This window comes from Stenotrophomonas sp. YJH_SMC_110 (assembly GCF_059369255.1).
The window spans coordinates 110,604-222,358 of sequence record NZ_JCAFSM010000007.1 but is presented as its reverse complement, the minus strand read 5'-3'; the positions used below and the strand labels follow the sequence as shown (position 1 = coordinate 222,358).

At 67.2% G+C, this 111,755-nt stretch carries 106 protein-coding genes (2 of these 106 cut by a window edge); 59 read left to right on the top strand and 47 right to left on the bottom strand.

The genetic code is table 11. The features are described from left to right. The 5 genes in view from AC5P6H_RS14685 to AC5P6H_RS14665 are tightly spaced (at most 45 nt apart) and all read left to right on the top strand, a layout consistent with a single transcriptional unit that may run on beyond the window. On the top strand, positions 1-48 hold the final stretch of the coding sequence (locus AC5P6H_RS14685) for an SPFH domain-containing protein (protein WP_495202806.1). 834 nt of this gene lie to the left of the window's left edge; 48 of the gene's 882 nt are visible here — the last part of the coding sequence; the start codon falls outside the window, past its left edge; the stop codon is at positions 46-48. Between the two features lie 45 nt (positions 49-93). Then, positions 94-273, top strand: coding sequence for a type II toxin-antitoxin system antitoxin (locus AC5P6H_RS14680; protein WP_014646360.1), 180 nt, complete (start codon positions 94-96; stop codon positions 271-273). Continuing rightward, complete coding sequence (locus tag AC5P6H_RS14675) at positions 270-449, top strand: DUF4177 domain-containing protein (RefSeq protein WP_111205856.1); 180 nt, start codon at positions 270-272, stop codon at positions 447-449. The genes AC5P6H_RS14680 and AC5P6H_RS14675 overlap by 4 nt, the downstream gene beginning before the upstream one ends. A 3-nt stretch (positions 450-452) precedes the next feature. Then, a complete protein-coding gene (locus AC5P6H_RS14670) occupies positions 453-1,046 on the top strand; it encodes a PH domain-containing protein (protein ID WP_014646358.1) in 594 nt (197 codons plus the stop codon). Positions 1,047-1,055: 9 nt separating this feature from the next. Next, entirely contained in the window at positions 1,056-1,865 is an 810-nt protein-coding gene (locus AC5P6H_RS14665) for a M15 family metallopeptidase (RefSeq protein WP_142234414.1), read from the top strand. A gap of 154 nt (positions 1,866-2,019) precedes the next feature. Here the strand turns inward: AC5P6H_RS14665 and AC5P6H_RS14660 are convergent, their stop codons facing one another. The 4 genes from AC5P6H_RS14660 to AC5P6H_RS14645 form a co-directional block, all read right to left on the bottom strand. After that, the gene (locus AC5P6H_RS14660; protein WP_014646356.1) at positions 2,020-2,391 is read right to left on the bottom strand and encodes a DUF423 domain-containing protein; all 372 of its coding nucleotides are present in this window, start codon (positions 2,389-2,391) and stop codon (positions 2,020-2,022) included. Between the two features lie 104 nt (positions 2,392-2,495). Then, on the bottom strand, positions 2,496-3,569 hold the full coding sequence (locus tag AC5P6H_RS14655; protein ID WP_014646355.1) for a polyketide cyclase: 1,074 nt from the start codon (positions 3,567-3,569) through the stop codon (positions 2,496-2,498). Between the two features lie 234 nt (positions 3,570-3,803). After that, complete coding sequence (locus AC5P6H_RS14650) at positions 3,804-4,445, bottom strand: response regulator (RefSeq protein WP_006424175.1); 642 nt, start codon at positions 4,443-4,445, stop codon at positions 3,804-3,806. Continuing rightward, positions 4,445-5,641 carry a sensor histidine kinase gene (locus AC5P6H_RS14645; RefSeq protein WP_032961359.1) on the bottom strand — a complete coding sequence of 399 codons (1,197 nt, stop codon included), beginning with the start codon at positions 5,639-5,641 and terminating at the stop codon, positions 4,445-4,447. Before AC5P6H_RS14645 ends, AC5P6H_RS14650 begins: the two co-directional genes overlap by 1 nt. Before the next feature lie 150 nt (positions 5,642-5,791). Between AC5P6H_RS14645 and AC5P6H_RS14640 the strand changes: the two genes are divergently transcribed. Genes AC5P6H_RS14640 through AC5P6H_RS14620 form a run of 5 tightly spaced genes read left to right on the top strand, consistent with a single transcriptional unit; the run spans position 5,792 to position 8,815 of the window. Continuing rightward, on the top strand, positions 5,792-6,388 hold the full coding sequence (locus tag AC5P6H_RS14640; RefSeq protein ID WP_014036357.1) for a GNAT family N-acetyltransferase: 597 nt from the start codon (positions 5,792-5,794) through the stop codon (positions 6,386-6,388). Next, positions 6,334-7,179, top strand: a complete 846-nt coding sequence (gene minC, locus AC5P6H_RS14635; protein WP_046429497.1) for a septum site-determining protein MinC — start codon at positions 6,334-6,336, stop codon at positions 7,177-7,179. Before AC5P6H_RS14640 ends, minC begins: the two co-directional genes overlap by 55 nt. 37 nt (positions 7,180-7,216) lie before the next feature. Beyond that, positions 7,217-8,026 carry a septum site-determining protein MinD gene (minD, locus tag AC5P6H_RS14630; protein ID WP_005415682.1) on the top strand — a complete coding sequence of 270 codons (810 nt, stop codon included), beginning with the start codon at positions 7,217-7,219 and terminating at the stop codon, positions 8,024-8,026. A 2-nt stretch (positions 8,027-8,028) separates the two neighbouring features. Then, a complete protein-coding gene (minE, locus tag AC5P6H_RS14625; protein WP_005408532.1) occupies positions 8,029-8,289 on the top strand; it encodes a cell division topological specificity factor MinE in 261 nt (86 codons plus the stop codon). 46 nt (positions 8,290-8,335) lie between these two features. Further along, positions 8,336-8,815: a hypothetical protein gene (locus tag AC5P6H_RS14620; RefSeq protein WP_014646351.1), complete on the top strand. Its 480-nt coding sequence runs from the start codon at positions 8,336-8,338 to the stop codon at positions 8,813-8,815. A 209-nt stretch (positions 8,816-9,024) separates the two neighbouring features. On the opposite strand, the gene AC5P6H_RS14615 is transcribed toward AC5P6H_RS14620, so the two are convergent. The 3 genes from AC5P6H_RS14615 to AC5P6H_RS14605 form a co-directional block, all read right to left on the bottom strand. Beyond that, positions 9,025-10,269, bottom strand: a complete 1,245-nt coding sequence (locus AC5P6H_RS14615; protein WP_046429580.1) for a DUF819 family protein — start codon at positions 10,267-10,269, stop codon at positions 9,025-9,027. Positions 10,270-10,409: 140 nt separating this feature from the next. Beyond that, the gene (locus AC5P6H_RS14610; protein WP_014646349.1) at positions 10,410-12,488 is read right to left on the bottom strand and encodes an alpha/beta hydrolase family protein; all 2,079 of its coding nucleotides are present in this window, start codon (positions 12,486-12,488) and stop codon (positions 10,410-10,412) included. A gap of 241 nt (positions 12,489-12,729) precedes the next feature. Further along, positions 12,730-14,694, bottom strand: a complete 1,965-nt coding sequence (locus AC5P6H_RS14605) for an OPT family oligopeptide transporter (RefSeq protein ID WP_262224964.1) — start codon at positions 14,692-14,694, stop codon at positions 12,730-12,732. Between the two features lie 200 nt (positions 14,695-14,894). Here AC5P6H_RS14605 and AC5P6H_RS14600 point away from each other — a divergent pair, with 200 nt between their 5' ends. Both AC5P6H_RS14600 and AC5P6H_RS14595 read left to right on the top strand, forming a co-directional pair. Continuing rightward, positions 14,895-16,043 carry an acetyltransferase domain-containing protein gene (locus AC5P6H_RS14600; RefSeq protein WP_495202805.1) on the top strand — a complete coding sequence of 383 codons (1,149 nt, stop codon included), beginning with the start codon at positions 14,895-14,897 and terminating at the stop codon, positions 16,041-16,043. A 109-nt stretch (positions 16,044-16,152) separates the two neighbouring features. Then, a complete protein-coding gene (locus AC5P6H_RS14595; RefSeq protein ID WP_049441185.1) occupies positions 16,153-17,907 on the top strand; it encodes a peptide MFS transporter in 1,755 nt (584 codons plus the stop codon). Positions 17,908-17,961: 54 nt separating this feature from the next. Here the strand turns inward: AC5P6H_RS14595 and AC5P6H_RS14590 are convergent, their stop codons facing one another. Together AC5P6H_RS14590 and AC5P6H_RS14585 are read right to left on the bottom strand one after the other, a co-directional pair. Continuing rightward, positions 17,962-19,950, bottom strand: a complete 1,989-nt coding sequence (locus tag AC5P6H_RS14590; RefSeq protein WP_111205853.1) for an alpha/beta hydrolase family protein — start codon at positions 19,948-19,950, stop codon at positions 17,962-17,964. Positions 19,951-20,113: 163 nt separating this feature from the next. Then, positions 20,114-20,749 carry a LysE/ArgO family amino acid transporter gene (locus AC5P6H_RS14585; RefSeq protein ID WP_005415673.1) on the bottom strand — a complete coding sequence of 212 codons (636 nt, stop codon included), beginning with the start codon at positions 20,747-20,749 and terminating at the stop codon, positions 20,114-20,116. 137 nt (positions 20,750-20,886) lie between these two features. On the opposite strand from AC5P6H_RS14585, the gene AC5P6H_RS14580 reads away from it, so the two are divergent. The 13 genes from AC5P6H_RS14580 (at position 20,887) to AC5P6H_RS14520 (ending at position 35,241) form a co-directional block, all read left to right on the top strand. Continuing rightward, complete coding sequence (locus AC5P6H_RS14580) at positions 20,887-21,792, top strand: LysR family transcriptional regulator ArgP (RefSeq protein ID WP_049441179.1); 906 nt, start codon at positions 20,887-20,889, stop codon at positions 21,790-21,792. A 185-nt stretch (positions 21,793-21,977) separates the two neighbouring features. After that, on the top strand, positions 21,978-22,424 hold the full coding sequence (locus AC5P6H_RS14575; RefSeq protein WP_134808610.1) for a GNAT family N-acetyltransferase: 447 nt from the start codon (positions 21,978-21,980) through the stop codon (positions 22,422-22,424). 191 nt (positions 22,425-22,615) lie between these two features. Next, positions 22,616-24,304 (top strand): malate dehydrogenase (quinone), encoded by a 1,689-nt coding sequence (gene mqo, locus AC5P6H_RS14570; protein WP_046429482.1) that lies wholly within the window; start codon positions 22,616-22,618, stop codon positions 24,302-24,304. A 326-nt stretch (positions 24,305-24,630) separates the two neighbouring features. Further along, a complete protein-coding gene (locus tag AC5P6H_RS14565) occupies positions 24,631-26,823 on the top strand; it encodes a TonB-dependent siderophore receptor (protein ID WP_075076127.1) in 2,193 nt (730 codons plus the stop codon). 181 nt (positions 26,824-27,004) lie between these two features. After that, positions 27,005-28,648, top strand: a complete 1,644-nt coding sequence (mdcA, locus tag AC5P6H_RS14560; protein WP_495202804.1) for a malonate decarboxylase subunit alpha — start codon at positions 27,005-27,007, stop codon at positions 28,646-28,648. Positions 28,649-28,658: 10 nt separating this feature from the next. After that, complete coding sequence (mdcC, locus tag AC5P6H_RS14555) at positions 28,659-28,979, top strand: malonate decarboxylase acyl carrier protein (protein ID WP_134808613.1); 321 nt, start codon at positions 28,659-28,661, stop codon at positions 28,977-28,979. Beyond that, the gene (locus AC5P6H_RS14550) at positions 28,976-29,884 is read left to right on the top strand and encodes a biotin-independent malonate decarboxylase subunit beta (protein ID WP_014646338.1); all 909 of its coding nucleotides are present in this window, start codon (positions 28,976-28,978) and stop codon (positions 29,882-29,884) included. The genes mdcC and AC5P6H_RS14550 overlap by 4 nt, the downstream gene beginning before the upstream one ends. A 2-nt stretch (positions 29,885-29,886) precedes the next feature. Continuing rightward, positions 29,887-30,591 carry a biotin-independent malonate decarboxylase subunit gamma gene (mdcE, locus tag AC5P6H_RS14545; RefSeq protein ID WP_111205862.1) on the top strand — a complete coding sequence of 235 codons (705 nt, stop codon included), beginning with the start codon at positions 29,887-29,889 and terminating at the stop codon, positions 30,589-30,591. Continuing rightward, positions 30,584-31,225, top strand: a complete 642-nt coding sequence (gene mdcG, locus AC5P6H_RS14540; RefSeq protein ID WP_111205850.1) for a malonate decarboxylase holo-[acyl-carrier-protein] synthase — start codon at positions 30,584-30,586, stop codon at positions 31,223-31,225. The genes mdcE and mdcG overlap by 8 nt, the downstream gene beginning before the upstream one ends. A 35-nt stretch (positions 31,226-31,260) precedes the next feature. Next, entirely contained in the window at positions 31,261-32,076 is an 816-nt protein-coding gene (gene mdcB / locus AC5P6H_RS14535) for a triphosphoribosyl-dephospho-CoA synthase MdcB (protein ID WP_111205849.1), read from the top strand. Beyond that, a complete protein-coding gene (gene mdcH / locus AC5P6H_RS14530; protein WP_014646334.1) occupies positions 32,073-32,993 on the top strand; it encodes a malonate decarboxylase subunit epsilon in 921 nt (306 codons plus the stop codon). The genes mdcB and mdcH overlap by 4 nt, the downstream gene beginning before the upstream one ends. Before the next feature lie 104 nt (positions 32,994-33,097). Continuing rightward, complete coding sequence (locus AC5P6H_RS14525) at positions 33,098-34,465, top strand: SLC13 family permease (protein WP_495202803.1); 1,368 nt, start codon at positions 33,098-33,100, stop codon at positions 34,463-34,465. A gap of 56 nt (positions 34,466-34,521) precedes the next feature. Next, complete coding sequence (locus AC5P6H_RS14520) at positions 34,522-35,241, top strand: GntR family transcriptional regulator (protein ID WP_049441166.1); 720 nt, start codon at positions 34,522-34,524, stop codon at positions 35,239-35,241. A gap of 294 nt (positions 35,242-35,535) precedes the next feature. Here AC5P6H_RS14520 and AC5P6H_RS14515 read toward each other — a convergent pair whose 3' ends face one another. Further along, the gene (locus AC5P6H_RS14515; RefSeq protein WP_049441165.1) at positions 35,536-35,859 is read right to left on the bottom strand and encodes a hypothetical protein; all 324 of its coding nucleotides are present in this window, start codon (positions 35,857-35,859) and stop codon (positions 35,536-35,538) included. Positions 35,860-36,012: 153 nt separating this feature from the next. On the opposite strand from AC5P6H_RS14515, the gene AC5P6H_RS14510 reads away from it, so the two are divergent. Then, the gene (locus AC5P6H_RS14510) at positions 36,013-36,960 is read left to right on the top strand and encodes a nucleoside hydrolase (RefSeq protein WP_495202802.1); all 948 of its coding nucleotides are present in this window, start codon (positions 36,013-36,015) and stop codon (positions 36,958-36,960) included. 4 nt (positions 36,961-36,964) lie between these two features. Here AC5P6H_RS14510 and AC5P6H_RS14505 read toward each other — a convergent pair whose 3' ends face one another. The 6 genes from AC5P6H_RS14505 to AC5P6H_RS14480 all read right to left on the bottom strand — a co-directional run bounded on the left by AC5P6H_RS14505 (position 36,965) and on the right by AC5P6H_RS14480 (position 42,890). Beyond that, positions 36,965-38,224, bottom strand: a complete 1,260-nt coding sequence (locus tag AC5P6H_RS14505; RefSeq protein ID WP_075076132.1) for an MFS transporter — start codon at positions 38,222-38,224, stop codon at positions 36,965-36,967. A gap of 78 nt (positions 38,225-38,302) precedes the next feature. After that, on the bottom strand, positions 38,303-39,316 hold the full coding sequence (locus AC5P6H_RS14500) for a hypothetical protein (RefSeq protein ID WP_241887225.1): 1,014 nt from the start codon (positions 39,314-39,316) through the stop codon (positions 38,303-38,305). Between the two features lie 125 nt (positions 39,317-39,441). After that, positions 39,442-40,755, bottom strand: a complete 1,314-nt coding sequence (locus AC5P6H_RS14495) for a sensor histidine kinase (RefSeq protein ID WP_197621325.1) — start codon at positions 40,753-40,755, stop codon at positions 39,442-39,444. Beyond that, positions 40,752-41,492: a response regulator gene (locus AC5P6H_RS14490; protein ID WP_032960784.1), complete on the bottom strand. Its 741-nt coding sequence runs from the start codon at positions 41,490-41,492 to the stop codon at positions 40,752-40,754. Before AC5P6H_RS14490 ends, AC5P6H_RS14495 begins: the two co-directional genes overlap by 4 nt. Before the next feature lie 57 nt (positions 41,493-41,549). Further along, positions 41,550-42,095, bottom strand: a complete 546-nt coding sequence (locus tag AC5P6H_RS14485) for a redoxin family protein (RefSeq protein ID WP_049441155.1) — start codon at positions 42,093-42,095, stop codon at positions 41,550-41,552. A 3-nt stretch (positions 42,096-42,098) separates the two neighbouring features. Further along, a complete protein-coding gene (locus AC5P6H_RS14480) occupies positions 42,099-42,890 on the bottom strand; it encodes an alpha/beta hydrolase (RefSeq protein WP_495202801.1) in 792 nt (263 codons plus the stop codon). Positions 42,891-43,231: 341 nt separating this feature from the next. On the opposite strand from AC5P6H_RS14480, the gene AC5P6H_RS14475 reads away from it, so the two are divergent. The 5 genes from AC5P6H_RS14475 to AC5P6H_RS14455 all read left to right on the top strand — a co-directional run bounded on the left by AC5P6H_RS14475 (position 43,232) and on the right by AC5P6H_RS14455 (position 46,796). Continuing rightward, complete coding sequence (locus AC5P6H_RS14475; RefSeq protein ID WP_495202800.1) at positions 43,232-43,876, top strand: HvfX family Cu-binding RiPP maturation protein; 645 nt, start codon at positions 43,232-43,234, stop codon at positions 43,874-43,876. A 95-nt stretch (positions 43,877-43,971) separates the two neighbouring features. Further along, positions 43,972-44,448, top strand: a complete 477-nt coding sequence (locus tag AC5P6H_RS14470) for an HvfA family oxazolone/thioamide-modified RiPP metallophore (RefSeq protein WP_495202799.1) — start codon at positions 43,972-43,974, stop codon at positions 44,446-44,448. 54 nt (positions 44,449-44,502) lie between these two features. Next, a complete protein-coding gene (locus tag AC5P6H_RS14465) occupies positions 44,503-45,348 on the top strand; it encodes an HvfB family MNIO-type RiPP peptide maturase (protein ID WP_046429440.1) in 846 nt (281 codons plus the stop codon). Continuing rightward, complete coding sequence (locus AC5P6H_RS14460) at positions 45,341-46,075, top strand: HvfC family RiPP maturation protein (RefSeq protein WP_495202798.1); 735 nt, start codon at positions 45,341-45,343, stop codon at positions 46,073-46,075. The genes AC5P6H_RS14465 and AC5P6H_RS14460 overlap by 8 nt, the downstream gene beginning before the upstream one ends. 82 nt (positions 46,076-46,157) lie before the next feature. After that, positions 46,158-46,796, top strand: a complete 639-nt coding sequence (locus tag AC5P6H_RS14455; RefSeq protein ID WP_014646319.1) for a ferric reductase-like transmembrane domain-containing protein — start codon at positions 46,158-46,160, stop codon at positions 46,794-46,796. Positions 46,797-46,851: 55 nt separating this feature from the next. Here AC5P6H_RS14455 and AC5P6H_RS14450 read toward each other — a convergent pair whose 3' ends face one another. From AC5P6H_RS14450 to AC5P6H_RS14430, 5 genes are all read right to left on the bottom strand, one after another. Further along, positions 46,852-47,988: a metallophosphoesterase gene (locus AC5P6H_RS14450; RefSeq protein WP_495202797.1), complete on the bottom strand. Its 1,137-nt coding sequence runs from the start codon at positions 47,986-47,988 to the stop codon at positions 46,852-46,854. Between the two features lie 120 nt (positions 47,989-48,108). Then, positions 48,109-49,650, bottom strand: a complete 1,542-nt coding sequence (locus tag AC5P6H_RS14445) for a TerC family protein (RefSeq protein ID WP_445978367.1) — start codon at positions 49,648-49,650, stop codon at positions 48,109-48,111. Positions 49,651-49,693: 43 nt separating this feature from the next. After that, positions 49,694-49,918, bottom strand: coding sequence for a helix-turn-helix domain-containing protein (locus AC5P6H_RS14440; protein WP_012479411.1), 225 nt, complete (start codon positions 49,916-49,918; stop codon positions 49,694-49,696). Further along, entirely contained in the window at positions 49,918-50,385 is a 468-nt protein-coding gene (locus tag AC5P6H_RS14435; RefSeq protein ID WP_041864087.1) for a DUF2975 domain-containing protein, read from the bottom strand. Before AC5P6H_RS14435 ends, AC5P6H_RS14440 begins: the two co-directional genes overlap by 1 nt. 209 nt (positions 50,386-50,594) lie before the next feature. Further along, positions 50,595-51,176, bottom strand: a complete 582-nt coding sequence (locus AC5P6H_RS14430) for an NMCC_0638 family (lipo)protein (protein ID WP_032960801.1) — start codon at positions 51,174-51,176, stop codon at positions 50,595-50,597. A gap of 129 nt (positions 51,177-51,305) precedes the next feature. Here AC5P6H_RS14430 and AC5P6H_RS14425 point away from each other — a divergent pair, with 129 nt between their 5' ends. Then, the gene (locus tag AC5P6H_RS14425; protein ID WP_004147836.1) at positions 51,306-51,617 is read left to right on the top strand and encodes a metalloregulator ArsR/SmtB family transcription factor; all 312 of its coding nucleotides are present in this window, start codon (positions 51,306-51,308) and stop codon (positions 51,615-51,617) included. A gap of 24 nt (positions 51,618-51,641) precedes the next feature. Beyond that, on the top strand, positions 51,642-53,036 hold the full coding sequence (locus AC5P6H_RS14420; protein ID WP_134808602.1) for a DUF2867 domain-containing protein: 1,395 nt from the start codon (positions 51,642-51,644) through the stop codon (positions 53,034-53,036). Between the two features lie 38 nt (positions 53,037-53,074). Here AC5P6H_RS14420 and AC5P6H_RS14415 read toward each other — a convergent pair whose 3' ends face one another. Continuing rightward, on the bottom strand, positions 53,075-53,506 hold the full coding sequence (locus AC5P6H_RS14415; RefSeq protein WP_495202817.1) for a pyridoxamine 5'-phosphate oxidase family protein: 432 nt from the start codon (positions 53,504-53,506) through the stop codon (positions 53,075-53,077). Between the two features lie 285 nt (positions 53,507-53,791). On the opposite strand from AC5P6H_RS14415, the gene AC5P6H_RS14410 reads away from it, so the two are divergent. Together AC5P6H_RS14410 and AC5P6H_RS14405 are read left to right on the top strand one after the other, a co-directional pair. Continuing rightward, positions 53,792-54,229, top strand: coding sequence for a hypothetical protein (locus AC5P6H_RS14410; protein WP_046429425.1), 438 nt, complete (start codon positions 53,792-53,794; stop codon positions 54,227-54,229). Positions 54,230-54,265: 36 nt separating this feature from the next. Then, on the top strand, positions 54,266-54,772 hold the full coding sequence (locus AC5P6H_RS14405) for a PaaI family thioesterase (RefSeq protein WP_046429424.1): 507 nt from the start codon (positions 54,266-54,268) through the stop codon (positions 54,770-54,772). Between the two features lie 9 nt (positions 54,773-54,781). Here the strand turns inward: AC5P6H_RS14405 and AC5P6H_RS14400 are convergent, their stop codons facing one another. From AC5P6H_RS14400 to AC5P6H_RS14385, 4 genes are all read right to left on the bottom strand, one after another. After that, entirely contained in the window at positions 54,782-56,524 is a 1,743-nt protein-coding gene (locus AC5P6H_RS14400) for a diguanylate cyclase (RefSeq protein WP_197606130.1), read from the bottom strand. Positions 56,525-56,688: 164 nt separating this feature from the next. Further along, complete coding sequence (locus AC5P6H_RS14395) at positions 56,689-57,714, bottom strand: AI-2E family transporter (protein WP_032961540.1); 1,026 nt, start codon at positions 57,712-57,714, stop codon at positions 56,689-56,691. 106 nt (positions 57,715-57,820) lie between these two features. After that, positions 57,821-58,873: a sensor domain-containing diguanylate cyclase gene (locus AC5P6H_RS14390; RefSeq protein WP_445392226.1), complete on the bottom strand. Its 1,053-nt coding sequence runs from the start codon at positions 58,871-58,873 to the stop codon at positions 57,821-57,823. Between the two features lie 144 nt (positions 58,874-59,017). Then, on the bottom strand, positions 59,018-60,025 hold the full coding sequence (locus AC5P6H_RS14385; protein WP_046429416.1) for a LacI family DNA-binding transcriptional regulator: 1,008 nt from the start codon (positions 60,023-60,025) through the stop codon (positions 59,018-59,020). 95 nt (positions 60,026-60,120) lie between these two features. Between AC5P6H_RS14385 and AC5P6H_RS14380 the strand changes: the two genes are divergently transcribed. The 5 genes from AC5P6H_RS14380 to AC5P6H_RS14360 are packed head-to-tail and all read left to right on the top strand — an operon-like array spanning position 60,121 to position 64,753. Further along, positions 60,121-61,173, top strand: coding sequence for a sugar phosphate isomerase/epimerase family protein (locus AC5P6H_RS14380; RefSeq protein WP_142234398.1), 1,053 nt, complete (start codon positions 60,121-60,123; stop codon positions 61,171-61,173). A 27-nt stretch (positions 61,174-61,200) separates the two neighbouring features. Next, complete coding sequence (locus AC5P6H_RS14375; protein WP_014646305.1) at positions 61,201-62,418, top strand: nucleoside permease; 1,218 nt, start codon at positions 61,201-61,203, stop codon at positions 62,416-62,418. Between the two features lie 12 nt (positions 62,419-62,430). After that, on the top strand, positions 62,431-63,555 hold the full coding sequence (locus AC5P6H_RS14370) for a Gfo/Idh/MocA family protein (protein WP_126411819.1): 1,125 nt from the start codon (positions 62,431-62,433) through the stop codon (positions 63,553-63,555). Positions 63,556-63,574: 19 nt separating this feature from the next. Further along, positions 63,575-64,438 (top strand): sugar phosphate isomerase/epimerase family protein, encoded by an 864-nt coding sequence (locus tag AC5P6H_RS14365; protein WP_495202796.1) that lies wholly within the window; start codon positions 63,575-63,577, stop codon positions 64,436-64,438. Positions 64,439-64,456: 18 nt separating this feature from the next. Then, the gene (locus AC5P6H_RS14360) at positions 64,457-64,753 is read left to right on the top strand and encodes a c-type cytochrome (protein ID WP_032961525.1); all 297 of its coding nucleotides are present in this window, start codon (positions 64,457-64,459) and stop codon (positions 64,751-64,753) included. A gap of 30 nt (positions 64,754-64,783) precedes the next feature. Here the strand turns inward: AC5P6H_RS14360 and AC5P6H_RS14355 are convergent, their stop codons facing one another. From AC5P6H_RS14355 to AC5P6H_RS14330, 6 genes are all read right to left on the bottom strand, one after another. Continuing rightward, on the bottom strand, positions 64,784-65,542 hold the full coding sequence (locus AC5P6H_RS14355) for a 3-keto-disaccharide hydrolase (RefSeq protein WP_046429464.1): 759 nt from the start codon (positions 65,540-65,542) through the stop codon (positions 64,784-64,786). Then, positions 65,542-66,117: a gluconate 2-dehydrogenase subunit 3 family protein gene (locus tag AC5P6H_RS14350; RefSeq protein WP_014646300.1), complete on the bottom strand. Its 576-nt coding sequence runs from the start codon at positions 66,115-66,117 to the stop codon at positions 65,542-65,544. The genes AC5P6H_RS14355 and AC5P6H_RS14350 overlap by 1 nt, the downstream gene beginning before the upstream one ends. Then, positions 66,117-67,802 carry a GMC oxidoreductase gene (locus AC5P6H_RS14345; protein WP_046429409.1) on the bottom strand — a complete coding sequence of 562 codons (1,686 nt, stop codon included), beginning with the start codon at positions 67,800-67,802 and terminating at the stop codon, positions 66,117-66,119. Before AC5P6H_RS14345 ends, AC5P6H_RS14350 begins: the two co-directional genes overlap by 1 nt. 26 nt (positions 67,803-67,828) lie before the next feature. Beyond that, positions 67,829-68,725, bottom strand: coding sequence for a hydroxypyruvate isomerase family protein (locus AC5P6H_RS14340; protein WP_049404955.1), 897 nt, complete (start codon positions 68,723-68,725; stop codon positions 67,829-67,831). Between the two features lie 210 nt (positions 68,726-68,935). Then, positions 68,936-69,718 (bottom strand): SDR family oxidoreductase, encoded by a 783-nt coding sequence (locus tag AC5P6H_RS14335; protein ID WP_075076561.1) that lies wholly within the window; start codon positions 69,716-69,718, stop codon positions 68,936-68,938. After that, positions 69,715-70,041: a nuclear transport factor 2 family protein gene (locus tag AC5P6H_RS14330; RefSeq protein ID WP_495202795.1), complete on the bottom strand. Its 327-nt coding sequence runs from the start codon at positions 70,039-70,041 to the stop codon at positions 69,715-69,717. The genes AC5P6H_RS14335 and AC5P6H_RS14330 overlap by 4 nt, the downstream gene beginning before the upstream one ends. A gap of 98 nt (positions 70,042-70,139) precedes the next feature. Here AC5P6H_RS14330 and AC5P6H_RS14325 point away from each other — a divergent pair, with 98 nt between their 5' ends. Further along, entirely contained in the window at positions 70,140-71,051 is a 912-nt protein-coding gene (locus AC5P6H_RS14325; RefSeq protein ID WP_049404958.1) for a LysR family transcriptional regulator, read from the top strand. A 121-nt stretch (positions 71,052-71,172) separates the two neighbouring features. Here AC5P6H_RS14325 and AC5P6H_RS14320 read toward each other — a convergent pair whose 3' ends face one another. Beyond that, on the bottom strand, positions 71,173-71,745 hold the full coding sequence (locus tag AC5P6H_RS14320) for a single-stranded DNA-binding protein (RefSeq protein ID WP_043034165.1): 573 nt from the start codon (positions 71,743-71,745) through the stop codon (positions 71,173-71,175). A gap of 291 nt (positions 71,746-72,036) precedes the next feature. Here AC5P6H_RS14320 and AC5P6H_RS14315 point away from each other — a divergent pair, with 291 nt between their 5' ends. From AC5P6H_RS14315 to AC5P6H_RS14305, 3 genes are all read left to right on the top strand, one after another. Further along, positions 72,037-73,068, top strand: a complete 1,032-nt coding sequence (locus AC5P6H_RS14315; protein WP_495202794.1) for a LacI family DNA-binding transcriptional regulator — start codon at positions 72,037-72,039, stop codon at positions 73,066-73,068. A 130-nt stretch (positions 73,069-73,198) separates the two neighbouring features. Continuing rightward, entirely contained in the window at positions 73,199-74,101 is a 903-nt protein-coding gene (locus tag AC5P6H_RS14310) for an ABC transporter ATP-binding protein (protein WP_046429400.1), read from the top strand. Between the two features lie 12 nt (positions 74,102-74,113). After that, positions 74,114-77,698: an ABC transporter permease/M1 family aminopeptidase gene (locus tag AC5P6H_RS14305; protein WP_495202793.1), complete on the top strand. Its 3,585-nt coding sequence runs from the start codon at positions 74,114-74,116 to the stop codon at positions 77,696-77,698. 115 nt (positions 77,699-77,813) lie between these two features. Here the strand turns inward: AC5P6H_RS14305 and AC5P6H_RS14300 are convergent, their stop codons facing one another. The 5 genes from AC5P6H_RS14300 to AC5P6H_RS14280 all read right to left on the bottom strand — a co-directional run bounded on the left by AC5P6H_RS14300 (position 77,814) and on the right by AC5P6H_RS14280 (position 84,174). Then, positions 77,814-78,131 carry a hypothetical protein gene (locus AC5P6H_RS14300; protein WP_111205859.1) on the bottom strand — a complete coding sequence of 106 codons (318 nt, stop codon included), beginning with the start codon at positions 78,129-78,131 and terminating at the stop codon, positions 77,814-77,816. A gap of 142 nt (positions 78,132-78,273) precedes the next feature. Further along, a complete protein-coding gene (locus AC5P6H_RS14295) occupies positions 78,274-78,660 on the bottom strand; it encodes an SseB family protein (RefSeq protein WP_021203054.1) in 387 nt (128 codons plus the stop codon). A 122-nt stretch (positions 78,661-78,782) separates the two neighbouring features. Beyond that, positions 78,783-80,498, bottom strand: coding sequence for an alpha-amylase family glycosyl hydrolase (locus tag AC5P6H_RS14290; protein ID WP_169411635.1), 1,716 nt, complete (start codon positions 80,496-80,498; stop codon positions 78,783-78,785). After that, positions 80,498-81,985 (bottom strand): MFS transporter, encoded by a 1,488-nt coding sequence (locus AC5P6H_RS14285; RefSeq protein WP_111205831.1) that lies wholly within the window; start codon positions 81,983-81,985, stop codon positions 80,498-80,500. Before AC5P6H_RS14285 ends, AC5P6H_RS14290 begins: the two co-directional genes overlap by 1 nt. Continuing rightward, a complete protein-coding gene (locus AC5P6H_RS14280; protein ID WP_495202792.1) occupies positions 81,982-84,174 on the bottom strand; it encodes a glucosidase family protein in 2,193 nt (730 codons plus the stop codon). Before AC5P6H_RS14280 ends, AC5P6H_RS14285 begins: the two co-directional genes overlap by 4 nt. Positions 84,175-84,411: 237 nt before the next feature. Between AC5P6H_RS14280 and AC5P6H_RS14275 the strand changes: the two genes are divergently transcribed. Together AC5P6H_RS14275 and AC5P6H_RS14270 are read left to right on the top strand one after the other, a co-directional pair. Beyond that, positions 84,412-86,466 carry a glycoside hydrolase family 97 protein gene (locus tag AC5P6H_RS14275; RefSeq protein WP_495202791.1) on the top strand — a complete coding sequence of 685 codons (2,055 nt, stop codon included), beginning with the start codon at positions 84,412-84,414 and terminating at the stop codon, positions 86,464-86,466. Between the two features lie 275 nt (positions 86,467-86,741). Continuing rightward, positions 86,742-89,510: a TonB-dependent receptor gene (locus AC5P6H_RS14270; RefSeq protein ID WP_495202790.1), complete on the top strand. Its 2,769-nt coding sequence runs from the start codon at positions 86,742-86,744 to the stop codon at positions 89,508-89,510. A 211-nt stretch (positions 89,511-89,721) separates the two neighbouring features. Here the strand turns inward: AC5P6H_RS14270 and AC5P6H_RS14265 are convergent, their stop codons facing one another. Continuing rightward, positions 89,722-91,335, bottom strand: a complete 1,614-nt coding sequence (locus AC5P6H_RS14265) for an alpha-glucosidase family protein (RefSeq protein ID WP_032957799.1) — start codon at positions 91,333-91,335, stop codon at positions 89,722-89,724. 214 nt (positions 91,336-91,549) lie between these two features. On the opposite strand from AC5P6H_RS14265, the gene AC5P6H_RS14260 reads away from it, so the two are divergent. Further along, positions 91,550-92,548: a polyprenyl synthetase family protein gene (locus AC5P6H_RS14260; RefSeq protein ID WP_495202789.1), complete on the top strand. Its 999-nt coding sequence runs from the start codon at positions 91,550-91,552 to the stop codon at positions 92,546-92,548. Positions 92,549-92,721: 173 nt separating this feature from the next. Here the strand turns inward: AC5P6H_RS14260 and AC5P6H_RS14255 are convergent, their stop codons facing one another. Beyond that, entirely contained in the window at positions 92,722-93,513 is a 792-nt protein-coding gene (locus AC5P6H_RS14255; RefSeq protein WP_495202788.1) for a dienelactone hydrolase family protein, read from the bottom strand. A gap of 133 nt (positions 93,514-93,646) precedes the next feature. On the opposite strand from AC5P6H_RS14255, the gene AC5P6H_RS14250 reads away from it, so the two are divergent. Further along, positions 93,647-94,240 carry an SMI1/KNR4 family protein gene (locus tag AC5P6H_RS14250; RefSeq protein ID WP_180835685.1) on the top strand — a complete coding sequence of 198 codons (594 nt, stop codon included), beginning with the start codon at positions 93,647-93,649 and terminating at the stop codon, positions 94,238-94,240. A gap of 77 nt (positions 94,241-94,317) precedes the next feature. Here AC5P6H_RS14250 and murD read toward each other — a convergent pair whose 3' ends face one another. The 3 genes from murD to AC5P6H_RS14235 form a co-directional block, all read right to left on the bottom strand. Continuing rightward, positions 94,318-95,727, bottom strand: a complete 1,410-nt coding sequence (murD, locus tag AC5P6H_RS14245) for a UDP-N-acetylmuramoyl-L-alanine--D-glutamate ligase (RefSeq protein WP_495202787.1) — start codon at positions 95,725-95,727, stop codon at positions 94,318-94,320. Then, the gene (murL, locus tag AC5P6H_RS14240) at positions 95,708-97,060 is read right to left on the bottom strand and encodes a UDP-N-acetyl-alpha-D-muramoyl-L-alanyl-L-glutamate epimerase (RefSeq protein ID WP_014646280.1); all 1,353 of its coding nucleotides are present in this window, start codon (positions 97,058-97,060) and stop codon (positions 95,708-95,710) included. The genes murD and murL overlap by 20 nt, the downstream gene beginning before the upstream one ends. 76 nt (positions 97,061-97,136) lie before the next feature. Beyond that, the gene (locus AC5P6H_RS14235; RefSeq protein ID WP_495202786.1) at positions 97,137-99,731 is read right to left on the bottom strand and encodes a bifunctional aspartate kinase/diaminopimelate decarboxylase; all 2,595 of its coding nucleotides are present in this window, start codon (positions 99,729-99,731) and stop codon (positions 97,137-97,139) included. Positions 99,732-99,806: 75 nt separating this feature from the next. On the opposite strand from AC5P6H_RS14235, the gene AC5P6H_RS14230 reads away from it, so the two are divergent. Both AC5P6H_RS14230 and AC5P6H_RS14225 read left to right on the top strand, forming a co-directional pair. Further along, complete coding sequence (locus AC5P6H_RS14230; RefSeq protein WP_032957809.1) at positions 99,807-100,679, top strand: PhzF family phenazine biosynthesis protein; 873 nt, start codon at positions 99,807-99,809, stop codon at positions 100,677-100,679. A 130-nt stretch (positions 100,680-100,809) separates the two neighbouring features. Further along, a complete protein-coding gene (locus AC5P6H_RS14225) occupies positions 100,810-101,688 on the top strand; it encodes a PhzF family phenazine biosynthesis protein (RefSeq protein WP_053496181.1) in 879 nt (292 codons plus the stop codon). 166 nt (positions 101,689-101,854) lie between these two features. Here AC5P6H_RS14225 and AC5P6H_RS14220 read toward each other — a convergent pair whose 3' ends face one another. Continuing rightward, entirely contained in the window at positions 101,855-102,286 is a 432-nt protein-coding gene (locus AC5P6H_RS14220) for an OsmC family protein (RefSeq protein WP_014646276.1), read from the bottom strand. A 371-nt stretch (positions 102,287-102,657) separates the two neighbouring features. Here AC5P6H_RS14220 and AC5P6H_RS14215 point away from each other — a divergent pair, with 371 nt between their 5' ends. The 4 genes from AC5P6H_RS14215 (at position 102,658) to AC5P6H_RS14200 (ending at position 104,883) form a co-directional block, all read left to right on the top strand. Next, entirely contained in the window at positions 102,658-103,056 is a 399-nt protein-coding gene (locus tag AC5P6H_RS14215; RefSeq protein WP_010483539.1) for an HU family DNA-binding protein, read from the top strand. Positions 103,057-103,311: 255 nt separating this feature from the next. Next, the gene (locus tag AC5P6H_RS14210; RefSeq protein ID WP_014646275.1) at positions 103,312-103,620 is read left to right on the top strand and encodes a DUF3861 family protein; all 309 of its coding nucleotides are present in this window, start codon (positions 103,312-103,314) and stop codon (positions 103,618-103,620) included. 56 nt (positions 103,621-103,676) lie between these two features. Further along, positions 103,677-104,204 carry a hypothetical protein gene (locus tag AC5P6H_RS14205; RefSeq protein ID WP_495202785.1) on the top strand — a complete coding sequence of 176 codons (528 nt, stop codon included), beginning with the start codon at positions 103,677-103,679 and terminating at the stop codon, positions 104,202-104,204. Between the two features lie 82 nt (positions 104,205-104,286). Further along, positions 104,287-104,883 (top strand): YceB family lipoprotein, encoded by a 597-nt coding sequence (locus AC5P6H_RS14200; protein ID WP_014646273.1) that lies wholly within the window; start codon positions 104,287-104,289, stop codon positions 104,881-104,883. 72 nt (positions 104,884-104,955) lie between these two features. Here AC5P6H_RS14200 and AC5P6H_RS14195 read toward each other — a convergent pair whose 3' ends face one another. Beyond that, positions 104,956-105,498: a type 1 glutamine amidotransferase domain-containing protein gene (locus tag AC5P6H_RS14195; protein WP_032957815.1), complete on the bottom strand. Its 543-nt coding sequence runs from the start codon at positions 105,496-105,498 to the stop codon at positions 104,956-104,958. A 162-nt stretch (positions 105,499-105,660) separates the two neighbouring features. Further along, a complete protein-coding gene (locus AC5P6H_RS14190) occupies positions 105,661-106,128 on the bottom strand; it encodes an SET domain-containing protein (protein ID WP_012479369.1) in 468 nt (155 codons plus the stop codon). A 209-nt stretch (positions 106,129-106,337) separates the two neighbouring features. Here AC5P6H_RS14190 and AC5P6H_RS14185 point away from each other — a divergent pair, with 209 nt between their 5' ends. The 5 genes from AC5P6H_RS14185 (at position 106,338) to AC5P6H_RS14165 (ending at position 111,639) form a co-directional block, all read left to right on the top strand. Continuing rightward, a complete protein-coding gene (locus tag AC5P6H_RS14185; protein ID WP_005408436.1) occupies positions 106,338-106,793 on the top strand; it encodes an SUF system Fe-S cluster assembly regulator in 456 nt (151 codons plus the stop codon). Positions 106,794-106,809: 16 nt separating this feature from the next. Beyond that, positions 106,810-108,285 carry a Fe-S cluster assembly protein SufB gene (gene sufB, locus AC5P6H_RS14180; protein ID WP_014646271.1) on the top strand — a complete coding sequence of 492 codons (1,476 nt, stop codon included), beginning with the start codon at positions 106,810-106,812 and terminating at the stop codon, positions 108,283-108,285. A 74-nt stretch (positions 108,286-108,359) separates the two neighbouring features. Then, a complete protein-coding gene (gene sufC / locus AC5P6H_RS14175; protein WP_032957818.1) occupies positions 108,360-109,124 on the top strand; it encodes a Fe-S cluster assembly ATPase SufC in 765 nt (254 codons plus the stop codon). After that, positions 109,124-110,386, top strand: a complete 1,263-nt coding sequence (sufD, locus tag AC5P6H_RS14170; RefSeq protein WP_495202784.1) for a Fe-S cluster assembly protein SufD — start codon at positions 109,124-109,126, stop codon at positions 110,384-110,386. The genes sufC and sufD overlap by 1 nt, the downstream gene beginning before the upstream one ends. Beyond that, entirely contained in the window at positions 110,383-111,639 is a 1,257-nt protein-coding gene (locus AC5P6H_RS14165; RefSeq protein WP_046429365.1) for a cysteine desulfurase, read from the top strand. Before sufD ends, AC5P6H_RS14165 begins: the two co-directional genes overlap by 4 nt. Before the next feature lie 15 nt (positions 111,640-111,654). Here the strand turns inward: AC5P6H_RS14165 and AC5P6H_RS14160 are convergent, their stop codons facing one another. Beyond that, positions 111,655-111,755 carry the final stretch of a transposase gene (locus tag AC5P6H_RS14160; RefSeq protein WP_495202783.1) on the bottom strand. It continues 550 nt past the right edge of the window, so only the last 101 of its 651 coding nucleotides appear in the window; the start codon falls outside the window, past its right edge; its stop codon occupies positions 111,655-111,657.

Sequence of the window (111,755 nt, the reverse complement as noted above, 5' to 3'; positions counted from 1 at the left end):
TCGGACCGCGGTACCCAGCCGATCGTCAACGCCGGTTCGCTGTACTGAACCACCCTCGCAACGGGGTGCCCCACCACCCCGCCAGGAGCTTGCATGAGTGAGAAGAAAGCCTACCCGCTGCGCATCAATGCCGACGTCCTGGCCGCCGCGCAACGCTGGGCTGACGACGAGCTGCGCAGCCTCAACGCACAGATCGAATACGTGCTGCGCGACGCCCTGCGCAAGGCAGGACGCCTGCCGAAACCCACGCCATCTTCGGGGGACAAGGAATGAGCAAGCGCTGGAACTACCAGACGATCGAGGTCAAGACGTCCATGATGGGCCAGCTCAAGGCCGAGGACATCCAGAGCGAACTGAGCCGTCAGGGCCAACTGGGCTGGGAGCTGGTCAACATCATCATCCCCGCACCGATGCGCCCGGCGATGCTGGTATTCAAGAAGGAGGCCTGAGCCATGGGTGCCAGCGATCCAAAGCAGTACGAGGTGGCCGAGAGTTCGCCGTTGCGCGTGCTGTGGATCGTGCTGCCCCTGCTCGCCGCCTTCGTGGCCTGCCTGTATGCGCAGCTGTACAAGGCACCGGCCACGGCGCCCTGGATCGAAGTGACGCTGTCGCCGCCCTGGTTCCGGATGGGCGGCAGTGCCGCCTGGAGCCTGCTGGTGATCGCCGCGCTCGGCATCGGGTTGGGCGCGGCGTTCTTCCGCCGCCGGGTGGAACTGGCCGACGACGTGCTGGACGTGCGCTCGACGATGTACCGCCGCCGCGTTCCGGTGGCACAGCTGCGGCTGGACCAGGCCGAGGTGGTCGACCTGCAGCGTGACCGCCGCTATGGCATTCGTTTCAAGACCAATGGCTATGCGATGCCGGGCTTCTATTCCGGCCACTTCCGCCTGCAGGGCGGCGGCAAGGGGTTCGCGCTGGTCACCGACCGCACGCGCGTTCTCGCCCTGCCGGTCAGCGATGGCAGCACGCTGCTGCTCAGCCTGGAGCGGCCGCAGGTGCTGCTGGACGCACTGCGCAAGGTGGCCGCACCGGCGCCTCGGCGGTAAGCTGCGGCGATGCAACGACGCGCCCCCCTGCTGATCAATACCGAGGCCATCGAGCTGTGGCCCGCCCACCTGCTGCGCGCACGAAGCAACCTGGATGCCCGCCTGCTGTCGCAGGCACAGTGGGTGCTGCGGCGCAAGCGCGATGGCCGCTACCTGGCGGCGGTAACGACGCATGGCGTGCATTCGCTGGTGCCACGCCTGCTGCGCGAGGCCGGGGCCGAGGACGCACTGGCGCTGCTCGATGCAGCGGCGGCACGTCCGTTCGGCGCTGCGCTGCAGGAACAGTGGCTGCCGCTGGCCGGGCTGCAGCAACGCCTGCAGCAACTGGGCCTGGATGCACAGCGCTATGCCGACGACAGCGGCCTGCCACTGGAGCCCGAACCGTGCCTGCTGCACTTCGCCGGCCGTGACCGCTTCGGCCGCCCGCTGTGGCTGCGCCGTGGCGCCGCGCAGGGATGGCGGCGGATGCGCCTGCAGGCGGCACGGGAGGGCATCGCGCTCGACGCAATTTCCGGCTTCCGCAGCCATGCCTACCAGCTGGGCATCTTCGAGCGGAAGCTGGCACGTGGGTTGAGCGTGACGGAGATCCTGAAGGTCAATGCAGCGCCGGGGTTCAGCGAACACCACAGCGGCCATGCGCTGGACATCGGCACACCGGGCGATGCCCCGGCCGAGGAATCATTTGAAGCCACCGACGCGTTCGCCTGGCTGCAGGTGCATGCCGGCGGGCATGGCTTCCATCTGAGCTACCCACGCGACAACCCGCACGGCATCGTCTACGAACCCTGGCACTGGTGCTGGAGGCCTGCCAACGGCTGAGCCCCTCGTGGCGCCCGCACGCGGAATGGAACGAGAGAGCGAAGACAAAAGCGGGCCGCTTCGCTCGAAGCCGAGCATGGCTCGGCTCTACAGCAGCTGCCGCGCAACGCCCCCATGTCGTGCCGAGCCATGCTCGGCTGTACCCGGATTGCCGTCACCGCCTCAACGCATTGATCGCCAGCACCACCCAGCCGGCCATCATGCTGGTGCCACCGATCGGCGCCATCCGCGTCGGCCACTGCCACAGCGCCCCGCCCACCAGGCTGCCTGAAAACAACAGCACACCCAGCAGCAGCACGTACAGCGCCAGGTGTGCGATCGCCCCGTGCGCGCGTGGCCCCAGTGCCACCAGTACCGCACCATGCGCGAACGCGTACAGCGCCGCCATGTTCAGGTGCTGCTGCGCCAGCGGATCGGCCACGCCATGCGAGGCGTAGGCGGACAGGCCGATCGAGGCAGCGGCCAGCAGCGCCCCCAGGCAGGCGAGCAGGGACGGCTTACGTGCACGACGTTCGAGATTGAACATGGGGGCTCCTTGCGCAGCGCCCCTTGCCGGGCGCCGGATCAAAAAAAACGCGCCGCAATGAGCGGCGCGTTTTCGTGTCCAACACTACATGGGTCAGCCGAGGCTTACTTGACGGCCCAGTAGATGTCGTAGGTCGCTTCCGGGGTGAACGACTTGTCGATGCCGTCCTTCCAGGTTTCGTACGGGCGGTCGATGACTTCGTTGCCCGAAGTCACGGCCCAGGCACGCAGGCCGTTGCGGGCCACGTCCAGACCCGCCATGTGGCCGGTGTAGGCCGCATGCGCCGAACGGTGCGGAGCAACGTGCACGTACTTGACCGGAGCGCCGCCGTCGATCTTGACGGTCAGCTCGTCGGCAGCAGCACCTTCAGCACCCTTCTTCTTCACCGGCTGGGCGATGTCGAAGGCGTACTTCTCCTGGCCGAAGTCGGTGGTGATGATGCGGAACGGGCCGGCGGCTTCAAGGCCATTGGCCTCCATCACGCGCTTGATCCACTCCTGGTTGTCCTTGATGGACTTGGTGATGGTGTCCTGACCGCGGTCCACGTTGCCGGCGTTGACCACCAGCAGGTTCTCGGCCGGCACTTCAACGATGGCCAGGTCGGTCAGCGGGGCTTCCGGCGTGCGGTAGTCCACGTTCGGCACGGTTGCGAGCATGTTGGCGATGCGCGACAGGCCCAGCTTGATGTCGTCGCCGATCTGGCGGCTGACATACAGGCCGGCGTAACGGCCGAACAGGTCGAAGCCGTACTTCACCGAGTAGTCCTGGGTGATCTTGACGTTGCGACCGCCCTTGCCGGTCGGCTCCAGGTTGAAGGTGGTGACCTTGTCGTGACCCTTGGTGGCGTCTTCGATGGCGATCACAACACGCTTGTTCTCTTCGGCTTCGGTGATCTTCCAGGAACCGGTGCCCAGGTCCTTGGAGGTGAAGTCGAGGGTGGCACCGGTACCGGAGGCCGGGCCGGACAGCTTCAGTTCAACGGCGGGATCGCGCAGTACCAGCGGGTTCCAGTCCTTGAAGCGGCGCAGGCTGCTGACCGTGTCGTACACGATCGTCATCTTGCGGTTGGTCTCGATGCTTTCGGTGATGTGACGCTCGCCCGGCAGACATACGCCAATGATGACGAACAGGCCAGCCACGATCCCCAAGGCGATCAGGAACTCGATAATACGGGTCATTCAGAGAGTCTCCGGGGCCGATCCCACGGCCGGGTTGATTGAAGCGAAGCGCCAATCCTAGCAGGCTTCGCGGGCATTGTTTATCGGGATTGGCGCACCGGTTTCCCTGCCGGCTGCGTATTTGTATGGACAAAGAATTCGAAGGGTAACGCATACCGCTACCCGGCAAGTAGGGGGCAACCTTGGCAGGAACCCGCAACTACGACCCAAGTCTTTGTACTTGAACGATTTTCTTCAGACCAGCTGGAGTTCGAACGCCTTCAGTACGGCACGCGTACGGTCGCGCACGCCCAGCTTGGACAGGATGTTGGACACGTGGTTCTTGATGGTGCCTTCGGCCACGCCCAGCGAATTGGCGATCTCCTTGTTGGAGAAGCCGCTGGCCATCAGCCGCAGGATCTCGGTCTCGCGGTCGGTCAGCGGGTCCGGGCGGTCCAGGCTGACGAACTCGTTGCGCATGTGCTCCAGGCCGGACAGCAGGCGCTGGGTCACCGCCGGCTGCACCAGCGAACCGCCGTCGGCCACGGTACGGATGGCACCGACCAGCTGCGCCAGGGTGACATCCTTGAGCAGGTAGCCCTTGGCACCGGCCTTGAGCCCGGCCAGCACCAGCTGGTCATCGTCGAACGTGGTGAGGATGATGGTCGGCGGCAGCTGTTCCTGCCGCGACAGCACCTGCAGTGCCTCCAGACCGGACATCACCGGCATGCGCATGTCCATCAGCACCACGTCGGGGCGCACCTGCGGTATCAGCTCGACCGCCTGCCGGCCGTCGCCGGCCTCGGCCACCACCTCGATGCCGTCGTCGAGCGCCAACAGGGAGCGGATTCCCTGCCGCACCAGGGTTTGGTCGTCGACCAGGCAGACGCGAATCATCAACGCACTCCTTCAGGAACCTTGGTAAGGGCCGCCACCAGCACCGTTGCCGGCACCGTCGCCCGCAGCCGGAAGCCTTCTCCGGGACGGGTTTCGATCTGCAGCTGGCCACCACATTGTTGCAGGCGCTCGCGCATGCCGCGCAAGCCATTGCCTACATTGACCATATCCGCGCCGACGCCGTCGTCGCGGGCCTCCACCACCACCCGGTCGGGGGCTTCACGGTACACCTTGATCCACAGGTGGCGGGCGCCGGCGTGGCGCACCGCGTTGGTAATGATCTCCTGGGTACAGCGCAGCAGCACGTGGGCCCGCTGCGGGTCTTCCACGTTCAACGGATCCTCGATCTCCAGCTGGATATCCAGCGAGGGCACGTTCTCGGTCAGCGGGCGCAGCGCCGCGGCCAGATCGATCGCGCCGGTCTCGCGCAGCTGGCTGACCACCTCGCGCACATTGCCCAGCAGCAGCTTGGCCAGCGCGTGCGAGCGCTTCACGTGGTCCAGCGCCTGGCCCTCGGCCAGGTGGCCGGCGACCTCCAGGTTCAGGGTCAGCGCAGTCAGCTGGTGGCCCAGCAGGTCGTGCAGCTCGCGCGAAATGCGGGTGCGCTCGTTGACCCGCGCGCTCTCGGCCAGCAGGGCGCGGGTGGCACGCAGCTCCGAATTGAGCCGGCGCTGCTCGTCGCGGGCCTCGGTCTGCTGCCGTGCAACCAGGCTGGTCACGAAGATGAACATGGAGAAGCCGCCGTACAGCAGCGACTGCATCACCGCTTCGAACAGCGGGAAGCGCAGCAGCAGGTAATAGACCGGCGCCACCGCCAGCTGGCTGACCAGCAGCCACAGCACCCCCAGCCGTACCGACAGCATCCACGGAATGACCCCGGCGGCCACCATCATCAGGATGCTGCCCAGGCCCGAACCGCTGAGGAAACTGACCCCCAGCGCCGAGACCGTCAGCAACAGCAGCAGGCCGCGGTCCAGCCAGCTGGTGTGGCTGTCGCTGCGCAGGATGCGGGTCAACCAGTAGTAGGCCGTGCCGAAGGACAGGTAGGCGACGAACAACAGGATCGCCCAGCCGCCCATGTCACCGCGGCTGTGCAGGTTCTCGAACTGCGAGTACGCCAGGGGCAGGCCGACCATGACCCAGGTGAACAGGCCGGCCAGGCGGAGGACGCGGGTATGGCTGAGGACTCCCAACATGCCAGCACTCTACGGGCCGCGCCTGCGCACCGCACCCCACGGAAGTCATGCCTGCCCGGTCGCCTGTTCATGCCGCAGCCCACCCCGGGCATGCAATAATCGTGCGCAGGGTCCCTTGATGGACCAACCGCGTTACCCCACGGAGTCACAATGTCGATTGTCATCCGCGACGTGCGCGAGCACGAGCTCGATTCCGTCCTGGCTTTGAACAACAACGCTGGCCTGGCCATCCTTCCCCTGGATGCGGCCCGCCTGCGCCTGTTCTATGAAACCGCTGAGTATTTCCGCGTCGCCGAGCGCGACGGCAACCTGGCCGGCTTCCTGATCGGCTTCGGCAGCGACAGCCAGCACGACAGCAGCAATTTCGCCTGGTTCAAGCAGCAGCTGGACACCCCGTTCTTCTATATCGACCGCATCGTGGTCGCCAGCCGCCGTCGTGGCGGTGGCGTCGGGCGCGCGTTCTACGCCGACGCGCAGAGCTTCGCCGAGCTGCGCTACCCGCAGATGACCTGCGAAGTCTTCCTCGACCATGGCGCCGATGCCGCCCTGCTCTTCCACGGCAGCTTCGGCTTCCGCGAGCTGGGCCAGAACACCATGCCGCAGGTCGATGTGCGCGCCAGCATGCTGGCCAAGGAACTGTGCAGCTACCCGTGGGTCCAGGAGACCTACGGCGACAAGCTGCCGGATGTGGCATGGACACGCGCCCGGCAGCTGCCGGCGCAGGCACAGCGGCCGACGGGGACCTGAGCGTGGCGGTGAATTTCGATTACGAACAGGCCGGTGAACTGAAGATCGGCCAGGTGGGCATCGCCAACCTGCGCATCCGTACCCTTGATGTCGAACGCCTCGTGCAGGAAATGCGCGAGCGCGTGACCCGCGCACCGAAGCTGTTCGGCCGCGCCGCGGTGATCCTCGACTTCGGCGGCCTGAGCCAGGTGCCGGACGTGGCCACCGCGCAGGCGCTGGTCGACGGCCTGCGCAGCGCCGGGGTGCTGCCGGTGGCGCTGGCCTACGGCACCAGCGCGGTCGACCTGCTCTCCCAGCAGCTCGGCCTGCCGCTGCTGGCCAAGTTCCGCGCGCAGTACGAGCGTGCCGAGGGCGAACCGGCCCCGCCGCCGCCCGCACCGGAACCGCGCCGGGCAGCCCGTGCCGAACCGAAGCCAGCTCCGGCGACGCCGGTGGCCAAGGTGGCCGACGCCGCTGCACCGCAGCCGGGCCGCATGCAGCTGGGCAACGTGCGTTCGGGCCAGCAGCTGTACGCGGAAAACTGCGACCTGACCGTGATGGCCACTGTCGGCGCCGGCGCCGAGGTCATCGCCGATGGCAGCATCCATATCTACGGCACCCTGCGCGGCCGCGCGCTGGCCGGGGCCCAGGGCAACACCGCGGCACGCATCTTCTGCCGTGATTTCCATGCGGAACTGGTGGCCATTGCCGGCCACTACAAGGTACTGGACGATGTTCCGGACAACCTGCGCGGCAAGGCCGTCCAGGTGTGGCTGGAACAGGACCAGATCAAGATCGCTGCGCTGGACTGACGCAGCACCAAACTCATGCAGAACCAGGAGAAGTCCTTTGGCTGAAATCATCGTAGTCACCTCCGGCAAGGGCGGCGTCGGCAAGACCACTTCCAGCGCGAGCCTGGCCTGCGGCCTGGCGCGGCGCGGCAAGAAGGTGGCGGTGATCGACTTCGACGTCGGCCTGCGCAACCTCGACCTGATCATGGGCTGCGAACGCCGCGTGGTGTACGACTTCGTCAACGTCGTGCACGGCGAAGCCACCCTCAAGCAGGCCCTGATCAAGGACAAGCGCTTCGACAACCTGTACGTGCTGGCGGCCTCGCAGACCCGCGACAAGGACGCACTGACCCAGGAAGGCGTGGGCAAGGTCCTGAAGGACCTGGCCGCCGACGGCTTCGACTACATCATCTGCGACTCCCCGGCCGGCATCGAGAAGGGCGCCTTCCTGGCGATGTACTTCGCCGACCGCGCGGTGGTGGTGGTGAACCCGGAAGTGTCGTCGGTGCGCGACTCCGACCGCATCATCGGCCTGCTCGATTCGAAGACCCACAAGGCCGAATCCGGCCAGGACGTGCCGGCCTTCCTGCTGCTGACCCGCTACACCCCGCTGCGCGTGGAAAGCGGCGAGATGCTGAGCATCGCCGACGTCGAGGAAGTCCTCGGCCTGAAGGCGATCGGCGTGATTCCGGAATCGGGCGACGTGCTCAACGCCTCCAACAAGGGCGAGCCGGTCATCCTGGATGTCGAATCCGCTGCCGGCCAGGCCTATGAAGACGCCGTCGCGCGCATCCTCGGCGAAGAACGCCCGATGCGCTTCACCAACGTCGAGAAGAAGGGCTTCTTCAGCAAGCTGTTCGGAGGGTAAGCATGGGCCTGTTTGATTTCCTCAAAGCGAAGAAGACCACCGCCGAAACCGCCAAGAACCGCCTGCAGATCATCATCGCGCAGGAACGCAGCCACCGTGGTGGCCCGGACTACCTGCCGCTGCTGCAGCGCGAGCTGCTGGAAGTGATCAAGAAGTACGTGAACATCGACGTCGATGCGGTGAAGGTCGACCTGGTGAAGGATGGCCAGCACGATGTGCTGGACATCTCCGTGGCGCTGCCGGAAGGCCCGGACAAACCCTGATCCCCTGCCCCGCCCGTGCCTGCATGGGCGGGGCTGCCTGACCCGCATGACCGATACGACAACCGCCGTGGACATCACCTGCGTGGGCGACATCGCCTTCGCCGATGCGCAGTGCCTGCTCGCCGCGCATGGCCTGCGGCTGCACCACGTGGCCGCCGGCGAGCCGATTCCCGGCAGCTACTGGGGCGAGCCCGAGGCGGGCATCATCGCCAGCAACGTCTACGTGCGCGATGACACGCCCGTGCACTCGATGCTGCATGAGGCCTGCCACCTGATCGTACTGCCGCCGGAGCGGCGGGCGCAGGTGCATACCGATGCCACCGACTCGGTGGCCGAGGAAGACGCGACCTGCTACCTGCAGATCGTGCTGGCCGGGCAGCTGCCCGGCGTCGGCAGCCAGCGGCTGATGGCCGACATGGATGCCTGGGGGTATACGTATCGGCTGGGATCTACGAAAGCGTGGTTCGAGCAGGACGCCGAAGACGCGAAGGCATGGTTGATCGAACGCGGGTTGCCAGTGGCGTAAGGCGCGGGCGCGGTTGGCCACGGGCGCGTGGCGACGCGCCGGACCTTGCGGCGCCCCTCTTTCCACTCGGCGCGGTTCGAGCAGGACGCCGAAGACGCGAAGGCATGGTTGATCGAACGCGGGTTGCCGGTGGCGTGATTCACCGGGAACCGGGGTCAGATCCCTTTTGCGTCGCAAAAGGGATCTGACCCCATCACCCCGTCGCCGTATCAGCCCTGCCCGGCCAGTGCGCGCAGGGTGATGCCGACGATGTAGGCCAGGTAGGTGCCGGTGGCATAGCCCATCGTGCCCAGCAGCACGCCCACCGGCGCCAGGGCCGGATGGAACGCGGCCGCCACCACCGGCGCCGAGGCCGGGCCACCGATGTTCGACTGCGAACCGACGGCGAAATAGAAGAACGGCACCTTCAGCAGCTTGCCCAGGCACCACAGCAGCACGATGTGCACGGCAATCCAGATCAGGCCAAGCAGGAACAGCCACGGGCGATCCAGCAGCGCCAGCAGATCCATCTGCATGCCGATGCAGGCGATCAGGAAGTACAGCAGCAACGAACCCAGCCGCGATGCACCCGCCCCTTCCAGGTTGCGTGCGCGGGTGAAACTCAGGCTCAGGCCCAGCGTGGTCGACAGCACCACCACCCACACGAACGGCGCGTCCAGGCTGAACTGCGACGCCCAGCTGACGTTGGCCTTGAACCAGGCCGCCAGCGGCGCACCGATCGCATGCGACAGGCCGACGCCGCCGAAGGCCACCGCCACGATCAGCATCAGGTCGGTCAGGCTGGGAATGCGTTCGTGCTCGGCCTGGAAGCGCGCGATGCGCTCCTTCAGTTCATCGATGGCCGAGGTATCAGCGCCACTGCGTGCATCGATCTTCGCTGCACGTCCTGCCAGGAAGATCAGCGCGGCCATCCACACGTAACCGACGCCGACATCGACCACCGCGAACTGGCCAAAGGTGGTCGCGTTGACGTCGAACACTTCGCGCATCGCCAGCATGTTGGCACCACCACCGATCCAGCTGCCGGCCAGTGCCGCCATGCCGGCCCAGGTATCGCCGGCCACGGTGTCGGGATGGATCGCGCGCATCACCAGGAACGCCACCACCGCACCGAGCATGATGCTGGCCGAGGCGCCCAGGTACATCAGTACCAGCTTCGGGCCGAGCCGCAGGATGCCCTTGATATCCACTGCCAGGGTCAGCAGGATCAGCGCCGCCGGCAACAGGATGTCGCGCGCGATCGGGTTGTAGAGCTTGGTGTTCTGGCCGTCGATCAGGCCGACGGTGTTGTAGATGCCGGGAATCAGGTAGCACAGCAGCAGCGCTGGCACGAAAGTATAGAAGCGCTTCCACAGCCCCTGCTCGCGCGAGGCGGTCCAGAACACGGCGCCAAGAGTGGCGGCGATCAAACCGAAGACGACGATGTCGTTCTGGATCAGGGCAGTCGAAGGCATGCAGGCGCTCTGGTAGAGCCGGCCGCTGGCCGGCTGCTGTTGGCGGCAGATCAGGAAGGTGTGCCGACCAACGGTCGGCACCCACCGGTAAAGCAGATGGTGAAACAGAAGCGCCGCCCCGGAGGGCGGCGCCGCAACCATCAGTTGCCGATGTGCTGCTTCAGCCAGGCATTGACGGTGTCATGCCACAGGATGCTGTTGTTCGGCTTCAGCACCCAGTGGTTTTCATCCGGGAAGTACAGGAACTTCGATTCGATGCCCTGGCGCTGGGCAGCGGTGAACGCGGCCAGGCCCTGCTCGACCGGAATGCGGAAGTCCTGCTGGCCGTGGATGACCAGGATCGGCTTCTTCCAGTCCGCCACGTGGTTGACCGGGTTGAACTTCTCGTAGTTCGCCGCCTTCTGGTACGGCGTACCGCCCTGCTCCCACTCGGTGAACCACAGTTCTTCGGTGGCGTAGCCCATCATGCGCTGGTCGAACACGCCGTCATGGTTGACCAGGCACTTGAACGGGCCGTTCCAGTTGCCGGCAATCCAGTTGACCATGAAGCCGCCGTAGCTGGCGCCCAGCGCACAGGCCTTGTCACCATTGAGGAAGGAATACTTCTTCAGCGCCGCATCCCAGCCCTTCTGCAGGTCTTCCAGCGGGCGGTCGCCCCAGTGCTGGCTGATCGCATCGGTGAACGCCTGGCCGTAGCCGGTGGAGCCGTGGAAGTCGATCATCACCACCGCATAGCCCTGGCCCGCGTAGGTCTGCGGATTCCAGCGGTAGCTCCAGCCATTGCCGAAGCTGCCCTGCGGGCCGCCGTGGATCAGGAACGCGACCGGGTACGACTTGCCTTCCTGGTAGTTGTGCGGCTTGACCACGTAGCCATGCACGGTGTCGTTGTTCCAGCCCTTGAACTCGAACTGCTCGTAGTCGCCGAAGCTGACATCCTTGAGCACCTCACCAGCGGCCGGGGTCAGCGCGCGCAGCTCGCCGATGGCTTCGCCCGCGGCCGGCAGCAAGCCAACCAGCACCTGGTCGTTGCTCTTCAGGCTGTTGCGGGTGATCGCCACGCTGTTGCCGGCCACATCGACCGAGGTCACGCTGCCGTCGCCGATCAGCTTGGTGGCCTTGCCGCTGGCCACGTCGATCTGGAACAGCGGGTGTTCGCCGAGGTCATCGGCCGTGGTGTAGATGCTGGCGCCGTCGGCGGACAGGGTGATGCCGCCAGCCGAACGATCCCACTGCGGGGCGATCTCTCGGGTCTTGCCACTGGCCAGGTCCATCGCCATCAGGCCGAAGCGGTCAGCCTCGAAGCCCGGGCGCTTCATCGCGCGGTAGAACAGGGTTTTGCCGTCGGCACTGAACACCGGGCCGGCATCCCAGGCCGGGTTGGAGGCGGTCAGGTTGACCGGCGCCTGCTTGCCCGCCGCGTCGAAGCGGTACAGGTCGAAGTTGGTCGACCACGGCTCCTGCTTGCCGGCCACGCGGATGCTGGCGACCACGCTGGCGCCATCCGGCGACCACGCGAAATCATCATTGCCGCCGAACGGCTTGGACGGGGCATCACCGTCGATGGTGGCGCTCAGCGCGGAAGCGCCCTTGACCGGACCGGCCTTGGCTGCCGGCAGCGGCGCGACGAACAGGGTGTTGCGGCGGCCGTCGTTCCAGGTATCCCAGTGGCGCACGAACAGCGAATCGAAGACCTTTCCACTGGCCTTGGCGCCGGCGACGTCCTTGAGCTTCTTCTCGGTGCAGGTCAGGTCCGAGGCACAGGCCTGGAACACGCCGGCGCTGAACAGCACGCGGTCGTCCTGCGGCGACACGTGGTAGCTGTCCACGTCGACCGGGAAGTCGGTCAGCTGGCGCGGGGCGCCGCCGCTGACCGGCTGCGCGTACAACTGCTGGCTGCCGTTCCTGGCGCTGAGGAAATACACGGTCTGGCCATCGGCCGACAGCGAAGCGGAATTGACGTTCCAGCCGGCCGGGGTGATCTGCTTCGGCGGCGCTGCGTCGCGGGTACGCAGGTTGCGCGCGTACAGCGCGGTGGAGGCCTTCAGGTTGGCATCCACGCTGCGCTTGGCGAACACCACGGTGCCGCCGTCAGCGGTCAGTACCGGTGCGGAGACGCGGTCCATGGCCACCATGTCGCGGACTTCCAGGCCACGGGCAGCGGCGACGCTGGGCAGGGCGGCCAGCAGGCTCAGTGGCAGCAGGGCATGACGCAGTTTCATCGGGGTCTCCGCAGGACGGCAAAAAACCGATGGTAGGCCCGTGCGGCCGGGGCTGCCAAGGCCATCGGTCATGGCTGCCGGTGGGGCGCGGCCCCGCCGCCAGAAAAAGCAAACCGCGCCGTGGCGCGGTTTGTGGGGACACCGGGGTCGGATCCGATTCCGACGGAATCGGCTCTGACCCCAGACGCTGTCAACCCGGGGGCAGAGCCCTTCCCTGCGGGAAGGGATCCGACCCCAACCCTTACGCCACGGCGCGCTTGCCGGTGCGGTAGATCAGCCAGCCGACCAGGAACAGCACGGCCAGGCCGATCCACTGTGCGCCCGGCAGGTGGAACGGCACGGCCAGCACGTCGGCGCGACTGCTCACCACGATCGGAATCGCGATGGCGATGCCCATCAGTGCCTCACCGGTGATCAGGCCGGCGGCGAACAGCACGCCCGGCTTGTGCACGCGGTCGCGACCTTCTTCGTCATCGGCACGCACCTTGTGGAAGCGCTCGACGAGGTAGGCGATCAGGCCGCCGAGGAAGATCGGCACCATCAGTTCCAGCGGCAGGTAGATGCCGATGGCGGCGGCCAGCACCGGCACGCGGAAGCGGGCGTTGCGCGACTTCAGCCAGCTGTCGAACGCGATGATGGCGGCACCGACCACGGCACCGATGCCGATGAAGGTCCACGGCAGTTCACCACCGAACAGGCCCTTGGCCACCGAGGCCATCAGGTTGGCCTGCGGCGCGGCCAGCGCGTTCGGGTGCAGCTCCGACTTCACGCCGATGCCGTAGGCGGTGGCCAGCAGGTTCAGCACCGGGGCCATGATCAGCGCGCACGAGAACGCACCGATGCCCAGCATCAGCTGCTGCTTCCACGGGGTGGCACCGACGATGTAACCGGCCTTGAGGTCCTGCAGGTTGTCACCGCCGACCGCTGCAGCACAGCACACCACCGCGCCGATCATGATCGCGGCCACCGCGCCCAGCGGCGCGCCGAAGGCGCCGACCGGCTGCAGGCCATCCTTGCCCAGCAGCACCACCAGCACGGCCGAAGCGAACAGGATGGTGGAGATGGTGATGCCCGAAACCGGGTTGTTGGACGAGCCGATCAGGCCAGCCAGGTAGGCCGAGACCGAAACGAACAGGAAGCCGGCGACGATCATGATGAGGGTCATCGGGATGGACACGTGCCACTGGCCGACGATGGCCTGGTACAGGGCCAGCAGCGGCAGCACGAACACCACCAGGGCGACCAGCATCCACTTCATCGGCAGGTCGCGCTCGGTGTGCGCCAGCACCGGGCCACCGCTCTTGCGGGCGGCGGCAAAGCCGCTCTTGACACCGTTGAGCAGCGACTTGCGCAGCGAGATCAGGGTCCAGATGCCACCGATCAGCATCGCACCGACGCCCAGGTAGCGCATCTTCGCGCCCCAGATGGCGAACGCTGCCTCGGTGGACGAGGCAGCGGCAACCGACGCGGCCAGTGCCGGATCGGTGTTCATGAAGAACGCCTGGTAGATCGGAATGGCGATGTGCCAGGTCAGGATCGAGCCGGACACCACCACGATGCCGACGTTGAGGCCGACGATGTAGCCCACGCCCAGCAGTGCCGGCGACAGGTTGGTGCCGATGAAGGCGGTGACCTTGGAACTGCCGACGTAGGCCGAGGTGGCCCAGGCATCGGGAATCAGGCGCATGCCGCTTTCCGCGGCCAGCTTGACGAAGGCACCAATCACCGCCGACAGGCCGAGGATCTTCAGGCCCGGGCCCGGATTTTCACCGGCCTTGAGCACTTCGGCCGCAGCCTTGCCTTCCGGGAACGGCAGCGGGTCTTCGACAATCATCGAACGGCGCAGCGGCACCGAGAACAGCACGCCCAACAGGCCACCGAGGCCGGCGATGCCCAGCACCCACCAGTACTTGAAGTCCGGCCAGTAGCCCATGATCACCAGCGCCGGGATGGTGAAGATCACACCGGCGGCGATCGATGAACCGGCCGAGGCGCCGGTCTGCACGATGTTGTTCTCGAGGATGGAGCCACCGCCCAGCAGGCGCAGCACGCCCATGGAAATCACCGCGGCGGGAATGGCGGTGGCGATGGTCAGGCCTGCGAACAGACCGAGGTAGGCGTTTGCGGCCGACAGCACCACCGCCAGCACGATGGCCAGGGCCACTGCGCGGAAGGTGAGCTGCTTGGGCGCAGCGTCGTGGTTCATGGAAGCCCCTGCTGGCAAAAAATCCCTGCCACGCTAGCGTTCAGGGCAGATCAAGTCCAGCATGCCAAAGGATGGGGGCGTGTGCTGCGGCGCAATGGGCCGGTACGTGGACCAGCAATCGATCGACCCGGCAAAGTCCGGCTGGGCACGCCGCAAATGATATGTTATATCTTAATGATACCTTGTTGTTACTGCATCGCATGCCCCCTTCCCCCTCCCCCCGCCTGGCCTCCATCGACCAGCTGCGCGGCACCGTGATGCTGTTGATGCTGCTGGACCACGTGCGCGAGACCTTCTTCCTGCAGCACCAGGTGAGCGACCCGATGGACGCAGCGACGGTCTCCCCTGCGCTGTTCGCCTGCCGTCTGTTGGCCCACCTGTGCGCCCCCGTGTTCGTGCTGCTGACCGGGCTGTCGGCCTGGCTGTACGGCCAGCGCCAGGCGGATCCGCGCGGGGCCACAGCTGCGTTCCTGCTCAAGCGCGGGCTGTTCCTGGTGGTGCTGGAACTGACCCTGGTGAATTTCGCCTGGACCTTCCAGCTGCCGCCGGAAACGCTGTACCTGCAGGTGATCTGGGCCATCGGGCTGAGCATGATCGCGCTGGCCGGGCTGCTTTGGCTGCCGCGCCCGGCCCTGCTGGTGCTGGCAATCGCGGTGGTGGCCGGGCACAACCTGTTCGACGGCTTACGGGTGCAAGGCAATGGCCTGCTGGCGCTATTGTGGAAAGTGCTGCACCAGCGCGACTGGATCGAGGCCGGCGCGCTGCGCCTGCGCACCTCCTACCCGGTACTGCCGTGGATCGGGGTGATTGCGCTGGGTTATCTGATGGGGCCCTGGTTCGGCCGCGCGCGCGCGCCGGAGCAGCGCCAGCGCTGGCTGCTGTGGGCAGGCGTCGGCGCGCTGGCCCTGTTCGCGCTGCTGCGGTTCGCCAACCAGTATGGGGATGCTCCCTGGTCGTACCAGACCACTACGCTGCGCACGTGGTTGAGCATCTTCAACGTCACCAAGTACCCGCCGTCATTGCAGTTCCTGTTGCTGACCCTGGGCGTGGGGCTGTTGCTGCTGCGGCTGTACGAATGGCCGCCGCTGGCGCGGGCACTGCAGCCGCTGGCCGATATCGGCGCTGCGCCGATGTTCTTCTACCTGCTGCACCTGTACGTACTGAAGGGGCTGTACCTGGCCGCGTTGGCGGCCTGGGGGCCGACCCATGGCGAGCTATATGCCCTGGATTCGGTCAGCGGCCTGCTGCTGGTGGCCTGTGCGCTGGCGGTGGTGCTGTACCCGCCGACGCGGGCCTTCGCGCGGTTCAAAGCGCGAAGGCGCGATCTGCCTTGGTTGCGATACCTGTGAGCGGTGGCCGCCGGGGGAGCGCCATCCCTGCATGGCGTGGATCCACCGGCGGCTGCCTGCCCAGGCCCAGAGGCCTATAATCGCGCCCTTTCCGCTGTCCCCGCCGTCGATGACCGTTGCCGCCTCTGCTTCCGACGACTTCCTGGGCCACCCCAAGGGCGTCTACGTCTGCTTCTTCACTGAAATGTGGGAGCGCTTCTCCTTCTACGGCATGAAGGCGCTGTTGCTGCTGTACCTGACCAAATACCACCTGTTCGGCGACAAGGCCGGCCTGGACCTGCTCGGTGCCTACGGTGGCCTGGTGTACTGCATCCCGGTGTTCGGCGGCATGCTGGCCGACCGCTGGCTGGGCATGCGCCGGGCAGTGCTGTTCGGCGGCATCCTGCTGGTACTCGGCCACCTCGGCATGGCCTTCGAGGGCCACGCCGCGTACCGGGTGAACGGCGAAGTGGTGCGCGACACCTCGGCGCTGGCGGTGACCTACCTGTCGCTGGCGCTGATCATCATGGGCGTCGGCTTCCTGAAGCCGAACATCTCCACCATTGTCGGCAAGCTGTACGCCAAGGACGACCCGCGTCGCGACTCGGGCTTTTCGCTGTTCTACGCCGGCATCAACCTCGGCGCGCTGTTCTCGTCCCTGGTGTGTGGCTTCCTCGGTGAGGCCTACGGCTGGAAGTACGGTTTCGGTGCGGCCGGCATCGGCATGCTGGCCGGCCTGGCGATGTTCCTGTGGGGGCAGAAGTACCTGCAGGGCCATGCCGAACCGCCGCAACCGGCGGCGCTGAAGCAGAAGGTGCTGGGCCTGCCACGCGAATGGCTCATCTATCTGTGCGCGGTGCTCGGCGTGCTGCCGGTGGCATGGCTGATGTGGGCCGCCGGCAACGGCGCGTTCGCGCTGGGCGGTGAAATCAGCCTGGCGCTGATGCTGATGCTGGTGGTGCTGGGCGGCGTGCTGGTCTGGTTCGCCTGGTTCACCGGCACGAAATGCACGCCGGTGCAGCGCCAGCAGATGATCGCGCTGATGGTGCTGATCTTCATGGCGCTGGTGTTCTTCACGATGTACGAGCAGTCCTACGGCTCGTGGGTGACCTTCACCGACCGCCTGCTGACCAAGGACATCGTGCCCTCGCTGGTGATCACCGGCGGCACGCCGCTGCCGTGGTCGATCCTCTCGCTGCTGCTGGCACCGCTCGGCTTCGTGGTCAGCGCGCGCCTGTCGGAACGGCGCCCGGGCTCGGCCGCGCCGCGCACGTTCTTCGCCGCCATCGTCGTACTGATGCTGGTGCTGCTGGTGCGCGACTGCCTGGTGATTCCGCAGACCGCCGGCTCGCTGACCTACCTCGGCGGCCTGTTCCTGGTGCTGCTCGCTCCGGCCTTCGCCGCGCTGTGGACGTGGATGGACCGCCGCGGCTGGGAACCGGGCAAGCCGGTGAAGTCGGCCTGGGGCCTGGTGATCGGCGCGCTGTCGTTCGTGCCGCTGGCGCTGGCCGCACAGCAGGTGGGCGCCACCGGCGAGATGGCCAGCGTGTGGTGGCTGGTGCTGGCCTACTTCCTGCTGGCCAGCGGCGAGATGTGCCTCTCGCCGGTCGGCCTGTCGGCGGTGACCCAGCTGGCCGTGCCGCGGGTGATGAGCCTGATGATGGGCACTTGGTTCCTGGCCACCGCATTCTCGGAAACGCTGGCCGCGCTGTTCGGCAAGCTGGCCGCGATCGAGGTGCCGGAAGGCGAATCGCTGGACATGGTGGCTGCCGCCGGTGCCTACGCGCACCTGTTCTGGCTGCTGATGTGGATCGGCCTGGGTTGCGCGTTGGTGGCCTTCATCGCCGCGCCGCTGCTGAAGAAGATGATGCACGGGGTGAAGTAAGTCCCGCGTGCCGAAGACCAGGGCGGCGGAAAATTCATCCGCCGCCCTGTCAGCTCAGGGCGCCTTGTCCTTGCCGGCCACGGGCGCGGTCGTCGCGGTCTTGCCCCCCAGGCTGCGCGCCAGGAACGCCAGCAGCTTGTCGTAGTACTCGCTGCGATGCGCCTCGGTGTAGAAGCCGTGGCCTTCGGTCTTGTAGTACAGGCTTTCCACCGGTGTGCCGGTGCGCTTGAGCGCCGCTTCCATGCGCTCGGTATGCTGGATCGGCGCACGCTTGTCTTCGCCACCGGCGGCGAGGAACACCGGTACCTTGATCCGTTCGGCCAGGTTCACCGGCGACACCGCGCCCAGCTTGGCCGGATCACCCAGCCATTCGCGCAGGTAGGTCACGCCTGAGCCGCGGTCCTGGATATCGCCACGGGTGTACATCATCGGCAGGTCGTAGACCCCCACATAGCCGGCCGCGCACTGATACAGCCCGGGTTCGCGGGCCGCCCCCATCATCGCCGAGTAGGCCCCGTAGCTGGCGCCATAGATGCAGATGCGACGAGCATCGGCGATGCCTTCGCTGATTGCCCAGCGGGTGGCATCGGTGACATCGTCCTGCATCGCCGCGCCCCACTGCTGCGCACCGGCCTGGGTGTGGGCCCGGCCGTAATTGCCCGACCCACGGAAGTTGACCTGCAGCACGGCATACCCGGCGGCGGCCAGCATCTGGGTTTCGCGGTCGTACTGGCCGGAATCGAAGATGTCGAACGGACCGCCATGCGGCATCACCACCATCGGCAGGTTGCGGCCGTTGCTGCCGGCCGGCAGGGTCAGGAAGCCATGCAACGGCAGCCCGTCCCGCGCCTTCAGTGCAATCGGCTTCACGCTGGCACTGCGGTCCACGTCAATCCAGTCGCTGCGGCTGATCAGGTGGTCAGCCTTGCGCGCCACCGTGTCGTAGACGTAGAAATCGCCCGGGTTCGAGCCCGACCAGGTTTCCACCAGCACGACACGGCCATCGCGGGTGCTGGAGGTGATGTAGACCGGCCCTCCGAAGGCGGCTTCCAGGCTGCGGTACAGGCGCGCCTCCGGCGACTTCTCGTCGAAGAACCGGGTACGCGGCGTATCGCCCAGATAGAGCGCGCCCACCGGCACGTGGGTGCCGGGCCGATGGATGATGCGATACGGATTGACCACCTCGTCGCGCAGCAGCGTGGCACGCTCGCCGGTCTGCGGGTTCCAGCTGACGATCGCGTCCGGGCCCTGGGTCTGCTCGACGTTGAGGTAGGCCAGGCTGTCATCGGCCGAGAAGCCGAGGGCGGTTTCGATGCGCTTGCTGACGGCCTCGTCGTTGATCAGCTTCCAGCTGTCGCCACTGCGTTCGCGGAAGTACAGCTTGTTGATGTTGTCGCTGCCCGAGCCATGCACGAAGCGCACTTCGCCGGCGCCGTCGGTGGTGAACTCGCCGCGCCGTACCGGCGAGGACGCCACCCGCGAGCGACGACCCGTAGTCACATCCATGCGATCTACGCGGGTGTACGGATCCTCGGCCAGCGGCCATACGGTCACCAGCACGTTGCGCTCGTCGCCCGGCAGGTCGTCGGCCAGGAAGGCGGCCACTGCTTCGACCTTCTTCGGCTGGATGCGGGTCCCCGGGCCCTTGCTTTCGACGCGATAGCCGACCAGCAGCTCGCCACGGTTGCCGTTGGCGTCGATGGCATAGAGTTCGCCGGTGGGATTGGGTTGGTCGAGCGAGCCCCACTTCTGGGCCAGGCCGATCAACAGGCGCTCGTTGCTGACCCAATCGAATTCCTGCGCGTGGTTGCGGCTGGGCGGCCAGAAACTGCCGACCACCTCCTTGTCCTTCAGGCGCAGGATCGCGATCGCGGTGCTGTCCTCCCTCGGCACCGTTGCCGCTACGTACTCGCCCCCCGGCGAGATCTTGATGTCGGTGAAGGTCTCCCGCCGCAGGTACTGCGTCAGATCCACCGCCCCCGCGCTGCCTGCGGCAACGCCCCCGATGACGGCCAGTGCGGCCGCCAGAATCGTCCTGTGCATCCTTCCCCTGCTCCTGTGGACACCTTGTCCTGGTCTCCGATTCTAGGCAGGGCAATGGGTTTCCCGCCAGAGCCGGAAAAGACGACGGCACCGTTGCCGGTGCCGTCGTTGCCACTACCTTGGAGAGAGAGTCAGGACGTGGGTTCGGGGGGCGTGCGCCGGGTCAGTGGACCCCGCGCACCGCCAACATGAGGGCCAGGATGCTGAGGATCACGGCGATGGTGCCGTCGAGCACGCGCCAGGTGCTGGGCTTGGTGAACAGCGGCGCCAGCAGGCGTGCGCCAAGGCCCTGCGCGGTCAGCCACAGGCAGCTGGCCGTGACCACGCCCGCAGCGAAGGCCATGCGGGCATTGCCGAAGTTCTCGGCGATGGAGCCGATCACCATCATGTCCAGCCAGAAGTGCGGGTTGATCAGCGAGAAGCCGACCGCGGCCATCAGCACCGCGCGACGGCTGCCGTCGTCGCTGTCGGCCTCGCCCATGCCACCGCCGCCGGCGATCGCACGGCGTGCCGACTTCATCGCATACCAGGCCAGGAACGCGACACCGGTCCACAGCACGGCGGTGGTCAGCCACGGCAGCGCTGAAGTGAGCGTCCGCAGGCCGGCCACGCTGGCAAAGATGAAGATGGCATCGATGGCCGCGCAGGTGGCGACAACCGGCACGATGTGCTTGCGCAGGATGCCCTGGCGCAGAATGAAGGCGCTCTGGGCCCCGACCACGGCGAACAGGCCGATGCCGGTGGCTGCACCAGAGAACCAGGCACCGAGGCCGGTGCTGGCGGAGATGACCGAGAACATGGGATTCACTGCCTTGTATTGCTTGGGGGACGGTGCCTCGCGAAGGCGGACAGCACCGGAACGGGCGCCATTGTCGCGCCGCAACATGGAAAAGACGAGCTAAACTTCCTAAACCAACATTAGCGGAGCTTAATTCGATGCGCATCGATCACGCCCAGCTGCGCGCCCTGGCCGCGGTGATCCGCGAAGGCAGCTTCGACCGCGCCGCGCAATCGCTGAATGTCACGCCCTCGGCCATCTCGCAGCGGGTCAAGGCACTGGAGGACCGGATCGGCCGCCTGCTGGTCAAGCGTGGCACCCCGGCCACCGCCACTGCCGAGGGCCAGTTGCTGGTGCAGCTGGCCGAGCAGACCGCCCTGCTGGAACACGATGCGCTGCACCGCATGGGCCTGGCCGACGAGGACCTGCCCCAGGCCAGCATCCCGGTGGCAGTGAACCACGACAGCCTGGAAACCTGGTTTCCGCAGGCCGCGGCGCAGTTCGCGCAGGGCACCGGGACCACCCTGGACCTGCGCGTGGAGGACCAGGACCACACCGTCGAACTGCTGCGACAGGGCACGGTGCTGGGTGCGGTGACCACGCTGGACGAGCCGGTGCAGGGCTGCCAGATCCACGCGCTGGGCAGCATCCGCTATGCAGCGACCTGTACTCCTGAATTCCGCGAACGCCACTTCGCCAAGGGAGTGACCGCGCAGGCACTGGCGCAGGCACCGGTACTGGTGTTCAACCGCAAGGACGACATGCAGTCGCGCTTCGCCCGGCGCATGGCCGGCGATGACCTGCCCAGCACCGCACCGACCTGGTGGATTCCGTCCACGCGCGCCTTCGTGCAGGCCAACCTGGGCGGCATGGGCTGGACGATGAACCCATTGCCGCTGGTCAAGCGGCACCTGGATGCCGGCCGCCTGGTCTACGTACGCCAGCGCGCGTGGGAAGACGTGCCGCTGTACTGGCAGCACTGGAAGGGCGACGTGCAGACCATGGCCCTGCTGACCCGCGCCGTGCTGGATGCATCCTCGGCATTGATCCGGCGCAAGCGCTGACGCACAGCGCAAAAAGGGGACGGAGGGAATTAAGTCGCTTAAGGCCAATACGACATTCAAGGCAAATACGACTTAATCCCCTCCGTCCCCTTTTTCGGGGCTCCATCGGATCTCCATCAAGCCTACACACCGGGTCCATGCGCGATGCGGATACTGGCGGGCCGACCATTACAAGGATGTCCGGCATGCCCGTGTACCTGCGCGACGCCCGCCCCGAGGATGCCGCTGCCTGCATCGACCTGCGTGGGCGCACCCGCGAGAACGCCTTCAGCGCCGAGCAGCTGGCCCAGCTGGGCATCACTGTGGACAGCTGGGCCGCCGGCATCGCCCAGGGCGATTCGATCGGCCGCGTCGCCTGGGAGGGCGAGCGCATGGCCGGCTACTGCTTCGCCGACCGCGACAGCGGCGAGGTGCTGGTGCTGGCCCTGCTGCCGGACTACGAGGGCCGCGGCATCGGCCGCCAGCTGCTGCAGGAAGTGGTCAGCCTGACCCGCGATGCCGGCCACCGGCGGCTGTTCCTGACCTGCTCGGCCGACCCGCGTTCGCGCTCGCACGGCTTCTACCGCCGGCTGGGCTGGCGCCCGACCGGCGGGGTCGATGAGGCTGGCGACGAGATCCTTGAGCTGGTCTGATCCCACCGTCGCCGGGCATCGCCTGCCGCCCATGTGGCAGCACCGCGAAACATCGGATGCTGCGTTGCATCAAAAAAGGACCGGATCCGGTTAGAATCACCGGTGGATGATGCAAGGCGTTGTTTCTTCACGCCCTTTCCCTGCCCCACGCGCATCCTGACCCCTTCCCCTCCGCCAACGATCCCGCCCCCATGAAGAAATTTGGCAAGGCTCTTCTCGCCCTGCTCGTGCTGCTGTTGCTGGCCGCCGCGCTGTTCCTGTACTGGCCGCTGACCCAGCGCTCGGTGCCTGCCGCCAGCAACGACAAGCCCGTCGATGTTGTGCTGGTCGGCGCCGGCATCATGAGCATCACCCTGGCCACCTACCTGCAGGAGCTGCAGCCGGACTGGAACATCCAGGTCTACGAACGCCTCGACGGCGTCGCCGGTGAAAGCTCCGATGGCTGGAACAACGCCGGCACCGGCCACTCGGCGTTCGCCGAACTGAACTACACCCCGGAACTGCCCGACGGCAGCATCGAGACCAAGCGCGCGGTCGGCATCGCCGAATCGTTCGAGGTCTCGCGCCAGTTCTGGTCGCACCAGGTGAAGGAGGGCCGGCTGAGCCAGCCCAGCGACTTCATCAACCCGACCCCGCACATGAGCTTCGTCTGGGGCGATGACAACATCGCCTACCTGCACAAGCGCCAGCAGGCCCTGGTCAAGAATCCGCTGTTCTACGGCATGCAGTACTCCGAGGATCCGGCCCAGATCAAGCAGTGGGCCCCGCTGCTGATGGAAGGCCGTGACCCGAAGCAGAAGGTTGCCGCAACCTGGATGCCGCTGGGCACCGACGTCAACTTCGGCGTGATCACCCGCCAGCTGACCGCCGGCCTGCAGCGCAGCCCGAACTTCAGCCTGCACCTGAACCATGAAGTGAGCGCGCTGCGGCAGAACGCCGACAAGAGCTGGAACGTGACGGTGAAGGACCTCAAGGCCGGCACCGAATCCACCACCCACGCCCGCTTCGTGTTCATCGGTGCCGGTGGCGCCGCACTGAAGCTGCTGCAGATGTCGGGCATTCCGGAATCGAAGGACTACGCCGGCTTCCCGGTCGGCGGCCAGTTCCTCGCCTTCCAGGGCCAGGACGTGACCTCGCGCCATGGGGTGAAGGCCTACGGCATGGCCGAAACCGGTTCGCCGCCGATGTCGGTGCCGCACCTGGATGCACGCAAGCTGGACGGCAAGCCGGTGGTCCTGTTCGGGCCGTTCGCGCTGTACAGCACCAAGTTCCTCAAGCACGGCTCGTGGTGGGACCTGTATTCCTCGGTCACCCACAACAACGTTGGCCCGATGCTGGAAGTGGGCAAGGACAACCTGGACCTGGTGCAGTACCTGATGGGACAGGCGCGCCTGAACGATGCCGACCGCCAGGCCGAACTGGTCAAGTACTTCCCCAATGCCAAGCCGGGTGACTGGAAGCTGGTCACCGCCGGCCAGCGCGTGCAGATCATCAAGCGCGATCCGCTGAAGGGCCCGGTGCTGCAGTTCGGTACCGAGATCGTGACCGACAAGGACCACACCCTCGCCGCCCTGCTCGGCGCGTCGCCGGGCGCGTCGACCTCGCCGCCGATCATGCTTGACCTGATGGCCAAGGCCTTCCCGGAGCAGATGAAGGCCGGCTGGGAAACCCGCCTGCGCGAGATCGTGCCGTCGTACGGGCGCAAGCTCAACGACAGCGCCGCGCTGGTCAACGAGATCCGCACGCTGACCAGCCAGACCCTGCAGCTGCCCTACCTGGAGGTGCCGGTGGACGCGAACGCGGCATCGCCCGCTCCGGCGGCGGTTCCGGCGCCGGCCAAGGAAAAGCGCAACGCCAACGAGGAACTGCAGGCGCTGTAAGCCCGCAGGTTCCCTTCGATGCAGACGGACGGCCACCTTCGGGTGGCCGTTTGCGTTTGTGCAGGCTACCGCCTGTAGAGCCGAGCCCATGCTCGGCTCCGGCAAAAAGCAGCCGAGCATGGCTCGGCTCTACAGAAAGCGATGCCCCGTGCCGGGAACCCTGCGCACAATGACGCGAATTGTAATGTTGTTAAGAATTATTTACATTTGCGTCCTGCGCAGTGACCGCGCCTCGCCCCAGACGGACCTGACCGTGCCCGAAGCCGCCGCCCCGGGTGCTGGACGACTGTTGCCGCCCCTCCCCGCCTCCACGCTTCGAGCCCACCATGTGCCTGACCTTCGATAACCGCCTGCCCCGCCGCGCGCTGCTGCCGGCTGCCCTGCTTTCGTCTTTGACCCTGCTGGCCGCGCCCAGCGCGTTCGCCGCCACTGATGGCGCTGCCGACGCCAAGACCCTGGACCGGGTGAGCGTGCGTGCCGAACAGTCGGCGCCGCCGGCCAGTACCACGCGCCTGCCGATCACCCTGCAGGAAACCCCGCAGTCGGCCACCGCGATCAGCCTGCAGCGCCTGCAGGACGAATCGCTGTTCAGCATCAACGATGTGATGCGCAACGTGACCGGCGTCAGCGTGTCCTTCTATGACACGCAACGCCCGCTGTACTACGCGCGCGGCTTCGCCATCACCGACTTCCAGGTCGACGGCATTCCCACCTACAGCGGCTCGACCAACCAGGAGTACGACACCGCTTTCTACGACCGCATCGAAGTGATCCGCGGTGCCAACGGCCTGCTCAGCGGCGCCGGCGTGCCGTCGGCCACGGTCAACCTGCTGCGCAAGCGCCCCGGCAAGGAATTCGACGCGTCGTTCGCGGTCAGCGCCGGTAGCTGGGACTACCGCCGCATGGAAGCCGACGTAACCGCGCCGCTGACCGCCGACGGCCGCTTCCGCAGCCGCGTGGTCGCCGCCTACACCGATCGTGGCCTGTATTACGACCGCTACAAGGAAAACAAGATGGCCGGCATGGCGGTGCTGGAAGGCGATGTCACCGACAGCACCACGGTTACCGTCGGCTACCAGACCCAGGACAACAACCCGACCGGTTCGACCTGGGGCACCGTGGCGTTCTTCGACAACCAGGGCAACTTCGCCCATCTGGCGCGCTCGACCAACCTGTCGCCGAAGTGGAGCTACTGGAAGCGCGAAAGCAATACCGCCTTCGCCAACCTGGAACAGCGTTTCGGCGACCACTGGCTGCTGAAGATCAACACCGCCTACACCCGCGGCAACGTGCAGAACGTGCGCCTGTACGGCACCGGCAACCCGGACCCGGTGACCGGCGCGGGCATCTACCTGCGCGCGGCCGCCGGTGATTCGAAGGACACCCGCCGCAATGTCGATGCCTACCTGACCGGCAGCTTCCCGCTGTTCGGCCGCGACCACGACCTCACCGTCGGCGCGCAGTGGTCGGACCTGGAAGGCACCACCAATACCGTGGCGCTGAACTTCCCGGGCGACTGGGCGACCTGCGGGCGTGAGCGCTGCTACTACATCCCCAACGTGTTCAACTGGAACGGCGACATCTCCGAAGTGACCTACACCCGCACCGGCGCACGCCGCGTGGCCAAGACCACGCAGAGCGGCGTCTACCTGGCCACCCGCCTGCGCCTGGCCGAGCCGCTGTCGCTGATTGCCGGTGCGCGCCTGAGCCGCTGGGAAACGCTCAGCCGCTCGTACAACGCTGCCGGCGCCTATACCGGCACCAGCGGTGCATACAAGGTGAGCGATGAGGTCACTCCGTACGTGGGCCTGGTCTACGAGATCACCCCGAACGTGTCGGCCTATGCCAGCTACACCGAGATCTTCAATCCGCAAAACTACAAGGACCGCAACGAGAACCTGCTGGCACCGGTGCAGGGCTCGAACCTGGAAGCGGGCATCAAGACGCAGTGGTTCGATGGCCGCCTGACCGCCAATGCGGCGGTGTTCGAGGCCAAGCAGGACAACTACGCGGTGCGTGACATGAGCGTGCCGGAAGGTACGCTGAGCGACGGCAGCTCGGCCTATATCGGCATCAACGGCACCAAGGCGCGCGGTTGGGAGATGGACGTCAACGGCGAGATCCTGCCGGGCTGGACGGTCAATGCCGGCTACACCCGCGTCAAGGTGACCCGCGCCGCCACCGACCTGCTGTACGCCAATCCGCCCAAGGACCTGCTGCAGCTCAACACCCAGCTGCAGCTGCGTGGCGCACTGGAGCGACTGAGCATCGGCGGTGGCCTGCAGTGGCAGAGCCGGGTGCAGGGCTACAACATCGCCTACCCGCTCGGCGGCACGGTGACGGTGAACCAGCCGGCGTATTCGCTGGTGCAGTTCAACGCCAACTACCGCATCAGCGACAACTGGACCGCGACGCTGAGCGTGCGCAACGCGCTGGACAAGACCTACTGGGCCAACCTGGACTACAACAACTTCGGCGAGCCGCGCTTCGTGTCGGCCAGCCTGCGCTGGAAGTTCTGAGCAAACGACGGGTGCAAGGTGGGTGCCGACCGTTGGTCGGCACGCCCTCCGCCACGACCACGGTCGTGGGCTACCTGAATGGGCCCGTCTCCGTGCGGGCCTTTCCTTTTGCTGCACTGCAGGTTGCACCCTACGCCGTAATTATGCCGTAATTATTCTAACACCCGTCGGAAGCCGGTCAATGAACCCGAGCTGGGATACGTTGGAACGCAGTCGCCAGGCCCGCCTGGAACGTGCCGCGCCGTGGGCCCGGGGACGCGAGGTCGCCGCCGGCGACGTAGGCGAGCTGCTGCATGCACTGCTGGAGCCCGGCGACAAGGTCTGCCTGGAGGGCAACAACCAGAAGCAGGCCGATTTCCTCGCCCAGGCCCTGGCCGATCTTGATCCGGCCCGCGTGCACGACCTGCACATGGTGCAGTCGGTGCTGTCGCTGCCCTCGCATCTGGATGTATTCGAGCGTGGTATCGCTTCGAAACTGGACTTCTCGTTCTCCGGCCCGCAGTCGGTGCGCCTGGCCAACCTGGTGGCTGAAGGGCGCATCCAGATCGGTGCCATCCACACCTACCTGGAACTGTTCGGCCGCTACTTCATCGACCTGACCCCGCGCGTGGCCCTGGTCGCCGCGCAGGCCGCAGACCGGCACGGCAACCTGTACACCGGCCCGAACACCGAAGACACGCCGGTGATCGTCGAAGCCACTGCCTTCGGTGGCGGCATCGTCATCGCCCAGGTCAACGAGATCGTCGACGCCCTCCCCCGCGTCGACATTCCCGCTGACTGGGTCAACTTCGTGGTGCAGGCGCCGAAGCCGAACCACATCGAACCGCTGTTCACCCGCGACCCGGCGCAGATCTCCGAGATCCAGGTGTTGATGGCGATGATGGCGATCAAGGGCATCTACGCCGAGTACGGCGTGAACCGCCTCAACCATGGCATCGGCTTCGATACGGCGGCCATCGAACTGCTGCTCCCCACCTACGCCGAATCGCTCGACCTGAAGGGAAAGATCTGCCAGCACTGGGCGTTGAACCCCCACCCGGCACTGATTCCGGCGATCGAATCGGGCTTCGTCAGATCGGTGCATTCGTTCGGTTCGGAACTGGGCATGGAGAAATACATCGCCGCGCGAGGTGATGTGTTCTTCACCGGCGCCGATGGCTCGATGCGTTCCAACCGCGCGTTCTCGCAGACCGCCGGCCTGTATGCCTGTGACATGTTCATCGGCTCCACCCTGCAGATCGACCTACAGGGCAACAGTTCCACCGCCACCCGTGACCGCATCGCCGGCTTCGGCGGTGCACCGAACATGGGCTCGGACGCACGCGGCCGCCGCCATGCCAGCGAGGCCTGGATCAAGGCCGGGCAACAGGCTGCGCGCCCGGGCGAAATGCCACGCGGGCGCAAGCTGGTGGCGCAGATGGTGGAAACCTTCCGCGAGCACATGGCACCGGCCTTCGTCGAAAGGCTCGATGCCTGGGAACTGGCCGAGCGCGCGCAGATGCCGCTGCCGCCGGTGATGATCTATGGCGACGACGTCAGCCATGTGCTGACCGAAGAAGGCATCGCCAACCTGCTTTTGTGCCGCACCCCTGAGGAACGCGAACAGGCGATCCGCGGCGTGGCCGGCTATACCGCCGTGGGCCTGGGCCGCGACCGCGCGATGGTGGAAAACCTGCGCGACCGCGGCGTGATCCGCCGTCCCGATGACCTTGGCATCTCCGTGCGCGATGCCAGCCGTGACCTGCTGGCGGCGCGTTCGGTGAAGGACCTGGTGCGCTGGTCCGGCGGTCTGTACGACCCGCCCAAGCGCTTCCGCAACTGGTAAGGGGCTGAGCATGGAAACCCTCGACTATCGATTCGAAGGACACACTGCGGTGCAGTTCCCGCGCGAAGCGGTGCTGGTCGGCGTGCTGGCCTCGGGCAACCTGGAAATCCTGCTGGAACCCGCTGCGCTGGAAGGCGCGATGACGGTGCGCATCATCACCGCCGCGAAGGGCTTCGGCAGCGTGTGGCAAGCGGTGATCAACGACTTCGCACAGCGTCATCCGCTACGCGACGTACGCATCTCGATCAACGATGCCGGTGCCACCCCGGCGGTGGTCAGCCTGCGCCTGGACCAAGCCGTGGAAACCCTGCGTGCTGGAGATCCACGATGAACCGGACGCAGCGCTACAGCTACTACGAAGCCGATGCGCGCGAGCGTATCGCCAGCCTGGTCGATGCCGGTTCCTTCAGGGAATTCCTCGGCCCGGCGCGGCGGATGATGAGCCCGCACTTGGCACAGCTCGACCAGCCCGCGGCGTTCGACGACGGCATCGTTGTCGGCGAAGCCACGCTGCGTGGCCGACGCGTGCTGCTGGCCGCGCAGCAGGGTGAATTCATGGGCGGCGGCGTGGGCGAAGTGCACGGTGCCAAACTGACCGGGCTGCTGCGTCGCGCAGCCGAAACACATCCCGAAGGCGTGCTTCTGCTGCTGGACACCGGTGGTGTGCGCCTGCACGAAGCCAATGCAGGGCTCATCGCCATTTCCGAGATCATGCGCGCCACCCTGGACGCGCGAGCAGCGGGTGTGCCGGTGATCGCGCTGATCGGCAGCGGCAACGGCGCCTTCGGCGGCATGGGCATCGTCGCCCGCTGCTGCAGCACGGTCATCATGTCCGAAGAGGGGCGCCTGTCGCTGTCCGGCCCGGAAGTGATCGAAACCGTGCGCGGCGTGGAAGAGTTCGATTCCCGCGATCGCGCGCTGGTCTGGCGCGTAACGGGAGGCAAGCACCGCTACCTGATCGACCAGGCACAGGTGCTGGTGCCGGATGCCATCGAGGCCTTCGCGCAGGCGGCCAGCAACGCGCTGCAGCCTGATACCAGTAGCACCGATCCGGATACTGCACTGGCTGCGCTGCAGGAACGCCATGCGGCATTGAAGGCGCGCGTGCAGGCCTGGGGCGATTGCCGCGATGGCCTGGAGATCTGGGCCCGCCAAGGCATCGCAGCCCCCGAGCGACTACCGCTGCTCGACACCGATGAGTTCCTCATCGCCACCGCCGACCGGAGCCTGCCATGAGCCTGCCGTTGCAGAACCTGCTCGATGCCCTGTTCCCGCATGGGCATGCCATTGCGGTGAACGATTCGGTGCTGACCGGCAGCGCCACCACCGAGGATGGCGAGGTGACCGTGATCGGTACCGCCGACAAACTTGAAGTCGGCGTGGACCACGCACTGGCACTGGCCGAAACCGTGCTTGCCAGCACCGGCGCACATCCACAGCGACCGATCGTGATGCTGGTGGATACCGCCGGACAGCGCCTGGCGCGGCGCGACGAACTGTTGGGCATCAATGGTTACTTTGCGCATCTCGCGCAGACGCTCGATCTGGCACGCCGCCGTGGTGCGCGCCTGATCACCCTGGTCTACGGCGAATCGGTCAGTGGTGGCTTCCTGTCATTCGGCCTGATGGCCGACCACATCCACGCCCTGCCCGACGCACAGGTGCGGGTGATGGACCTGCGCGCGATGGCACGGGTGACCAAGCAACCGCTGGAGAAGCTGCAGGCGCTCAGCCAGAGCTCGCCGGTATTCGCGCCGGGCGTGGCCAACTACGTGGCGATGGGTGCGGTGGAATCACTCTGGGAAGGCGACCTTGCCCAGCACCTGCTGCAGGCCCTGCGCACACCCGCCGAAGGCGACCGACGTGCCGCACGCGGCGCACAGCGCGGCGGTCGCGCCCTGGCGGCAGCGGTTTCGACTGCGGTGGCCCACGGCGATGCCTGAGCGGCCCGCCCGCCACACGCTGGCCTGGCTGTCGGCCGAAGCCGACTGGCGGGCTGACGTGACTGGACACGAACCGCGCCTGGCAGCATGGTTCGCACAGGGCCTGCCAGCCATGGTGGCACGCAGTGCGGCGGATGATCCCGACCCGCGGCTTCGCCTGGGGGTGCCGCTGCCGCCAGGCGAAGGCAAGCAACGGCTGGCGCTGCGCGTGGCCCTGCAGGACATCCAGCACCTGCAGCCTCCCCCTGCCCTGGATCAGATTCTCGCCGGCGGCGTTCCGGCTGATTGGCAGGCGGCACTGCAGGCAATGCTGCGGCTTGCACCGGCCCGCGTGTTCGGCGCCTTCGCCTGGCAGCACCTCAGCGGTCTGCCCTATGTGCACGCACGCTCGGACATCGACCTGCTGTGGCAGGTGGGCGACGCGCGCCAGGCCGACCTGCTGGTCGAGCGCCTGCAGCACTGGGAAAGCACCTTCGGGCATCGGGTCGATGGCGAACTGTGCCTGGTGGATGGTGGCGCGGTGAACTGGCGCGAGTACGCCGGGCGCAGCCGCGAGGTACTGGTCAAGCGCCTCGATGGTGCCGCACTGGAACTACGTGATGCGTTGTTCGCCTCCACCGGGGTGAGCGCGTGAACGCCCTCGTGCAACCGGCGGTCAGGCCAGCTGCCGTGGACAGCACGCGTCTGGGGCGCCTCGCCATCGCCAGCCTGCACGCCGAACTGGCCCTTGCACCCAAGCCAGGGTTGGTCACCCCCTTCGACAGCGGCAGCCACCACGACATGGACGCCGGCACGTTCCTGCGCAGCCTGTTCACGCTGCGCCACTACTTCATCGCCGTGGCCTGCCTCGGTGCAGCCGAGGCGGACTTCAATGCCTTGCGCCGGTGTGGCATCTCCGCCGAAATCGCGATGCTGCGCGCGACCGCCGGCATCAACACTCATCGCGGCGCGGTCTTCAGCCTTGGCCTGCTGGTCGCGGCTTCCGCTGCCTGTCGGGGCCGCGCGGGCGGTGCCATCGCAGCCGAGCAGGTCTGCCAGGAAGTGCGCCGCTGGGCTGCCGAGCTCGCCGGCGCACCACTTGATGCGAACAGCCCTGGCCAGCGCGCGCGCGCACGGCACGGCGTGCAGGGTGTGCGCGAACAAGCGGCCGCCGGCTACCCGCTGCTGCGCGAGGTGGCACTGCCTACACTGCGCCACGCGCTGGCCAGCGACCTGCCACGCGAGGCCGCGATGTGCCAGACCCTGGTGCAGCTGATCGCGTGCGTGGATGACCTCAACCTGCTGCACCGTGGCGGCGCCAACGGCCTGTGCTGGGCCCAGCAACAGGCGCGAGGCTTCCTCGATGCCGGTGGCGCCTTCGTACCCGGCTGGCAGGCACGCCTGCACAGCATCGGTGATGGATTCGTCGCACGCCGGCTGAGCCCCGGCGGCAGTGCCGACCTGCTGGCCTGTGCCTGGTTCCTGCTGCAGCAGGAGGTCGCATGAGCCTTGCCCTGCTCTGCCCCGGCCAAGGCGTCCAGCACGCGGAGATGTTCGAACGCGTGCGCGATCTTCCGGCCGCACGCCACATCCTTGATCTGGCCAGCACGGTGCTCGGACGCGATGTATTTTCCGCCGCTGGGGCCGAAGACCGCTTCGACAATGCGCAGGCACAACCGCTGCTGTGCGCGGCCAGCCTGGCGCAGTGGCAAGGACTGCGCGACTGCGTGCCAGCGCCGACGCTGATCGCTGGCTACAGCATCGGCGAGCTCGCCGCGCACGCCATTGCCGGCAGCTTCGATGCGGCCACCTGCCTTGCCCTTGCGGCGCAGCGCGCGCGATTGATGGACAGCGCCAGCCCCGCCGATGCAGGCCTGCAGGCGGTGCTTGGCCTGGAACGCCATGTACTGCAGCCGCTGTGCGATCTGCACGGTGCGCACGTGGCCATCGCCAACGGGCAGGACCATTTCATCGTGGGCGGCACGCACGCCTCGTTGCAGCGGCTGGCCGATGCAGCGCGGGCGCAGGGCGCGGACATCCGTCTGCTGCCGGTGCGCGTGCCCGCACACACACCATTGCTGGCGGCGGCGGTCGCACCGTTCGCTGCCGCACTCGATGCCTCGCCACTGCAGGCCCCACGCCTGCCGCTGCTGGCCGGCATCGATGCGCGACCGGTGCGGGACCGCGCAACGGCAGTCAACACGCTTTCGTTGCAACTGGCGCAGACCATCGAATGGGCGCAGGTGATGCGCCAGGCCTTCGAGCGCGGCGCGCGGGTATTCCTGCAGCTGGGCCCGGGCAACGCGCTGGCGCGCATGGTCGCGCCGGCCTATCCGTGCTGCGAGGTGCGCGCGGTGGAAGAGTTCCAGAGCCTCGAAGGCGCGGCGGCATGGGTCCGCAGCGCGCTGGAACGGCTGCAGTAACGGGTTCGAGCAGTACGTATCACGCAACACGCCGTACGTCGCCTTACCCCGGGATGGCGGGTCTCCATCCGCGCTGTACGTGAGTCACGTGTCTGGGAGGGCGCATGAGTCCACAAATCGCAACGATCATCGGTCTGGTGATCATGTTCATCGTCGCCACCGCGATGCCAATCAACATGGGTGCCGTCGCTTTCGCGCTGGCCTTCATCATCGGCGGGCTGTGGGTCGACATGGGCGGCAAGGAGGTCCTGGCCGGCTTTCCCGGCGATCTGTTCCTGACCCTGGTCGGCATCACCTACCTGTTCGCCATCGCGCAGAAGAACGGCACCATCGACCTGCTGGTGCACTGGGCAGTGAAAGCGGTGCGCGGCCATATCGTGGCCATTCCGTGGGTGATGTTCGTGATCACCGCGGTCCTCACCGCGTTCGGCGCTCTGGGCCCGGCCGCGGTCGCGATCATCGGCCCGGTCGCCCTGCGCTTTGCCAAGCAGTACAACATCAATCCACTGATGATGGGCCTGCTGGTCATCCATGGTGCGCAGGCCGGCGGCTTCTCGCCCATCAGCGTGTACGGCAGCATCACCAATGGCGTGGTGCAGAAAGCCGGGCTGGAAGTGACCGAGATGGCGGTGTTCCTGACCAGCCTGGGCTTCAACTTCATGATGGCGACGATCTGCTTCTTCGCCTTCGGTGGCATCGCCCTGCTGCGTCGCGGTTCGATCACGGCAGCGGGAACGATCGGCAATGCCGAGCTGGCGATGGCCGGTGGCCCGCAGGCATCCTCGCGCCAGTTCGCGATCGAAGGCCATGGCGCGCTGGTCGCGGCGGGCGGCGGCACCCTGTCCAACGATCCGGCGGCACTGGATGAGGTCAGCCTGACCCGCGAGCGGTTGTTCACCCTGATCGGCCTGCTCGGCCTGGGCGTGGCCGCGCTGATCTACAACCTCAACGTCGGCCTGGTCTCGATCACCGTGGCGGTGGCGCTGGCGCTGCTGTCGCCGCAGAGCCAGAAGGGCGCGGTTGACGGCATCAGCTGGTCGACCGTGCTGCTGATCTGCGGCGTGGTGACCTACATCGGCGTGCTGGAACATGCCGGCGCGGTGGACTTCATCGGCAACAGCGTCTCCGAAATCGGCATCCCGCTGCTCGGCGCGCTTTTGGTCTGCTACGTCGGCGGCATCGTCTCCGCATTCGCCTCGTCGGCCGCGGTGCTCGGCGCAACGATTCCATTGGCCGTGCCGTTCCTGATGCAGGGTCACCTCAGCGCCGCTGGCGTGATCTGCGCGCTGGCGGTGTCGTCCACCATCGTCGATGTCAGCCCGTTCTCCACCAATGGCGCACTGGTGGTGGCTTCGGCAGCCAAGGAAGAGCGCGAGAGCCTGTTCCGTCGCTTCCTGGTGTACAGCGGTCTGGTGGTGGCGCTGGGGCCGTTGCTGGCCTGGCTGGTGTTCGTGGTGCCGCGCTGGATGTAACCGCCATCGGGTCGTGCCGGCCGCTGGCCGGCGCGACCTGGCGTTACACTCTGCGCATGGCCATTGCCCCTGCCCCGCGGTCACCGAAGAAGCGCGCGCCTCTGTACGAAGAGGTGGCCGAACACGTGCGCGAGCGCATCTATGACTACCGGTTGCCGCCGGGCGAGTGGATCGACGAGCCCGCGCTGTGCGAGGAATTGGGTATCAGCCGTACGCCCCTGCGCGAGGCGTTGAAGCTGCTGGCAGCCGAAGGCCTGGTGCAGATCGATGCCGGTCGTGGCAGCCGGGTCACCCGGCTGACGCTGGAAGACCTCAACCAGCTGTTCCCGGTGATGGCCATGCTGGAAGGCCGTTGCGCACACGAGGCGGTGAGGCACATCGACGATGCCGGCGTGCAACAGCTGGAGGCCCTGCATGCGGCGATGGAAGCGGCGGCGGCCGAGGGCAACATCGCCGAGTACTACCGCAACAACTACCTGATCCACGAAACCGTGCAGCATTACGCCGGCAACCCGTGGCTGATCCGCATCACCCACGACCTGCACCGCATCCTGAAGATGCATCGCGGCCGCCAGCTGCTGACCCCAGGGCGCACCGCGCAATCGCTGGCCGAGCACCGCGAGCTGATGGAGTGCTTCCGCCGCCGCGACGCGCAGGCCGCCGAACGCACCATGGAACGCCATCTGCTCAGCCAGGGCCAGGCCCTGGCCGCCTATGTGGCGGCAGGCGGGCTGTTGAACGTGCCGGCGCCCTTGCCGACCGAAGGCGGCGGCTGAGCGGATGTGGTTGCCGGCCAGCGGCCGGCACTACCGGGACGTGCCCTTGGTTGGACTGTTGAACGTGCCGTGGGCGCTTGCCCGCCGAAGGCGGCGGCTGAGCGGATTTGGTTGCCGGCCAGCGGCCGGCACTACCGGGACGTGACCTTGGTTGGGCTGCTGAACGTGCCGTGGCCGCTTGCCCGCCGAAGGCGGCGGCTGAGGGGAAGAGGTTGCCGGCCAGTGGCCGGCACTACCGGGACGTGACCTCGGCGGGTTAGTGCCGGCCGCTGGCCGGCATCCCGAAACGTCTGATCAATCGCCACCGCAGCTGCCGCCGTCCCCCCCACCACCATCACTGCTGCAGTCGGAGCTGCTGTAGCTGTGATGGCTGTGGCTGTCACCGGAATAGCCAACGGAGGTGTCATGGCTTGCACCGCCATCCCCCCGGCTGCCTGAGCCATCGGCCGTGGCCACTGCCAGGCACAGGATGGCGCCGACCAGCGGCAGCAGCCAGACCAGCAGCAGCTGCACCGCGCGGCCACCCGCCGACAGGCCATCACGCCTGACGATCACCACGGTAGCCGCCACGTTCAGGCCCAGCACCAGCAGGACCAGCAGAAGGGCAACGATCAACATTCGGCGGCTCCATGCCTGGACTGGAGGGCATTATGGGCCTGCCAGCCCGGCAATGGCCCTGCCCGTCATGAAGATGGGACAATGCAGGGCGCGCCTGCCTGCTTCCAGGCCGCCGGCGCCCCCCGCACCACACGGAAGAAGAAGAACAACAACATGCTGAAAGTCATTTTCGATACCGACCCGGGCGTCGACGACGCCCTGGCCCTGCTGTACCTGCACAAGCACGCCCAGATTGACCTGATCGGCGTCACCACCACCTTCGGCAATGCCTCGGTGGAGTCGACCACGCACAACGCGCTGTACCTGAAGCAGGCCTGGGGCTTCGCCGCCCCGGTCGCGCGCGGTGCCGGTGGCCCGCTGCAGCCGGAAGCCACCCCGGAAGCCTGGCCGGTGCACATCCACGGCCACAACGGCCTGGGCAACCACCCGGTGCCGACCGAACTGGACGTGGCCGCCGACGCGCGCCCCGCTCACCAGCTGATCATCGACCTGGTCCGCGCCCATCCGGGCGAAGTGACCCTGGTCGCGGTCGGCCGCATGACCAACCTCGCGCTGGCCCTGCAGCAGGCCCCGGACATCGCCGGCCTGGTGCGCGGCGTGGTGATCATGGGCGGCGCGTTCCACGTCAACGGCAACATCACCCCGGCCGCCGAGGCCAACATCTGGGGCGATGCCGAAGCGGCCGACGTGGTGTTCACTGCCAGCTGGCCGGTCACCGCCATCGGCCTGGACGTGACCACCCGCGTGGAAATGGACCGTGACGGTCTGGACAAGCTGGCCGCCATCGGCGGTGCCGATGCCGAACTGGTGCGTGCGCTGTCGCAGGATTACGTGGACTTCTACCTGCAGGCCGGCCACAAGGGCATGGTCGTGCACGACTGCTGCGCCTGCATCGCGCTGACCCGTCCGGAGCTGTTCCAGTTCGAGCGCGCCAGCGTGCGCGTGGCCACCGACGGCGTCGCCCGCGGCATGACCATTCCCAAGCCGGAAGGCCTGGCGTTCGGCCCAAGCGTGTGGGACGGCCACGTGGTGCAGTCGATTGCCATCGGCGTCGATGCGGCCGCCGTGCTGGCCGACATCGAGCAGAACCTGAAGGTCTGACCTGCTAGCGCTTGGCCCTGCCCGGGACCGTCTCGGGCAGGGTCCACAGCACCGGCAGCACCAGCACCGCCACCAGCGCGATCATCGCGCCCGGCGCCGCCGCCCAGCCGCTGCGTTCCACCCACCATTGCGCCAGCCATGGCGTTGCCCCGCCGAAGAAGGCCGTGGCCATGGTCACGCCCAGTGCCAGCCCACTCACCCGCCCTTCGCCGGGGAACTGCTCGGCCGTGGCCGGGGCCGCCACCGCGCTCACGCCGCCGGCCACGCAGGCCAGCAGCACCGCCGCCAGCGCAATGCCCAACGGCGGCGCCTGTGCCATCCAGGCGAACAGGGACAGCGGCAACAACGCTGCCAGCAGGGTCAGGCCCAGCAGCATCGGCCGCCGCCCGACGCGGTCGGACAATGCGCCACACAGCGGCGTGATCGCAATCACTGCGACCGCCGCAATTGTCGAAAGCCACAGTGCATCGCCCTCATCGTGGCCCTGCGCGTGCAGGAACGCAGGCACATAGGTGATGCCCACGTAGTAGGTGATCGATCCCAAGGCCGAGATCGCGAAGGTGCGCGCCACCGCCAGCGGGTGGTGCTGCAGCACATGCCGCAGCGGCGTGGCAGGAATGCTGCCTTCGCGGCGCTGGCGTTCGAACTCAGGCGATTCGTGCATGCCCGAGCGCGCGACCAGGATCACCAGTGCCAGCGCAGCGCCGACGAAGAACGGAATACGCCAGCCCCAGCTGTCCAGCTGCGCGGGCGCGAGCAGCGCCACGGTGACCGCCGAGATCGCTACCGCCAGCAGTGCGCCTACTTCACTGGCGGCCGAGGCCAGCGAGGTCACCAGGCCACGCCGCCGCGCCGGTGCGCTTTCCAGCAGGTACGCCACCACGCCGGTGTACTCACCGCCCACCGAAAACGCCATCACGCAGCGCAATACCAGCAGTAGCACGCCCGCCGTGGTACCTGCGGTGGCCGCGGTTGGCAGCAACGCAGTGGCCAGCATCGCCGCCGCCATCAACGCCATCGAAGCCAGCAGCATCCAGCGCCGGCCCAGGCGGTCGCCCAGGTGGCCGAAGCACAGCGCGCCCAGCGGGCGCATCAGGTAGGACACCGCGAAGCCGGCCAGGGTGACCAGCAGCGCCTGTTCGCCGCCGCCGAAGAACACCCGCGACAACACCGTGGCGAAATACAGGTACAGGGTGAAGTCGTACCACTCCACTACCGTGGACAGGCCCGCCACCCACATCGAGCGCTGCCGCGCCGCGGTCATTGCGTGTTCGCCTTCAACAGCCTCGGTCCCGGTTGCGCAGGTTCGGGGCAGGATGTCATGGCCCGGGTGAAATACCGGTCATCGGCCATCCGCTGCCTGCATGTACTGGGTTTCATGGCCGGTGAAGCGCTCACCGTCAAAACCGAAGCAGAAGCGCCCTTCCTCGAACACGCGGTAGACCAGCAACGCGCCATCGAGGCAGAACTGCTGCCGGTCCACGCCCGTCTCCAGTGTCCCGTAGCCGGTAGCATCACCGCCCTTTCCCGCCGGCCCGGTGAAGGCATCGAACGGCAGTGGCGTCGCCCTGCCCGTGCGGGTATCGACCAGCACCAGCGTGCGCTGGAAATACTCCGGACGATCATCGACCTGTACCAGCAGGTAGTGCCGGTTGAAATTGGGTTTCTGATGCTGGAGGGCATCTTCGATGGCTGCGCGGTGCCGCGCATCGCAGAAGTCGACCGGGCTGTAGCGGTAACTGCAACCGTCGTGGTCGTAGGGCAGGTTCATGCCGGAATAGCTGATGCTTCCCTCGCTGTCCACGTCGTGGCCCAGTTCCGGGGTGCTGCACAGCAGCCACGAACGCTGCGCATCTTCGGGATCGGCCATCAGCTTCGGCTCGCGGCCCTCCTCGTAAGCCGCATCACCCGGGAAGTCCTGGCCGAAACGCTGGCGGACGATGGGACGTGCCTTCTCCAGCGGCAGGCCGATCCTGGCCCCACGGAACGAAACGAATGTCATCGTCGGCAGGATCACCTCTTCCACCGGCAGCCCCTTCCACTGCCCCTGCACGCAGAACGTGGCGATCTCGTTCTCCACGTCTTCCTTGCAGGGCTTCGGCGCGTTCGCCGCCAACCAGGGATGGGCCGGGCGCCCGGTCTGCTGATCGATGTACCAGCCGTCCAGCGCGCAGGTCGGCAAGGCGTCGAGCAGCGGAGAGAGATCTGTTGCGGTGGCCGGGGCGGCAGGCGGTGTGCCCGCTGCGGGTGCGTCGGTCGGTGCGTCCGATGTGCGCTGGCAGGCCGCCAGCGCGAGCAGACCGACCAGCAGCGCGACGTGGCGCGGGCGCTGGATTGAATGCTGCGTTCCCTGCATTGCGTGCTTCCTGGTTTCGACACTCCCTGCAGATGATCGCCGATCCCAAGGCCGTGCAGGAACGTCACAGATCCCACATCGGGGTCAGAGCCCTTCGCTCCCGCAAGGGGATCCGACCCCGCCCGTTACCCCGGCAGCCGCAGCTCAGCCCTCAGCCCGCCACCCTCGCGGTTGCGCAACCGCAGCGAGCCGCCCAGCGACTGCGCCAGTTGCACCGCGATGGCCAGTCCCAGGCCAGTGCCACCGGTATCGCGATTGCGCGAGCTTTCCAGCCGATGGAACGGCGCCAGCACTGCCTGCAGCTGGTCCTCGGGGATGCCCGGGCCACGGTCGGAAATTCCGATCCATACCCTTCCGGCCTCGTCACGGCCGGCCTCGATCTCGGCAGCGCCGGCGTAGCGGAGTGCATTGTCGACCAGATTGCCGACCACCCGTCGCAGCAGCTGCGGCCAGGTCTGCACGACCAGTCCAGCGGGCGCACCGCCACTGACCGGCTTGCCCATGTCCTCGTAATCGCCGACCACACTGGCCAGGAACGCGCCCAGGTCCATCGACACCGGCGCGCCACTGGCGACGTGGCTGCTGCGCGCATAGGCCACACCCTCGCGCACCAGTTGCCCAAGGTGATCGAGGTCGGCCAGCAGCCGCTGCTGGGTGCTGTCTTCAGGCAGGGTCTCCACCCGGAGCTTCATGCGCGTGATGGGGGTCTGCAGGTCATGCGAGATCGCGGCCAGGATCTGCAGGCGTTCACTGACATGGCCACGAATGCGTGCCTGCAGTGCGTTGAGTGCGGCTGCTGCGCCGCCTACTTCCGCCGGGCCATCTTCAGGCAGTGCAGGCCCGTCCTTGCCCGGCTGCAGATGCTCCACCGCATGCGACAACTGCTGCAGCGGGCGCATGGCCAGGCGCACCGCCAGCCACGCGCACACCAGCAGCAGCGCCAGCTGCACCAGCAGCACGGCGGGCAGCCAGCGCGCCAGCGGCAGGCCCGACGGGGTGACTTCAATGGTCAAGGGAGTGCCGTCGTGCAGGCGCAGTTCCACCTCGAACCGCTCCGGCAGGCGAGCCACCTGGCGCGCCTGCAACGGATAGCGGTGCTGCAGGCTGTCATCGATGATCGCCGTGACCTGGCGTGCACGATCGGTCTGCAGCCCCGGTCCGGCCGCGGCCGGGCGCAGCAGGTAACGGTAGGTGCGCCGCTCCAGCCGCGGCACCCAGGCATCGCGCTGGTCCGCGGGCAGGTGCTCCAGCAGCGCGACACTCACGGCCACGTCTTCGTCCAGGTTGCGCAGCATCATGCTGCGGGTGGACTGGTAGCGTTCGAAGAACAGCAGGCCGAAGGACAGTGCGTGGGCCAGCGCCAGTCCGCCCAGCAGCACCAGCAGCAGCCGCGCCGACAGCGTGCGCGGCCAGCGTGGGCGGCGTGCGGTGGCGTTCATTCGTCCGGCCCCAGCAACTGCACCGGCACGCTGAACACATAGCCTTCGCTGCGCACGGTCTTGATGTAGGTCGGCTCGCGTGCGTCGTCACCCAGGCGCTGCCGCACGCGGCTGACCAGCAGGTCGATCGAGCGGTCAAACAGTTCGGCATCGCGGCCCTGCGTGAGGCTGAGCAGCTGGTCGCGGCTGAGCACCCGATTGGCGTGATCGAGGAATACGCGCAACAGGCGGAATTCGGCGCCACTGAGTGGATACGCGGTGTCCTGTGCATCCAGCAGATGGCGTGCGGTGGTGTCCAGGCGCCACTCGCCGAAGGCCAGCTGGCGACCGGCTTCGCTCACCTGCAGGTTCGGCGGCAACATCCGGGTGCGGCGGATCACCGCATTGATGCGTGCCAGCAGTTCGCGCGAAGAGAAGGGCTTGGTCACGTAGTCATCAGCGCCCATTTCCAGGCCGATGATGCGGTCGGTTTCGTCGTCGCGGGCGGTCAGCAGCACCACCGGCACCGCACGATGCTTGCCGGCGCGCAGGTTGCGGCACAGGCTCAGTCCGTCCTCGCCCGGCATCATCACGTCCAGCACGACCAGATCCACGGCATGGGTATCCATCAGCGCGCGCATGGCCCGGCCACCGTCGGCCTGGCTCACGCGCAGGCCGTTGCGTTGCAGGTAATCGGCCAGCATCTGGCGGATCTCGCTGTCATCGTCGACGACCAGGATGTGCGGTACGTGGTTCATTGCGTTCTCGATGAGGACGAAGGTCAAGGCCGCGCGGTGCGGCCATGGTAGCGCGGCTCAGGGGTTGGCCAGCAGGCGCTGGATCTCGCTTTCGGTACGTGCGTAGTCGCCCTCGCCGTAATGGCGGTAGACCACCCGCCCCTGCCGGTCGAGCAGGTACAGTGCGGGCCAGAAGCGGTTGCCCCAGGCGTTCCAGATCCGGTACTGGTTGTCCTGCACCACCGGCCAGGCGATGTCCAACCGTGCGATGGCCTTGCGCACGTTGCCAGGCAGCCCTTCATAGGCGAACTCCGGCGTATGCACGCCGATCACCCTCAGGCCCTGCGACGCGTAGCGCGCATGCCACTGGTGGACATACGGCGCCACGTTGAGGCAGTTGCTGCAGGTGTAGGTCCAGAACTCGACCAGCACCACCTTCCCCCGCAACTGCTCCAGTGTGAGCGGCGGGCTGTTGTGCCAGGGCCCGCCACCGTCGAACCCGGCGGCGGGAAGGGCCTGTGCCGGCTGCGCATCGGCCTCCGGGCTGGGCCAGGCCATCAACAGCGCAGCCCCACCCAGCACGCCCATCAGCAACGGCAGCACGTACGCACGCAGGCCGGCCATCGCTCAGCCCCCCTGCTCGGCCAGTGGCAGTTCCGCCGGCTTCACCCCCGCCGCTTCGAGGATACTGTCGGCCACCTGCGCCGGATGCGAAAGCAGCGACACATGGCTGCTGCCGATCGATTGCAGCTGCGCGCCAATGCGCTTTGCGGTGGCGGCCTGCAGCTGCGGCGACAGCATGCGATCGTCACGGCTGAGCACGTACCAGCTCGGCTTGCTGCGCCACGCCGCAACGTTCACTACTTCGCCCAGCGCGCTGGCCTTCAACGGGACCTGCGTGCTGTACAGCAGTGCGGCCGACTTCTTCATCACGTCCGGCGCGAAGTCCTGGGCGACAGCGTCAGCCGGCAACGTAAGGTAGCCGTCCCTTTCCTGCAGGCGGGCCAGGCCCGGACCGACCGGGAAGCCTTCGCCCTGTTGCGCCGATGATTGCCCTGCATCCGGTGCGAACGCCGCCACATACACCAGCGCCAGCACCTTCGGGTCATTGCCCGCTTCGGTGATGACCGTGCCACCCCAGCTGTGGCCGACCAGCACCACCTTGCCAGGCGCAGCGGCAATCGCACGACGGGTGGCGGCGACGTCGTCGGCCAACGAGGTGAGCGGATTCTGGACGGCCACCGCCGGCAGCTTCCAGTCATGCAGGGTGCTGGTGACCTTGCTCCAGCTGGAGCCATCAGCGAACGCGCCGTGCACCAGGATGACGGTGGGCGGTGCAGCGGTATCGGCCCGGGCAGCGAAGGCAGGGGCGGCGGCGGCAAGGGCGAGAGCGGCGGCCAGCAAGCAGGTACGGATCATGGGGGCACTCCGGAGTTGGGAGTGGCCATTTCCGCCTGCCGGTGTATCGGCGCTGTTTCTCCGCAGCGCGGAGTTGTACCGGACTGTAGGGCGCAGGCGGGTTTCTACAGTGGGATACATTCGCGCGCCGGTCCTGGCCGGGCGCTTTCGGGTGGATATCGCTGTCCGCACGCGGGCGCGCAACGCCCCGATGCGCATCCGCGCATCGTCTTTGTATCTGACTGTACGAAACCCCGGCCGCGGCCACAGTCGCTGACAAAACCCCGGGCAACGGCACACGTTGCCGATACCTGCGCCGCCTGGAATGGCTTCCATCGACCACTGGCCCGCAGGACACCACCATGATCAGCACCGCTTCTTCCGTGTATACGCCCCGCCTGGACGCCGTCGGCCGCTGGCTCTCGCCGTTGGCGCTGCGCACCCTGCTGGCCTGGGAGTTCTTTGAATCCGGCCGCGAGAAGCTGGGCGGCCAGAACTGGTTCGCCGACCTGGAAGGCCGCTTCCCGTTCCCGTTCTCCACACTGCCCGCGTCGCTGAACTGGCAGCTGGCCACGTGGCTGGAACTGGTGGGTGCAGTGATGCTGCTGCTCGGCCTGGCCACGCGCTCGGTGGCCTACGTGTTCTGGGTACTCACCATCGTTGCCATCGCCGCCGTGCACTGGCCCGACCAATGGAACGGCCTGGGTGAACTCTGGCAGGGCTATGCGATCACCGACCAGGGCTACGGCAACTTCAAGCTGCCGTTGCTGTTCCTGGCCATGCTGCTGCCACTGATCCTCAACGGCGGTGGCGCACTCAGCTTGGACCGGCTGCTGGCCGGGTCCGGCCGTGCCACGGAACGCAATGACGGCCTGGGTTGGGGCGTCAGCCTGATCGCCCTGCTGCTGCCGGTTGCCGCGCTGTTGCCCGGCATCGGCTTCGGCGGTGCCCTGCTCGGCGGTGTGCTGCTGCTGGGCCATCTGCTGCGCTGTCGCCGCGCCGCCTGAGCCGACTCCCCTGTTCCCGCGCGTTTCGCTTTCCGTCGCCTCTTCGGCGGCGTCCATCCCGCACGCCCCGCGTGCTTTCCCAAGGAGTCACCACCATGTCCATCTCGACCAAGAATACCTCTTCCTCCCGCCTGCCGCGCATCGGTGCCATCGGCATCGCCCTGGCCGGTGGCCTGCTGCTGGCCGGCCAGGCCGCGGCGATCCAGCCGCTGGCGATCAGCGCGGTGGCCATGAGCGCCGCCGCCGAAGGCAAGTGCGGTGAAGGCAAGTGCGGGGCCAACAAGGCCACCACCGGCACGCACGCCGGCAAGGCCAAGGTGGCCGAGGGCCAGTGTGGCGAAGGCAAGTGCGGCGACGCCTCGTTTGCCCGCACTGATCGCGACCACGACGGCAAGGTCTCGCGTGCCGAATTCAACGCTGTGGCCGCCAAGCGTGCCGCCGAGTTCGACCGTATCGACACCGACCACGACGGTTACATCAGCGAGCAGGAAGCGCACGACTACCTGCGCAGCGTCTACACCGCCAACGGCAAGCCGATGCCGAAGGGCCTGTTCTCCCGCGTTGCCGATTGATCGACGTTCACCCGGCGCCGCCTTCAAGGCGGCGCTCTCTGTGGAGCATCCGCCATGTCCCTGCCCCTGCCCACCCATGCCGCCGGTCTTGGCCTGCGCCGTGGCCTGATCGACGAACTGCTGGCCATGCCGGCCGGTGCCATCGACTTCCTCGAAGTCTCCCCCGACAACTGGATCGGCGTCGGCGGTGCACACGGCAACGCGCTGCGCCAACTCAGCGAGCGCCACCCCTTGACCTGCCACGGCCTGTCGCTGTCGCTGGGCGGTCCTGATCCGCTGGACCGCACCCTGCTGGCACAGACCCGTGCCTTCCTCGACCTGCACCAGGTGCAGCTGTACAGCGAACACCTGAGCTACTGCGCCGCCGGTGGCCATGTCTACGACCTGCTGCCACTGCCGTTCACCGCCGAGGCCGTTCACCATGTCGCCGGCCGTATTGCCCAGGTGCAGGACATGCTGGGCCGGCGCATCGCCGTGGAGAACATTTCCTACTACGCCGTTGCCGGCGCGGACATGAGCGAGATCGACTTCATCAACGCCGTGCTCGCCGAAGCCGACTGCGACCTGCTGCTGGACGTCAACAACGTCTTCGTCAATGCCTGCAACAACGGTTACGACGCCTTCGAATTCCTGGCCCACGTGCCGTCCCACCGTGTCGCCTCGCTGCACGTAGCGGGCCACTTCGATGAAGACGACGGCTTCAAGATCGATACCCATGGTGCGCCGGTGAAAGGCGTGGTCTGGGCCCTGTTGCGCGAGGCCTACATGCGGGTGGGCGTGCGTCCCACGCTGCTCGAACGCGACTTCAACTTCCCGCCGCTGGCCGGGTTGCTGGCCGAGGTCGCGCAGATCCGCCAGGCACAGGCTGAGGCACGTTGGCCGGAGGTGGCCCATGGCTGAGTCGCTGGCTACCCTGCAACGGCGCTGGGCCGATCATGTGCGGGACCCTGCAAAGACCGCACCCGAAGGCGTGGAGGCGCGCAGGCTGGCGGTATACCGCCGCCTGTGCATCGACAGCCTGGACACCCTGCTGGCCGGCAGCCTGCCGCGCCTGCAACACCAGTTGGGCACGTCGCGCTGGCGCGACACCGTGGCGCACTACTACGCCCACCACGCCTGCCAGACCCCGTTGTTCCCACGGATCGCCGGCGAGTTCGCGGCCTGGCTGGCAGTACAGGACACGCTGGCACTGCCGGACTGGGCGGCGGAACTGGCGCACTACGAGAGCACGCAGCAGTCGCTGCACATTGAAGCGCGTGGCGCTGGGTGTCTGCTGCAGCGCTTACCCGAGGACAGTGATGTGCTGGCGGTTTCGCCGCTGGTGCGGGTGCTTGGGTACCGGTGGCCGGTGCATGGGGACGAGGGGCTGGAACCGGTGCTGGGCGCAGCTCCCACGCTGCTGGTGATCCAGCGCCGCGCCGATTTCAGCCTGAAGGTCGAGCAACCGTCACCGCTGGCCTACGCGCTGCTTTCGGTCTTCGGTGACGACGGCGCGCGTGTGGATGAGGCACTGCAGGCGCTGTCCGAAACACATGACGTGGCAACGGACGCATTGCGTGCTGCCTGCGTGCCCGTTCTGGGCGAGCTGTGCACGGCGGGGGTGCTGGTTGCATTGCCTGCTTTCTGAGGTGCCGGCCAGCGGCCGGCACTACCCGTTCATTGACCGGCAAGCGGCCGGCACTACCCGCCCCCTACTTCGAGGTCTCATCATGGCTGCTTCCAACATTTCCTTCCTGCACGGCTGGCGCCTGTTCGTAGCCATCGCCGTGGTCCTGATCGCGTTCGCACTGACCGCCTTCGCCCTGTATCCCGATGCAGCCGAAGGCAGCCGCGCGGCGATCCGGCTCACCGCCCGCACATCGTTCCTGCTGTTCCTGGCGGCATTCACGGCATCCTCCTTCGCCACCCTGCTGCCCGGCCCGTTCACCCGGTTCCTGCTGCGCGAACGGCGCATCATCGGTCTGTCCTTCGCGTTCTCGCACCTGCTGCACGCAGTCGCCATCACCAGTTTCGGCATCCTCAACCCGGCGTTCTGGCCAGCACGCTCCGCGCTGGCCAACCTCCCGGGCACGGTGGGCTACATCGCCATCCTGGCGCTGGCCATCACCTCGCACCGGGGGCTCGCCCGGCGCATGGGACCCACCGCCTGGCGTCGCCTGCACGTCACCGGCATGTGGATCATCGCGGCGGTGTTCACCTACTCGTACTTCAAGCGCGTGCCCGGCAACTTCTGGTATGCGGTGCCGTCGGCGCTGCTGTTCACCGCCTTCGTGGTGCGCTGGATCGCCAAGCGGGCGCAGGCCCTGCGTCGAAGTGCGCATGCGCGGCCGCCGCTGCGGGCGGCCTGACGGGCCGGGGTCAGATCCCTTTGCCAAAGGCAAAGGGATCTGACCCCACATCAGGTCAAGGCGCGCGGCGCAGCGTGATCAGGGTGATCTCCGAAGGCACGCCGATGCGCGCCGGGAAACCGGCCCAGAGGCCCGCGCCGTTGCCCACGTACAGCGTCATCCCCTCCACGTCGTAGCGGCCGGAGACAAAGCCACCATTGGTCCGCTTCACCAGCTGGTCCATGCCGATGATCTGCCCGCCGTGGGTATGCCCGGACAGCTGCAGCTTCACCCCACGCGCCGCCGCCTCGCGTGCATTGCGCGGGCGATGGTCGAGCAGGATCACCGGTGCGGACGGATCGGCACCGGCCAGCGCAGCATCCAGATCCGGCAACGGCAGGCCATAGCGCGCCGCCACCGGATCGGTGACACCGGCGATGGTCAGCGCCGCGTCGCCGCGCCGCACCTGCATGTGGCTGTTCTCAAGCACCTGCATGCGCAGTGCGCGGAATGCCTGCATCCAGTCCTGGTACTGCGCGTAGTACTCGTGGTTGCCGGTGATGGCGATGACACCGTCCGGCGCTCGCAGATCGGCCAGAGGACGCGCGTCGTCACGGCGGGCCTCGACGCTGCCGTCGATCAGGTCGCCAGTGATCACGATCAGGTCCGGCTTCAGCGCGTTGCTCTCGTCCACCACCCTGCGCACCCAGTCGCCGGTCAGCAGGCGGCTGGCGTGGATGTCGGTCAGCTGCAGCACGCGATAGCCGTCGAACGCAGCAGGCAGATCCTTGATCGCCACGTCGATCTGCCTGGGCTGGGGCACGGCCATGCCCTGGCTGATGCCATAGCCACTCACAAGCAGCGCCAGCAGGCCGGCCAACGGCCGCAGCTTCGAGGCGCGCAGGGCCGATACGATGCGCGGCCAACGCAGCAGGCGCGAAAGCAGCAGGCCCACATCCAGCACCAGCATCAGCAACGCCAGCAGCAGCACCGCCGTGGAGCCGGTGGCCAGGACGGCGATGGCCATCTTCGGGATTTCCGGCGATGCCATCGTGCCCCAGAAGGTGGCCACGATGCGCAGCTGCACGGCCATGGCCACCACCAGCAGCGACAGCACGACCTTCAACCCGATGGGCATGCGCAGCGGCCAGAACAGGCGCCAGGCCACATACAGGCCCATCAACAAACCGATCGTACTCAGCACTGCAACCATCCATGACAGAAAGCGGGCCCGCCATGGTGACGGCTGCGGGTCGTGTTGTGTAGAGCCGCGCCCATGCTCGGCTTCTCGACACGCAGCCGGGCATGGGCCCGGCTCTACAACAACAGGCGGTCAGGCCATTCCGTCGAGGCGCTCCACCCGCAGGCGGGCGATACGGCGCTTCTCCATTGCCAGCACGGTGATGCGCACGCCGGCCACCTCCACCGCGTCGCCGACGTCCGGCAGGCGGCCCAGCTGCTCCAGCACCAGACCCGAGATGGTCATGTAGTCGGCACTGCGGGGCAGCGACACGCCCGCCAAACGCTGCAGGTCGTCCAGGGTCAGCGCACCATCGGCCTCCCATTGATCCTCGCCCTGCGCCACCACGCCATAGCGCTCGTCCTGGGTATCGACCAGGTCACCGGCAATCGCCGCCAGCAGGTCGTTGGCGGTCACCAGGCCCTCCACGCTGCCGTACTCGTCCACCGCCACCGCCAGCGGCACCGGATGCTGGCGGATCAGTTCCAGCGCCTGCAGCGCACTGGCAGTGGACAGAACGTACTGCGGTTCGCGCAGGTTGCCCTCCAGCTGCAGTGGCTTGCCCTGCAGCAGGTCGGCCAGCACGTCCCGGCTCTGCACCACGCCACGCAGGCTGTCCAGGTCACCGTCGCCGACCAGCAGGCGCGTATGCGGCGAGGCCACCAGGCGCGCCACCACATCCTCCTGACCACGCGCCAGGTCGATCCATTGCACGTCGGCACGCACAGTCATCACGCTGGACACCGGACGATCGGCCAGGCCCAGCACGCTGCGGATCATTTCGTGCTCCGCCGGCTGCAGGCGCTCGTCGGCGTCCACCTGCTCGTCCACGCCTTCGTCGTCGTGGCCGTTCACTGGACGCGCGCCCAGCATCCTCAGCACGGCATCGGCGGTGCGCTGGCGGAACGGCTGGCGGCGCTCGTTGCGCTCACGGTTGAAACGCACCCACTGGTTGAACGCCTCGACCAGGATCGAGAAAGCGATCGCTGCGTACAGGTAGCCCTTCGGGATCTTGTAGCCCAGGCCTTCAGCCACCAGGCTGAAGCCGATCATCAGCAGGAAGCCCAGGCACAGCACCACCACGGTGGGATGCTTGTTGACGAAGCGGGTCAGCGGCTTGCTGGCCAGCAGCATCAGCGCCATGGCGATGGTCACGGCCGCATACATCACGCCCAGGTTGTCGACCATGCCGACGGCGGTGATCACCGAGTCCAGCGAGAACACCGCGTCGAGCACCACGATCTGTGCCACCACCATCGCGAAGCTGGCATAGACCTTCTTGCCATCCTCGTGATGCGCGCGGCCTTCCAGCCGTTCGTGCAGTTCCATGGTGCCCTTGAACAGCAGGAACAGGCCACCGCCCAGCAGGATCAGGTCGCGCCCGGAGAAGCTGTGGTCGAACAAGGTCACCAGCGGCTCGGTCAACTTCATGATCCAGGCCAGCGCCGCCAGCAGCACCAGCCGCATCAGCAGTGCCAGCGCCAGGCCGATCACCCGCGCGCGGTCGCGCTGGTGCGGCGGCAGCTTGTCGGCAAGGATCGCAATGAACACCAGGTTGTCGATGCCGAGAACGATCTCCAGCACGACCAGGGTTGCAAGGCCCATCCATATCGAGGGGTCAGCCAACCATTCCATTTCAGGTCCGTTTCGTCAGTGGGTAAGGGAAGAGGGCGTCCACTCAGTCGGCATCCTGCGCCTGCGCCGGGTCATGCCCAAGCAGGTCGCCGGGCGTGCACTGCAGTTCGCGGCAGATCGCATCCAGCGTGGAAAAGCGGATGGCTCGCGCCTTGCCGGTCTTCAGGATCGACAGGTTCGCTAGGGTGATGTCGATGCGCCCGGCCAGCTCGGACAGGGTCATGCCCCGTGCCTGCAGCATGCGGTCCAGGGTGATGACGATCGCCATCAGATGACACCATCAAGGTCATCGCGCATCGCCGCGCCCACGGCGAACACGCGTGCGAGCACGAACAGCATCAGCACCGCCACCAGCCCGGTGATCGACATGCCGCCGCCCACCTCCATCCAGGTGAAATCCGGGCCCATCCAGGCCGCGTAGGCACCGATCAGGATCGACAGCAGTTCCATTGCCAGCATCAGCCAGGCCATGCGCTGCAGGCGCTGTGCATTGGCATGGGTGAACGGCCGCTCGCGCGCCGCCGACTTCAGCAGCCTCAGCAGATGGCGCAGGAACAGCAGGCACAGCACCAGCAGCGCGACGATCGCGCCCAGGCCCAGGCAGAAGTGCAGGAACAGGTCGTTGCCATGCGCGGCGGCGGCCTCGGCGTCATGCACGCTGTCGAGCAGCCAGCGGCGGTCATGGGCGACCAGTGGCACCGCCAGCAGTGCGGCCAGGATGCCCAGCCAGCACATCGCCCGGACGGCCTGTACGGCGGCCTGGGCCAGGGTGAACAAGCCTCGCGCGGGTCTGGCGCGGGCGGGACGAGCGGTCAAGCGGCCTCCGGCATTGGGGTGGCCTCGCCGCCCCAGGGTGGATTTATCGATAAACGATATACCACATCCTGCGTGAAAGGCCGAATCGCGAGCATGGTCCACCGGCTGGGCGCGGGCCCCGGCAGGCGTTATCGGGTGGGAGCCGCGGGTTCGAGCATCGCGTCCCCCGGCGTCACCGAGGCCATCGCCTGTACGCCGGCCTCGGCCGCCTGCCGCGTCACCAGCCGGAAGCGCACCTGCAGCTTGGCCTGCCCCGGCGTGGCCCAGCCGTATTGGATCGCCACTTGGTCGGCCGACAGCGGACCACGGCCCGGCAGCGAGCGCGCCTGCAATGGCTTCGGTGCCGCCTGCACCAGCCGTGCGAAGCCCTTCTGCACCACCGCCGCTTCGGCCTTTTCCGCATACACCGAGCAGGTGCCATCGTCGGCCCAGCTGACCGCATAGCGGCCGCTGGCCAGCGGCACCATCCAGGCCACGCCCGACTGCCCCTGCAGCAACGTTGCCGCTTCGGCAGGCTGCAGCGGTGACAGCCCGTTGGATTCCATCAGCGACTGCAACCGCGCCGGCGCGCCGATGTGCTGCATGCAGGCGGTATCGAACAACTCGCTGAAGGGATCCTGCGCCGGGGCCTTGGCCTTGGGAGTACGCGCGGGTTGCGCCACCGCCAGGGTGGGCAGCAGGGCCAAAGCCAGCCAGAACGCAGGACGCATCGGGATTCCACGCTACGGAAAACAGCAGGGAGGATGGCAAAGCCCGGGCGCGCCGCGCAATGGGTCATGGCTTGACAGTCCTAAGCTGCGGGAGCAACATGAATTAACGAATTAGTTAACTAGCTCTCCATGGACCGCATCTTCGAAGCCCTTGCCTCCACCGCCCGCCGGCAGATCCTGGCCTATCTCAGCGCCGGCGAGCTCAGCGCGGGCGAGCTGGCCGAGCGCTTCGACTTCAGCAAGCCGGCGTTGTCCAGCCACCTGCGCATCCTCGAGGAAGCCGGACTGATCGAACGCGAGAAACGCGGCCAGTTCGTGTACTTCAGGCAGGTACCCGACCGTTTGGCCAACACGTTGTTCTCGTGGGCGGCCGAAGTCTGCCCGGTCGGCGGCCCGCTCAAGCGTGAAGCCCGCGCCCGCCGCAAGTCCCCCGCCCGCTGATCCGCCCCGCCAAGGAGCATGACGATGCCTGGTTCGACCCGCGATCGCCGTTCGTTTCCAGCAGTGCAGCTTCCGGCACAGGACGGCGGCAGTCCGACCGAAGTCACCCTGATCGCGCAGCTCGGCATCGGTGCCGGCGACGCGCTGGTGAGTGACGCCGGCCAGCGTCAGCGCCACCACCCGGCCTTCATCGATGCGTTGGATGAACCTTCGGCGCGACTGGGTGGCATGCACCTGCAGCACGGGGATGCCTCCTCGCTGTACAGCTTCACCGTCGGTGCCGGTGGCCACCCGTTTCATCGCCATGCAGGCCCGCGCATGTTCACCGCCATCGCCGGCAGCGCGGGAGCCGAGCTGCGTTTCGCTACCGCCTCCGACGCGCAGCTGGCAGCAGGTCCTGGTGCCTTCGCGCGCACGCTCCGGCGCGTCCGCATCCCACCGGACTGCCTGTTTACCGTGCGCTTCGGCGGCGGCACCTGGCACCAGTTCGCGTCGAACCATCCTGCACATCCGGCGCTGTTTGCGCTGTCCTGCCACAGCGATGAACTGGCAGGCCGAATGAGCGAGCAGACCCGTGCGCAGGTGGAGCGCAATGCCGCCGATATCCCCAGCCTGACCGAGGTGCTTCCGGAATCGTACTGGCCTTCGTGCACCTCGCTTGCGGCGGCACCGCTGTTGCAGCTGTCGCTGCAGGCGGCACCTCCCAGCGTGTGCGCGCACCTGTGCGCGCGTACCCGTGCCCTGCTCGGCCCGCTGCGCCGCATCCCCATGCGGCCGCTGCGCGGGTTCGTCGAACGTGCCACACCGGCCTATCCCATCCATTCGCGGCCCGCGCCCACCGATGGCCTGCTGACCACAGCGCTGCCGCACAGCCACTACCAGGACCTGACCACCCTGTGCCTGGAACCCTCGCAGGTGGTCCACCGTTCCGCGTCGGCGCTGCTGGCCGACGTACTGGAGGGCTTCCTGCGCAATCCACCCAGCGGCGTAGGCCAGCTGATGGCGCTGCGAAACCGACTGGTGGCACCGTTGCGGTTGCGCACGTCGCCGCTGGGATGCCCGGTGTCGTCATTGCTGTCGACCGATCGCAGCCGGTTGTTCGCTGGTCGATTCCCGGTGCTGGATTCGCACATCGATACGCAGGACAACGACGCCGAAGTCCTGCTCGGCGCCGACGATCGGCACCTGCGTTTCCGCAGCAGCGTGCGCGTGCAGCGGCATCGCGATGGACATGTCGAGATCAGCCTGGGCTCACGCGTGCAGACCCTCAATGCGTTCGGCGGCATGTACATGGCCCTGATCGACGCCGGGCACCGGCACTATGTCGCACCGGCACTGCTGCGGCGTGCGGTGGAGCACGCCTTGGCACCGGAACTGGCCAACCTTGAGGATCCGGCAGCACACCCTGCGCGCTGCTGACCCTGGAACGCGATGCGCCGGGCGCTGCGCGGTTCCGGTCAGATCACGATTTCGCCCTCGTCCTCGCCATCCCAGTAGTGGATGCGGCTGGCGCGCACGTGAATCAGCACCAGTCCCGGTGTATCCACGCCCTGTTCGAACCAGCGCTCCAGGTCCTTCACCCAGTGCTGGCTCATCGAGGCCCGGTCGCGCACCAGCACAGCCCTGCCCTGCACGTGCACGAACAGCGGCGGCTTGCCCAGCAGCGACTTGCTGCCGGAAAAACCCAGCGCAACGGCGGGGTCAGCTTCAATCTCGCGCACCATGTCGGTGTCTTCGGTGGTGAAGAACCAGCTGTCACCGTCATAGTCCACGTCGCCATTGTTGCTCATCGGACGGCCGGCAATCTCTCCACCGGCGTGGGTCTGCAGCAGGCTGAAATCAATGCCGGCCATTTTCCTGGCCAGTTCGGGCAGGGTGAGCTGGGTCATGGCGTCGTCCTTCATGGAATGGAATCCCAGCGTCTGCGCAGCGCGGTGACCTGGGCGTGGAGGGGTAGTTGCGGCCTCTTCACAGGAAACGAGATAGAGCGCATGGCGCGTACGTGACGCATTCCTCACCACCACACTGGCGTTAACGGCAGATGGAGGAACGGCCCTGCAAGCCGCGACACGCCCCTAACGGCGTGCTGCCCCAGAATCGCGCAACCCCGTGGCGCGACCGGCATGGCTGCCGGTACAAACGCGGCCTTTCCTCCGCAACCGCATGGCCTCCACATGGACCTGTCCGCCTGGCTCGCGTTCGGCTGCTACCTGTTGGCGTTCTTCATTGTCTGCCTGTTTGCTGCGGCCTATCTGAAACGCTCCGACTTCATGCCCTACCACGGCCAGGCCGTGGACAGGCCGTGGGCACAGATCGACCCCCGCATGCAGGTGCTGCTGATGGCACTCATCCGCGTGGTCGGCGCTGCCTGGATCGCACTGGCCGGTGCCGGCGTGATGCTGGCCTGGTTGATCTTCTTCGGAGGTCACTTCGCACTGCCGCAGCTGCTGGCGTTCCAGCTGTTCTGCCTGGTCGCCACCCTGCCGCCGGTCCTGGTCGCTTCCGGCGTGCGGCGACGCACCGGTGCGCGTACACCGGTGCCCGCCGGCGCCGCGGTGGTGCTGCTGTCGGTCATCGGATTCGTGCTGGCCCTGTTGTCGCTACCGCAGTGAGTTCTTTTTCTCCCCTCTCCCCCGCGAGGCTCCACGATGAATCCCGAATCGATCTTCTACAGCGTGGTCAACGGTGATCTTCCACGCTCCCAGGCCGGCACCCTGCTCGGCTGGCGCTTCGTCGGTTACGACGATGCACTGCGCCGCATCCAGGTCGAGTTCGAGGCCGGGCCGGTGCTCACCAACCCGATGGGCAACGTGCAGGGCGGTTTCCTGTCAGCGATGCTGGACGACTGCATGGGGCCAGCGATCTACGCCACCCTGCCTGCCAACCGCATCGCGGTCACGGTCGAATCCAAGACCAGTTTCGTCAGCCCCGCACGGCCCGGGCGGATCATCGGCTGGGGCGAAGTCGAGCACAGCAAGGGCAGCATCGCCTTCACCCGCGGCTGGCTGACCGACCCGGCCGGCAAGGTGCTGGCCACTGCCAGCGCCACCTTCCGCGTGGGTGCGCTGCGCTGGCGTGGACTCTCGGTGCCGCGTCCCATCGCGCGCCGGATGATTGCGCGCACGCTGCGGCGCGTGCATGCGCAGATCGGCTGATGGGTGCCGTCAACGTGCGTTGCGGCCGCCGCCGGCCACGCGCACGCGGTCGCGGCCCTGCGCCTTGGCCTGGTACATGGCCGCGTCGGCGGCACGCAGCAGGGTGCGCCAGCCCAGCGCGTCGGTGCCGCCCTCGGCCACACCGAAGCTGGCGGTGACGCGCAGCACCTTGCCACCGACCAGGGCGATGTCCAGCCGCTGCAGCGCCACCCGCAGCGACTCGGCCAGCTGGCGGCCACCGGCCAGATCACCGTCGGCCAGCAACACGAGAAACTCCTCGCCACCATAGCGGGCAATGCTGTCGCTGCGGCGCAGGTGGCGCTGCAGCAGCTGCGCCACCTGCACCAGCACTTCGTCACCGGCATCATGCCCGTGGCCATCGTTGATCGCCTTGAAGCGGTCCACGTCCAGCAGGATCACCACCGCGCTGTTGCCACCGTCGGCATGACGCTGCTGCACCAACTCGTCCAGCGCGCGCCGGTTCAACAGCCCGGTCAGCTCATCGGTGCCGGCCAGCTGGCGCAGCTCGCTGGTCAATGCCGAGCGCTCGCGCGACTTCTCGCGCAGCACTTCGATGGCATCGAACAGGCGCTGCATCTCGGCCAGCGGGTGGGTCACATGCTGCTCCGGGCCGGGCGCTTCCGAGGCGATCTGGATGACCTGCTTCTGCGCCTGCAGCAGCGGCCGCAGGATCTGAAGATGCGCGATGCGCAGCGCCACGCCCAGCACCACCAGCGTGCCCAGCACCGTCGCCACCAGCACCACCAGGCGCGTCGCTTCGCGATTGCGGGTGCGTTCGAAACGGGCGATGGACACGCTCAGGTAGCCGTCCCGCAGCGCTTCCAGCGACCGCAGGGTCGGCACGTAGCGGGTGGTGAATTCGGCGGTGGTCCACGGCGGCGGCACGCCGCGCCGGCCATCCTCGATCAACTGTTCGATCATCGGCAGCGATTCGCCGAAGAACTGCCGGCGCGCCATGTCCCAATGCCAGGACAGCGCCGGATCACTGCGGAACACCGCTTCATGGCTGCCTGCCAGCCGCCACAGCTCCAGCAGGCGGCCTTCGGTCTGCAATGCCGCCCGCACCTGTTCGTCACGCCAGGCCCCCGGTACCGCCACCGGCGCCATCACGTTCGAGGCCAGGCGGCCGCCATGCTCGCGCAGGTCGATCAGTACCTGGCCCTGCATCGCCGGAATCGCCGCTTCGCGGTCGGCGCTGACCAGCACGTTGATCTGCGCCGAGGTCAGCACGTGCAGGCGATCAACCACGGCGAACATGCTGCTGATCGCGCGCCCCACGTCCTCCACCTGACGCGCGCCATGCGGCTGTGCCGCCACCCGGTCCACCGCGGCCCGCGCCGATTGCAGGCGACGTTGCGCATCGGCCAGCAGCCCGTGTTCGTCGACCACGCCCGGGTCAGCGTTGAACACGGTGTCCAGGCGTTGCAGGGCGGTATCGACCCGCTTGCGCGCGACTGCCAGCTCCGCCGCCAGCCGGGCCTGTTCGCCCGCATCGGCCGTGTCGGCCCCGAGCAGGCTGTTGGCGGGGCCGCGCTCGGCCGACACCAGGTTGGCCAGGTCGAAGGTCTGCCGCAGCTGGCGCAGGCTGACCAGGTTGTCCTCGGCGGCAGTGAAGCGCAGCGTGCCCTGCACCAGCGCGATGGCCATCAATGGCAGCGTACAGACTACGAACAGCCCGGCCAGGATCCAGACCCAGGTCCGCAATCCGATGGGCGACGCCTTGCGGGCCATGCACATTTCCCCTGTAGTGCACAACACTGTAGCGGCCGCCTGCACAGGCGCCAAGCCGCTACCGGATCAATCGTTGCCATGGGTATACCGCGCCCGCCGCGAACGCACCGACAAAGGCCGCACGGGTTGTCGAATCGGGGCAAATTACGTCATGCCCCGCCGCGTCAGATCCAGCGCTGGTCGACCAGTTCGCGCTTCACGTAGGCATAGAACACCGGTGCGGCGACCAGGCCCGGCAGGCCGAAGGCCGCCTCCATCACCAGCATGGCCAGCAGCAGCTCCCAGGCACGCGCCTGGATCTCGCCACCGACGATGCGCGCGTTGAGGAAGTACTCCAGCTTGTGGATCACGATCAGGTACAGCAGCGCCGCCACCGCCACATAGAACGAGACCGACAGCGCGACGATGGCGATGATCGTGTTGGAAATGATGTTGCCCACCACCGGCAGCAGGCCGGCCAGGAAGGTGATCAGCACCAGGGTCTTGGACAGCGGCAGGTGCACGCCGAACAACGGCAGCACGCCCAGCAGGAAGATGGCGGTGAACACGGTGTTGAGCAGCGAGATCTTCACCTGCGCGAACACCACCTGGCGGAACGCGGTGGCCAGGCGGCTGGTGCGCCCGACCAGCTCCTGCGCCAGCGGGCCCATCTTCGGCAGCGGCAGTTCGTCATACAGCGCGATCATCGCGCCCAGCACCATACCGATCAGTACGCGCACACCGACCTGTACCACCGAGGTACCGGCCACGCCCAGCTGCCGCTGGTGCTCGGCGGCCCAGTCGTTCAGCGCCGCGCGCAACGCCGGCATGTCTTCGGGAATGTAGGGTTGCAGCAGCGCCGGCACCTGGTGCCGCGAAGTGTTGAGAATCTCCATCAGGCGCGCCAGCAATGCGTCCGGGCCGCCGGTCTCGTTGCGGAAGAACGAGGCCACGCCGATGCCGGCCAGTACCAGCCCGCTGATGATGATCGCCGACAGCACGATCACTGCGATCGCCCGTGCCCGCCCCGGCGGCAGCTTGCCCTCCACGGTGGAGGCCAGCACGTGCGTCAGCTGGAACACCAGCAGGCCGGACAGCAGGGTCACTACCAGGCCGAGCTTCAGCGCCAGCCACATGCCCAGCAGCATCATCAGCCACGCCGCGATCCTTGGAATGGGGGGTTTGGGCTGGGCAACGAGAGCGTCTTGCATGGGAGCGCGTCCGGGCGGGGTGGCCCATGGTAGAGGATTGGCATGCCGATTCCGCGTGCAGGATGAACGGGCATTTCACCCTCGTTCGGCGGCGGCGGTGCCGCACTCACTCGCCGTAGCTGGCCGTGTTCTTGCCCTGCCGCTTGGCGTGGTACAGCGCGCGGTCGGCCAGTGCCAACCAGTCCTCGACACTGCCGCCACGCGGTGTGGCGGCAATGCCGATACTGACGCTGAACTCCACGCCCGGCGTGGCCTGCTGCGCGGCCTCCAGCAGGTGCAGGCGCACCCGCTCGGCCACGTGCATCGCATCGACGGGCGCGCAGTCGCGCAGCAGCACCACGAACTCATCGCCCCCCAGCCGCGCGGGCGTATCACCGGGCCGGGCAAAGGTGCGCAATGTCGCCGCGATATGCCGCAGTACCTCGTCACCGGCGCGGTGGCCATGCGAGTCATTGATGCGCTTGAAATCATCCACATCGAGCATCAGCAGGCAGGCAGAACCGCCCTGGCCCTGTGCCCGGTCCAGCGCCTGCTGCGCACGCAGGATCAGGAAGCCACGGTTGGCCAGCTCGACCAGCGGGTCCATCCGGCTGAGCCGCTGCAGCTGACGGTTCTGCGATTTGACCCGGCGCGCCAGCTGCCAGCTGAGAATGCTGAGGCCGATGCCATACACGAACAGGAACGGGACACTCAGCACGATCGTGCGCTGCGAGGTGACCGGCTGGTAAGGGAAGCCGAGCAACCACCAGGTGAGTGCGAAGCCCAGCAGCAGGGCCAGCGTGGCGCGCATCGCCAGGCGCACGCCACCGGCGGCGATCTTGTCGGCCACCAGCAGCGCGGCGAACAGTGCGCTGGGCACCGCGCTCAACGCCATGAAGGCGATCCAGCCACCGCCGAAGAAGGAGTCGGCCACCATGCAACGGAACTGGACGACCGCCGGCTGGCGGGAGCGCTGGGTCAGCCGCAGTGCCAGTGCCGGCCACGCCAGCGCGTTGAGCAGCAGCAGGACCCAGGCCAGCCCGCCGTCCTGGCGTTCAAGCATGATCGAAGCGATGGGGATCGCCCCCAGCCCATTGCCGACGAAACGCATCCAGCCGATGCGACGTGCCGCGCCAATGCCTTCGACCGCGCCTTCCGCCGAATCGGTGAAGAATGGCATTGCCGACCCCCTTGCGCGATCGCACCTGGTGCTACGGCCCTTGCCGGGCTGCCTGCGATGAGTCTGACAGCTTTGCGTCAATTCGGGATCAAGGTTGCGCGATATCGCGCGGGCCGCTGCCGCTGCCCCTCCCGCTCCCCGTGGTTACCCGGGGCGGGGCGCAGCCGTCGAGCCACGCAGCTTGAAGCTGAACTCCAGCGTCTGCTGAAGCGGCACATCGACGTGCTCGATGATGGCGAGCAGCAGGTTGACCGCACGCTCGCCAATCTCCCGCATCGGCTGCCGGATGGTCGTCAGCGGGGGCGTGAGGTAGCGGGAGGACGCCAGATCATCGAAGCCGACCACGGACAGCTCGTCCGGCACGCGGATGCCCAGGTCCCGGCAAGCGGCCAGGGTACCCAGTGCCATCTGGTCACTGAAGCAGAACACCGCGGTCGGCGCGGCCGTGCCATCCAGCAGCGCCATCGCCGCTGCATGGCCGGATTCCACGGAAAAGTCACCCGGCACGATGCTCAGCTGGCGCAGGCGGCCACGCGCCTTGCCGGCCGCGCGGACCCCTTCCAGCCGTTGCTGGTGCAGGGGATTGTCAGGCGGCCCGCCGACCACCGCAATCCGTTCGTGTCCCAGCCCGTACAGATGCTCCATCACCGCGCGTGCGGCGGCGGCGTTGTCGATGTGGACGCTGGGGATGCCCAGCGCGGGGTCGAACTCGCAGCCGTTGACCACCGGTGCGGCGGCGCCGCGCTGCTCGACGATCTCGCGCGCGGTCGGTGGCAGGCGATGGCCCAGCACGATCATGCCGTCGGCCTCGTTGCGCCGGAGCATCTGCGCGTAGCGCTCCTCACGATCGGGTTGATGCTGGGTATCGCCCAGCAGGACCGCATAGCCCACCGCCTGCGCGGCCTCCTCCGCCCCCTGCAGGATCTGCGCGAAGAACGGATTGGCGATGTCCGGGACGGTGACGAGGATCTTGCCGCTGCGCTGGGTCTTGAGCGTGCGCGCCACCGTGTTGGGCACATAGCCCAGTGCGGCGGCGGCCTGCTCGATGCGCGCGCGGGTGGCCGGCAGCACCTTGTCCGGCCGGGAAAGCGCGCGCGACACCGTACCGGCGGACACGCCGACGTGTTTTGCGATGTCGTAGATGGTGGCCATGGCGTTAGTCCTCCTGCCCGCTGTGCACTGCACAACAGGTCCTGCGTAAGCCCCTGCTAGGATAATGCAATCGATTGCATCGAGGGCGAATCACGTTGAAGACGCTCAAGGGTCCAGCGCTGTTCCTGGCGCAGTTCATCGGCGACACAGCTCCTTTTGATCGGCTGGACACGCTGGCCGGATGGGCCGCGGGTCTGGGCTATTCTGGCGTACAAGTCCCCACCTCCGCGCCCCACCTGTTCGACCTGGCGGAGGCGGCGCGCAGCCAAGCGTACTGCGACGACACTGCCGGCATGCTGGCCGGGCACGGCCTGCAGATCACCGAACTGTCGACGCACCTGCAGGGGCAGTTGGTTGCCGTCCATCCTGCCTACGACAGCCTGTTCGACGGATTCGCGCCACCGGACAAGCGCGGCAACCCGGCCGCCCGCCAGGCCTGGGCGGTGGAGCAGCTGCGGCTGGCGGCGCAGGCCAGCCAGCGCCTGGGGCTGACCGCGCATGCCACGTTCTCCGGTGCATTGGCCTGGCCCTACTTCTACCCCTGGCCGCAGCGCCCGCCGGGACTGGTGGAAGAAGCCTTCGCCGAACTCGGCCGTCGCTGGCGCCCGATCCTGGATGCGTTCGATGCCTGCGGCGTTGACCTGTGCTTCGAGATCCACCCGGGCGAGGACCTGCACGATGGTGCAACCTTCGAGCGCTTCCTCGATGAGGTCGACCACCATCCCCGCGCGAAGATCCTGTACGACCCCAGCCACCTGCTGCTGCAGCAGATGGATTACCTCGGTTTCATCGACCGCTACCACGCGCGCATCGGCATCTTCCACGTCAAGGACGCGGAACATCGCCCCAGCGCAAGCAGCGGCGTGTACGGCGGCTACCAGGACTGGATCGACCGTCCGGGCCGGTTCCGTTCACCCGGTGACGGCCAGATCGACTTCAAGGCGATCTTCTCGAAGTTCGCGCAGTACGACTTCCCCGGCTGGGCGGTACTGGAATGGGAGTGCTGCCTGAAGCACCCGGAAGACGGCGCGCGCGAGGGTGCCGCCTTCATCCGCGACCACCTCATCCGCGTGACCGAACGCGCCTTCGATGACTTCGCCGACAGTGGCACCGACGCCGCATCACTGCACCGCATGCTGGGAATCTGAGCCAAGACCGCCCCGGGAGGGCAAGCCATGACGCACGCCATGTCGCGCCTGGGCGCGATGATGTTTCTGCAGTTCTTCATCTGGGGGGCGTGGTTCGTCACCCTGGGCACCTACCTGGTGCAGGGCCCGCTGCAGGCCAGCGCGAGCCAGGTGGCGACCGCGTTCCTCAGCCAGTCGATCGGTGCCATCGTGGCGCCGTTCCTGGTCGGGCTGATCGCGGATCGCTACTTCGCGGCGCAGCGCATTCTTGCGGTACTGCATCTGGCCGGTGCCGCGCTGATGTGGCTGGCGTCCACGGCAACCAGCTTCAGCATGTTCTCTGCGTGCGTCATGGGCTACATGTTGCTGTTCATGCCGACCCTGGCACTGGCCAACAGCGTGGCCATGCGGCACATGCAATCACCCGAGAAGCAGTTCCCGCTGGTCCGCGTGGCCGGCAGCATCGGCTGGATCGTGGCGGGCGTGCTGATCGGCTGGCTGGGCTGGGAACAGGCGCATCGGCTTGAGCTGACGTTCCGGATGGCGGCGGCGGCGTCGCTGGTGCTCGGGCTGTATGCGTTCACCCTGCCGCACACACCGCCACTGGCGCAGCAGCGCGATGCCGGGCTGGGGCAGATCCTGGGGCTGGATTCGCTGCGGCTGCTGAAGTCGCGCGCCTACCTGGTGTTCTTCCTGGCCTCCATCGCCATCTGCATCCCGCTGTCGTTCTACTACAACTTCACCAATCCCTATCTCAACGACCTCGGCGTGCGCGGCGCGGCGGGCCTGCAGTCGCTGGGCCAGGTTTCCGAAGTGCTGCTGATGCTGGCCATGCCGTTCCTGTTCGTTCGGCTGGGGGTGAAAACCATGCTGGCGGTCGGCATGGCCGCCTGGGTGGTGCGCTACGCGCTGTTCGCCTTCGGCGATGCAGGTGGCGGTTTCCCGCTGCTGGTGATCGGCATCGTGCTGCACGGCATCTGCTACGACTTCTTCTTCGTCACCGGCCAGATCTACACCGATGCACATGCCGGCCCTGCCGCGCGCAGCAGCGCACAGGGGTTCATCACCCTGGCCACCTATGGCGTGGGCATGTTGATCGGCACCTTCCTGTCCGGCGCGGTGGTGGAGCACTTCACCACCGAGGCCGGTCCCGACTGGCAGCAGATCTGGCTGTTCCCGGCCGCTGTTGCGCTGGTGGTGCTGGTCGCCTTCCTGCTGCTGTTCCGCGACCGGCCGGCGGCTGCGGCCGCGCCCTCCACACCCTGAGGATCCCCGTCGATGCCCAAGCTTGGAATCGCCATCGTCGGCACCGGCATGATCGGCGCCGTGCACCGCCGCGCGGCCTTGCTCGCCGGCGCCGAGGTACGCGGCGTGGCCGCCTCGTCACCGCAGCGCGCGCATGAGGCAGCGCACTCCTGGAATGTCCCGCGCGCCTACCGGGATATCGAGGAGGTGATCGCCGATCCGCAGGTACAGGTGGTGCACGTGTGCACGCCCAACCATCTGCACCGCGCCATGGCACAGGCTGCGCTGGAAGCCGGCAAGCACGTGATCTGCGAGAAGCCGCTGGCGACGACGCTGGACGATGCGCAGGCGCTGGCGGTACTGGCCGCCTCGACCGGATTGGTTGCCACCGTCCCCTTCGTCTACCGCTACCACCCGGTGGTGCGCGAGGCCCGTGCACGCATCGCCCAGGGTGACCTGGGGCCGCTGCACCTGATCCATGGCAGCTACCTGCAGGATTGGCTGCTGGACCCGGCCAGCAACAACTGGCGCGTGGACCCGGCGCTGGGCGGCACCTCGCGCGTGTTCGCCGACATTGGTTCGCACTGGTGCGACCTGGTCGAATGGGTCAGTGGCGAGCGCTTCACCGAAGTGAACGCGGCGTTTGCCACGGTGATCGCCGAACGCAGCGCCGTCACCGGCCAGAGCTTCAGCACACCGGCAGCGAACGGCGCGACGCAGGCGGTCGCGAGCGAGGACGTGGCAACGGCGATGTTCAGGACCGGCGCCGGTACGCTGGCGTCGTTGACGGTGAGCCAGGTTTCGGCCGGACGCCGCAACCGCCTCTGGTTCGAGATCGACGGCGCCAACGCCAGCATCGCCTTCGACCAGGAGGACGCCGAGCGGCTGTGGATCGGCCTGCCCGACCAGCGCGAGGAAATCTTCGTGCGCGGGCCCGGCGCGGGCACTGCCGAACAGCGCCGGCTGTCGGTGCTGCCGGCCGGGCACGCGCAGGGCTACGCCCAGTGCTTCGAGGCGTTTGTCGCCGACACCTATCGCGCTATCGACGGCGAGCAACCGGACGGCCTGCCCACCTTCGAGGACGGCATGCGTTCGGCGCGGATCGTTGATCGTGTCATTGCATCGGCCAGGTCACGCGCCTGGACCACCATCGGTTGAATCCCGGGAGGATCTGTTGATGAAAGCCCTTGTCCGTCGAAGTGCAAGCCTCGTCCTGCTGCTCGCGGCGCTGCCCGCCTTCGCAGTCGAAGCCGCCAGCGCGCAGAAGCCGATAGCGGTGCAGATGTACACCCTGCGCAATGCCGGCTCGCTCGAGCAACAGTTGAAGATCGTCCACGATGCCGGTGTGCGCGCGGTGGAAACCGTCGGCACGCAGAACGTCAGTGCCGCGGAACTGAAGCAGCTGCTGGACCGGTATTCGATCAAGGCCATTTCATCGCATGTGCCGCTGGCCGAGCTGCGCAGCAACCTGGATGGGGTGGTGACCTTCAACCGGTCGATCGGCAACACCACGCTGGTGGTGCCGTACCTGGACAGGAAGGAACGCCCGAGCGATGCCGCCGGCTGGACCGCCCTGGGACAGGAACTGGGCCGGATCGCGAAACAGGTGCGCGGCAAGGGCATGCGCCTGGCCTATCACAACCACGACTTCGAGCTGGTCGACTTCGATGGCAGGACCGGGCTGGAACTGCTGTTCGCCGCCGCCGGCCCCGACCTGCAGACCGAGCTGGACCTGGCCTGGGTTGCGCGTGCGGGCCTGGACCCGGCGGTGATGCTGGGGAAGTTCCGCGGCCACGTATTCGCGGTACACGCCAAGGACAATGCGCCCAAGGGCCAGGCCGAAGACGAAGGCGGATTCGCTGCGGTGGGCCAGGGCGTACTGGACTGGAACGCGATCCTGCCTGCTGCGGCGGTCGCTGGCGTGCATTGGTACATCATCGAGCACGACCAGCCACGCGAGCCGGCCAAGGTCGTCCAGGCCGGCGCCGACTATCTGCGTGAACACCTGACCACCAATACGCCTGCCCGTGCGCGGCGCTGACGCATCAAGGAGCCCCACATGAAAATGATCCTGGCAATGGCGGTGGCCCTGGGCGGCATGAGTGTTGCGACAGCCGCCTGGTGCAAGGGCGACCCGGCTGCGGGAGCAAAGCTCTACACCGCGAACTGCGTGGCCTGCCACGGCGCCGATCGCGCGGGCATGCCGGGCGCGTTCCCGGCACTCACCGACATCGGCAAGCGCATGGCACCTGCACAGATCAAGGAAAAGATCAGCAAGGGCGGCGGCCTGATGCCGCCCTTCTCCCAGCTGTCACAGCAGGAGATCGACGATATCGCCAGCTACCTGGCGAAGTAAGCGGCCGGCGGCCACGCCAGCCGCATGCCACTACAGCTCGCGCACCCAGATGTTGCGGTAACTGACCCTGGAGTCATGCTCCTGCAGATAGAGCGGCGCACACGCATGGGGCGAATACGAGGGCGCCCCGATGTACTCGGTCTTGCCTGCCAGCACGGTGTCATCCTGCACCAGCACGCCGTTGTGCAGCACCGTGATGCGCGCGGGCGACACAAGCCCACCGCCCACCGAGAAGCGCGGTGCCTTCCAGATGATGTCGTAGGCCTGCCACTGGCCCGGCGCGCGCGAGGCATTCACCCGCGGCATGGCCTGCTTGTAGATGGAGCCCGCCTGGCCATTGGCATAGGTCGGGTTGTTGTAGCTGTCGAGCACCTGCAGTTCATACAGTTCCTGCAGGAAGATCCCGCTGTTGCCCCGGTTCTGGCCGTCGAAGCCCTTCGTGTCAGTGGGCGTGCGCCACTCCACATGCAGCTGGACATCGCAGAAGCGTTGCCGGGTGCGGATGCCCTTGCTGCCCGGAACGACGGTCATGGCGCCCCCGGCAACCTTCCAGGGCACGCGTCCGCCCTGCTCCGATTCCCACGCGGAGACATCCTTGCCATCGAACAGCACGATCGCGTCGGAGGGGGCCTTGCCTGGCGGCGTGGCCACGACAGCGGGCACGGGGGTCCACACTTCGGTCTTCTTCGGGTCGCGCGCAGCGTCGGCACTGTCCTGCGCGAATGCAGATGCAGCGGCCAGCAGGCCAACAGTGATCAACGCAGGGCGGATCATCAGGGTGGTGTCCATCAGCTGGTCCCCCACGCGGGCGTACCGGGGACATAGGCGAGATCGCCGTCGTAGCGGCCGGGCACCGCGACGTACTGCAGCACGCCGGTCGCCCCGACCTTGGAGGTGAAGAAGCCGAAGATGGCCAGCTGCTTGATCATCGTGAAGTAATGCGGCATCGCCTCGCCCTCTTCAGGCGTACCGGTCTCGGTCACGTCGGCAGAGCGCGCCTTGGCTTCGGCGTCCAGCGTTCGCAGCAACTGGGTGCGGGCTTCCGGCGCAAGCGCCACAAACCGGCCGCCGGCGCGCTTGTCGATATCGACCAGGCCTGCCCGGAACGTTGCCTGCTGCCGGGCGGTGTAGCAATCGCTGACGAAGGTCGCCATGAACAGGCCGGCGCCGGCATCCTTCGCCCCTGGCGTCCGGGTCCGCGGCAGGATGGTCTCGGCGATCTCGTCCAGCGTGCCGATGTCGGCATCGGAGAACAGGGTCTTCACCGGTGCCGCAGCGGCGTTTCCCTGCGCGAGCGCAGGCAGGCCGACCATGGCCGCGCCGGTGGCGGCAACGATCATCTTCAACAGTTCGCGGCGATCCATCAGAGGTTCCCCGCTTTCAGTTCGCGTACCGCGTGGTCGGCCGCGCGCGCGGTCAGCGCCATATAGGTCAGCGAAGGATTCACGCAGGCGCTGGAGGTCATGCAGGCACCGTCGGTCACATAGACGTTGGGCGCATCCCAGACCTGGTTGTGCGCGTTCAATACCGAGCTCTTCCGGTCACGTCCCATGCGTGCGGTCCCCATCTCGTGGATGCCCTTGCCCGGGGCATAGTCGTGGTCGTGCATCTTCACGTCCTTGACGCCAGCCGCCTCCAGCATCTCGGCAGCATCGGCGGCCATGTCCTTGCGCATCGCCAGTTCGTTGGCGCGCATGGACACGTCCATCGCCAGCACCGGCAGCCCCCATTTGTCCTTGCGGTCGTGGTCCAGGCGGATCGTATTGTCGTGGTGCGGCAGCATTTCACCGAACCCGGTCATGCCGATGCGCCAGTCGCCCGGTACGGTCAGCGCCTCCTTCAGGTCGGCACCGATGTTCAGCTCGGCGATCTCGCGCGACCAGCCGGTGCGGCTGGCACCGCCCTGGTAACCGAACCCGCGCAGGTAGCCGCGCTTGTCGGCCGCGACGTTGCGGAAGCGCGGAATGTAGAAACCGCACGGACGGCGGCCGAAGTAGTACTTGTCTTCGTAGCCCTCGACCCGGCCCGAGGCGCCCGCACCGAAATGATGGTCCATCACGTTGTGCCCCAGCTCGCCCGACGAAGAACCCAGTCCCCCCTCCCACACATCGGTCGCCGAGTTCATCAGCAGCCAGGTCGAATTGAACGACGATGCATTGAGGAAGATGACCTTGGCGGTGTACTGGTAGGTCTGCCCGGTCTCGGCATCGATCACCTCCACGCCGCGCGCACGCTTGCGATCCTTGTCGTAGAGCACTTCCTTGACGATCGAGAACGGCCGCAAGGTCAGGTTGCCGGTCTTCATCGCCGCTGGCAGCGTCGCCGCCTGGGTCGAGAAATAGGCACCGAAGGGACAGCCCAGGATGCACTTGTTGCGGTACTGGCAGTTCACGCGCCCCTGCTCGGGCATCGGCTGGGTGATGTTGGCGGTGCGCGAGTGGATCATGTGCCGCGTTCCGCCGAAGGCCTTCTTGATCCGCGCGGCCACGTCCTTCTCGACGATGTTCAACGGGATCGGCGGCAGGAACTCGCCGTCCGGCAGCACGTCCAGTCCTTCGCGCGTGCCGGCGATGCCGGCGAACCTCTCTACATGGTCGTACCACGGCGCGATGTCGGCATAGCGGATCGGCCAGTCGGTGGCGATGCCATCCTTGAGGTTCGCTTCGAAGTCCAGGTCGGAAAACCGATAGCTCTGCCGGCCCCACATCAGCGAGCGCCCGCCCACGTGGTAGCCACGGAACCAGTCGAAGCGCTTGGTTTCGATGTAGGGTGAGTCCTGCTCGTTGGCCCACATTCCTTCCAGGTTCTCGGCCAGGCCGTAGTCGCGCATCAGCACCGGGAAGGCGGCCTTCATCGCCTGCGTCGGCCGGTTGCGATGCGGGAAGTCCCACGCTTCCTTCATCGCATTGACGTAGTCCTTGACGTGCTCGATGTTGCGCCCGCGTTCCAGCATCAGGACCTTCAGGCCCTTCTCGGTCAGCTCCTTCGCTGCCCAACCGCCACTGATTCCCGAGCCAACAACAATGGCGTCGTAGTGATTATCTGCCATGGTCTCTCACCTGGGTGGATATCGTTTCAGACGTCGCAGAGGCGGATCGCCTCGCGCAATGAGGCAACGGGATCGGGCGCTGCAGGCGTGAATTCCTGCGCCAGATACCCCTTGAAACCGGTGTCGCGGATCGCGCGACAGATGGCCGGATAGTGGAGCTCCTGCTGGTCTCCAATCTCGTTCCGGCCCGGCACGCCTGCAGTGTGGTAATGCTTGAAGCAGGCGTGATGCTTGCCGATGGTGGCGATGATGTCGCCCTCCATGATCTGCATGTGGTAGATGTCGTAGAGCAGGCCGAAGTTGTCCGAGCCGAGCCGCTGGCACAGCTCCACGCCCCAGGCCGAGTGATCGCACAGGTAGTCGTGGTGATCGACCCTGGAGTTCAGTAGCTCCATCACCAGCACCACGCCGCGCTTCTCGGCATGCCCGAGGATGCGCTTGAGGCCCGCCTCGGCATTGGCCATGCCGTCCTGCGGGTCCATGCCGTTGCGATTGCCGGAGAAGCAGATGAGGTTGCGGTAACCGGCATCGGCGACCAGGTCGATGTGCCGCGTGTAGCGCTCCACCAGCGGGTCGTGGAATTCGCGGCCGGCAAAGCCCTTGGTCAGGCCCAGCTCCGCGCCATTGCACATCGAGCTGTAGACGCCGTTCGCCTTCAGCGTGGGCCAGTCTTCCGGGCCGACCAGGTCGATGGCGGCGAAGCCGATGTCCTTCACCGTCGTGCAGAGCTGGGCGACCGACAGCTGCGGGAAGGTCCAGCGTGCGACGGAGTGCTTCAGGTTGCCCTTGAGCGCTGCGGTGGCGGCGAATGCAGGCAACGCTCCCGCAGTACCCAGGGCTACGCCTCCAGCAACCGCCATGCGCAACGCATCACGCCGCGTGAGGCCCGTCGCCGGAGCCGGTCTGATCGAATGGATGGACATCCACCTGCCGGCCTCCCAACCGACATCAAACACTGAGGATTCACTGCAATGCAATCGATTGCACCATAGGGGAGGAATTTGTGTGTTTGCAAGTCGCAGTGCACGAAAATCAATGCTGCGAGGCACAACTCCGCAACCGACCTGGAAAACAAAAGCCCCGCGTGAGCGGGGCTTTCCTTCTGGCGGTGGGAGCAGGACGACGCCTGTTGGCTACAGGGTCGAAACCGTGCCGCCGTCGATCCGATACTCCGTTCCGGCAATCGACGCCGACCGGGGAGACGCCAGGAACACAATCAGATCGGCCACCTCCTGCGGTGCCGCGGGCCGTCCCACCGGGATCCCGCCGAGCCAGTCCATGACCACCTTCTTGCCTCCTTCATAGTCGGTTCCCGCTTCCGCAGCGATCCGTTCTGCAAATTCCCTGGATGCTTCTGTCTCGATCCAGCCCGGCGCTACGCTCAGCACCCGCACGCCCTTGGGGGTGACCTCTCGTGAAAGCGACTTGCTGTAGGTCGTGAGTGCCGCTTTGGCGGCGGCGTAGGCGGTGGTGGACTCCGGCAGAGGCAGCATGCGCTGGATCGAACTGACGTGGATGATCACGCCAGCGCTCTGCGCGAGCATGGATGGCAGCAAGGCACGATCCAGGCGGACCGCCGGCATCAGATTCAGGTTCAGCTCGGCAAGCCAGTGCGCATCACTGATCGCTGCGAAGCCACCGGCAGGTGTCTTTGATCCCCCCAGCACATTGACCAGGATGTCTGCGCCGCCCCATGCCTGCAGCACGGCGTGGGCGAAAATGCCGGTGCCCTCGGCCGTCGACAGATCGGCGGCTACGTAGGCGACTCCTTCCACCGGGCGTGCCGGCAGGCTGCGCGCCGACGTCATTACCCTGGCCCCGGCCTCGGCGAGGGTCCTGACCACCGCCGCCCCCACACCGGCCGTGCCTCCGGTCACCACGGCCCGCAGGCCACCGAGTTGAAGATCGAAGCTCATGCCGTGATCTCCAGCGATGCGATCAGGTCCCGTTCCAGTTCGAAACGGTAGCTCAGCAGAATCGGACTGCCGGGGAAGTTACCGCTCACGATGGCACGGACAACGTGGTGTTTCTCCTGCCGTTCGATGGCGCTCGGCACGCTGGTGGCGCTGTATTTGGCCGATGCCTCGGCCAGGAAGGCTTTGATGGCGTCGACGCCGACGAGGGTGTGCCCGTCGTCCTTCAGCACAGCCTGGGCGGCAAAACAACGCGCCAGCAGTTCAGGGTCATGTTCGGCCGCGAAGTACGCGGCAATGGGTTCTGGGAGGGTCAACGCATTCATTCCTGGCTCCTGCAGTGGTCAGGCGCTCAGGATGTGCACGCAGGCCGGTTAAGTGAATGCCCTATAATCCGAATGGGTTATGTCAAGAATCTCACATAATGCGCGGATCCGAGTTCGCTGAACTGAAGGCCTTCGTGGCGGTAGTGGAACGTCAGAGCTTCGCGCGGGCGGCGGAACATCTGGGGGTATCGCCCTCGGCCCTGAGCCAGACCATCCGCCAACTGGAAGGCCGTCTCGGCACCCGCCTTCTCAATCGCACGACACGAAGCGTGGCGCCCTCGGCAAGCGGCGGGCGACTGTACGCGCGCATCGCGCCGCTGTTCCAGGAGTTGGCCGTCGCGGTCGCTGAAACCAGCGAAGCCAGCGGACGGATCAACGGGACCCTGCGAATCAATACGCTGGGCATCGCCGCGAGAACACTGATTGCCCCGCGGCTTGCCCGCTTCCACCAGGCCTACCCTGATGTCGTTGTCGACATCGTGGTCGACGACGCGCTCAGCGACATCGTCAGTGGCCGGTTTGATGCGGGCATCCGCGTGGGTGGTCAGCTCGAGAAGGACATGGTGGCCATCCGCCTCACCCCGGACCTGAACATGGTGGCCGTGGCGTCACCGGATTACCTGGCACGCCGCGGAACACCGCGAACTCCGGCGGAACTGCAGGATCACGCCTGCATCAACTGGCGGCTGCAGAGCGATGGCAGGCAGTACCGATGGGAGTTCAAGAAGCGAGGTCGCCACCTCGAGGTCGCCGTGGACGGTCCTGTCGTCACCAATCACGCTGACATCGGGATTGCGTCGGCCCTGGCCGGCCTTGGAATCGCCTATCACTTCGAACAGGATGGTGTGGGCGAACTGTTGGCACAGGGACTGCTGGTGCGGGTACTGGCGGATTGGTCGGTCTCGCGGCCCGGGCTTTTTCTCTACTACCCGAACAGGCGGCATCGCCCCGCCCTGCTGGGCGCGTTCATTGACTGCCTGCTGGACCAGGGAATGTTCGGCAATCGGTGACGAGGTCGACGAACGTCCGCATCCTGCCGCCGGGCAATGGGATCCTGCCACGTCGCCTGTAACGAGAAGGGCCCCGGGCACGCGTGCCAGGAGCCCTTGTCGGGATAAACGGAAGGTACGCTTAGAACGGAATATCGTCGTCAGCGAAGTCGTCCATCGGCGGCGCCTGCTGCGGCTGCGGGCGCTGGTTGCCGCCCTGGTTGCCGTAACCCCCGCCCTGGTTGCCGCCCTGGTTGCCATAGCCACCGCCCTGGCCGCCACGCTGGCCACCGCCGCCACCGCCATACTCCTGGCGCGGCGCCTGCTGGCGCTGCGGACGATCGCCGCCGTAGTTGCCACCACCACCGCCACCGCCTTCACCGCGGCCGCCCAGCATCTGCATTTCATCGGCGATGATGTCGGTGGAGTACTTCTCCACGCCGTCCTGGCCGGTGTACTTGTCGTAGCGCAGGCTGCCTTCGACGTAGACCGAGCTGCCCTTGCGCAGGTACTCGCCGGCGATCTCGCCGAGCTTGCCGAAGAACACCACGCGGTGCCATTCGGTGCGCTCCTGCTGGTTGCCATCCTTGTCCTTGCGGACGCTGGTGGTGGCCAGGCTGATGCGGGTGATCGCCATGCCGCCCTGGGTGTACTTCACGTCCGGGTCGTTGCCGAGATTGCCGACCAGGATGACTTTGTTGATGCCGCGCGCCATAGGTACCTTCGTCCGTTGTCCAGGGGCAGACCGCCAGTGATAGCACAGCCCCGGGCGGGGTGCAGTACGCTGAGCCGCCCCTGGTGAAATTTGGGGGAATGCGAGAACGACGCATCTTACCATTGCCGCCGCCTTCCGCCCGGTCAGGAGACCCCGACCGCACCGAAGGATCAGGCTGATTTCCTTGTCCGGCAATAACTTACCTGCGCCCAGGCCGACGCCCGGAGGGGCATTCGCGTCTGCGCATGGCATCATGCCCGGGCACCTCCCACATGCCCGCTCCGCCCACACATGACGATCAAAGGCAAAGCCACCTCCCTGGACATCGCCCACCTGGCCGGGGTCTCCCAGCCGACCGTGTCGCGGGCCCTGCGTGGCAGCCCGATGGTCAACGCCGAGACCCGTGAGCGCATCCTGCGCATTGCCCGCGAGCTGAACTACAAGGTCGACAAGAATGCCTCCAGCCTGCGCCTGCGCAATGCCGGCACGCTGGCCCTGCTGTTCTTCGAGGACCCGACCAACGACGACTCGCTGATCAACCCGTTCTTCCATTCGATGCTGGGCTCGATCACCCGCGCCTGCGCCCTGCACGGGCAGGACCTGCTGGTCTCGTTCCAGCAGCTGTCCACCGACTGGCAGGCCGATTACGAGGACAGCAACAAGGCCGACGGCATCATCCTGCTCGGCTACGGCGACTATCACGAATCGCGCGACCGCCTGCAGCGGCTGGTCGAACAGGGCACGCACTTCGTGCGCTGGGGCGCCGCCCTGCCCGGCCAGCCCGGTGTCTCGATCGGCAGCGACAACTTCCAGGGCGGGCATGACATCACCACCCACCTGCTGCAGCAGGGCTGCCGCCGCATCGCCTTCCTCGGCCATGCCTCCAGCCACTACCCCGAATTCCAGGAGCGCTACCGCGGCCACGTCGCGGCTCTGCAGGACCACGGCCTGGCCCCCGAATCGGCGCTGCAGCACGATGCGATCACCACTGAAGCCTCCGGCCAGGAAGCCTGCCAGGCCCTGTTGGCGCGCGGCGAGCCGATCGATGCGATCTGCGCGGCCAGCGACCTGATCGCCATCGGTGCGATGCGCGCCCTGCGCGAGGCCGGGCTGCGGGTGCCGCAGGACGTGGCGGTGACCGGCTTCGACGACATCCCGCTGGCCGCTTCGGTATCCCCCGCGCTGACCACGGTGCAGCAGGACACCAAGCAGGCCGGCCAGCTGCTGGTGGAACGCCTGCTGGCGCTGATCGGCCGGCAGCCGGTGGACAGCCAGAGCATCCCGGTGAAGCTGGTGGTGCGCGAATCATCCCTGCGCGGGTAAGGCGCCGCTGGGCCGGCGCGCTGGCCAACGCACGACGGCGGGATTCTCCCCCCATGACCAACGGCGGATGCGCACGGAGGCGGTTGCGCGGATAACGCGCAGACATTGCCCATGGAAAGGTGTACGTCGCATGCTGAAGATCGATTCGCTGTCCAAGACGTACGCCAACGGCGTGCATGCCCTCAACAACGTCACCCTGGACATCCCGCGGGGCATGTTCGGCCTGCTCGGCCCGAACGGCGCCGGCAAGTCCTCGCTGATGCGCACGCTGTCCACCCTGCAGGAGGCCGACAGCGGCACGGTGACGCTCAGCATTCCGGGCGAGGCGCCGATCGACGTGCTGCGCGACAAGGACGCCGTGCGCCGTCGGCTGGGCTACCTGCCGCAGGATTTCGGCGTGTACCCGAAAGTCAGCGCGCTGGACCTGCTGGAGCATTTCGCAGTGCTCAAGGGCCTGACCCAACGCGCGCAGCGCCGCGAGGTGGTCGATGGGCTGCTGCAGCAGGTGAACCTGTGGGATGCCCGCAAGCGCAAGCTGGGCACCTACTCCGGCGGCATGCGCCAGCGCTTCGGCATTGCCCAGGCGCTGCTGGGCGACCCGCGGCTGGTGATCGTCGACGAGCCCACCGCCGGCCTCGACCCGGAGGAACGCAACCGCTTCCTCAACCTGCTGGCGGCGATCGGCGAGAACGTAGCGGTGATCCTGTCCACCCACATCGTCGAGGACGTGACCGACCTGTGCCCGACGATGGCGATCATGAACAAGGGCCAGGTGCTGCTGACCGGCCGCCCCAGCGAAGCGATCAACGCCCTGCAGCACCAGGTTTGGCGCAAGCAGGTCGATCCTTCGGAGCTGGCCGACCATGAAGCGCGCTACGTGGTGCTGTCGACCCGTCTGGTCGGTGGCCGCCCGGTGATCCATGTGCACAGCGCCAACGACCCCGGCGACGGCTTTGCGGCCGTGGCTCCCGACCTCGAAGACGTGTACTTCCAGCGCCTGCGCCTGCAGGCCCGTGCTCGCGCAGCAGCCTGAGCGGAGCACGCCATGATCCTCGATTTCTTCCGTTTCGAGCTGCGCGAGCAGCTGCGTTCCCCGCTGCTGTGGCTGCTGGCCGGGCTGTTCGCCCTGCTTGCCTTCGCCGCTGCGTCCAGCGACGCCGTACAGATCGGTGGTGGCAGCGGCAACGTGCACAGCAACGCGCCCACCGTGATCGCGCAGATGCTGGGCATCTTCACCCTGCTCGGAATGCTGGTCACCGCCCTGTTCGTCAGCAATGCGCTGCTGCGTGACTTCGAACTGGGCACCGCCGAGCTGATCTTCGCCAGCCCGGTGAAACGCCGCGATTACCTGGCCGGCCGCATCGCCGCCGCCCTGGCTACCGGCCTGCTGTTCTACCTGCTGGTCGCTTTCGGGCTCTGGCTGGCACCGTTCATGCCCTGGGTGGACGCCGAGCGCATGGGGCCGATCAGCTGGCAGGGCTATGCCTGGAGTTTTGCGGTCATCGTCATTCCCAACCTGTTGTTCACCACCGCGCTGCTGTCATTGCTGGCAGCGGTCACGCGTTCGATCCTGTGGGTCTACATCGGGCTGGTGGCCTACCTGGTCCTGTTCGGCGCCAGCGCGGCGGTGCTGCGCGACATCGACAACACCTGGCTGGCGGTGCTCAGCGAGCCTTTGGGCATGCGCGCCCTGTCACGCACCATCCGCTACTGGTCCACCGCCGAGCACAACAGCGGCGTTCCCGGCCTGGCGGGCTACCTGCTGGCCAACCGTGCCCTGTGGCTGGGTGTGACGGCGCTGCTGTTCGCCGCCACGTTCGCCCTGTTCCGCACCGAGCGCAGCGGCAGCGGCCGTCGTCGCTGGGGCCGCCGGCAGGCGCAGCCGGTTGCCGACGCCGCCGCCCTCCGGCCCAACCGCAACCCGTTGCCGCGCGTGGTACCGGCATTCAGCGCGACCACCGCGTGGCAACAGTTCCTGCGCCAGGTGCGCTTCGACACGCGCGGCGTCCTGCGCAGCGTGCCGTTCATCGTGCTGCTGGTGCTGGGCCTGGCCAATTTCCTGCCCAACGCGCTGTTCCGGCAGACCCTGTACGGCACCTCGATCTGGCCGGTCACCTCGCAGATGATCATGGGCCTGCAGGGGGCCTTCAGCTGGCTGCTGGTGATCATCGTGCTGTTCTTCGCCGGTGAGCTGGTGTGGAAGGAACGCAGCGCGCGCATCAACGAAGTGACCGATGCCATGCCGGTGCCGAACTGGGTACCGCTGCTGGCCAAGTTCACCGCACTGCTGGCAGTGATCATCTGCTTCCAGGCCGCCGGTGCACTGGCGGCGATGGGCGTGCAGCTGGTCAAGGGCTACACCCACCTGGAGCCGCTGCTGTACCTGCGCAGCCTGGCGCTGGACTCGGTGATCTACATCCTGATGGGGGGCCTGGCACTGGTGCTGCAGGTGCTCACCAACAACAAGTTCGTCGGTTACGCGCTGCTGATCGTGGTGATGATCGGCCAGGGCGTGCTCGGCATGCTGGACTACACGCAGAACCTGTACACCTTCGGTGGCTGGCCCAACGCTCCCTATTCGGACATGAACGGCTACGGCCACTTCCTGCCGGGGCAGCTGGCGTTCCAGGGCTACTGGGCGCTGTTCCTGCTGACCCTGATGTGCCTGGCATCGGCGCTCTGGGTGCGCGGTGTCAGCCAGGGCCTGCGCCAGCGCCTGGCCCTGGCCGGCCGCCGCCTGCGCGGCCCGACCGGCGTCTTCGCCGGACTTGCGGCATTGGCCTTCGCCGGCGTGGGCAGCTGGCTGTACTGGAGCACCAATATCCGCAACGAGTTCATCTCGCCCGACCAGCAGCTGGACCTGCAGGCCCGCTACGAGCGCGAGCTGTCGAAGTACCGCACCCTGCCGCAGCCGCGCATCGTGGCGGTGGACAACCGCGTGGACCTGTTCCCGGAATCGCAGTCGATGGTGATCGATGCGAACTGGACGGTGCGCAATACCCATGCCACGCCGATCCAGGACGTGCATGTCTCGATGGGCGATGACAAGCAGCTGGTCGACGTCGACCTGGGTGGGCAGACGCTGTCGTTGCACGATGCCGATCTCGGCTACCGCATCTACCGCCTGCAGAAGCCGCTGCAGCCGGGCGAAACCCGCAGCGTGCATTTCCGGGTGGTGCAGAAACCCAATGGCATCACCGCCGGGCTGGCGCCGAGCAACATCGTGGACAACGGCACCTTCTTCAACAGCCGCGTGCTGCCCTCGTTCGGCTACAACGAGGGCGCCGAGATCAGCGACCGCAACGAGCGGCGCAAGCGCGGCCTGGGTGAGCCGCGGCGCATGCCCAGGCTGGAGGACGACGCCGCGCGTGCCAACACGTACATTGCCAACGATGCCGACTGGCTCGACTTCCGCACCACGGTCTGCACAGCACCGGACCAGGTGGCGCTGGCCCCGGGCTACCTGCAGCGCGAGACCACGGTCAACGGCCGGCGCTGCTTCAGCTACGCCATGGACCGGCCGATGCTGAACTTCTATGCCTATCTATCGGCACGCTGGGAGGTGCGCAAGGCGAAGTACAAGGACATCCCGATCGAGGTCTACTTCGATCCGGCGCACGGCTACAACGTGGACCGGATGATCGAGGCGGTGCAGAAGTCGCTGGCCTATTACGAGGCGAACTTCACCCCGTACCAGCACCGCCAGGTACGCATCATCGAATTCCCGGGCTATGCCCGCTTCGCGCAGTCGTTCGCCAACACCATCCCCTATTCCGAGGCCATCGGTTTCATCGCCGACCTGCGCGACCCGGACAAGGTGGACTACGTGTTCTACGTGACCGCGCACGAGATCGCGCACCAGTGGTGGGCGCACCAGGTGATCGGCGCCAACGTGCAGGGTGCGACCGTGCTGTCCGAATCGCTGTCGCAGTACTCGGCCTTGATGGTGATGGAGCAGGAATACGGCCGCCAGCACATGCGCCAGTTCCTCAAGCGCGAACTGGACGGCTACCTGTCCGGCCGCGGTGGCGAAGCCATCGAGGAACAGCCGCTGGAACGCGTGGAAAACCAGCAGTACATCCACTACCAGAAGGGTTCGCTGGTGTTCTACCGCCTGCGCGAGGAAATCGGCGAGCAGGCGCTGAACCGTGCGTTGAAGCGCTTCCTGCAGGACAAGGGCTACCAGCAGCCGCCGTACACCACCTCACGCGAGCTGCTGGGCTACATCCGCGCCGAGACCCCGGCCGACCGCCAGCAGCTGGTCACCGACCTGTTCGAGAAGATCAGCTTCTACGACAACCGGGTGATGGCCGCCAGCGCCCGCAAACGTGCTGACGGCCGCTACGACGTGACCCTGGACCTGCATGCCGCCAAGCAGTACGCCGATGGCAAGGGCAGGGAGAGCGACGCGAAGATGGATGACTGGGTCGAGATCGGCGTGTTCGCCACCGGACCGTCGGGCAAGGAGCGCGACCAGAAGGTGCTGTACCTGCAGCGCCACCACATCACCAGCGCCGCGCCGAAGATCACGGTGACGGTGGATGAAAAGCCGGACGAAGCAGGCTTCGATCCCTACAACAAGCTGATCGACCGGGTGAGCGATGACAACCGGCGCAAGGTGACGATGTGAAGCAACGGGGCGCCGGCCGATGTGCCGGTGCTCCGCGCGACGCGTGCGGGCTTGGCTTGGCCTTGCTGTAGTGCCGAGCCCTGCCCCGCACACCGTCCACGACAACCGCGAAAGTTCAGCGCACCGGGGCCTTCGGCCCCAGCAACGCCAGCAGCACGAAGACCACGATCGAGGCGACGGTGCCAAGCACCGCCGGCAACCCGAATGCCCACGCCGGACGGCCCTGCTGGCGCGCCCACTGGCCCAGATGCCAGGCCGCCCCCAGGTTGATCAGCCAGGCAATGGCGAACACCGGCCACAGCACCATGCCCACCGCACGCAGAACAGGCATGAACACCAGTGCGGCGACGATGGCCGCGAACAGGAAGACCAGTGCGGAGCGGGAATGGCGTGATCGTGCCGGTGCGTCGGCGGGTGATTCGCTGAATTCCATGGAGAGTGCCTCGATCCCGATGTAGTCCAAAGGGGATCACGTACGGTGCCCGAAGGGAAGCTCTCTGTAGTATCGAGCCGTGCTCGACTGATCCGGCATTGCGCGAACGGCAGCCGAGCATGGGCTTGGCTCTACATGACAATCAACCCTGGGCGAAGTCCTTCAGGATCTCGCCGACGCCGCTGGGCGAGATCTCGAAGCCCAGCGAAGTGCCCGGGTTGATCACCACGCCGTAGCCACCCGGCACGCGGCGCAGCACGTCCAGCATCCGCCAGCGGATCTGGTGTTCGGCCTGCTGGCTGTAGATGCCCACCCGCGACGGATCGGTGAACACGGCCACGTGCAGGGTGCCCTGCTTGTCGAACAGCAGCGGGTCGAAGCCGCTGCCATCGGGGGTCACCAGGCTGCCGGTCAGCAGTACCACCTCGGAGGCGACGAAGGCCTCCATGAAGGCGCGGATCGGCACCGCCCCGTCCATCGCCGCCTTCAGCAGGGTTTCGATCGGGGTCTGCGGGGCGAGGTCGGTCATGGCGATACGGCGGGGCGTGAGGGGGGGCCTATTGTGCCGGATATGGTCACCCCGGTAGTGCCGGCCGCTGGCCGGCACCTGAAGGTGCCATGGATTCATGGGTTGCCGGCCAGCGGCCGGCACTACCGCCCCAGACGCACGTCCCGCGCCCGCTGGTCGGCCATCGCCTTGTCCAGCTCGGCCTGCAGCGCCGGCTGCTGCACGGCGGCATCGAGCACGTACACCTTCACCCCGTGCGCCGGCACTTCGGCCTTCAGGGAAGCATCCACCTGCAACGAACCGCCGTCCAGCGCATCACGCCAGCGGCCCGCCTGGACGTACCGCGCCACGGTGAAGGTCTTCGCACTGTCGCCCTTGTTCAGCAGCACCAGCGCGGTCTGCGCCACCTCGCCATGCTGCAGCACGCGGAAGAACACCGCCTCATCACCCTGCAGGCGCTCGTTCACCTGCAGGCCGCGCTGCAGCGCCGGAGTGGCTGCGCGCAGCCGGGCGATACGCTGCAGCGGCGCGAAGATCGGACTCTTCGGCGCAGCATCCACACGCGGCTGGCCGAAGTAAGCGCGATTGCCGGCATGCTCGGCACGGCCACGCATGAAGCCCGTCTCCGAGCCGTAATAGACCACCGGAATGCCGCGCGCGGTGAACAGCCAGTTGTGCGCATCGATGAAGCCGTTGTCACTGGCCTGCAGGCGCGGCATGTCGTGGTTGTCGTAGAAGCTCATCAGCTCGTACGGGTTGGCATACGGCCCCCCCCTCAGGTGCAGCGGCTCGGCCAGGGTTTCAAAGCCCTTGCCGGCGGTGCCGAACGCCTGCTCCAGCGCACCGCGCAACGGGAAGTCGAGCACGCTGACGTTGGCGTTGGCCGGCCAGGTGTGCTCTGCAATGCGCGCGGCATCGTAATCGAACGCTTCGCCGAACATGAACATGCCCGGGTGCTCGGCGCGGATACGCTTGACGAAGGCATGCCACCACGGGTGCGGCAACCAGCCGATGGTGTCGATGCGCAGCGCATCCACGCCCTGAGCGGCCCATTGCAGGTAAGCACCGACCAGGTAGTCCATCACCGCCGGATTGTCCTGGTTGAAGTCGGACAGCTCGGCAAGGTTGCCATCGAAGATCGAGCCGTCCTTGCTGTCGACCGGTCCAATGCTGTTGTAGAACGCGTGCAGCGGGTTGTGCTTCGGATCCAGTTCCTGCGGCGGCAGGTTCTGGTGGTCGGCGATCAGTTTTCCGTCCTTGTCGAAGATCTGCCCGAACTGCGGCTGCCGTGTCGGCATGGTCCAGGCCGGCGAACCGTGGTTGCCTACGATGTCCAGCACCACCTTCAAGCCGGCACCGTGCAGGCCCTTGGTCAGCCCGGCGAAATCCAGGTCTTTGCTGGGCAGGTGCTCATCGAGCTTGTAGAAGTTGATGCCCCAGTACCCGTGGTAGCCGGTCTTGCCGCGGTCGGTCAGCGTGCTGGTGCAGCTGATCGGCTTGCTGCCGGTAAAGGCCTCGTCCGGGTTGTCGACGATGGGCGTGATCCACACCGCGCCGAAGCCGAGGTTGCGGATGTACTGCGCATTGTCGAGCACGCCGCGGAAGTCGCCGCCGAGATAGCCGATGTTGCCGTCCACCTTGTCCGGGCATGGCACCGGAATATCGAAGGTGCGGTGCACGCCGCCCTGGTCACGGTGATCGTTGGACGGATCACCGTTGACGAAGCGGTCGGTGACCACGAAGTACACCGCATCGCTGGCGAACGGTTCGGTGGTGCCCACATAGTCCGGGCGCGGCGCGGCCGCCGCATGGCCGGCCAGCAGCATCAAGGAAACAGCAACAGACAACGCAGCACGCATCACACCACCTCCGGACGGGACGGAACCCACAACACGCACAGGCCGGCAATGAACAGGCTGCAGCCGCCCAGCACCAGCACATGCATCGGCTGGCCGCCCAGCAACGTGCGCAGGGCGAAGCCGAGTGCACTGGCCGCCACCAGCTGCGGGATCACGATGAAGAAATTGAAGATGCCCATGTACACGCCCATCTTCGATGCCGGCACGCTGTCGGACAGCAGTGCATACGGCAGCGAGAGGATGGACGCCCAGGCGAAACCGACGCCGACCATCGACAGCAGCAGCCAGTGCGGGTCGCGGATGAACATCAGCGAGACCAGGCCGGCACCGCCCAGCCACAGGTTGACCAGGTGGCTCCAGCGCAGGCCGATCGCACGCACCATGAGTGGAATCAGCACCGCCGCCAACGCGGCGAACCCGTTGTAGGCGCCAAACAGCACGCCCACCCAGTTGGCGCCCTCGTTGTAGGCCGCCGACTCTGGTTCAGTCGAACCGAAGTGGGCGCCAGCCACCGCGGCGGTGGTGTAGATCCACATCGCAAACAGCGCGAACCACGAGAAGAACTGTACCCACGCCAGGCGACGCATGGTGACCGGCATCGCGCGCAGGTCGCCGACGATGGCGGCCAGCATGTGCGTGGCCGGCAGCGTACGCGCGAGCGCCAGCAGCAGGCCATAGCCGGCACACAGGCCGGCCAGCACGTACAGCATCCGGTCGCCCTGCCGCCAGGTGATCAGCAGCGCCAGCAGTACGCCCAGCCCCAGCCATCCGGCCACCTGCACCCAGGGCGCCGGGCCGCTGATCGGCGCTGCTGCGTGACGTGCCGGAGGTTCGGCGTCATCGAAACCGGCCAGCTCCGCCGGTGAGTATTCGCGGGTGCTGACCACCGTCCAGGTGATTGCCGCCAACAGCACCACCGCGCCGAAGTAGAACGCATAGCGCACGGTATCAGGCACCTCACCTGCGGCGGCCGTATTGGCGACCCCGAAGTGGGCCAGGATGAACGGCAGGAAGCTGGCGACGATGGCGCCCACGCCGATGAAGAAGCTCTGCATGGCATAACCGGCCGGACGCTGGCGCGGCGCCAGCTGGTCGCCGACGAAGGCGCGGAACGGCTCCATCGACACGTTGATCGAAGCATCGAGTACCCACAGCGTGCCGGCGGCGATCCACAACGTCGGCGAGTTCGGCATCACCAGCAGCGCCAGCGTGGTCAGCACCGCTCCGATCATGAAATAAGGACGGCGGCGCCCCCAGCGCGTCCAGGTGCGGTCGGACAGGTAACCGATCACCGGCTGCACCAGCAGGCCGGTCAGCGGCGCGGCGATCCACAGCCCGGGCACCGCGTCGATGTCCGCGCCCAGCGTCTCGAAGATGCGGCTGGCATTGGCGTTCTGCAGGGCGAAGCCGAACTGGATGCCCAGGAAGCCGAAACACATGTTCCAGATCTGCCAGAACGACAGCTGCGGCTTGGCGGTACGATTCATCGTGCGCCCTCTGCCGCGGCCACCGGCGCCACCATCAGCGCCTGCACCTGGGCCTGGTTGAGCACGCCATCGCGTCCGCCCTTGCCCCCGGTGTAGTGCGCGAAGTGCTGCAGCGCGCTCATGTTGAAGCCTTCTTCAAGCGTGACCGTGCATCGGCCCTTGGGCACCGTGAATGTCGCCGAGGTCGAGTCCTGCACGGCCACGCTGTGCGGCAGGGTGACGGTGTGCCGCTGCAACGGCTGGCCCGGGCACTGCAGCACCAGCTGCTTCACCGCAGCGGTGACGCCGGTGTTGATCGGCCCGTTCGGATTGCGGTACTGCAGGCGCAGGCGCACCTGCCCGGCCCTGGCGGAGGTGAACTGCCAGCGCTGCGTACCCTTCAGTCGCTGCTGCGGACCGACGCAGACCATCGGGCTGTGCAGCGATTCAATTGCACCGTCGCGCCGGGTCAGGCTGAGGCAATGCTGCAGGCCATCGTCACCGATGCGTGCCAGGCCATTGCTGGCGGCGAGCGCCCGGCCGTCCTGCCACAGCACCTGGCCGGCAGCGACCACGACATTCCAGCCCATGCCCTTGCGTTGCACCTGCGGTGCGGCCGGCGTGGCCGGTGCGCGCGCATCTGCGTCGGCCGTCGTCGCCGCGCTGCGTGGCGCGGCTGCGGCGGGCACCAGCTGCACGGTGGTGGTGGCGCCACGGGTCTTCACCTTGCCCGCCACCAGCAGGCCATCACCCACCTGCTTCGGTCGCTCCAGCACATAACGCCTGCCATCGGCCTCCAGGGAGATGCGGCGCTGATTGCCGAACAGTTCGGGCACCAGCACGGCCGGCAGCTTGGGCTGCACGCGGCCATCGTCCTGCACGCCGAACACGCCCTCGACCACCATCGACAGATAGCCGGCCACCGACCACAGCTGGCGTTCGGAGTTGACCACCGGGCCGCTCAGCACGCCCTCGTCAACATGCACCGCCTGGCTGACCAGCTCGTAGTTCTCCATGTTGGAACCGGCCAGCGCGGCGCCCTGCATCAGCGAGCGGATCTCGGCGGCGATGCGCGGTGCATCGTCCAGCTGGCGCGCCGCGCGCAGCGAATAGGCACTGACGAACGGCCAGATCGCGCGGTTGTGGTAGATCGGCTGCTGCGCCTCCTGCGGCCACACCACCGGGCTGCCGGCCGGGCCCATCGGATACGCCGCCAGCGCACGCCGCGCGCGCTCGGGCGGCAGCACCTCGGCCAGGATGCCCAGCGACAGGCCGAGCAGATCGACCTTGGCGTACGGCACCGGGTGCGCGGCCTCGCCGATGTAGCTCATGTACTGGCCGATATCCTCGCGCCAGAAGCGCGCATTGATCTGCTGCGCCAACGCATCGGCCCAGGCCCTGTAGTCGGTCGCGCGGGCATCGCCGTGCTGCCCGGCCAGGCGTTCGGCCAGGCGCAGTGCCTGGTAGTGCAGCACGTTGGTGGACAGTGCGTAGGAATCACCGATGAAACGCACGTCCTCGCGGGTCCAGTCTGGATAGGTCTGCTCGCGCCAGTCCAGGAAGGAGGTCTCGCCGCGGTACAGGCCCATCTGCGCGTCGAACACCATCGCGCGGTCCTGCGCCAGCGTGCCCTGCAGCGCCTGCCAGACCTGATCGGCAAACGCTCGGTCCTCCAGCAGGTGGCGTGCCGCCAGGAACCACACCACGCGATCACTGCTGATCGGCCAGCTGCCGCCGGAACCGGTGTCCTGCGCCACGAACAGGCCGGGCGTACGCCCGTCACGGGCTGCCGACAGCTTGAACTGCAGCGACTGCCGGGTGCGCTGCGGGTCCAGCCGCGCCAGCGCCAGGTCGGCGGCGAAGCTGACATCACGGGTCCACACATAGGGCCAGCGTGCACCGGTCTGGAAGCACTCGCACGGGACCGGCCGGCCCTCGTCGAACGCCGGATCACGGATCGCGTCCACGCGGTCCTGGGACATCTCCTGCTGGGCGAGCGCGAACAGGGCATCGAACATCACGCTGCCGGTCTGGCAGCGCATCGGTGCGGCTGCGATCTGCACTGCGCCCTTCGGCGCATGCAGCACGAAGCTGCCCTTGGCAGCGGCTTCGGCGCGCGCATGGCGACCGTCGAATTGCAGGTCGGCCGCCTGCGCGGTCGATCCCAGCGCTGCCCCCAGGGCAGCGGTCAGGCAAATGATCTTCAGCATCGAAGCGGCGGACCGGCTTGCGCCCGTCGGCCTCCCTCCCTCTCTGCACGCGTTGTAGGTCCGCACCGTCGTTGCCGGCGGGCGGGCGCGGCCCCTCCCTCAAGGTGCCTGGGCCCCATGGTAGACGCGGGGCTGTCGGCTGCGTCCAGTTGCATACGTATTCATGGCATCGCGCGGTGGCGCGCCCGCCGCGCTGGCTTATGGTCCGGGTCTGCCAACGGCGCCTTGGGAGGGGAATTGCCGATGTCATCCACTGCTGTACGCGCGGTGTTCGCGCACATGCTCGGCCTGGCACTGATCGGGTGGGCCACGCTGGTACAGGCCGCGCCGCAGGTGGCCAGCGTCGAATCGCCGGGCAAGGTATTGAAGGTCAGTCTGCTGCTGGACGGCGGCACCGCCCGCTACCGTGTCGAGCGCCTGGGCGACACCGTGGTGGAGGATTCGAAGCTTGGCTTTGCCCTGCGCGACGGTCGCCTGGACCGCGATTTCGCCCTGCTGGGCCAGCAGCGGCGCAGCGTCGACGACACCTGGGAGCAGCCGTGGGGCGAGCGCCGGCTCACCCGCGACCACTTCAACGAGCTGACCGTGCAGTTGGCTGAAACCACCGGCCGCAAGCGGCGGCTGGATGTGGTGTTCCGCGTCTACGATGATGGCCTTGGCTTCCGCTATGTGTTCCCTGAGCAACCGAACCTGCGCGAAGCCATCATCGATGACGAACTGACCGAATTCGCCATCGCGCCCGAATCAACCGCCTGGTGGATTCCCGCCGGCGAACCGATCCACTACGAATACCTGTATCAGCGCACGCCGCTGCGCGAAGTGCCGCTGGTGCATACGCCGATGACCCTGCGCAGCCGCGATGGCCTGCATCTGGCGATCCACGAGGCCGCGCTGGTGGACTATGCCGGCATGTGGCTGCGGCGCACCGAGGGGCAGCGCCTGCGCGCGCAGCTGTCGCCCTCGGCCGAAGGCTGGAAGGTACGCCGCACCCTGCCCTTCGCCACGCCGTGGCGCACGCTGCAGATCGCCGATCGTGCCGGTGGCCTGGTCGAATCGGACCTGATCCTCAACCTCAATGAACCCAACGCGCTGGGCGATGTGAGCTGGGTGAAGCCGGCCAAGTACCTGGGCGTGTGGTGGTCGATGCACCTGGACAACGAGAGCTGGGCAACCGGACCGAAGCACGCGGCCACCACCGCCAAGACCAGGAAGGTGATCGACTTCGCGGCCGCGCACGGCTTCCGCGGCGTGCTGGTGGAAGGCTGGAACCCGGGCTGGGATGGCATGTGGGTGGGCAATGGCTACGACTTCGATTTCACCCGCGCCACGCCTGATTTCGACATTGAAGCGCTGACGGCGTATGGCCTGAAGAAGGGCGTGCACCTGATCGGCCATCATGAAACCGGCTGCGCCATCGAGCACTACGAGGACCAGCTGGGTGCCGCGCTGGACCTGTGTGCACGGCTGGGCGTGGACCAGTTCAAGACCGGCTACGTCTGCGACGACGGCCAGGTCGACCGCCGCAATCCGGCCGGGGGCCCACTGTGGCGCGAGTGGCACGACGGGCAGTTCATGGCCCGCCACCACCTGAAGGTGGTGCAGGAAGCCGCGCGCCGGCACCTGTCGGTCAACCCGCATGAGCCGATAAAGGATACCGGCCTGCGCCGCACCTATCCCAACTGGATCTCACGCGAAGGCGCGCGCGGCATGGAGTACAACGCCTGGGGCCAGCCACCGAACCCGCCGGAGCATGAGGTCAACCTGGTGTTCACCCGCATGCTGGCCGGGCCGATGGATTACACCCCCGGCATCCTCAGCCTGAAGGGCCGCCACGGCCAGGCCATTCCCAGCACGCTGGCCCGCCAGCTTGCCCTGTACGTGGTGCTGTACAGCCCGATCCAGATGGCCGCGGACCTGCCCGATCACTACCTGCAGCATCGCGAGGCATTCCGTTTCATCGAGGACGTGGCGGTGGACTGGGAGCAGAGCCGCGTGCTCGATGGCGAAGTGGGTGACTACGTGACGATCGTGCGCCGCGACCGCAACAGCCGCGACTGGTTCCTCGGCAGCATCACCGACGAACACGGCCGCGTGCTGCCGGTACCGCTGGGCTTCCTGGAGCCAGGCGTGCGCTATCGCGCCGAGATCTACCGCGATGGTGAAGGCGCTGATTTCCGCAGCAACCCGTTCGCGTTCGCACGCGAAACCCGCGAGGTGACCAGTGCCGATGCACTGACGCTGGTGCTGGCACCGGGCGGTGGGCAGGCCATTCGCTTCACGCCCATCCACTGAACGTTTTCCTACCTGCGCTCCCGTAGCGCCCGAGCCCATGCTCGGGCGGCGGTGCGTAGCACCGAAACGCAGCCGAGCATGGGCTCGGCTCTACCGAACAAGGCACCTGAAAGCGATTACAACCCTGCAGACGCCATTGAATACGTATGCAGGGTGATTCCCGCGAAGAACGCGCTGCCTACCATAGCGGCGACGACAGCGGCCACCGCGTCGCACGTTCACGGCCCCGCCGGAACGCTCACAAATCGATCTGCAACATTGCCTGGGAGGGGAAAATGTTGAACCACAAGCGCAGCGCGCTGAGCATCGCGCTGGCCGTTGTCCTGGCGCCGACGCTGGCGTCGGCACAGTCCACGCAGAACACCACCACGCCGGCCGGCACCGCCGCCACCAACCTGGATACGGTGCAGGTCACCGGCATCCGCCGCGGCATCGAGAGCGCGATCGCGGTCAAGCAGGACGCCACCTCGGTGGTCGAGGCAATCTCCGCTGAAGACATCGGCAAGCTGCCCGACGTCAGCATCGCCGAATCCATCTCGCGCCTGCCCGGCCTGGCCGCCCAGCGCGTGGCCGGGCGTGCGCAGGTGATCAGCGTGCGCGGCCTGTCGCCGGACTTCGCCACCACCCTGCTCAATGGCCGCGAAGTGGTCAGCACCGGCGACAACCGCGGCGTCGAGTTCGACCAGTACCCGTCCGAGCTGGTCAACGGCGTGACGGTGTACAAGACCCCGGACGCGGCGCTGGTCGGCCAGGGCCTGTCAGGCACCATCGACATGCAGACCGCGCGCCCGCTCAGCTTCGGCGAGCGCGTGATCGCGGTCAGTGGCCGCTACCAGAAGAGCTCGCTGGGCCGCGCCGCCAACACCGATCCGTACGGCAACCGCTTCAGCGCCAGCTACATCGACCAGTTCCTGGACAAGACCCTGGGCATCGCCATCGGCTATGCGCACAGCGACATGCCGATCCAGGAGAACCAGGTCGGCCTGTACGAGCCGTGGACCACCGAGCACACCGACAAGGGCGAGCGTCGCGGAATCGCGCCAGGCACCTACTTCACCGACGGCATCAAGGCACTGCGCCGTACCGGCAACAACAAGCGCGACGGCGTGATGGCGACGATCCAGTTCCGGCCGAACAACAGCTGGACCAGCACCTTCGATGCGTTCCACACCGAAGCCGAGCAGATTGACACCGCCAACCAGTTCGAGCTGAGCCTCAGTGGCAATGGCGAGGACACCAAGGATCCCAACGCGATCCTGCCTGTGTTCAGCAATGTCGGCCGCAATGCCGATGGCAGCTTCACCGGCGGCACGATCAACAATGCATATCCGCTGGTGCGCGGCATGTACAACAAGCGCAAGGACAAGATCGATGCGTTCGGCTGGAACAACGAATTCAACGTCGGTGGCGTGAAGCTGGTCGCCGACCTGAACTACTCCAAGGCGACCCGCCGCGAGATCAACCTGGAAAACAACCTGCAGCTGGTGCCGCGCCCGCAGTTCGACACGATCGGCCTGGTGGTGAACAACAACAGCTTCTCGCAGATCACGCCGGGGCGTGACTACTCCAATCCGGACAGCCTGTTCCTGACCAACACGATCTATGGTTCCGGCTACGGAAAGGTGCCGGAGGTGGAAGACCGCTTGAAGGGCGCCAAGCTGGCGGCGACGCTGCCGGTTCCCGAAGCCATGTCCAGCTGGTTCTCGGATGTGGACGTGGGCGTGAACTACGCCGACCGTCGCAAGCAGAAGGCCCAGGCCGAAGGCAGCATCCTGCTCGGCGCCCAAGGCGAATCCACCATCGCCCAGGACCTGCAGTACCGCCCGGTCAACCTCGGTTTCGCCGGCATCGGCTACATCCCGTCGTGGAACGTACCGGCCGCTGTGGGTCGTTACATGACCTTCAACCCGGTCGACAACCTGGACTACCTGATCCCCAAGTCGTGGACGGTCGAGGAGAAGATCACCACCGCGTGGGCACGCCTGAACATCAACACCGACATCGGCGTGGTCGGCGTGCGCGGCAACATTGGCGTGCAGATGCAGCACACCGACCAGAGCTCGGATTCTCGCTACTGGGACAGCTCGCAGCCGGCTGGCAGCAACATCCAGCCCTTCTCTGCCGGCAAGACCTACAAGGATTGGCTGCCGAGCTTGAACCTGGCCTTCATGTTCCCCCACCAGCAGACGCTGCGCTTCGCCGCCGCCAAGCAGGTCGCGCGCCCGCGCGTGGACCAGATGCGCGCCGGCCTGGAGTTCGGCGTGGATACCGGCACCGGCCGGCCGGGCGGCAGTGGTGGCAATCCGCTGCTGGATCCGTGGCGCGCCACCGCGCTGGACCTGTCCTATGAGAAGTACTTCGGCGAGAAGGCCTACGTGGCTGCCGCGATCTTCTACAAGGACCTGAAGAGCTACGTCTATACCCAATCGGTGGACAACTACGACTTCACCGCGCTGCTGGGCAGCTACGTGCCGCCGCCGGGCATGACCGCGCCGGTGCTGACCACCGGCACCTTCTCCGCGCCGCAGAACGGCAAGGGCGGCACGTTGAAGGGCCTGGAACTGACCGCATCGTTCCCGCTGGACATGCTGACCGACAGCCTGCGTGGCTTCGGCCTGCAGGCCAGCGCGACCTTCAACAAGAGCGACATCACCATCCTGGATCCGGAGAGCGCCTCCAGCGTGGGCAGTGACCCGATCAGCCTGCCGGGCCTGTCCAAGCGCGTGTACAACTTCACTGCCTATTACGAGCGCAGCGGTTTTGAAGCACGCGTCAGCCAGCGCCGCCGGTCGGACTTCATCGGTGAGATCGGCAACTTCAACGGCAACCGCAGCCTGCGCTATGTCGTCGGCGAAAACGTGACCGATGCGCAGGTCAGCTACACCTTCAGCGACAGCAGCGCCCTGCGTGGCCTGACCCTGCTGCTGCAGGGCAGCAACCTGACCAACGAGCCGTACCGCACCTACGCCGGCAGCAAGGACCGCCCGCTGGAGTACATCGAATGGGGCCGCACCTACATGCTGGGCGTGAACTACAAGTTCTGAGGCAGCGCCGGGCCCTGCCCGGCAGCCCCGACCCGGTAGTGCCGGCCGCTGGCCGGCAACAGAAAACAGGGAGCAGGACCGGAAACCCGCTGCGCAGGCAGCGGGTTTTCCTTTGCGCGGATGCCGGCCGCTGGTCGGCAAGGCCCACCCACAAAAAAGGGACGGGGCGCTTCGGCCCCGTCCCCGCAAGTACCGCCACCGGAGAAAACGGTCAGCTGCGTCGGGCGCAATACACCGCGCGTGGCGGCAGCTGGAGTTCATTGCCCTGCACCGTGCCCGCATCCGGGCCCGGTACCACCACCTGCTGCCAGTTGCCCGGCGGCAGCGGATGGCTCACCGCTTCGGCCGACAGGTTGAAGGCCAGCAGGAGGGTTTCATCTGCAAGCATACGCTCGAACAGCAGCACGGGCTCGGCGCTTTCAAGAAATCTGATGCTGCCATGCAGGAGGGCCGGCTGGGTATGCCGCCAGGCCAGAAACGCGCGGAACGCCGCCAGCACCGAATGCGGGTCGCGCTCCTGCACGGCGACCGCCGCGGCCCGGTGTTCGGCCGGGATCGGCAGCCAGGGCTGGCCAGTGGTGAAGCCGGCCAGCGGTGCATCGGTCCACGGCAGCGGGGTACGGCAGCCGTCACGGCCCTTGAAATTCGGCCAGAAGGTGATGCCATAGGGGTCCTGCAGGGCCTCGAACGGCACCTCGGCCTCGGCCAGGCCCAGCTCCTCGCCCTGGTACAGGCAGACCGAACCGCGCAGCGAGCACAGCATCGCCACCAGCATCCGCGCCAGGCGCGGGTCGGCGGGGTGGCCGCCCCAGCGGCTGACCGCGCGCTCCACATCGTGGTTGGACACCGCCCAGCACGGCCAGCCTTCGGTCATCGCTGCTTCCAGGCGCGAGACCGTATCGCGGATGTAGGCCGCACTGTAGTCGTCCACCAGCAGCTCGAAGCTGTAGCCCATGTGCAGGCGGCCATCGCGGGTGTACTCGGCCGTGGTGGCCAGCGAGTCTTCCGAAGAGATCTCGCCCAGGCTGACCGCCCCCGGGTATTCGTCCAGCAGCGCGCGCAGGCGCTCCAGGAACGGCAGGTTCTCCGGCTGCGTGTTGTTGTAGTAGTGGTACTGGTAGGCGTACGGGTTGTCCGGGCTGAAGCCGCGCCCCACCCGCTTGTCGGCGGGCTTGGCCGGGTTGTCGCGCAACTGTGCGTCGTGGAAGCAGAAGTTGATCGCATCCAGGCGGAAGCCATCCACGCCGCGGTCGAGCCAGAAGCGCACGTTGTCCAGGGTCGCCTGCTGCACGTCCGGGTGATGGAAATTCAGGTCCGGCTGGTCGACCAGGAAGTTGTGCAGGTAGTACTGCTCACGGCGCGGCTCCCACTGCCAGGCGCAGCCGCCGAACAGCGACAGCCAGTTGTTGGGCGGGGTGCCATCCTCGCGCGGGTCGGCCCAGACGTACCAGTCGGCCTTCGGATTGCTGCGGTCCTGGCGGCTCTCGCGGAACCACGCATGCTCGATCGAAGTGTGGCTCAGCACCTGGTCGATCATCACCTTCAGGCCCAGGCCGTGGGCCTTGGCCAACAGGCGGTCAAAGTCGTCCAGGCTGCCGAACAGCGGGTCGACATCGCGGTAATCGGCGATGTCGTAGCCGAAGTCGGCCATCGGCGACCTGAAGAACGGCGAGATCCAGATCGCATCCACGCCCAGCGCGGCAATGTGGTCCAGGCGCTGGATGATGCCGGGCAGATCGCCCACGCCATCGCCGTTGGCATCAAGGTAACTGCGCGGGTAGATCTGGTAGATGACGGCTCCGCGCCACCATGGATAGTGCGACATCGACAGCCCCCCTCCGGGCATGCGGGACCCGCCGGCAGCGGGCCGAAATCCTGATCCGGCAAGCTTAGCGGCGGGCTCCCAGGCATGGCGCAACCTGCATACGTATTCACGCGGAGGGCCGCGCAGGCCGGGCTGGAATTGCCGCTCGGGCCGGTTTGCGCCCGAATTCACGGCCAGCGCCTATAATCGGTGGTGAGCCTGAAAGCCTGATCGCATGACCATCACCGAAGACACCCGTCCCGCCCTGGGCCTGCCCCAGATCCAGTCGCTTGCCGCGGCCGACATGGCCGCCGTCGACGCCCTGATCCGGCGCCGGCTGTCCTCGGACGTCGTGCTGATCAACCAGATCGCTGACCACATCATTTCCGCCGGCGGCAAACGCCTGCGCCCGATGCTGGTGATGCTGGCCGGCCATGCGGTCGGCCAGGCTGGCCCGGAGCACCACCAGCTGGCGGCGATCATCGAGTTCATCCACACCTCCACCCTGCTGCACGACGACGTGGTGGACGAATCCAGCCTGCGCCGTGGCCGCAGCACCGCCAACGCACTGTGGGGCAACGCGCCCAGCGTGCTGGTCGGCGACTTCCTGTACTCGCGCAGCTTCCAGCTGATGGTCGAGCTGGAGCGCATGCCGGTGATGCAGATCCTGGCTGACGCCACCAACCGCATCGCCGAGGGTGAAGTGCTGCAGCTGCTGCACGTACACAACCCGGACACCGACGAAGCCGCCTACCTGGGCGTGATCGAGCGCAAGACCGCGGTGCTGTTCGCCGCCGGCACCCGCCTGGGCGCGCTGGCCAGCGGCGTGGATGAAGCGACCCAGCAGGCCCTGTTCGACTACGGCATGCACCTGGGCTACGCGTTCCAGATCGCCGACGACGTGCTGGACTACTCGGCCAACGCCGAGGAGCTGGGCAAGAACCTGGGCGACGACCTCGCCGAGGGCAAGGCCACGCTGCCGCTGATCCACGCGATGGCCCACTCCGACGACATCACCCGCGAGCGCCTGCGCACCATCGTGCAGGACGGTGACGCCTCGGCGATGCCGGAAGTGCTGGCCGCGATCCGTGCCACCGGCGGCCTGGAGTACAGCCGCGTGCGTGCCGAGGAATATGCCGCAGCCGCCGAGCGCGCGCTCGACGGCCTGGGCGACAACGATGCCGTGGCCGCCCTGCGCGGCCTGGCCCGCTACGCGGTGCAGCGCTCGCATTGACCGGCTGAGGTGTGCCGACCAACGGTCGGCACCCACCAAACCGGCATTCCGGTGGGTGCCGACCGTTGGTCGGCACTGAAGCATCGGTAGTGCCGGCCGCTGGCCGGCATTCCCGATGACATCCGCAGCATCATGAGGTTGCCGGCCAGCGGCCGGCACTACCACTGCACGAATCAACGTTTCTCGAAGCGTTCCTCGAAGAACTCATCCAGCGCCTTCCACGCGCGCTTCGCCGCCCGCTCGTTGTACTGGCACCCCGGCGGACTGTTGGCATCGCGCTCGGCGAAGCAGTGCACCGCACCGCTGTAGTTGGTGAACTCCCAATCGACCTTGGCCGCGTCCATTTCCTTCTGGAAGCCAGCGATGTCCTCGGCAGTCACGCTCCTGTCGTCGGCGCCGTTGAGCACCAGCACCGACGGATGGCTGCCACCGGCCTGCGCCGGCAGCGGTGAACCCAACCCACCGTGCAGGCTGACCACACCGGCCAGCGGCGCACCGGCACGGGCCAGTTCCAGCACCGTGGTGCCGCCGAAACAGAAGCCCACCGCGCCGATCCGGCCGGCATCGAGCGGCACCTTGCCCGCCTGCGCCCTGAGCACGTTCACCGCCTCCAGCGCACGTGCGCGCAGCAGCGGCCTGTCATTGCGCAGCTTGGTTGCCACCGGCCCGGCCTCGGCATCGGTCTTCGGCCGCACGCCCTTTCCGTAGACATCGGCCACCAGCACCACGTAATCATCGCCGGCCAGCTGCTTGGCCTTTTCGATCGCCGATTCGTTCACGCCCTTCCAGTTCGGCACCATCACCAGGCCCGGGCGCTTGTCTTCGCCGCCGTCGTCATAGACCAGCACGCCACTGAAGGTCGTGCCCTGGTGTTTCCATTCCACCGGCTGGGTCTTCATCGCCGCCCACGCCGGCATCGCCGCCAGCCCCAGGATCACCGCCACACTGCATCGCCAACGATTCATGCGCCTGCTCCGCAAGAAAAAGGGGACGGAGGGGATTAAGCCGCATTTGCCCCTCCCGCGTCGCATTCTGCATTGGCGACGTGACGCAGGTGTGGTTGGATACGACTTAATCCCCTCCGTCCCCTTTTTCCGTATGAACGTTGTTGACCGCTTTCTGTCTGGCCTGAACCCGCGCCTGCCTGCTGACGACGCCTCGCAATGGATCCACGTCCAGGGCGCCAGCGCCGAAGACCTGCAGCGCCTGCGCACGCAGTGGCCGCAGGTGCCGGACAGCCTGGTCGAACTGCTGTCGCGCGTGGATGGCACCCACTTCCGCGAATACCCCGGCGGCGAGGTCTGCGTGCTGATGCTCGGCTCGGACGTTGAGGACGGCGGCTATCCGTACTACCTGCGGTCGGTCGCACAGATCTTCGAAGACCAGCAGCAGTGGGACGACAGCATCCGTTCGATCTACGAAGAGTGGCTGGATGACGAACCGGAGATCCTGGGTGAGGGCATCGACGCCGATCTGCCGATGAACCGCCGCCTGTGCTTCTCGCACTGCATGAACAACGGCGGCACCTCGATGCTGTACCTGGATTTCGATCCCGCGCCGGGCGGCACGGTCGGCCAGGTGGTGCGCTACCTGCACGATCCGGACAGCTACGCGGTGATCGCCCCCAGCTTCGACGCCTACCTGCAGCAGCTGATTGACGGCGATTACGCGTTCATCGACGAAGATCTGTAGATCCACGCCATGCGTGGATAGCTGCACAGGATCCCGCCGGGGTCAGAGCCCTTTCCTGCGGAAAGGGATCCGCCCCCTTACCCGATGCCCAACCCCGGAATCGCGCTGATGCTGTCCGGATCGAAGCCGGCCAGCTCGGCGAAATGACGGCCACGCGCCACGTAGTCGCGGTACGCACCAAAGCTCGGTGCACCCGGCGACAGCAGCACCACCCCGCCCTGTTCGCCCAGCGCGGCGCGCGCCAAGGCCATCGCCTCGGCGAGATCGCCCGCCGCATGCAGGCCGAAGCGACCGGCGTCGGCCAACGGCTGCAGCATCGCGTGGATGCGCGGGCCGTTGCTGCCCATGGTCACGATCTCCACCGGCGGCACATCGTGCGCCATGTGCTGCATGAAATCGGTCCAGTCCAGGCCACGGTCATGCCCCCCCACCAGCAGCGCGATGCGCTGGCCGGCGAAGCACTCCAGCGCGGCCAGGCTGGCATGCGGCGTGGTGCTGATCGAATCGTTGACGTAGGTCAGGCCATCGGCCACGCCGATGCGCTGCAGGCGGTTGGGCAGCGGACGGAAGTCCTGCACCGCCGGTGCCAGCGCTACGGCATCCAGCCCCAGCGCTTCCAGCGCGGCCAGCACCGCGCACAGGTTGCCGCGGTTGTGGCGGCCTGGCAGCGGCGTGTTGCGGGTATCAAACACGGCCTGCTCACCGCGATGCACGATGTCGCCGCGCATGTGCCAGCCCTGCGGCTGGTTGAACCAGACCACTTCGCTGTCGGGCAGCGACAGCGCGGCCAGGTGCGGATCGGCGGCGTTGAGCACAGCGATGCGCGGTGCGGCTTCAGTCACCAGCCGCAGCTTGTCTTCGATGTAACGCTGTTCGCTGCCGTGCCAGTCCAGGTGTTCCGGGAACAGGTTCAGCACCACCGCCACCTGCGGGCGGGCGCCACTGCGTGCCACCTCACCAGTCTGGTAGCTGGACAGTTCCACCGCCCAGTACTCGGGCGCGGGCTGGGGATCCAGCACTTCCAGCAGTGGCAGGCCGATGTTGCCGACCAGGCCGGTGCGGTGGCCGGCCGCGCGCAATAGATGCGCGACCAAGGCGGTGGTGGTGCTCTTGCCCTTGGTACCGGTCACGCACACGGTGTCGTGCACGATGCCATCGTCGGCCGCATGTTCGGCGAACCACAGCGCGGTGCCACCGATGAAGCTGGTGCCCTGCCCTGCAGCCGCCATCGCGATCGGCTGGTAGGGGCTGATGCCGGGCGATTTGATCACCACGTCGAACGCGGCCAGCGCTTCAGCGGAAGGCTCGCCACGCACGTCCAGCGCGCCCTCCGTTTCCGCACGCGCCGCCTCGACCTCGGACACCGGGCAGAACAGGCTCAATGCCAGCGTGGGCAGGCGCGCGCGCAGCACCGCAAACGCGGCGCGGCCCTCACGGCCCCAGCCCCACAGCGCGACGCGCTTTCCTTCAAGCTTCGAAATCTTCACGCACCCGTTCCCACAGCGCAGCTGGAACACGGTGCTCGCCCTGCAGCTGCAGCAGCGGTGCCAGTTCCAATTCGGCGGCATCCAGCTGCGGCTGGATCTCGTTGCAGAAGCGCTTCACCAGCACGTCTTCCTTCCACTCCGGGCGCTGTGCCAGGGTCGCCATCGCCGCACGCGATTCGCGGCCTTCGCCCACGCACTCGAACGGCTTGTGGTCCTGGAATTCCAGCAGCGCATCGAAGCCACCGGCCTGCTCGGCATCGTCCAGCAGGTTGCGGCCGAAGATGCGCACCAGGCGCGTCTTGGGCATGAACGGGGCCAGCGCCAGGAACACGAAATGGCATTTCGGGCAGACGCCGCACCAGCGGTTCACCGGGCGCTCGCCGAGGATGTGGAAGTTGCGGTTGCAACTGGAGAAATGCGCGTCGTAGAAGTCACTCTTGGCGAACTGGCGGGCCACCGCCAGCTCGGACATCGGGCGCAGCAGCGAGTAGTACTGCAGGTCCGCCGCCACGTACTTCTGCACATGGCTACCGAAGGCCTGCTCGCAGGCCCACCCCTTGGACCACTGGTGGTTCACTTCGCCGGTGCCTGGAATCTGGCTGCCGTAGCTGGCCGAGCGCTCGTTGGAGAACACGACCTGGTCCACGCCGTGCAGCAACGCGGCCAGCACCATGATCGCCGAGTTCACCACCGTCACCGGGATATGGCCGTTCCAGGCGCCCTGGCGGTTCAACTCGAACAGTTCCGGTGCCAGCGTGCGGCCCAGGTTCAAGGTCGGCAGGCCAGTGCGCTCGGCGCACGCACGGATCAGCTGCGAGCCGCCGATCCAGGTCACGGTCTCGTCCACGCCGGCACGGCGCAGCGCTTCGATGCTGACCAGCGAATCCTTGCCGCCGCCGATGGCCACCAGCGCGTGCGGCTGCAGGCCCAGCGCCGGCGCCTGCGCAGCTACGCCCTGCACCGGCAACCGGAAGCGGCCGCGCAGGTTCAGGCCGTTGCGGTAGGCAAATTCGCCCAGGCCGTTGAGGTAAATGGTCTCCACCAGCGCGGCGGTATCGGCATCGATGCTGTAGCTGTCGATGCTGACCGTATCCGGTACGCCGGCCTTGTAGTAGCTGACACCGGCGATCAGGTGCAGCAGCTGCAGCGCGCGCTGCACGGCGGCGCTACGCGCTTCGTCCAGCACGAACGGGGCGCCCGGCACGGTGATGGTTTCCACCATCTCCGGGCCGTCATCGAAGGCGTAGACCAGCCTGGCCACGCCGGTATCCGCGGCGAATTCGCAGCGGACGAAGCGGAAGCGGGAAACCTGGTGTTTGTCGAAAGCAGTCATGGTGTATCCGGTCAGGCACGGGCCCGCGCGATGGCGCGGGGCGTGTCGGTGGGCGGGTGCAGGGCGCGCGCGGTGGTCATTCGATCACGTCTTCGCGCGGCAGCATCCGCTGGTTGTAGGTGTTGGCCATCACATAGCCGTACGCGCCGGCGTCGGCGATCAGCATCACGTCGTCCGGCGCGGTCGACACCGGCAGCTTGCGGCGCTTGCCGAACACATCGCTGGATTCGCAGATCGGGCCGACCACATCGAACGCCGCTTCGGCATAACCACCCTGGCGGCTGAGGTTCTCGATGTCGTGCCAGGCGTCGTACAGCGCCGGGCGCATCAGCGTGTTCATGCCGGCATCCAGGCCCACGCGGCGCACGCCGTCCTTTTCCACCACCTGGGTGGCATGGGTCAGCAGCACGCCCGATTCGGCCACCAGGTAGCGGCCCGGCTCGATCGCCAGGCGGAATGCCGGGTGCAGCGCCTTGACCTCGGCCAGGCCCTCGGCCCAGGCGTCCAGGTCGAACGGCTCGTCTTCGTCGCTGTACGGAATCGGCAGGCCGCCACCGATGTCGATGGTGTGCACGCTGCCGATGCGGCGGGCGAAGCCGGCCAGCTCATCGCACATCAGGCGCCAGTGCTGCGCGGTTTCCACGCCACTGCCCAGGTGCGCATGCAGGCCGACCACGCGGCTGCCCAGCTCGGTGGCCGCGCGCACGAACTCGTCCACGCGGGCGATCGGCAGGCCGAACTTGGACTCCTTGCCGCCGGTGCGGACCTTGGCATGGTGGCCTTCGCCACGCCCCAGGTCGACGCGCAGCCACAGCTCGCGGCTGCGGAACAGGTCCGGCCAGCGCTGCAGCGCTTCGACGTTGTCGACGGTGACGGTCACGCCAAGGGCGAACGCCGCCTCGTACTCGCTGCGCGGGCAGAAGCTGGGAGTGAACAGCACGCGCCGCGGCGACAGCTCCGGCAGGTGCTGGAACACATGCTTCAGCTCGCCGTACGAGACGCACTCCAGCCCGAAGCCCTCGGCTTCCAGCAGCTGCAGGATGGCCGGGTGGCTGTTGGCCTTGATCGCGTAGTAACGCTGGTCGATCGGCTTGATCGCGGCCAGCGCGCGGGCGCGGGCGCGCACCGTCGACAGGTGGTAGACATAGCGCGGCGTACCGGCATCGGCCAGCTGCAGCAGGTGCGCACGCTGGCCGCGCCACCACGGCGTGCCGCGCGGGCGCACGGTGCCGGCAATCTCGCGCCAGCGCGGGCCGAACACTTCGGTTTCTTCCACCGGCATCGCACCGCTGTCGATCAGCTCGGCATGCAGGATCGGCAGCAGGCCATCGGCATCGGCCTCGTCGATGACGAAGGTCAGGTTCAGGTCGTTGGACGACTGCGAAATCATGTGCACGCGCTCGCGGCCGAAGGTGGCCCACACGTCCGACAGCTTGTGCAGCAGAGAACGCATGCCACGGCCGACCAGGGTGATCGCCGCGCACGGCACGATCACCTTCACCTTGCAGATCTGCGACAGGTCGGCCGACAGCGCGGCCAGCACATCGGTGTTGACCAGGTTCTCGGACGGGTCCAGCGACACGGTGACGTTGGTCTCGGCCGAACCGATCAGGTCCACCGACAGGCCATGCTTCTTGAACAGGTTGAACACATCGGCCAGGAAGCCGACCTGCTGCCACATGCCGATGCCTTCCATCGACACCAGCACGATGCCGTTGCGGCGGCTGATCGCCTTGACGCCTGGTACCGGTGCAGCACTGCCGTCAATGCTGGTGCCCGGCAGTTCCGGACGCTCGGTATCGAGGATGGCCATCGGCACGCCTGCATCGCGGCACGGCTTGATCGAGCGCGGATGCAGCACCTTGGCACCAGTGGTGGCGATTTCCTGCGCCTCGTAGTAGTCCAGGCGGGTCAGCAGGCGCGCGTCCGGCACATCCTTCGGGTTGGCACTGAACATGCCCGGCACATCGGTCCAGATTTCCACGCGGCTGGCGCCGAGCAGCGCGCCGAAGTACGCCGCCGAGGTATCCGAGCCACCACGGCCGAGGATGGCGGTACCGCCATCGGCATGCCGCGAGATGAAACCCTGGGTGATCAGCAGGCGGGTCGGCTGCGCGCGGAAGCGCTGCATCCACTCCGCGTCGGCACGCCACTGGCAGTTCACCGACAGGCGCTGTGACCAGTCGCTCTGGTTCGGCTGCGGCGGCATCGCGTCCAGCCACTGGCGGGCATCCATCCAGCCCATGTCCAGGCCCGAGGCGTGCAGGTAGGCAGCGCCCAGCGTGGACGACAACAGTTCGCCCTGGCCCAGCACTTCGGCCTGCCACTGCAGCGGACGGGTGGCCGCACGCGGGTCGTCGAGCAGGCCCTGCAGTGCCGCCAGGCGCTCGGCCAGTACTTCGCGGCCCAGGCCCAGTTCGGCCAGGAAGCCTTCATGGCGTTCGACCAGCGCGGCCACGCGATCACGGCTGTCCGGCGCGCCATCGGCGATCGCGGTCAGCTCGTTGGTGACCCCGGACAGCGCCGACACCACCACCAGCACGCGCGAGCCGGTCTCTTCCGCGCGTTTTTTCGCCAGCTTCCCGATCGTGTCCCAGCGGTGACGACGCGACACCGAGGTGCCGCCGAACTTCAGTACGATCCAACGATCGACAAGGGGGGAAGCTGACATGGATTGGCTATGTAGAATGTGGGGAAGCCGCCCTCGGGGGCGGAACCTTTGATTCTAAGCGCAATATCCCCGTAGATGGCCCTCCTCCGTTACCTGCAGCTCGATGTCTTCGCCTCCCGCCCCGGAACCGGGAATCCACTGGGTGCCCTGCTGGACGCCGATGCGCTCTCCGGCGAGCAGATGCAGGCCCTGGCCGCCTGGCTGAACCTGTCCGAGACGGTGTTCTTCCTGCGCCCCAGCGCGCCCGGCGCCGACTACCACATCCGCATCTTCACCCCGACCCGTGAGCTGGCCTTCGCCGGCCACCCGAGCGTCGGCGCGGCCTGGGCGGCGGTGAGCTGCGGCCTGGCCCAGCCTCGCGACGGCGCCCTGCTGCAGCAGTGCGCGGCGGGGGTGCTGCCCGTGCGGGTGAGCGGCCCGGCCGAGGCACTCCAGATCCAGCTGGCCAGCCCACCGGCGCGGCAACTGGCGACTGGCGCAGATGCGGCACCCGAAGCACTGCTGGCCCTCGCCGCCAACGGGCACGTGCCCGAACTCTGGGACAACGGCGCGCGCTGGTGGCTGCTGCCGCTGCGCGATGCCGCCGCTGTGCGCGGCCTGGCGCCGGACATGGCCGCCCTGCGCGACTGGAGCCTTGCCACCGAGGCCACCGGCGTGGCCGTATTCGCCGACGAAGCCGGTACCGACCACACCCGTGTGGTGCGCGCATTCTGCCCCGCCGATGCGGCCAGCGTGCCGGAAGATCCGGTCACCGGCAGCGCCAATGCTCTGATCGCTGCCTGGCTGCGGCAGCGCAACGCCCTGCCCGGCCGCGAGGGCCACTACGTGGCCAGCCAGGGCCGCGAAGTCGGCCGCGATGGCCACGTGCAGGTGCAGGTCGACGCGCAGGGCACGGTCTGGATCGGCGGCCAGGTGCAGCCGGTCATCGACGGCCACCTTCGCTGGTAGCGCACGAAAAAAGGGGACGGAGGGAATTAAGTCGCTTATGGCACTTGGGGCACAAGCGACTTAATTCCCTCCGTCCCCTTTTTTGTGCCCCGCGCTACGCTATGCCGCCTGTCTACTGGAGTCCCGCCCGATGTCCACCCGCCGTTTCCTGCAGCTGGATGTGTTCTCCCCGCGCGCCGGTGCCGGCAATCCGCTGGCCGTGGTGCTTGATGCCGAAGGCCTGGACGATGCCAGCATGCAGGCCATTGCGCGCTGGACGCGCCTGCCCGAGACCACCTTCGTGTTCCCGCCGCAGGTCGCAGGCGCCAGCTACCGGCTGCGCATGTTCAGCCCGCAGAAGGAGGTCCCGTTCGCCGGCCATCCCAGCGTCGGCACCGCGCATGCGGTGCTGCAGGCGGGCCTGGCCGCGCCAGTCGACGGCGTGCTCGTGCAGGACGGCATCGCCGGTGCGCTGCCGCTGCGCGTGAGCGGCGAGGGCGCGCAGCAGCGCATTGCCATCCGCACCCCGCGCGCGCAGCTGGCGGAGATCGCCGAGGCCACCGACCCGCGCCTGCAGGCGGCGCTGAAGGATTGGCCGCTGGGCTCGCTGCCGCCGGCGCGCATGCAGGGCGGGCGCAGCTGGTGGGTGGTGCAGGTGGCCGATGAAGCGGCACTGCGCGCACTGCGCCCGGACTGGGACGCGGTCGCGGCTCTGGCCGAATCCACCGACAGCATGGGCGTGTTTGCCTACGCCTTCAGCGATGGCGGCGAAGGCTTCGATCTTGCAGTACGTGCCTTCGTCGGCAATGGCCGCCGCTTCGAGGACGCCGCCTCCGGCGCGGCTAATGCCGTGCTGGCCGCGTGGCTGGACCTGCGCGATGCGCTGCCCCGAGGCCGTGCACCGTTCGAAGTCAGCCAGGGCCGCGAAGTCGGCCATGACGCGCGCCTGACCCTGCGGGTCGATGAAGACGGCGAGGTCTGGTCGGGCGGGCAGGTGCAGACGGTGATTACCGGCACCCTTGATTGGTGATCGCGCTGGCGGGTGGTAGAGCCGAAGGCAGCGGCAGGAGCCGCTGCCAACGTCGGACGCGACGGCCCGGAGGGTGGGGACCAGGAAGGCCGCCATAACGCTGGCCGGCTGCTACATGGACCCCGGCATCATGCGGTTGCCGGCCCGCGGCCGGCACTACCGTGGCTCAGCCCAGTTCGGCTTCCAGGCTGATCGGCACCGCGCTCAGCGCCTTGGACACCGGGCAGTTCTGCTTGGCGTCATCGGCAATGGCACGGAACTGTGCGGCGTCGATACCCGGCACCACGGCCTTCACCTTCAACCGGATCTGCGACAGCTGCGGGCCACCCTCCAGGGACAGATCGACCTTGGCCTCGGTGTCCAGCGAGGTCGGGGTGAAGCCGGCCTCACCAAGCTTGGCCGACAGCGCCATGGTGAAACAGCCGGCGTGCGCGGCGGCGATCAGCTCCTCCGGATTGGTGCCCTTCTCGTCGCCGAAGCGGCTGTTGAAGCCGTAGCGGGTCTTGTCCAGCAGCCCGCTCTGCGGCGTGCTCAGCTGTCCCTTGCCCGACTTCAGATCGCCTTCCCAGTGCGCGGTGGCGTGTCGCGAGATTCCCATGTGCTGCTCCTGCGTGGCGGTGATGAACGGCCACTCTCGCACGGGACGCGTTAGCCCTGCGTCGCTCCGCCGCATGCCGCACGTCCGCCGGACATCGGACAGCTGGTCACTTCTTCGCCAGACCGACGTGGACTTTTCCCTTGTTTTCAGTGGTTTCGCACATTCCAGCAACGGGCAGGCAGCAGCCATCGCGCACGCTGCAGCGCCCCCGTCCCCCACCGCCGGCCATGTACTGAATCGGCCTGGATATGAAAAAACATGCACTTTCCGCGCTTCGGGCTATTGGCGGCGCCCGAGAGTTGCCCTACATTGCGCTTGCCGACGGGGTTCGGCGCCGACCACACAACCAACCGTTCACGGAACAGGAAACCATGGCAAAGACCGCTAAGAAGGCTGCCCCGAAGAAGGCAGTGAAGAAAGTCGCGACGAAGGCAGCCGCCAAGCCGGCCGCTCCGAAGCCGATCAAGGAAGTGCTGACCAAGTCCGGCCTGGTTGCACACATCGCTGAAGCCTCCGGCGTCATCGCCAAGGACGTCCGCGCTGTGCTGGCCTCGCTGGAAAGCGCCGTCGCCTCCTCGGTGCACAAGAAGGGCGCTGGCTCGTTCACCCTGCCGGGCCTGCTGAAGATCACCACCGTCAATGTGCCGGCCAAGCCGAAGCGCAAGGGCATCAACCCGTTCACCAAGGAAGAGCAGTGGTTCGCTGCCAAGCCGGCCACCACCAAGCTGAAGGTGCGTCCGCTGAAGAAGCTGAAGGACGCCGCGCTGTAAGCGCGCGCCCCAACGCGGATTCCGACGGGACGGCTCTGGCCGTCCCGTTTTTTTTTGTCCGCACCACACCCCGCAACACAGCGTTGCCGCGGCCCCGGCAATCCCCGTACAGGCCCGCCAGCATTGGCTGCCGGTGCTCCGCAAAGGGCGCGGAACGTACCGGGTGGAACACTGCGTGCAGCGCCGGCCGTCGCCGCCAGCCGTGGCCTTGCCTATGGTGGGCACATCCTCCACAGCTACGGCGAGCACACCCTCATGGCCAGCCCCTCCACCCGCTACCGGATCTCGGTAACCCCGATCGAAAAGGACGGGCTGCAGTGCACCGGGCGCTGCACCATCGAACTGGAACACCGCGCCGGCCGCGACCTGATGCGCCTGCTGGAAGCGGCCCCGCGTACCGCCGGCATCAGTGGCGACGAGCGCGCGACCCTGGTGATCGCCACCCAGCTGCTGCGCGACATCGTGCAACGCCACGCCGAGACCGACGGCCACGCACTGGCCGCCATCGCCGGCCAGGTCCTGCCGGCGCTGGACGCGCTGGAGCAGCTGCCCTCCTCCCGCTGATAGCGGCGCAACCGATACACTGCCGCCCTCCAGGTTGCCTCGGGGAGGAGGCGGGCATGCGCAGGATCCTGTTCCTGATCGCACCACTGGTGCTGCTGGGTTGTTCACGCCCGGCGGCACAGACGAATGATCACATCACGGCAGCGTCCGCTCCCGTCGCCGCAGCAGCGGACACCGGTACCGGCCCCGCAGCATTGCAGGCGAGCGATATGACGCTGCTGTCCGCCGTCGACGACGGCGCAGAGCCGCCGTCGACGATGCTCAACCGCTACGTCGCCGCACTCCTCAACCGCGACCGCGCCGCCAGCGATGCTGCCTGGACGATCCCACCCGGCGACCCGCGGCATGCAGACGACGCCGCGCTGCGGCAGCTGCAGGACCTGCGCACGCTGCGCCTGCACAGCGATACCCCGATCGCCCGAGATGACCGGCAGCCACCGCGGCTGCTTGAAGTCCCTGTGCAGATCCGTGCGGTCACCGCCAATGGCACGTTCCGCTTCGGCGGCTGGTACCGCGTGCAGCCCAGCAGCGACGGCAGCGCCTGGCAGATCCAGTCGGCACAGCTGCGTCCAACGCTGGACTGAACCGTTGCAGCGGCATGCACGCGCGATTCAGCCTGCGCGGCTACTCTTTGATCCATCCATCTGCTTCCCACCGGTCACCGACATGCGCCTGCGTTCCCTGATGACCCGCCTCGCGGCCTCCACCGTGCTGATCGCCGCTGCGATCGGTGCACAGGCGGCTCCCTCCATTTCCGGCCGCGAACTGTCGGTGGGCGCCAGCGACGTGCAGCAGTACCTCGATGGCAGCTTCCCGCGCACCCAGGACGCCCTCGGCGGCCTGATCGCCCTGACCATGAGCCACCCGCAGCTGAGCCTTCCGGCCGGCGAACGGTTGAACCTGGGCATGGACGTCGCGCTGGCCACCGCCGGCGGCAACCCGGCCCGACTGGGCACGGTGAAGCTCAGCAGCGGCCTGCGCTACGACGCGCAGACCCAGGGCTTTCACCTGCAGCAGCCGAGCGTGGATGACTTCACCCCGGCCAACCAGGGCGGCCGCCTCGACTCGCGCACCCGTGGCCTGCTCAATGCGTGGCTGAGCGACTACGCCCAGCGCGAACCGATCTACAAGCTGGACCCGGCCGTGGCCGGGGTGCTCGGCGCCCTGCAGGTGCAGTCGGCACAGGTGAAGAACGGCAAGCTGGTGGTCACTTTCAACCAGAACCTGGGCAACCTGGTACCGGCAGGCCTGCTGGGCAAATGAGGTGGTGCCGGCCGCTGGCCGGCAGCACGTCACTGCATCTGCCGGCCAGCGGCCGGCACTACCGGTAGCGCATCAGGCGGCAAGCGCTTTTACGACCGCCTCGCTGAAAGCCGGAATGTCATCCGGCTTGCGGCTGGTGATGACGTTGCCGTCGACCACCACCTCGGCATCGCGCCATGTCGCACCCGCGTTCGCCAGATCCTGCTGCAGGGAAGGCCAGGAGGTCAGCTCGCGGCCATCGGCCAGGCCGCTGTTGATCAGCAGCCACGGGCCATGGCAGATCGCCGCCACGGGCTTGCCGGCTTCATCCACTGAACGGATGAAGGCCAGTACGGCATCATCGGTGCGCAGTGTGTCCGGATTGATGACCCCGCCGGGCAGAACCACCGCATCGAAGCGTGCAGGATCGGCCTCATCCAACGGGATATCCACCGCGACGGCGTCGCCCCAGTTCTTCTCCTTCCAGCCCTTGATCGTCGCTTCCTTTGCGGGCGAGACCACGCTGACGCGCGCCCCTTCCGCTTCCAGCAAACGCTTGGGTTCGATCAGTTCAGACTGTTCGAAGCCGTGGGTGGCAAGGATGGCAATCTGCTTGCCCTTCAATCGCTCTGCCATGGAGGCACTCCGGTTGGGGGAGCCCACAGAATGGAAGAACGGCCCTTGCGCGGCGGTGACCCTGTCGTGCACGGCAGGTGGAGAGCCGCCGGGTGGTGCCGGCCGCTGGCCGGCACCTGGATTGCGCCTTGCCGGCCAGCGGCCGGCACTACCCGGTACCGATCAGCGCTTGGGCTGCAGCATCGTGCCGGTGCACTTGGGCGAGCCGCAACGGCACTCCCAGATCTTCTTCAGCTTGGCGGTGTGGCGCTCGGCCAGGGTGATGCCGTAGTTGTAGGTCAGCTCCTCGCCGGCCTTAATATCACGCAGTGCCTCGATGAACACCTTGTCGCCCCGGCTGTCGCCGTCCTCGTCCTCCTCGATCACCGCCTCGCAGTTCGGGTCGCAGCTGTGGTTTATCCAGCGCGCGTCGTTGCCCTTGTAGTTGGCGTCGATCACCCAGTCATCGTTGAGGGTGAACAGGAAGGTATGGCCACTTTCGACGTCGCCGCTGTCATCGGCATCAACGTCGCCGTGGCTGCGCAGCAGGCCCTTGTACTGGATCACGCGCTCGCCCTGCTTGATCGGGGCCACGGCGAACACGCCGTTGCCATGGATGGCGGACTTGCGGGCTTGGATCTTCTTCGGCATCGGCGAGGGCTGTTTGCAGCGAATGGAATGGGGATTCTCGCCCATTCCGGGTGATTGCGAAAATCACCCCGTTGGCGCAGCATTGCGCCCCGGCAACGGCCGCGGTGTGTCCTCCCGGCCTGGCCCAAGCGCCGGCTGAATGCCCGGGTTGGATGGTGGCGAATAAAAGCGTACAATTTCAGTCCGCTTTAAGAACCACTCGCATCCCCATGTTGCGCGTCACCAAACTCACCGATTACGCCACCGTCGTGCTGACCGTGCTCGCCGCCCGTCCGGGCGAAGTGCTCAGTGCCACCGAGCTGGCCGAATTCACCGGTCTGGAGCCGCCCACCGTCAGCAAGGTGCTCAAGCCACTGGCCCAGGCCGGCCTGGTCGAAGGCCTGCGTGGCGTCCGTGGCGGCTACCGCCTGACCCGCCCGGCCATCGAGATCTCGCTGTTCGAAGTGGTCGAAGCGATGGAAGGGCCACTGGCCCTGACCGAATGCAGCCACGACCACCACCAGTGCGGCATGGCGCCCAAGTGCGGCGCGCGCAGCAGCTGGCGGCTGATCAACGACGTGGTCTCCGAGGCCCTGCGCGATGTCACCCTCGCGCAGATCCTGCCCCCTCTCCCCCTTGCCGATGACGAACAGCGCCGCACCATCGCTGTCGACGTCGTCTCCTGATCCGTAGGCAGCCCCCATGGCCACCGAAACCATCGAAAACGTCGCCCACGACGACACCCCCAACCGCGAGATCCACGAGCAGCTCGGCCGCAAGTATTCGGCCGGCTTCATCACCGAGATCGAGTCGGACTCCCTGCCGCCGGGCCTGGACGAGGACACCATCCGTGCCCTGTCGGCCAAGAAGGACGAGCCGGAGTGGATGACGCAGTGGCGCCTGGATGCCTACCGCCACTTCCTGACCCTGCCGATGCCGGACTGGGCCAAGCTGGAGATCGCGCCGATCGACCTGCAGGCGCTCAGCTACTACTCCGCGCCGAAGGGCCCGAAGTACGCCTCGCTGGATGATGTGCCGAAGGAACTGCTCGACACCTACGACAAGCTGGGCGTGCCGCTGCACGAGCGCGCCAAGCTGGCCGGCGTGGCGGTGGATGCGGTGTTCGACTCGGTATCCGTGGGCACCACCTTCCGCAAGGAACTGGCCGAGAAGGGCGTGATCTTCTGCTCGATGTCCGAGGCCATCAAGGAACACCCGGCGCTGGTGCGCCAGTACCTGGGCACCGTGGTGCCGGTCGGTGACAACTACTTCGCCGCGCTCAACTCGGCGGTGTTCTCCGATGGCAGCTTCGTGTTCATTCCCAAGGGCGTGCGCTGCCCGATGGAACTGAGCACCTATTTCCGCATCAACGCCGGCCACACCGGCCAGTTCGAGCGCACCCTGATCGTGTGCGAGGACAAGGCCTACGTCTCCTACCTGGAAGGCTGCACCGCGCCGATGCGCGATGAGAACCAGCTGCACGCCGCGGTGGTCGAGCTGGTCGCGCTGGAAGATGCGGAGATCAAGTACTCCACGGTGCAGAACTGGTACCCGGGCGACGAGAACGGCGTCGGTGGCATCTACAACTTCGTGACCAAGCGTGCCGAATGCCGTGGCGCGCGCAGCAAGGTCACCTGGACCCAGGTCGAGACCGGCTCGGCGATCACCTGGAAGTACCCCTCGTGCGTGCTGCTGGGCGACGATTCGGTCGGTGAGTTCCACTCGGTCGCGCTGACCCATCACCGCCAGCAGGCCGACACCGGCACCAAGATGATCCATGTCGGCAAGCGCACCAAGAGCAAGATCGTCAGCAAGGGCATCAGCGCCGGCCGTGGCCAGAACACCTACCGCGGCCTGGTGCGGGTGGACCGCAACGCCGAGGGCGCGCGCAACTACACCCAGTGCGATTCGCTGCTGATCGGCAAGCAGTGCGGCGCCCACACCTTCCCCTACATCGAGGTGAAGAACCCGGGCGCCACCGTCGAGCACGAGGCCACCACCTCCAAGATCTCCGATGACCAGCTGTTCTACTGCCGCGCCCGTGGCATCAGCCAGGAAGACGCGGTGTCGATGATCGTCGACGGCTTCTGCAAGCAGGTGTTCCGCGAACTGCCGATGGAGTTCGCGGTGGAAGCCAAGAAGCTGCTGGAAGTCTCGCTGGAAGGTTCGGTGGGCTGACCGCCCGCCCCTGCCCCTCGCAAACGCATTCTCTTTACCGGCGGGCCCTGGCCCGCCCCACGGAAACCCCCACCATGCTGAAGATCGAAAACCTCCACGCCCGCATCGGCGACAAGGAAATCCTCAAGGGCCTGTCGCTGGATGTGAAGCCCGGCCAGGTGCACGCCATCATGGGCCCGAACGGCGCCGGCAAGTCCACCCTGGGCAACGTCCTGGCCGGCCGCGACGGCTACGAAGTGACCGAAGGCAGCGTGCAGTTCGACGGCGTCGACCTGCTGGAGCAGGACCCGGAAGCACGTGCCGCCGCCGGCCTGTTCCTGGCGTTCCAGTACCCGGTGGAAATCCCGGGCGTGAACAACACCTACTTCCTGCGCGCGGCACTGAACGCCCAGCGCAAGGCGCGCGGCGAAGAAGAACTCGATTCCATGCAGTTCCTCAAGCTGGTGCGGCAGAAGCTGGCCGTGCTGCACCTGAAGGACGAACTGCTGCACCGTGGCGTCAACGAAGGCTTCTCCGGCGGCGAGAAGAAGCGCAACGAGATCTTCCAGCTGGCCGTGCTGGAACCGAAGCTGGCGATCCTGGACGAGACCGACTCGGGCCTGGACATCGACGCGCTGAAGAGCGTGGCCGACGGCGTCAACGCACTGCGCGGCGCCGACCGTTCGTTCCTGGTCATCACCCACTACCAGCGCCTGCTGGACTACATCAAGCCGGACGTCGTGCACGTGCTGGCCGATGGTCGCATCGTCAAGAGCGGCGGCCCCGAGCTGGCGCTGGAGCTGGAAGCGCACGGCTACGATTTCCTGAAGGACCGGGTCGTGCCCGAGGCGGCGGTCTGATGAGCGCCCTGCTTGACTCCATGGCCCAGGCCTTCTGTGGCAGCGATGCGCGCCGCGAAGTGCTGGATGCGGCCCTGCGCGACGGCCTGCCCGCCGCCCGCAATGAAGCCTGGAAGTACACCTCGCTGCGCCAGCTGGAACGCCGTGCGTTCGCTGCAGCGCCGCTGCAGGCGCCGGCGCTGGACGCCGCGCTGCTGGACGACATCCCGGCGCCGCGCCTGGTGTTCGTCAACGGCCGCCTGGATGCCACGCTGAGCGATGTGCAGGCCCTGCCGTCCGGCGTGCAGCTGCAGCCGCTGTCGGCCGCGCTGGCCGCTGGCGAAGACGCCGTGCGTTTCCTTGGCCGTCGCTACGAGCGCAGCGAAGAGATCTTCGCCCGGCTCAACGCCGCACTGGCCGATGAAGGCGTCGTGCTGCGCGTGGATGAAGGCGTGCAGGTCGAAACGCCGCTGCAGCTGGTATTCGCCAGCGTCGCCGGCGAAGCCGACCTGGCCTGGCACCATCGCCACCTGATCGAACTGCGCGCCGGCGCCAGCCTGGGCGTGGTCGAGCACCGCTTCAGCGTGGGTGACTCCGCCCACCTGGACAACACCGTGCTGCATGCCCACGTCGCCCGCGATGGCGTACTCAAGCACGCCCGCGTGCAGGCCGGCAGCGCCCGCCAGACCAGCTTCCTGCGTACCGACGCGGTGCTGGCCCGCGACGCGCAGTACCACCGCGTGGACCTGGAACTGGGCGCCGCGCTCAGCCGCCACGAACTGAACGTGCGCCTGGAAGGCGACAACGCCCGGCTGACCGCCAACGGCGTGCTGCTCGGCAATGGCCGCCGCCACGTCGAGACCCGCCTGGGCATCGACCACATCGCGCGCGATACCGCCTGCGAGCTGCTGTGGCGCGGCGTTGCCGCCAACCGCAGCCGTGTGGTGTTCCATGGCGGCATCCAGATCCGCGAAGGCGCCGACGGCACCGACGCGAACCTGTCCAACAAGAACCTGCTGCTGTCGGCCGATGCCGAGATCGACACCCAGCCGACGCTGGTGATCGACGCCGATGAAGTGAAGGCCGCGCACGGCGCGACCGTCGGCCAGCTCGATGCCAATGCGCTGTTCTACCTGCGCTCGCGTGGCCTGCCCCAGGTCCAGGCGCAGGCACTGCTGAGCGCTGCGTTCTGCCATGAACCGCTGAAGATCCTGCCGGACGCGTTGCGCGAGCAGCTGGCACGCCGCCTGGACAAGGCCCTGGCCGAGGCGGGTGTGGCATGAACCTGTCCACGCCACGCCCGATCGAAGAACGCACCGGCGCCCCGGACTGGGATCGCGTCCGCCTCGACTTCCCGCTGCTGATGCGTGAAGTGCACGGCAAGCCGCTGGTCTATTTCGACAACGCCAACACCGGCCAGAAGCCGGTACAGGTGATCGGCGCGGTGGATGAGTTCTACCGCCGCTACAACGCCAACGTCAGCCGCGCGGTGCATGCACTGGGCAGCGAAGCGACCGACGCCTACGAAGGCGCACGCAACAAGCTGGCACGCTTCCTCAACGTGCGCGCCAGCGACCTGGTGCTGTGCAGCGGCACCACCTTCGCCATCAACCTGGTGGCCTACTCGTGGGCGCTGCCGCGATTGAAGGCCGGCGACGTGATCCTGATCACGCGCATGGAACACCATGCCAACATCGTGCCGTGGCAGCTGGTCGCGCAACGTACCGGCGCCACCATCCGCGTGGCCGAGATCACGCCCGATGGCGCGCTGGACCTGGATGCGCTGCGCGCGGCGATGACCCCGGAGGTCAGGCTGCTGGCGGTCACCCATGTCTCCAACGTGCTGGGCACGGTCAATCCGGTGCGCGAGATCTGCCGTGAAGCGCGCAAGCGCGGCATCATCACCGTGGTCGATGGCTCGCAGGCGGTGCCGCACCGCAAGGTCGACGTCGCCGCGATCGGCTGCGACTTCTACGCCATCACCGGCCACAAGATGTGCGGTCCGACCGGCACTGGTGCGCTGTGGGCGCGCCGCGAGCACCTGGACGCGATGCCGCCGTTCCTCGGCGGCGGCGAGATGATCAAGGAAGTCAGCTTCGACGGCACCGTGTTCAACGATGCCCCGCACAAGTTCGAAGCCGGCACCCCGAACATCGCCGGTTTCATCGGCCTGGGCGTGGCCGCCGACTACCTGCAGCAGCTCGGCCAGGAGAACGTGGAAGCCCGCGAAGCCGAACTGCTGGCGCACTTCACCGAGGAGCTGCGCCGCGTCGACGGCCTGCGCATCATCGGCGAAGCGCCGGAGAAGGCCGCCGTGGTCTCGTTCCTGATCGATGGCGCGCATGCGCACGATCTGGCCACCCTGCTCGACCTGGAAGGGGTGGCCGTGCGCTCGGGGCAGCACTGCGCACACCCGCTGCTGCAGTACTTCGGCGTCGCCGCCACCTGCCGTGCCTCGCTGGCGTTCTACAACACGCACGCCGAGATCGAGCGCTTCATGACCGCGCTGACCAAGGTGCGCAAGCTTCTGGGCTGAGCCGGCACACCGGGGTCAGATCCCTTTCGCGACGCGAAAGGGATCTGACCCCAGCAACGTCCCCACCAACCGGCGCTGTGACTGCAACGCTGCCCGGATCGCGACCAGATCACCCG

Bases quoted from the DNA above. Each gene is read 5' to 3' on its own strand.
- AC5P6H_RS14680 (WP_014646360.1), top strand. From the start codon at position 94: ATGAGTGAGAAGAAAGCCTACCCGCTGCGCATCAATGCCGACGTCCTG.
- AC5P6H_RS14675 (WP_111205856.1), top strand. From the start codon at position 270: ATGAGCAAGCGCTGGAACTACCAGACGATCGAGGTCAAGACGTCCATG.
- AC5P6H_RS14670 (WP_014646358.1), top strand. From the start codon at position 453: ATGGGTGCCAGCGATCCAAAGCAGTACGAGGTGGCCGAGAGTTCGCCG.
- AC5P6H_RS14665 (WP_142234414.1), top strand. From the start codon at position 1,056: ATGCAACGACGCGCCCCCCTGCTGATCAATACCGAGGCCATCGAGCTG.
- AC5P6H_RS14660 (WP_014646356.1), bottom strand. From the start codon at position 2,391: ATGTTCAATCTCGAACGTCGTGCACGTAAGCCGTCCCTGCTCGCCTGC.
- AC5P6H_RS14655 (WP_014646355.1), bottom strand. From the start codon at position 3,569: ATGACCCGTATTATCGAGTTCCTGATCGCCTTGGGGATCGTGGCTGGC.
- AC5P6H_RS14650 (WP_006424175.1), bottom strand. From the start codon at position 4,445: ATGATTCGCGTCTGCCTGGTCGACGACCAAACCCTGGTGCGGCAGGGA.
- AC5P6H_RS14645 (WP_032961359.1), bottom strand. From the start codon at position 5,641: ATGTTGGGAGTCCTCAGCCATACCCGCGTCCTCCGCCTGGCCGGCCTG.
- AC5P6H_RS14640 (WP_014036357.1), top strand. From the start codon at position 5,792: ATGTCGATTGTCATCCGCGACGTGCGCGAGCACGAGCTCGATTCCGTC.
- minC (WP_046429497.1), top strand. From the start codon at position 6,334: ATGGACACGCGCCCGGCAGCTGCCGGCGCAGGCACAGCGGCCGACGGG.
- minE (WP_005408532.1), top strand. From the start codon at position 8,029: ATGGGCCTGTTTGATTTCCTCAAAGCGAAGAAGACCACCGCCGAAACC.
- AC5P6H_RS14620 (WP_014646351.1), top strand. From the start codon at position 8,336: ATGACCGATACGACAACCGCCGTGGACATCACCTGCGTGGGCGACATC.
- AC5P6H_RS14615 (WP_046429580.1), bottom strand. From the start codon at position 10,269: ATGCCTTCGACTGCCCTGATCCAGAACGACATCGTCGTCTTCGGTTTG.
- AC5P6H_RS14610 (WP_014646349.1), bottom strand. From the start codon at position 12,488: ATGAAACTGCGTCATGCCCTGCTGCCACTGAGCCTGCTGGCCGCCCTG.
- AC5P6H_RS14605 (WP_262224964.1), bottom strand. From the start codon at position 14,694: ATGAACCACGACGCTGCGCCCAAGCAGCTCACCTTCCGCGCAGTGGCC.
- AC5P6H_RS14600 (WP_495202805.1), top strand. From the start codon at position 14,895: ATGCCCCCTTCCCCCTCCCCCCGCCTGGCCTCCATCGACCAGCTGCGC.
- AC5P6H_RS14595 (WP_049441185.1), top strand. From the start codon at position 16,153: ATGACCGTTGCCGCCTCTGCTTCCGACGACTTCCTGGGCCACCCCAAG.
- AC5P6H_RS14590 (WP_111205853.1), bottom strand. From the start codon at position 19,950: ATGCACAGGACGATTCTGGCGGCCGCACTGGCCGTCATCGGGGGCGTT.
- AC5P6H_RS14585 (WP_005415673.1), bottom strand. From the start codon at position 20,749: ATGTTCTCGGTCATCTCCGCCAGCACCGGCCTCGGTGCCTGGTTCTCT.
- AC5P6H_RS14580 (WP_049441179.1), top strand. From the start codon at position 20,887: ATGCGCATCGATCACGCCCAGCTGCGCGCCCTGGCCGCGGTGATCCGC.
- AC5P6H_RS14575 (WP_134808610.1), top strand. From the start codon at position 21,978: ATGCCCGTGTACCTGCGCGACGCCCGCCCCGAGGATGCCGCTGCCTGC.
- mqo (WP_046429482.1), top strand. From the start codon at position 22,616: ATGAAGAAATTTGGCAAGGCTCTTCTCGCCCTGCTCGTGCTGCTGTTG.
- AC5P6H_RS14565 (WP_075076127.1), top strand. From the start codon at position 24,631: ATGTGCCTGACCTTCGATAACCGCCTGCCCCGCCGCGCGCTGCTGCCG.
- mdcA (WP_495202804.1), top strand. From the start codon at position 27,005: ATGAACCCGAGCTGGGATACGTTGGAACGCAGTCGCCAGGCCCGCCTG.
- mdcC (WP_134808613.1), top strand. From the start codon at position 28,659: ATGGAAACCCTCGACTATCGATTCGAAGGACACACTGCGGTGCAGTTC.
- AC5P6H_RS14550 (WP_014646338.1), top strand. From the start codon at position 28,976: ATGAACCGGACGCAGCGCTACAGCTACTACGAAGCCGATGCGCGCGAG.
- mdcG (WP_111205850.1), top strand. From the start codon at position 30,584: ATGCCTGAGCGGCCCGCCCGCCACACGCTGGCCTGGCTGTCGGCCGAA.
- mdcH (WP_014646334.1), top strand. From the start codon at position 32,073: ATGAGCCTTGCCCTGCTCTGCCCCGGCCAAGGCGTCCAGCACGCGGAG.
- AC5P6H_RS14525 (WP_495202803.1), top strand. From the start codon at position 33,098: ATGAGTCCACAAATCGCAACGATCATCGGTCTGGTGATCATGTTCATC.
- AC5P6H_RS14520 (WP_049441166.1), top strand. From the start codon at position 34,522: ATGGCCATTGCCCCTGCCCCGCGGTCACCGAAGAAGCGCGCGCCTCTG.
- AC5P6H_RS14515 (WP_049441165.1), bottom strand. From the start codon at position 35,859: ATGTTGATCGTTGCCCTTCTGCTGGTCCTGCTGGTGCTGGGCCTGAAC.
- AC5P6H_RS14510 (WP_495202802.1), top strand. From the start codon at position 36,013: ATGCTGAAAGTCATTTTCGATACCGACCCGGGCGTCGACGACGCCCTG.
- AC5P6H_RS14505 (WP_075076132.1), bottom strand. From the start codon at position 38,224: ATGACCGCGGCGCGGCAGCGCTCGATGTGGGTGGCGGGCCTGTCCACG.
- AC5P6H_RS14500 (WP_241887225.1), bottom strand. From the start codon at position 39,316: ATGCAGGGAACGCAGCATTCAATCCAGCGCCCGCGCCACGTCGCGCTG.
- AC5P6H_RS14495 (WP_197621325.1), bottom strand. From the start codon at position 40,755: ATGAACGCCACCGCACGCCGCCCACGCTGGCCGCGCACGCTGTCGGCG.
- AC5P6H_RS14490 (WP_032960784.1), bottom strand. From the start codon at position 41,492: ATGAACCACGTACCGCACATCCTGGTCGTCGACGATGACAGCGAGATC.
- AC5P6H_RS14485 (WP_049441155.1), bottom strand. From the start codon at position 42,095: ATGGCCGGCCTGCGTGCGTACGTGCTGCCGTTGCTGATGGGCGTGCTG.
- AC5P6H_RS14480 (WP_495202801.1), bottom strand. From the start codon at position 42,890: ATGATCCGTACCTGCTTGCTGGCCGCCGCTCTCGCCCTTGCCGCCGCC.
- AC5P6H_RS14475 (WP_495202800.1), top strand. From the start codon at position 43,232: ATGATCAGCACCGCTTCTTCCGTGTATACGCCCCGCCTGGACGCCGTC.
- AC5P6H_RS14470 (WP_495202799.1), top strand. From the start codon at position 43,972: ATGTCCATCTCGACCAAGAATACCTCTTCCTCCCGCCTGCCGCGCATC.
- AC5P6H_RS14465 (WP_046429440.1), top strand. From the start codon at position 44,503: ATGTCCCTGCCCCTGCCCACCCATGCCGCCGGTCTTGGCCTGCGCCGT.
- AC5P6H_RS14460 (WP_495202798.1), top strand. From the start codon at position 45,341: ATGGCTGAGTCGCTGGCTACCCTGCAACGGCGCTGGGCCGATCATGTG.
- AC5P6H_RS14455 (WP_014646319.1), top strand. From the start codon at position 46,158: ATGGCTGCTTCCAACATTTCCTTCCTGCACGGCTGGCGCCTGTTCGTA.
- AC5P6H_RS14450 (WP_495202797.1), bottom strand. From the start codon at position 47,988: ATGGTTGCAGTGCTGAGTACGATCGGTTTGTTGATGGGCCTGTATGTG.
- AC5P6H_RS14445 (WP_445978367.1), bottom strand. From the start codon at position 49,650: ATGGAATGGTTGGCTGACCCCTCGATATGGATGGGCCTTGCAACCCTG.
- AC5P6H_RS14440 (WP_012479411.1), bottom strand. From the start codon at position 49,918: ATGGCGATCGTCATCACCCTGGACCGCATGCTGCAGGCACGGGGCATG.
- AC5P6H_RS14435 (WP_041864087.1), bottom strand. From the start codon at position 50,385: ATGTGCTGGCTGGGCATCCTGGCCGCACTGCTGGCGGTGCCACTGGTC.
- AC5P6H_RS14430 (WP_032960801.1), bottom strand. From the start codon at position 51,176: ATGCGTCCTGCGTTCTGGCTGGCTTTGGCCCTGCTGCCCACCCTGGCG.
- AC5P6H_RS14425 (WP_004147836.1), top strand. From the start codon at position 51,306: ATGGACCGCATCTTCGAAGCCCTTGCCTCCACCGCCCGCCGGCAGATC.
- AC5P6H_RS14420 (WP_134808602.1), top strand. From the start codon at position 51,642: ATGCCTGGTTCGACCCGCGATCGCCGTTCGTTTCCAGCAGTGCAGCTT.
- AC5P6H_RS14415 (WP_495202817.1), bottom strand. From the start codon at position 53,506: ATGACCCAGCTCACCCTGCCCGAACTGGCCAGGAAAATGGCCGGCATT.
- AC5P6H_RS14410 (WP_046429425.1), top strand. From the start codon at position 53,792: ATGGACCTGTCCGCCTGGCTCGCGTTCGGCTGCTACCTGTTGGCGTTC.
- AC5P6H_RS14405 (WP_046429424.1), top strand. From the start codon at position 54,266: ATGAATCCCGAATCGATCTTCTACAGCGTGGTCAACGGTGATCTTCCA.
- AC5P6H_RS14400 (WP_197606130.1), bottom strand. From the start codon at position 56,524: ATGGCCCGCAAGGCGTCGCCCATCGGATTGCGGACCTGGGTCTGGATC.
- AC5P6H_RS14395 (WP_032961540.1), bottom strand. From the start codon at position 57,714: ATGCAAGACGCTCTCGTTGCCCAGCCCAAACCCCCCATTCCAAGGATC.
- AC5P6H_RS14390 (WP_445392226.1), bottom strand. From the start codon at position 58,873: ATGCCATTCTTCACCGATTCGGCGGAAGGCGCGGTCGAAGGCATTGGC.
- AC5P6H_RS14385 (WP_046429416.1), bottom strand. From the start codon at position 60,025: ATGGCCACCATCTACGACATCGCAAAACACGTCGGCGTGTCCGCCGGT.
- AC5P6H_RS14375 (WP_014646305.1), top strand. From the start codon at position 61,201: ATGACGCACGCCATGTCGCGCCTGGGCGCGATGATGTTTCTGCAGTTC.
- AC5P6H_RS14370 (WP_126411819.1), top strand. From the start codon at position 62,431: ATGCCCAAGCTTGGAATCGCCATCGTCGGCACCGGCATGATCGGCGCC.
- AC5P6H_RS14365 (WP_495202796.1), top strand. From the start codon at position 63,575: ATGAAAGCCCTTGTCCGTCGAAGTGCAAGCCTCGTCCTGCTGCTCGCG.
- AC5P6H_RS14360 (WP_032961525.1), top strand. From the start codon at position 64,457: ATGAAAATGATCCTGGCAATGGCGGTGGCCCTGGGCGGCATGAGTGTT.
- AC5P6H_RS14355 (WP_046429464.1), bottom strand. From the start codon at position 65,542: ATGGACACCACCCTGATGATCCGCCCTGCGTTGATCACTGTTGGCCTG.
- AC5P6H_RS14350 (WP_014646300.1), bottom strand. From the start codon at position 66,117: ATGGATCGCCGCGAACTGTTGAAGATGATCGTTGCCGCCACCGGCGCG.
- AC5P6H_RS14345 (WP_046429409.1), bottom strand. From the start codon at position 67,802: ATGGCAGATAATCACTACGACGCCATTGTTGTTGGCTCGGGAATCAGT.
- AC5P6H_RS14340 (WP_049404955.1), bottom strand. From the start codon at position 68,725: ATGTCCATCCATTCGATCAGACCGGCTCCGGCGACGGGCCTCACGCGG.
- AC5P6H_RS14335 (WP_075076561.1), bottom strand. From the start codon at position 69,718: ATGAGCTTCGATCTTCAACTCGGTGGCCTGCGGGCCGTGGTGACCGGA.
- AC5P6H_RS14330 (WP_495202795.1), bottom strand. From the start codon at position 70,041: ATGAATGCGTTGACCCTCCCAGAACCCATTGCCGCGTACTTCGCGGCC.
- AC5P6H_RS14325 (WP_049404958.1), top strand. From the start codon at position 70,140: ATGCGCGGATCCGAGTTCGCTGAACTGAAGGCCTTCGTGGCGGTAGTG.
- AC5P6H_RS14320 (WP_043034165.1), bottom strand. From the start codon at position 71,745: ATGGCGCGCGGCATCAACAAAGTCATCCTGGTCGGCAATCTCGGCAAC.
- AC5P6H_RS14315 (WP_495202794.1), top strand. From the start codon at position 72,037: ATGACGATCAAAGGCAAAGCCACCTCCCTGGACATCGCCCACCTGGCC.
- AC5P6H_RS14310 (WP_046429400.1), top strand. From the start codon at position 73,199: ATGCTGAAGATCGATTCGCTGTCCAAGACGTACGCCAACGGCGTGCAT.
- AC5P6H_RS14305 (WP_495202793.1), top strand. From the start codon at position 74,114: ATGATCCTCGATTTCTTCCGTTTCGAGCTGCGCGAGCAGCTGCGTTCC.
- AC5P6H_RS14300 (WP_111205859.1), bottom strand. From the start codon at position 78,131: ATGGAATTCAGCGAATCACCCGCCGACGCACCGGCACGATCACGCCAT.
- AC5P6H_RS14295 (WP_021203054.1), bottom strand. From the start codon at position 78,660: ATGACCGACCTCGCCCCGCAGACCCCGATCGAAACCCTGCTGAAGGCG.
- AC5P6H_RS14290 (WP_169411635.1), bottom strand. From the start codon at position 80,498: ATGCGTGCTGCGTTGTCTGTTGCTGTTTCCTTGATGCTGCTGGCCGGC.
- AC5P6H_RS14285 (WP_111205831.1), bottom strand. From the start codon at position 81,985: ATGAATCGTACCGCCAAGCCGCAGCTGTCGTTCTGGCAGATCTGGAAC.
- AC5P6H_RS14280 (WP_495202792.1), bottom strand. From the start codon at position 84,174: ATGCTGAAGATCATTTGCCTGACCGCTGCCCTGGGGGCAGCGCTGGGA.
- AC5P6H_RS14270 (WP_495202790.1), top strand. From the start codon at position 86,742: ATGTTGAACCACAAGCGCAGCGCGCTGAGCATCGCGCTGGCCGTTGTC.
- AC5P6H_RS14265 (WP_032957799.1), bottom strand. From the start codon at position 91,335: ATGTCGCACTATCCATGGTGGCGCGGAGCCGTCATCTACCAGATCTAC.
- AC5P6H_RS14260 (WP_495202789.1), top strand. From the start codon at position 91,550: ATGACCATCACCGAAGACACCCGTCCCGCCCTGGGCCTGCCCCAGATC.
- AC5P6H_RS14255 (WP_495202788.1), bottom strand. From the start codon at position 93,513: ATGAATCGTTGGCGATGCAGTGTGGCGGTGATCCTGGGGCTGGCGGCG.
- AC5P6H_RS14250 (WP_180835685.1), top strand. From the start codon at position 93,647: ATGAACGTTGTTGACCGCTTTCTGTCTGGCCTGAACCCGCGCCTGCCT.
- murL (WP_014646280.1), bottom strand. From the start codon at position 97,060: ATGACTGCTTTCGACAAACACCAGGTTTCCCGCTTCCGCTTCGTCCGC.
- AC5P6H_RS14235 (WP_495202786.1), bottom strand. From the start codon at position 99,731: ATGTCAGCTTCCCCCCTTGTCGATCGTTGGATCGTACTGAAGTTCGGC.
- AC5P6H_RS14230 (WP_032957809.1), top strand. From the start codon at position 99,807: ATGGCCCTCCTCCGTTACCTGCAGCTCGATGTCTTCGCCTCCCGCCCC.
- AC5P6H_RS14225 (WP_053496181.1), top strand. From the start codon at position 100,810: ATGTCCACCCGCCGTTTCCTGCAGCTGGATGTGTTCTCCCCGCGCGCC.
- AC5P6H_RS14220 (WP_014646276.1), bottom strand. From the start codon at position 102,286: ATGGGAATCTCGCGACACGCCACCGCGCACTGGGAAGGCGATCTGAAG.
- AC5P6H_RS14215 (WP_010483539.1), top strand. From the start codon at position 102,658: ATGGCAAAGACCGCTAAGAAGGCTGCCCCGAAGAAGGCAGTGAAGAAA.
- AC5P6H_RS14210 (WP_014646275.1), top strand. From the start codon at position 103,312: ATGGCCAGCCCCTCCACCCGCTACCGGATCTCGGTAACCCCGATCGAA.
- AC5P6H_RS14205 (WP_495202785.1), top strand. From the start codon at position 103,677: ATGCGCAGGATCCTGTTCCTGATCGCACCACTGGTGCTGCTGGGTTGT.
- AC5P6H_RS14200 (WP_014646273.1), top strand. From the start codon at position 104,287: ATGCGCCTGCGTTCCCTGATGACCCGCCTCGCGGCCTCCACCGTGCTG.
- AC5P6H_RS14195 (WP_032957815.1), bottom strand. From the start codon at position 105,498: ATGGCAGAGCGATTGAAGGGCAAGCAGATTGCCATCCTTGCCACCCAC.
- AC5P6H_RS14190 (WP_012479369.1), bottom strand. From the start codon at position 106,128: ATGCCGAAGAAGATCCAAGCCCGCAAGTCCGCCATCCATGGCAACGGC.
- AC5P6H_RS14185 (WP_005408436.1), top strand. From the start codon at position 106,338: ATGTTGCGCGTCACCAAACTCACCGATTACGCCACCGTCGTGCTGACC.
- sufB (WP_014646271.1), top strand. From the start codon at position 106,810: ATGGCCACCGAAACCATCGAAAACGTCGCCCACGACGACACCCCCAAC.
- sufC (WP_032957818.1), top strand. From the start codon at position 108,360: ATGCTGAAGATCGAAAACCTCCACGCCCGCATCGGCGACAAGGAAATC.
- sufD (WP_495202784.1), top strand. From the start codon at position 109,124: ATGAGCGCCCTGCTTGACTCCATGGCCCAGGCCTTCTGTGGCAGCGAT.
- AC5P6H_RS14165 (WP_046429365.1), top strand. From the start codon at position 110,383: ATGAACCTGTCCACGCCACGCCCGATCGAAGAACGCACCGGCGCCCCG.